The organism is Mesorhizobium sp. ISC25 (assembly GCF_042295465.1).
In the GTDB taxonomy this organism is placed as follows: Bacteria; Pseudomonadota; Alphaproteobacteria; order Rhizobiales; family Rhizobiaceae; genus Mesorhizobium.
In genome coordinates, this window is sequence record NZ_CP135441.1 from 278,008 (window position 1) to 392,767 (window position 114,760).

The following is a 114,760-nucleotide window of genomic DNA, read 5'->3' on the forward strand; positions in this document are numbered from 1 at the left end:
TAAATGCGGTATAACCGCGATGGGGTGGGAAGCAGAGCAAAGGGGTTGGCTTAGCCCTTCACGCCCCATTTTAGTTGGCTGGCATCGACGACGTCTGATCCCATATGCTCAACGAAAAAGTCTCGTATCCTCTGGCGATGCCGATCCCACCTGGGAGACATTCGTTCACTTTCATTCTCGTACTCAGCTAGAAATACCCATTCGACGAATTGATCCGCTGTAACATCACCGGATTGAGGAATAAAATCGATGACATCCATGAACTTGTCGCCGTGCATTCCTCCACAATAGCCATGACCGGCGCAGACCGCGTGCATGAGCGAGTAGAATCTCTTATTTTCTTTCATGAAACATGCGCCGCGATGGTGAGGCGGATTGCCTACGCGTGCTGCCGCAACATATCCTTCTTGGGCGTAAGTCCGCAATGGGGTCGTTTTCCGACCGGGACTCTGATTCACGCTCTGCATGAGCCGATATGATCTGACCGACTTCGGATGGCGCGTGATCGAGCCGCTGTTGCCCAACAAGCCGCGAGGGGTGCCGCGCGTCGATGATCGGCGGGTGCTAAACGGCACGAGTCTACGTCCTAGGTCGTAGTCCACGTCAGCAGTCGCCTCTGCCTCTGCATCAACGAGTCCTGAACCCTACTTGTCTTTCCAGAATTCGGCCTGGAGTTGCGCCGCTTCATCGGCAAGCAGCGGACCGACGACTTCAGTCGGACGCTGCCCAGCTTCGAAGACGATCCTGCAGGGCAGGTCGAGTGTGGGATTCTCGACATGTGCGCCCGTCAGCTCCTTGAGGTCGTGTTCGCTCTGCCCAAAGACGACCCGTCCGATACCCGCCCAATAGATTGCCCCGGAGCACATCGCGCAAGGTTCGGCCGACGTGTAGAGTGTGCAATCGGCGAGCTTTTCGAGACTGATATTCATCCCCGCCCACGAGGCCAGCAGCCTTTCGGCATGAGCGGTGCGGTCGCCCCCGCCGGCTTTGTAAGCGTTGGGCTGCTCGCGCAACACATTGCCGTCTTTGTCGGCGAGGAGCGAACCAAAGGGATGTTCGCCGGCATCGCGGGCCTTGCGCGCGATCTCGAACGCCTGACGGAGTAGGCGCTCATCATAAGGGCGTTGTGGCATCGGCAGATCCTCCGCCGCTTGACCATAGTGCCGAACGATCCGCGGACACAAGTCAGCAGCCCAGGCGGTACTGTCTCAGTTTGAATTTTGCGAACGGCACCAACGCTAAGCGCGGTCTCGTCGATATTCGGCACCCATATACCGTACAAGAAACGTACGCTGTCGTTTGCGAGTCTCTTTGAGATTTCGGACAAAACCAGATCTGCAGTGGGAGTGGGGTCGTAGCGGTATCGGAATACGATAGACACCGAAGCTCCAGGATACCGCTGTCGAAAATGATCGCTTTTCGCAATCTGCAAGTAGGAGTCAGCTCTCGTCGTTATGATCTGTAAGTGTGCGTCTGTCGCCTCGCCATCTGTCCAAGGTAACGTATCAGTGATGACGAACCGAATATGATTGTTTGTGTAAGGAACTTCCAAATCGTTCGAGAAATCATCCTTGATGGCAAAAGTCGTGTTATCCATTATCCCTCAATCGCTTTGTGTAAGGACCGCGCTTGCCCGGCTTCCCAAGTGTCCGGGCATCATTCATGCAGTCGGCCTTTATGGCCTCATAGTCCGGGCCCTGCCGTTCAACCGAGCGTCCGTCATAATGGCGACCGCTAAATCGGTACACGCCAACTGAGACCTCGCCAGAGGTAAACGTCCAACCTTCCAATGCGTCTTGATTGTGATCGCTCACGGCTGCTCCCATGCTTTCCGATAAGCATATAGGAGGTCAGCCCGATATGGGAAATTTCAACCTGACCCACTCCCGCCCAGGCTCATGACTCGTTGCGACCAGGGCGTTGAGCCAGCCAGATGCTGCCGATGACGAAAACGACGCCGGCGATTTGAGGCAAGGTCAGCGTCTGGTCCAGGAATACCCATCCAAGCAGCACGGCGGTCACCGGGCTGAGGAAAAGCAGCGATGACACCACTGCGGATTCCAGTCGCGCAATACCCCGGAACCAGAGGACATAGGTCAGCGCCGCACCGATCAGGCCGAGCCACGCCAGTCCAATCAGGTTGGCCGCGGTCGGGAGCGGGATGGAAGGCTCGAAAAGCAGCGCCACCGGAACGAGAAGAAGACCGCCGGCGGTCAGCTGCCATGCCGTGAAGGTAAGCAGCGATACCGGCGGTTGCCACTTACGCGACAACACGCTTCCGAAGGCCATGGAGGCCGCCCCGGCGAGGCCCGCGGCAATGCCGACCGCGTTGAGCGTCGCGTTCGGGGTCAGCACCAGCAATGCAACACCGGCGATCCCGACAAGGGCAGCGACGATCGCTAACGGTCGGACGGCGCTGCCAAGCAGGGCAGCGGCAAGGAAAATCACGATCAACGGCTGGACCGACAGCACGGTCGCGGCGACCCCGCCCGGAAGCCGGTACGCGGCGACAAACAACATGCTCAGGAAGATCGAGATGTTGAGGGCTCCGAGGACGAAACTGCGCAGCCACCAGATGCCCGCCGGAAGTTGCCGAACCATCGCCAGCAGCAGCAATCCGGCGGGCAGGGCTCGCAGCATTGCAACCGTCATCGGCGAAAAGTTCGCCAGGAACTGCGTGGTGACGATATAGGTGCTGCCCCATATTGCGGGTGCAACGGCCGTCAGCAACAGATCGGAACGGTGCGTTTTCATAAGATTTCCAGTACTTCGGCAAGTGGGCGGCGGGGCTTTTGCGGCCAGTTGCCCGACGCGGCGCGGCCGACCGCGATGAGCATCACCGGCACTTCATTCGTTCCAAGGCCAAACTCGCGGGCCACGCCTTCGGCATCGAAGCCTCCCATCGGACCAGCGACGAGCCCCAGCGCTTCGGCTGCGAAAATCAGCGTTGCAGCGCCAAGCGTTGCCGAGCGCACGGCTTCGTCGCGGGCCGCCCGAGGATCGGCATATTGGGTGCGGGCGCCTTCCTGCCAGCCCGAAGCCATATCCGCCGGCATGAAGCCGGCTTGCACGAAAGGACGCAGCCTTGCATTGAGGGCGGCGTGGTCGGGCAGTACGCCGCATACAATGAACGTGACGGCTGCCTCCTGCACCTTGGCCTGGCCATGGGCCAGGCCGCGCAACCGTGCCTTTGCTTCCGGCGTCCGCACGGCGATGAACCGCCAATTCTGAAGGTTGTAGGCGGTTGGCGCGCGCGTTGCTAGGCGCGCCAGTTCCTCGACCTCCGCATCCGTCAATGCGTGCAAGGCATCGAACCGATTGGCCGACATGCGCTGCTCGATCAGGGAGATTGTGGGGTTGGTCATCATGTCATTCCGAACCTGAGAAAGCTGTTCGGGAGGCAGATAGAGAATTTACCAACGAGCGATAATATGCGATAATTGAAAGACATTATTTACTGGAAGAGAATGGTGCGATGGATCGCCTGACCGCGCTGCAGGTTTTCCGCCATGTGGCGGGACTGAACAGCTTTGCCGAAGCCGGACGGCGGCTCGGTCTCTCACCTCCCGCGGTCAGCAAGAACATCGCCGAGTTGGAGGCGCATCTGGGTGTGCGGCTCATCAACCGGACAACGCGGCGCATGGCCCTGACCGAAGAAGGCAGGATCTATCTGGAGCATGTCACGCAGGGGCTCGACGCGCTGGCCAGGGCCGACCAGGTTCTCGGCCCCATCAAGACGGCGCCGAGCGGCACGTTGCGGGTCAGCGCGCCGATGACCGTCACGTTGACGCGGCTTTCGGCTGCCATCCCCGCGTTCCTATCGCGCTATCCCGATTTGAATCTCGACCTGCATCTTGACGACAGGCGCGTCGATATCGTGCGGGAGGGATTTGACCTTGCCATTCGCGGCAGCGACAATCTCGAGGATTCCAGCCTGGTCGCGAGAAAGCTTGCGGTCATGCCGCACGTGCTTTGCGCGGCTCCGTCCTATTTCGAGAAGCATGGCCGGCCCAAAACGCCTGCCGATTTGAAGGCGGCCAATTGCATCCGGTTCAGCCTCTCGGGGCATGCGGACATATGGGAGTTCCGCAAGGACGGCCGCAGCGAGCGGATCGCGATCGACGGACGATATTCGGTCTCGTCGAGCCTTGCCGTGCGCCATGCGCTGCGCGCCGGCTTCGGCGTCAGCCTGATCCCCTTTCCCTATGTCGAGAGCGACCTGAAAGCAGGCCGGCTGCAATCGGCCCTGGATGACTGGGACAAGGTCGAAACCACGCTCTACGCGGTCTATCCGGCGCGGCAGCATCTCGCCCCGAAAATCCGCGTCTTCCTTGATTTCCTGATCGAGGAATTCAGTCGGGACCAAAAGAAGCCGTTCGTGCCTCTCCGGCGTGAGCGCTCGGCAAAGCGCGGTGCCGGCCAGGCGACGGATGCGGAAAGTCAAACGGAGATATTGCCATCGATTTCATCTCCTTGACACGCCTCCAAATCCGGACTTTGTGGAGCCATGCGGGACGCGAAGCCGAATAAGGGAAAGACAGCGGCCGAGGCGTTCGCCGAACGCACGAGCGGTGTTCGCCGGGCCGATGCGGCGCGCATGCCGGGATCGAGCGTGCACGCGTCGCTGGCCAACGAGATCGGGCTGAGGATCGTGCGCGGCGATTATCCGCCGGGAACCATCCTGCCCAACGAAGCCAAATGGTCGGAGACCTTCGACGTCAGCCGCTCGGCGGTGCGCGAGGCGATCAAAATGCTGATGGCGAAGAGCCTTTTGTCGTCACGTCCCAAGATCGGCAGCTGGGTCGAGCCGAAGGAGCGCTGGAACCTGCTCGATCGCGATGTGCTGGCCTGGTATGCGACCTCGCCGGACCGCGAGGTGTTTCTCAGGACCGTGCAGGAGTTCCGCCACATCATCGAGCCGGAGGCCAGCGCCTTTGCCGCCATGCGGCGCACCGACGAGCAGATGGCCGAGATCAGCCAGGCCTGCCGCGAGATGGGCGAAGCGACCAACCTGCAGGAGCGCACGCGCGCCGACACGCGGTTCCACCTCGCCATCCTGCGTGCCTCGGGCAACGACCTGCTGGTGCCGCTCGGCGTGCTGATCGAATCGGCATTCGATCATCTGTTTGCATATACGACGCGGGAACTCGACGATTTGCAGCATGCGCAGAGGCTGCATGAGGCGATCGAGAAGAGCATCCGCCTGCAGCGGCCGGACGCGGCGCGCAATGCGGTGCGCAAGCTCTTGGCCAATACCGACAGCGTCATCAAGTCCAGGTAGCCGCCGTTCGGCTACAGGCACTCAGTCGACGGGTGCGGTCGCCAGATGCTGCCGGGTCAGCCCGATCAGCAGCGCCTGGTCGCGGGCGGCGTGTTCGGGCGGGTTGACGACGGCATCGCCATTGACGATCGCCGCCCAGAAGCCACGCATCTCCTCGACGAAGGCTTCGGCATAGCCGGCGCGCAAATCTTTCTTCGACAGCGTGTGACCGCGCGAGGTCGTCACCGTCAGCCGCGTCGGCTGATGGTTGAGCCAGGGCGAGGGGAATTCGAGCTCCAGGCTGGCATCGTCGAAGAACAACGTGATCCGCTCCTTGTAGTCGGCGAGCTTCGGCACGGTGAGGTGGGTCATGGTCCACAGCGCCTGTCCGTCCAAAAGCTTGACCGCGCCCTGGCCGCCGTCGCCATTGGCAAAGATCTGCGCGCCGACGACCTCGCCGTCGGGCACGCGGAGCGCATCGAGCAGGCCATGGACGGCATTGACATCGTGAATCAAGGCCGAGCTGTAAGCGCCGGTAAATCCACGGAAAGCGAGGTCGGTCACATGCACACCGATGGCGTCTTCGACCTGGCGCTTTTGCTTGGCCGCGACGGCGGCGATCATGTCCTTCGGGATATCGGTGCCGCGCCTGTAGGGCTGATGGGCAATGAACGGCCAGGCGTCGGGATCGTTCACTTCCACCGAGACCGAGCGCAGCGTGCTTGATGTGCCCGGCAGCGAAGCGAGCGCCAGCCGGTAGCTCGGGTCGAAGCGCTTCATATAGCCGACCTGAACGATTTTCCTGGCGGCATCGCGCGCCGCGACGATCTCGGCGATTTCCGCCAGCGAATAGCAGAGCGGCTTTTCGCAAAAGACATGCAAGCCAACCGCCAGCGCCGCCAGCACCTGTTCGTGATGCAGCGGGTCCGGCGAGCCGATCACCACCGCGTCGAGGCGCTGGTCGAAGAGCTGGTCGATCGTTTCGAAATTGGCAACGCCATGGGTGTCGGTGACGAACTGCCGTGAAATCCTCGAGGGATCGGCGACCCCGGCGACCTCGAACAATTCACCGAGGCGCAGCAGGTTGGGAATATGCTCGACCTGCGAGATCATGCCGGCGCCGACGACTCCGACGCGTATCCTGCTCATGCCATCATTCCCCGCAATGTCCGATTGTCAGCTCAAGGCGCCGCAGGCGGCCGGTTGCCGATCTGGGCGAGCAGGCCGGCAATCTCCGCCTCGACCGCCTTCAGGTCCTCGCCGCCCGACATGATCGAGATGACCTCGTCGCGCGAAATCTCGGACTTGGCGTAGGTGCCGCGATTGCGGCCGCGGTTGAGCAGCGTGAAGGTGTCGCCGACCGGATAGGCATGGTGGATGTTGTGGCTGATGAAAATGACGGCCAAGCCCCGCATGCGTGCTTCGATGATGAATTTCAGCACCATCGCCGCCTGGTGGACGCCGAGTGCCGAGGTCGGCTCGTCGAGGATCAGCACGCGCGCGCCAAAATGCACGGCGCGGGCGATCGCCACCGACTGGCGCTCGCCGCCCGACAGCGTGCCGACGGCTTGCGTCGGATCGCGCACGTCGATGCCGATATCGGCCATTGCCTGCCTGGCGATGGTGTTGGCGCGCTCCTTGTCGATGCGCGAGAAGGGCAGGCTGCTTTTGGTCGGTTCGCGGCCGAGAAAGAAGTTACGGGTGATCGACATCAGCGAGATCATGCCGAGGTCCTGGAACACCGTTGCCACGCCGAGCTCCTGCGCGTCGCGCGGGCTGCGGAAGGTGACCGGCTTGCCGTCGACCAGGATTTCGCCCTTGCTCGGCCGGTAGACGCCGGACAGAACCTTGATCAGCGTCGACTTGCCGGCGCCGTTGTCGCCGAGCAGGCAGTGGACCTCGCCCGGATAGACCTTGATGTCGATGTCCTGGAGGGCGCGCACCGAACCGAAATTGACGCTGACGCCGCGCAGTTGCATTGCTGGCGCAGTCATTTGCCACCTCCGCGGCCGAGCGCCTTCAGCCTGATGTAGTTGTTGACCAGCACGGCCATCAGGATGACGATGCCGAGAAAGACTTTGAACCAGTCGGTGTCGATGCCGGTGTAGAAGATGCCCATCTGCACCAGCCCGAAGATCAGCGCGCCGAACAACACGCCGTAGACGGTGCCGTAGCCGCCGGTGAGCAGCACGCCGCCGATGACGGCGGCGATGATCGCCTCGAATTCCTTGAGCAGGCCGCGCGTGGTGTCGGCGGAGCCCGCCTCCATCACCTGGATGGTGGCAAGCAAGGTCGCCGCGCAGGCGGTGTAGATGAACAGGCTGATCTTGACGCGATCGACCGGCACGCCGACGTTGCGGGCGGCGATCAGGTCGCCGCCGGTGGCGAAGATCCAGTTGCCGTATTTCGTCTGGGTCAGCACGTAGCCGGCCAGCGCCGTCAGGCCGAGCCACCAGACGATCGACATCGGAATGCCGGCGACGAAGGGAATGCCGTCGCTGCGGGTGGCGATCCAGCCTTGCGCGCCCATCCAGTGGAACAGGCCGGTGAGCAGATGGCCGTTGAAAATGCCGGCCGTCGCCGGGTCCGGCGCGCCTTCGAGGATGTAGGGGATCTGGGTGCGGCCGGTGACGGCGCGGGTGATGCCGATCGACAGTCCGCGCAGGATATAGAGCGTGGCGAGCGTGACGATGAAGGAGGGCAGGCGCGTCTTCACCACGATCAGGCCGTTGAGATAGCCGGTGAGGATGGCAACGGCGAAGGCACAGGCGATGCCGCCCCATAGCGGCAGGCCCCAGTACTTCACCGTCAGCCCGATGACGACGCCGGCAAAGCCGACCATGGAGCCGACCGAAAGGTCGAACTCGCCGGCGATGATGAGAAGTGCCGCCGCGGTGGCGACGATGCCGAGCTCCGCCGACAGCGTCAGGAATGTCATCGATCCCTGCAGCGAATAGAGGTTCGCCGCGCCCGGCAGCAGCGCAAAGATGATGATCGTCGCAAGCAGCCCACCTGCGGCACCGGCCTCCGGCCGGCGCAGCCACTGGGTCAGCTTGCCGGTGCTTGCCAACCGTTCGTCGGCGCCGGCGGCCCGCTTCGACGTCATGCCGAAGCGGTCGGTCGCCTTCAGTTCACCCGGAGGTATCGCCTTGTCTTCCACGATCGTCATTAGGCTCCCCAATCGCTCAATTCGCAATCTTGGTCACGGACGGATCGGGAGAGCGCTTGGCGCATTCTCCCGTTCCGTCGGAGCGCTTGCCTAGCGGATGCCCTCTTTGGCGAGCGCCAGGATCGCCTTGGCTTTTTCCGGCGAGTCGATGAACAGCGGTCCGGTATAGGCGTTGTTCTGCGGCCAGAAGCCGTGCGTCGCCTGCTCGACCAGATAGATCACCGGCAGATAGCCCATCAGATATTGCTGGGCGTCCATGCCGAAGCCCATTTCGCCGGCGACGACCGAGTCGAGAACCTCCGGGCTGATGTCGAATGTGTAGAGCTTGAGCTTGCCGAACAGTTCCTTGTCGCGGAACATCGGGATCAGCGGGTTGGCGGCGGTGGCGCCGAGCGCAAAGACCGCCTGCGTGTCGGGATGCGCCGACAGATAGGCTTCGGTGCGGCGCTGGATGTCGGCCGGATCCGGCGCCACGGCCAGAACCTCGGTGCCGCCGCCGGAGGGCTTCAGTCCGTCATTGAGGCCCTGGCAGCGCTGGTCGAGGCTGACATTGCCGACCTCGTGGTTGATGCAGACGACCTTCAGCGTGCCTTCCTTGGCCAGCCGCTCGCCGGCCTTCTTGCCGGAATCATATTCGGACACGGTGCCGACATAGAGCGTCGTGCCGAGCTCGGCGCCTTCCTTTTCGCCGGAATCCAGAACCACCATGGGAATATTGGCGGCAAGCCCGGATTTGACCGATTTGCCGAGCGCATTGGCGTCGGCGATGGAGACAGCGATGCCGTCCGGCTTGGTGGCGATGGCGGCGTCCAGAAGCCGGGCCTGCTCGACCACGTCGAAGACCTGCGGCGCGTAATATTCGACCTTGGCGCCGGTGAGGGCGGCCGCGTCATCGACGCCGCGCTTGACCACCGACCAATAGGGATCGGACGCCGACCCGTGCACCACGAAGGTGATGCGGACGTCCTTCGGGTCCTTGAGGCCCGCGGCATACGCAATGCCTGTCATCAGGCCCGCCGAGACGAAGGCGGCCAATGCCACTTTCAGAAGAGTTTTCATCTTATTCTCCCATTTGTCGTTGCAGTTCCAATCCCTTGTCCAATCCCTCCGGCGCCGTTTTCCGGTCGCGACGATCGGCTCATGTCGCGGATCGGGTGGCCGCTTTGCGGGCCTTTGCCGACGCCAATCGCTGTTCGCCCGCGTTGCTGCCGCGGGCCGTTGTTGATGATCGCCCGGCCGAGAGTGTTGCGCGAAGCTCCTCGCGCAACGGCTTCATGCCGATGACTTCGATCGGCTGCGCGGCGAGCCAGTCGCGAAAGCCCTGGTCGCGGAACAGCTCGTACTCTTCGGTGCGGATATAGGCGGAGCGCGGCTCGATCAGATCGAGTTCACCGGGCGCGTTGCAATGCAGGCAAAAGAAGGTCAGGCCCTCGCGCACACCCTCGATGAGCGCTTTGTAAGCCGGCTCGATCGGCCTGGAACGCGGCCGGCCCCAGGTCGTCTGGATCGCGGCGTCGAAAATGGCAAAGCCGCCGGCGCGGGCCAGCGCTACACCGCGCTGGAACGCCTCCTCGGTGACGCCGACAAGATTGTCGTTGGGGGAATAGGCGGACAGGGTCTTGGTCAGCAACACGGGCAGCTGATATTCGAGCCCGAGCTTGATATAGATGTCGCAAAATTCCGGCGACAATGCCGCGCCCATATGCGCGTCGAGATGGGTGACGTCGATACCGGCGCGATAGGCGGTGTCGATCTGGACGCGAAGCTCGGCCTCGACCGCCTGCGGCACCGCCTTGCGGCGCGTGGTCGCCACATCGGGCCACAAGAAGCCGAACTCGTCGGTCAGGCCGGCCGCCCGCGACGGCGCGGTCAACGGCCGCCATTTGTAATGCTGCTTCTCGCTGTTCAGTGTCAGGTGAACGCCAAGGTCAAGGGCAGGGTTGGCGGCGGCGCTCTCGGCCATTTCGAGGAACCAGGGGCACGGCACCATCACCGCGCCGGAACTGCAGACACCCAACCCGCTCAATTCGAGGAAGGCGCTGTTGGCGCCGTGGCACATGCCGACATCGTCCTCGTGGAGCACGATCCGTTTGCCGGAGCTGGCGGCGTTCACGAATGGCCGCCTTTCCGCCGGCACGCCGGTTTCGAGGGTCTTCCAAAGTGTGTCCCGTATTTCATGGAACCAACCGTTTGCCCAACTGGCCGGAATGGAACGCCGAAACCTGCCTTTCCGACAGGGCCACTTTGGCGAATTCGGATGGGTACGATTTGCCTGCCGGCTGAGACACTTAGCTGCCGATTTCCTCAATCAGGGTTCAAAACCAGTCGTAGGAACCGTCTTCCGGGCGCAGATGGCTTGGTCGAATAGCGGCGGAGTGGTTCTTTCAAACTGTGCCGACAAGCCTACAGCTGTCCACACCATCAAGCGACCACATTATCAAGTGACCCAAACTACCAAGTAACTTGGAGGCCTGTCATGTACACCGCCGGCGAAGAGGAAATCGAAGCCATTGCCAGGGTGATCCGCTCGGGCGCGCTGTTTCGTTATGGCAAGGACAGCGAATGCGACCGCTTCGAGGCCCGCTATGCGCAGCATCTTGGCGTCGAGCATTTCGCGCTGGCCGCCAGCGGCACCTATGGGCTCGCCGCCGGCCTGATCGGCCTCGGCATCGGCCCGGGGGACGAAGTGCTGGTGCCCGCGCACACCTATATGGCGACCGCGACCGCGGTGCTGTCGGTCGGGGCCATTCCCGTCATCGTCGACATCGACGAGAGCCTGACCATCGATCCTGTCGCCTTGCGCGATGCCATTGGGCCGCGCACCAGGGCGGTCATTCCGGTGCATATGTGGGGCGCGGCCTGCAACATGAATGCGATCATGGACATTGCTGCCAAGCGCGGCTTGCTGGTGCTGGAGGATGTCTGCCAGGGCATCGGCGGCGGCTATGAGGGCCGCAAGCTCGGCTCGATCGGCCATGCCGGCGCCTATTCCTTCAACTACTTCAAAAACATGACCTCGGGCGAGGGCGGCGGCATTGCCACCAGCGACCCGAAGGTGGCGGAGCGGGCGCGCTGCGCCATCGACCCTTGCCATTTCTATTGGCAGGGCAGAAGCGACAGCATCAAACCCTTCGCCGGCATCGGCGCGCGTGCTTCCGAACTGATGGGGGCGATGCTCAACGTCCAGCTCGACCGGCTGGACGGTATCATCGAGGCGATGCGGGCCGAGAAGAAGACGGTGCTGGCCGGTACCCGCCACCTTAGCAATCTCGGGCTGACGCCGTCGCCGATGAACAGCCCGGACGACGATTGCGCCGCTCAGGTGATGTATCTGCTGCCGAGCGAGCAGGCGGCGCAGACGTTTTCGAAGACCATTCCCAGTGTCGTTGCCGGCAAGACCGGCCGCCACAATTTCACCCAGTGGGACCAGGTGCTGATGCATGAAGGCGCGCATCATCCGGCGCTCAATCCTTACGCACTGCCCGAGAACCAGGGCCTGCGGCTGGATTATTCCGACGACCTCGGCAAGCGCTCGCTTGACATCCTCAACCGCACCGTGATGATCGCCATGAACCCGGCGCACAGCGATACCGATGTTCAGGACGTGATCCACAACATCGATGCGGCGGCGCGGGTGGCGCTGGAGAATGCTTCGCTGGATGATGTCGAATTGCGCAGGGCGGCGCCGGTTGATCTGCAGAAGTTCGATAGTGTGAACTAGACCAGTTCCGACGCGGTTTGCTACCCTGCGGCCGAGTTCCTTGTCCGGCGGCCGGGCGAGGATTCCGGCCGGCATAACCGGTCGTCAAAAAATCCGCAGGCCCGTGTCGGATAGGCCGGGCTCCGCTCGTCCTAGGGGGCATCGATCACCAATACGGAGGATTAACGATATGCCCGGCACCGTACGGCTGCACCGCGTTCTGACAACCAGTCCGGAGAAAGTCTACCGCGCGTTCCTCGAAGCGGATGCACTTGCGAAATGGCTTCCGCCGAACGGCTTCACCTGCACGGTTCATCACTTCGAGGCGAAAGTCGGCGGTACGTTCAAAATGTCCTTCCGCAACTTCACCACCGGCGACAGCCACTCGTTCGGCGGCGAATATGTCGAGCTCGTGCCCAATGAGCAGCTGCGCTACACCGACCGGTTCGACGACCCCAACCTGGCCGGCGAGATCGAGGTGACCGTGACATTGAAGAAAGTGTCGGTCGGCACCGAAGTGAATATCACGCAGGCAGGTATTCCAGACGTCATCCCAGTTGAGGCCTGCTATCTCGGCTGGCAGGAGTCGCTGCGAAATCTGGCGAAGCTCGTCGAACCCGAGATCAACCAGTAAGATAAAGCTGCCCTGGCGGGTTGGCGTCGCTAACCGGAAACCCAGGGATGACGCCGTTCTTCCCACCCAACATGCGCTGGGGCCGGAAACGCGGGATCGGCGAAGCAGCCGACCGCGACGGCGATCCATTCAGGCTTTCGCTCGGGCTCCCAGAAGACGCTCGAGCCGCAGCCCGGGCAGAAATGGAAAGTGACGTGATGGCCGCTCCGAGCCGATCGCCTGTAGGTACTGGCGTTGCCTTCGGCTTCTACCTTGTCGCGCGCGAAGAAGGCCGCGACGCCGTATGTGCTGCCGGTCCGTTTCTGGCAGTCGAGGCAGTGGCATTGCGCGACCAGTCGCGGGTCTCCCTCACAGGAGATCCTCAGTTGCCCGCAGGCACAGGATGCGGTTCTCATGGCAGTCCTCACGGTCAGACGAATGCGTTGCTCCGCCAATTTCGGCGGTTAGCATGCTTCTGGTTTTCGGGGAGATTCGGCCTTGTGAGTGGCTCCTTGCGCGAACGCGGCGAAGGACCAGGACCGATGCCGTATTTCTAATCGCCTCGGGCGAATGTTGCAACCGCGGTGAACGAGATGACGCGCTTGCCCTAGCTTCTGTCCAACCTCAGAAACGCGGCGCGCAGGGCAAGCACGGCGCGCAGGATCTGGCGTTCGTCCATCGCCGCATAGCCGAGCAGCAGGCCGTGCTCGGGTTCTGTGGAATGGTAGTTGATGGAGATGCCCTGGACGTCGAGCCCCTCCTTGAGGGCGGCGGTGACCACGTCACTGTCCTTGTAGGGCCTGACGAAGCTCGCCAGCAATTGCATGCCGGAATCGTTTTCCGTGACGGTCAGCCATTCGGCCAGATGCTCCTGGCACAGCTTGACGAAGTTCGCCTGCCGGCGCGCATAGAGCCGGCGCATGCGCTTGAGGTGCGTGGCGAAATAGCCCTGCGTGATGAAGTCGTTGACCGTTGCCTGCAGGATCAGCGGCGCGAACTGGCCGGTGATGCTCACCGCCCGGTCGAACGGCACCGACAATTCGCGCGGCACGATCAGATAGCCGATGCGCAGCGCCGGAATTAGCGTCTTGCCGAAGCTGCCGATATAGACGACGCGGTCGGCATGATCGAGCCCGCGTAGCGCCGGCACCGGCCGGCCGCGAAACCGGTATTCGCCGTCATAGTCATCCTCGACGATCCAGGCGCCGTTGCGTTCGGCGATGTCGAGCAGCTGCAACCGCTCCTCGATGCGCATGATGGTGCCGAACGGCCATTGGCAGGATGGCGTCACATAGATCAGCCGCGGCGGCGGCAGCTCCGGATCGGCAAGATGCCAGCCGCGCCTGTCGACCTTCAACGGTGCTAATCTGGCGCCGCTGGCGAGAAAGGCGCTCTTGGCGCCGAGATAGCCGGGCTCTTCCATCCAGACGTGGTCGCCTTCGTCCATCAGCACGCGCGAGACGAGATCGAGCGCTGCTTGAGCACCGGTGACGATGATCACCTGGTCGGCGGTGCAGCTGATGCCGCGCGACAGGCCGATGGTCGAGGCAATGGCCTGACGCAGGCCGGGGTGGCCGGCAAAGGAGAGATAACCAAGCAGGCTCTCGTCGCGGCTGCGTGCATTGCGCACCAGAAGACTTGACCAGATGGTGAACGGAAACGACGCCGTTTCGGGGACGCCGGGATGGAAATTGATAACGCCGGCATTACGCGGCGGTTGCGGGCCGTTGACGATGGTCTGGCCACGCCGCGACAGTTTTTGCGGCGCTGCCAGTCCGGCGCGCAGCGACGCCAAGGGCCGGTTCTGCTGGATCGGCGCCACCCAGGTGCCCGATCCGGCACGCGCCTCGATGAAACCTTCGGCAAGGAGCTGGTCATAGGCGGCGATGACCGTGTTGCGCCCGACCTTCAGATCTTCGGCCAGTGAGCGCGTCGACGGCAGCAGCGAGTTCTGCGGGATCTGGCCGTCAAGGATGAAGCGTCGCAAGGCGCCGTAGATCTGACGATGCATCGGTTCTTCCGAAGCGCGGTCGACCGACATGATGTCGAGGGAAAGGCGCATCTGGTCGGCCAAGGTACTATTCCCCGACAAACCGGGCGGCGCGGGCGATCTTTTCCTCGTTGAGCCGACAGACGGTATCAAGCACCAGTCGCCTGGTTTCGGGGTGGACCTCGCGGCTGTTCTTCAGCGCGCGATGCACGGTGGCGGCGCCAAGTTCCGCCTTCTCGGCAATCTCCCGGATGGTGCAAAGCCGTTCCATGCCAAGCGCAGCTTCGAAAGCCATGTCGCTCCTCCTCGGTTGCATCAAGGCACGGCTTCCGGCCGGCCTCAAGCTTGAAAGTCGGGGTTTGAAATCCAGAGCCCGGGATTCTGCGACCCGCGCCGCACAGGGAGCAAGGCGGCGCGGGTCGCCGGGCGCCTTCGCGTCGCTAACCCCATCGAGGCGCGCGCCCATTGTGTTCCCCCGGCTCCCAAATGCGGGCCGGTCAGTTTGCCTGCCGCGTCGCCACTTCGAAGCCGGCTTCGCGGGCGGTGGCGAGCAGCGAGAAATAGCCTTTGCTGGCATAGGTCAGTGGATGCGCCTTGGCCGGATCCTGCTCGGCTTCGACAACGATCCAACCTTCATAGCCGCGCGCGGCGAGGGGTTTCAGCAATGACAGGAAATCGACCGAGCCGTCGCCGGGCACGGTAAAAATGCCGTCCATTACCGCCGCCATGAAGCTCATGTCCTCGCGGCGTGCCCGTTCCAGCACCGCCTTGCGAACGTCCTTGCAATGGAAATGCACGATACGGTCGAGATGCCGTTGCAGCAGCGATTGCGGGTCGCCGCCCGAAAACAGGCAGTGGCCGGTATCGAACAAAAGGCCGACGCTTCGGCCCGTCGCCGCCATCAGCCTGTCGACTTCATCGTCCGTCTCGACGATGGTGCCCATGTGGTGGTGGAAGGCCATGCCGACCCCGAATGCAGCCATGCAGTCGGCGAGGGCGGTCAGTTTCTCGCCGTAGGACGGCCAGTCCCTGTCGGCGAGGCGCGGACGCTCGGAGATCGGCGCAAAAATGCCGTCATGGCGACCGCGCGAGGTGTCGGCATAAACGACGATCCTAGCGCCAAGGTCGCGCAGCAGCTGCAGATGCGGGGTGATCGCCGCGAATTCCTCGTCGACAGTACGGTCGAGAATGCGGCCATCATACCAGCCGGAGACGAGTTCCAGGCCATAGGATGACAGGAGCGGCCCAAGCACTTCGGCCTGGCGCGGAAATTTGCCGCCGAGCTCGGTGCCGCGGTAGCCGGCCTGTGCGGTTTCCGACAGGCAGGTCTCCAGGGACGTATCGCCGCCAAGTGCGGGAACATCGTCATTGCTCCAGGTGATGGGATTGATGCCGATCTTGACCGTCATGGCGCCAGACTTTTGCAGGCTTGGGAATACAAGCCGAGCCTGCAGACTGGCGGCAAAGAGGACCCGTCACTAGGTCCAGTTCAGCCGAATTTGGCAGAACCAATCAATGGTGACCAATTCTAGTCTTCCTTTGGGCGGCCAAAAAGGACGCGCAGTTCGTCCTTTGCGTCCTCCAGCACTTTCTTTCGCGCCGCCGGCAGGTTCTTGCCGGCGCGGTTGATGTAGAAATTCAGCATCGACATGGCGGATTGAAACGGCCCTGCCTTGCGTCGATCGCTGTGCTCGGCCGATCGCTTCAACGAGGCGGCGATTTTCCTTGGATCGTGGGATTCGAAGATGTGTTCCTCGAGGTCCAGCGCGTCGCTATGCTCGGTGACGTCGGCGGACCATTTCCGTTGCGCGGTCATGGCAAACTCCTTCCACTAGGTCGTTGCCGGGAAAACGCCTTATGGCGCACCGCTGTTCCACTTCGGCCCGAATCCCTGGAGCCACGGATTTGCCTGTCGTGGCGCTGCTCGGCTATGCGAATGCGCCGATAGTGGTCAGAACCGCCGATTCAAGAACTGCGGACAGGAAACGCTCTTGACCCCAATCGTCTCAAGCCAGGCAGGAAGTTCCGGCATCGACAGTGCCTATGCGTGGATACGGCTGGGCATCTCGATGCTGCTGGCAACGATCGGCGGGGTCGGCATGTGGGCGGTGGTCGTGGTGCTGCCTGCCGTGCAGGCAGAATTCGGCGTCGATCGCGCCGCTGCCTCGATGCCCTACACCGCGACCATGGTCGGCTTTGCCGCCGGCAATGTGCTGTTCGGCCGCGCCATCGACCGCATTGTGTACTGGGTTCCGGCGCTGATTGCCGCGATTACACTTGGCGCCGGTTTCCTGCTGGCGTCGCTGACCAGTTCGATCCTGCAGTTCACCCTCGTCCAGGGCCTGTTGATCGGAGTCGGCTCGTCGGCGATCTTCGGCCCTTTGATCGCCGATATCTCGCACTGGTTCAACCGGCGCCGCGGCGTCGCGGTGACGGCTGCCGCATCCGGCAACTATCTCGCCGGAGCGATCTGGCCGACGGCGATGCCCTATGTCATGCAGACCGAAGGCTGGCGCTTCACCTATGCCGCGATCGGCGTCGTCTGCCTGGTCACCATGGTGCCCTTGATCTTGCTGCTCCGGCGCGGCGCACCGCCCCAGGCGGCTCCGGGATCGCCGGGCAGCCGCGTGGTCCAGCCGATCTCACTGTCGCCGGCGGCCTTGCAGGCGCTGCTCATCGTCGCCGGGCTCGGCTGCTGCGTGGCGATGTCGATGCCGCAAGTCCATATCGTCGCCTACTGCATGGATCTCGGCTACGGCGTGGCACATGGCGCCGATATGCTGTCGATCATGCTGGCGGCGGGCGTCGTCAGCCGGCTCGGCTCGGGCTTCCTTGCCGATCGCATCGGGGGCGTGAAAACCCTGCTGATCGGCTCGGTGCTGCAATGCCTGTCGCTGTTGTTCTATATCCCGTTCGACGGGCTTGCCTCGCTCTATGTCGTCTCGCTGGTCTTCGGCCTGTCGCAAGGCGGCATCGTCCCCTGTTATGCGATCATCGTGCGCGAATATATGCCAGCCAAGGAGGCTGGCCTGCGCGTCGGCATCGTCATGATGGCGACCATCTTCGGCATGGCGATCGGTGGCTGGATGTCGGGCTGGATCTACGATTTGACCGGTTCCTATGCCGCCGCGTTCCTCAACGGCATTGCCTGGAACCTGCTGAACATTTCGGCCATGGTGCTGCTGCTGTGGAAGGCCCGGCGCAGCGCTGCCGTGACGGCCTGAGGCACGGCGGTACGGGTACAGTCTCTCCGGCCGTCGCTTGACAATAGCCGAAGGCTGCGCGACGCCAGACAAGGGGTGGCAACGGGCCAGGTTGGCATGGCAGCAGTAGCAAAAACGCTGAACATCGTTTCACGGTCGCGTCTGGGCGGTTGCCCGGTGTCGGGACCAGTACGGTGATCAAGCCGCGCTCTCGCCGCGGCGGCGGCCGCCCGACCATCGCCGATGTCGCGCGCAAGGCCGGGGTCGGCGCCATTACCGTCTCGCGCGCCTTGCGCGAGCCGGGGCGTGTCTCGGAAGATCTGCGCCGCCAGATCGAGTCCGCGGTGAATGAGCTCGGCTATGTGCCCGACCCGAATGCGCGGGCGCTGGCTTCGGCGCGCGCCGAGGTCTTTGGCGTGCTGGTGCCGTCGCTTACCAACAACGTCTTTGCCGAAGTGGTGCGCGGCATCTATGACAGCCTGTCGGACGGCCCTTTCCGCATCCAGCTCGGCAACACCCACTATTCCGGCCTCGAGGAAGAGCGGCTGCTGCAGGTGTTTGGTCCGCAACGCCCGGCGGCGCTGATCGTGGCCGGCATCGACCAGACGCCGGCGTCGCGAAAACTGCTGGAAACGGCAGGCTGTCCGGTGGTGCAGGTGATGGAGACCGGGCCCGATCCGGTCGACATGATGGTCGGCTTCTCACATTTCGAGGGCGGCAAGGCGGCTGCGGAACATCTGATCGAGGCAGGCTATCGCCGGATCGGCTTCATCGGTGCGCGCATGGATCCGCGTTCGCAGCGGCGCCTGGCCGGCTATCGCGCGGCGATGGAGGCGGCCGGCCTGTTCGACGCGCGGCTCACCACCACGACGCCGGTGCCCTCCAGCGTCACCCTCGGCCGCGAATTGTTCCGCGACGCGCTGGCCAAGGTGCCGAGCCTCGACGGGGTGTTCTGCAACAATGACGATATCGCGCTTGGCGTGCTGTTCGAATGCCATCGCGCTTCGATCGCCGTGCCGAAGACGATCGGCATCGTCGGCTTCAACGATCTCGACATGATGGAAGTGGCTTTCCCGTCGGTCACCAGCGTTCGGACCTACCGTTACGAGATCGGCCGGCGAGCTGTCGCCATGGCGCTTGCGGCGATCGAAGGTAACAGGCCGGAGTCGCGCGTCGTCGATCTCGGCTTCGAACTCAAGCGACGTGAGAGCACGGCGCGCTGAAGCGTGCTTCAACGCAATGGTGCTTTACACAACGTCATGGTAGCGCTACCACTTACCGCCGCGCGGTACTTCGCCCCGAAGATGGCAGGCTGTTTATTATACATAAGCGACAGCTCACGCTTGTTTATTATGTATAATATGATAGTTTTTGCGGGACTAGCCGGGCAACAAAGGAGGGGATCGGGTCGGCATTCGGCCACCTGAACGCGCAACGGGTACGGCGGGAGGTGCCGGGCCGGTAATGCGCAAATTCATCGGCGTAAGAACAAACAAAACTGCAACTGGGAGGAATATCGATGATCAAGTCACTCGTTGGCGGTATCGTTGCCGCCACTGCTTTTGTCATGCTGAGCTCGTCGGCGATCGCCGATCCTGAAATCGTCAAGGGGCCGTCGGCCGAGCCTGACTGCTTCGCGCCCTGGTCGGCCGATACGCAGTTCTTCAAGTTCCCGAAGAAAGACGGCCCGTACCGCATCGCTCTGGCCAACGGCTACATCGCCAACACGTGGCGCATCCAGATGGTGCAGACGGCGAAGGCCTATGCAGCGCAGCCGGATGTCGCGGCCAAGCTCAAGGAATTCAAGGTGGTCTCGACCGGCGAAGACGTGCCGGCCCAGATTTCGGCAATCAACAATTTCATCGATTCCGGCTATGACGCGATCGTCGTCAACGCCCAGAACCCGACCGCATTCGGCCCTGTCATCAAGCGGGCCAAGGAAGCCGGCGTGGTGCTGGTCGCTTTCGACAACATCCTCGACACCAAGGATGCCATCAACGTCAATGTCGACCAGAAAGGCCTTGGCGAATTGTGGGGCAACTGGCTGGTCAAGCACGTGCCGAACGGCGGCAAGGTGCTGGAAGTGCGCGGCGTAGCCGGCACGTCGGTCGACACCGATCGCCATAACGGCATCCACGAGGTTCTCGACGCTTCCGGCAAGAAATGGGATGTCACCGAGGTCGTCGGCAAGTGGGATGACGGCGTTGCGCAAAAGGCTACGGCCGATGCCATTGCCACCAACGGCCCCTTCGACGGCATTACCGGACAGGGCGGCGATACCGGCATCGTGCAGGCGATGATCGATGCCAAGCATCCGTTCGTGCCGTTCGGCGGCGAGACGGAGAATGGCTTCCGCAAATTCTGCGCCAAGTTCGCCGCTGACGGGCTGAAATGCTCGTCGGCCGGCACCGGCCCGGCTCAGGTGGCGGTTGCCATCAAGACGGCGATTGCAGCACTTGAAGGCCAGGTCGTGCCGCAAGCGGTCAAGCTGCCGCTGGCGATCGTCGAGGATCCGAACTTCAAGGCAGGCCAGGATTTCTTCCCCGACCAATCCGACAATTTCTTCGTCGGCAATTCCTTCCCGACCTGCGGGATCAATTTCACGGCGCAGGAAATCATGGGCCAGAGCAAGGAAAACCAGTAAACTCCGACAGCCCGACGCCGCGGGAAATTCCGCGGCGTCGGCGCTCGACATCCTGATTGCCAAGCGCCTGGGGAGGGCCGATGGACGGTGCGGTTCCGCTCTTCCGCATGGAAGGCATATCCAAGCGCTATGGCGGCGTGCGGGCGCTGGAGAAGGCCGAGCTGTCGGTCACTCCAGGCAGCATCCACGCCATTCTCGGCGAGAACGGCGCCGGCAAATCGACGCTGATCAAGGTCATGGCGGGGGTCGTCGCGTCCGACGAGGGCCGCATGATGCTGGACGGAAACGAAGTGAGCTTCGCTTCGCCGGCCGCTGCCAACCAGGCCGGCATCGTCTGCATCTTCCAGGAGCTGTCGCTGGTCCCGGAACTCAGCGTTGCCGACAACATCGTCATTTCCGATCCGCCGAAACGCTTCGGCATGATCGACCGCAAGGCGCAGCGCCGTATCGCCGAAGAAGCCCTTGCTCGCGCCGGCGCCTCCGATATCCATCCGCTGGCGCTGGTCAAGGATCTTCCTCTTTCGAGAAGGCAGATGGTCGAGATCGCCAAGGCACTGGCGCGCAAGCCACGCATCCTAATCCTCGACGAGGCGACCTCGGCGCTGACCGCGGCTGACGTCGCCAGGGTTTTCGCCGTGTTGAAGCGGCTGCGTTCGGAAGGGCTGGCGCTGCTCTACATCTCGCATCGCATGAACGAGATCGCCGAGCTGGCCGACCAGTGCACGGTATTCCGCAATGGCCGCAATGTCGCCAGCTATGCGGCCGGCACCAAGAGCGACAACGAGGTCGTCGAACTGATGATCGGGCGCGAGTACAGCCACATCTTTCCGCCCAAGCCCGCGCGGGCGGCTGCCGCAGCCACGCCGGTTCTCGAGGCGCGCAGCCTGTCCTGGACGGATCGGCTGCACGATGTCTCGCTGTCGGTCGGGGCGGGCGAGGTGGTCGGCCTCGGCGGCCTCGATGGCCAGGGCCAGCGCGAATTGCTGCTCGCCTTCTTCGGTGTGCTGCGCGGCCTGTCGGGCCAGATCCTGATCGACGGCAGACCGGTGGCGATCGCCAGCCCGGCCGCGGCGCGTGACGACCGGATCGGCATGGCGTTGATCCCGGAGGATCGTAAGACGGAAGGGTTGATGCTGCCGATGACGGTGCGCGAAAACCTCTCCTTCGCCGCCCTCGACCGGCTGTCCAGGGCCGGCATCATCGATCGCGCCGCCGAGCAGCGGCTGATCGACGACATGGTCGGTCTCCTTGCCATCAAGACCGCCGGGCTCGACATTCCGGTCGGCGCGCTGTCCGGCGGCAACCAGCAGAAAGTCGTCATCGCCAAATGGCTGATGCGGCAGCCGCGCATAATCCTGCTCAACGATCCGACGCGCGGCATCGATGTCGGCACCAAGCAGGAGCTGTACCAGTTGATGCGCAAGCTTGCCGACCAGGGTGCGGCGATCCTGTTCTATTCGACCGACTATGACGAGCTGATCGGCTGCTGCGACCGCGTGCTGGTGCTCTATGACGGTGCGGTGAAGCGTGAACTGGTCGGCCCCGAAATCACCGAGCGGGCGCTGATCGCCAGCGCGCTAAACATTCACGAAGAGATGCCAAGGCAAGGAGCGGACGCGTGAAGGATTGGCGCTACTGGCTTGCCGAACAGCGCGGAACGCTGCTGGCGTTCGGCATCTTCGTCGTCATGTTTGTCATCTACACCTCGAATCATCCGGCTGGTTTCACCGCCAACGTCGTACAGACCGCCTCGAACAAGGGCGTGTTGCTCGCCTTCGTCGCCATGGCGCAGACGCTGGTTGTGATCACCGCCGGCATCGATCTTTCGGTCGGCATGATCTTCACGCTGACCAACTGCCTGGCGTCGTGGCTGGTCGTCGGCACCGGCATCGAGACCGCCTTCGGCGTCATCGCCGTGCTCGGCACCGGGCTGCTGTGCGGGGCAATCAACGGCGCCATCGTCATCTATGGACGCCTGCAGCCAATCGTCGCCACCATCGCCACCGGCGCGGTCTATTTCGGTATCGCGCTGCTGCTGCGGCCGTTTCCGGGCGGCTCGGTCAATGAGGGGCTCGCCGATGCGCTGACCGGGCGCCTGTTTGGTATTGTGCCGGCGAGCCTGGTGACGCTGCTGGCGGTCGTGCTCGTGGTCTGGGTGCCGTTCAGCCGGTCGGTGCTCGGCCGCGCCGCTTATGCAGCCGGCTCCTCGGAGATGGCGGCCTACATGTCCGGCGTGCCGATCCGGCGCGGAAAGTTCGCCGCCTATGCGCTTGCCGGGCTGCTTGCCGCGATCGGCGGACTGTTCCTGACGTTCTTCACCTATACCGGCGATGCGGCCTATGCCAGCGGCAACGCCTATACGCTGTTTTCGATCGCCGCGGTCGTGCTCGGCGGCGTGTCGCTGTTCGGCGGCAAGGGCAGCGCCATCGGCGCGATCTTCGGCGCGCTTGCTTTCCGCACCATCGGCGACCTGCTGTTCGTCTTCGATTTCGATCCGCTCTGGCAGCCCCTGTTCCAGGGCGTCATCCTGCTGATCGCGGTCAGCCTCGGCGCCTTCGCCCTGTTTCGGGTCCGCAACCGGCTGGAGTGGTTCCTGTGAGCGAAACGACTGTGAGCGGCCTCGCCGGCCGCATGCCGAAATTCCTCCGCCGCGCCGATCCGGCGGTGTTGACGGCGTTCGCCTGTATCGTGCTGCTGCTGTTCCTCGGCAGCCTCTATTCGCGCAGCTTCCTGTCGCCTGAATACCTGCTGCAGCAGCTCAAGGTGGCGTCGTTTCTCGGCGTCATCGCCACCGGCATGATGCTGGTCATCCTGCTCGGCCAGATCGACCTGTCGGTGCCCTGGTCGGTGGCGGCCGGCGCGATGATGGCCTGCGCCGCGGCCGCTTATGGGCCGGTCGGCGTGGCGCTTGCCATTCCATTCGGCATCTTCTGCGGTGTTCTGATCGGCATCGTCAACGGCATCGGCGTCGCCTATCTGCGCATTCCCTCGATGATCATCACGCTTGCCACCAACGCCGTCGCGCAGGGGCTGATGGTGGTCTACACGGGCGGTTTCTCGCCGCAGGATTCGGCGACCGGTGCGATGCGTTATCTGGCGACGGGCTTTGCCGTTCCTGGCGTGCCGAACGCAGTTCTCATCTGGGCGCTGATCGGTGCCGCAATGGTGTTCGTGCTGACCCGAACCGGCTTCGGCCGCACCGTCTACGGCATCGGCAATCGCGAGCGTGCCGCCTATCTTTCCGGCATCGATACACGGCGCGTCGTGATGATCGCCTTTGCGGTTTCGGGCGGGCTTTCGGCCTTCGGCGGCGTGCTGTTGGCCGGCTATGCCTCCAAGGCGGCACAGTCGATGGGCGATGCCTATCTGCTGCCGTCGATCGCCGCCGTGGTGCTCGGCGGCACCTCGATCCTCGGCGGGCGCGGCTCCTATCTCGGCACCGTCGCCGGGGTAATCCTGATCACGCTTTTGCAATCCATTCTCTCGGTTATGCAGATGCCGGAGGCGGGACGGCAGATCATCTACGGCGTCGTCATCGTCGCCATGCTGCTGCTCTATGGCCGCGCGCCGGCAAGCCGCTGACCTGCATGACCGGGAAAGACGTGGCATATAAGCCGGCGAGCACTGTTCGAACGATACCCACCATCGTGGTGATGGGCGTTGCCGGCTGCGGCAAGTCGGTCGTCGGCGAAGCGCTTGCAGCGGCATTGGGCGCCCTCTTTATCGAAGGCGACAGGCTGCATCCGCCCGAAAACGTCGCGCGCATGGCGAGCGGACAGCCGCTTACCGACGCGCTGCGCGAAGGCTGGCTCGACGCGATCGGCCAGCGCATGGCCGCGTCGGTCGCAAGCAGACAAGGTGTAGTCGCCGCCTGCTCGGCGCTGAAGCGCAGCTATCGCGATCGCCTGCGCGGCTTTTGCCCGGATATCGTTTTCGTCTATTTGGAGATCGACCCGGCAACGGCGATGCGGCGCGTCGGCAATCGCAAGGGTCATTTCATGCCGGCAAGCCTGGTCGAGAGCCAGTTCGCCACGCTTGAGGCGCCAGCGGCGGACGAGGCGGCAATGACCTTGGATGGCACGCGTCGGGTCGCCGACACCGTCGCGACCGCCTTGAGCTCGCTCGCGCGCTAGAGTGGTTCATCGTTTCACGGAAACGCCGAACCGCTCTATCTCTTTGTTTTTGCGCAATTCCGGACGGAAAACCGTTTCACACTTTTCCTGGAATTGCTCTAGATTTGCGACGTCAGCTCGACCGGGAAATCGTCATTGTCGGCGTCGCGCATGGCCGCGAGGCTGCGGTTGTCGAGCACCTCGGCGATTGCCTGACGGACCTCCAGCATCATGTGCCGGACCTGGCAGGTCGCCTCGTCGCAATCCTCACATTGCTGGTATTGCGTGCGGCTGGCGCAGGGAATCGGCGCCAGCGGCCCGTCGAGGACGCGCACGACATGGCCGATCTTGATCTCGGAGGCCGGCCGGGCAAGGCGGTAACCGCCTTCCTTGCCCTTGCGGCTCTGGACGAAGCCGGCGTTGCGCAACTCGCCCAGGATGGCATCCAGGAATTTCTTGGGGATATTGTTGGCGACCGCAATGTCGTTGACGAATGCGAGCTGGCCGACTGGCAGGCCTGACAGATGCACGAGGGCCTTGAGGCCGTATTTGCCTTTTTTGGTAAGCATGCCCGAACCAACCCATAAAGCCCCAACCACCCGCATCTGGCGGCTGTTTGTGTGCAAATAATGACGGTTTGGCCGTGCGAAGCCGTTCGCGCAGACAGGCCGTCCGACGACATATTGCGCGCAAACGCGTTGATTCTTCGTAACGTTTTGGCGGGCGGGCGGTCCGGAATGTGCGGAAACGGCAATTTCGGCGGGCAAATGAAGAAAAGCCGGCAAACGCCGGCTTTCAATCAGTTCGCGAGGTTGGCGACGTCAGCGGCTGCCGTAAGTCTGGTCGAGCATGCCGCCAGCGGCGAAATGCTCGGCCTGGACCTTGGCCCAGCCGCCGAAGACGTCCTCCACCGTCAGCAGGCGGACATCGGGAAACTCAGCCTTGTATTTGGCGGCGACCGCCGCGTCGCGGGCCCGCAGGCCGTTGCGGGCGGCGATGTCCTGGCCCTCCGGCGTATAGAGGAAGTCGAGATAGGTCTTGGCGAGATCGCGTGTGCCGTGCTCGTCGGCGACCGTGTCGACGATCGCCACCGGAAATTCCGCCAACAGGCTGACCGAAGGCGTCACCTGCTCGAATTTGTCGTCGCCATATTCCTTGCGGACGCCGCGCGTTTCCGACTCGAAGGTGATCAGCACGTCGCCGATCTCGCGCTGCACGAAAGTGGTGGTCGCAGCGCGTCCGCCGCTGTCGAAGACCGGCACGTTGTTAAACAGCTTTGTCACAAACTCCTTCACCTTGGCATCGTCGCCCTTGAAGGCTTCCTTGGCGTAGGCGGTGGCCGCGAGGTAGGTGTAGCGCGCATTGCCCGATGTTTTCGGATTGGGGAAGATCACCTGGACGTCGTCGCGCACGAGATCGTTCCAATCCTTGATGTGCTTCGGATTGCCGGCGCGCACCAGGAAGGACGGCAGCGAATAGAAGGGCGAGGCGTTGTCCGGAAAGTCCTTCTGCCAGTTGGCGGAGATGAGGCCCTTCTTGACCAGGAAGTCGATGTCGATGACCTGGTTGAAGGTGACCACGTCGGCGCCGAGGCCTTCGGCAATGGCGCGTGCCTGCGCAGACGTCCCGGCATGCGACTGATCGATGGTGACGCCTGGGTGCGCGGCGACGAACGCCTTGTTGACCTGTGCAAACAGTTCGCGGCCGACATCGTAAGAAGCGTTCAGCAATTTGTCGGCCGACCAGGCTTGGGAGGATGCGAGGAACAGGCCGGCCAACGTGGCGACGCCAAGCAAAAATCGCTTCATAAAAACAGGGCTCCTTGAAACACCGTACATCGAATGGAATGCCGAAGAATAGTCGGGCAGTGCTCGACGCGACGAGGCATGCCGGTCGGATCTATGGCCTGGCTGCGAGAAAAGTATTGCTGAAATGGCCCATTACTGGAATTTTCTTCCAAGCGGCCGCATTTCGACGCGTTCTGCCGCCCCCGGTCGTTTCCATACGTCTCTGGTCAGGCTGCGAAATAGATACACATTGTGTATGCGAATGTGCTACAGGTCGGAGAGAGGAGCCCTCATGACGAAGACTACACCAGAGACCCATGCCAAGCCTGTCAATCTCCGCATCCGAGAGGATGTGCGTGTTCTGATTGATCGCGCCGCGAAAATGCGCGGGAAAACCCGTTCCGAGTTTATGATCGATGCCGCCTACCGCGCGGCCGAAGACACGTTGCTCGACCAAGCGCTGATCAAGGTCGATCCCGAGAGTTACCAGCATTACCTCGGCATTCTTGATGCGCCACCGAGTGGTGAAGGTTTTGCACGCCTGATGAATGCGCCCAAGCCCTGGCAGGACTGATGCTGTCGGCGCCCACGCCCCTTGCCGGCAGCCGCGATCTCGAACTTTTCCAATGCGGGACCGAGAACCTGGATCAATGGCTTCGTCGCAGGGCGCGGATCAACCAGATCAGCGGCGCCTCGCGTACGTATGTCGTGACGGAAGGCGTGCGCGTTGTCGGCTACTACTGTCTCTCCTCGGGTGGGCTTGATCTTGCGGAAGCTCCAGGCGGCATTCGCCGCAACATGCCGGATCCTGTTCCGATGGTCGTACTCGGGCGTCTCGCCGTGGACGCAAGCTGGCAAGGGAAGGGACTAGGCGCAGCGCTGTTGCAAGATGCCGTTCTGCGCACCGGTCATGCCGCGACGATCCTCGGGATTCGCGGCATTTTTGTTCATGCCATATCGGCTGAAGCGAAAGCTTTCTATGAGCACTACGGCTTTTCGGCTTGCCCGAAGAATCCGATGACCCTTGTGCTTTCGCTAAAGGCGCGTTGAAGGCAATGTCGCTCTGCATGAAAGCGCGACCGCATTTCGGATCCACAATTGCCTTGTAGCTAAGCAGCCGGAAAAAGCTTCCAGCGCCGCGGCCTAAAAGCCACGCGACTTTTCTGCGCCGCCGGATGATCGACGGGCAATTCGATCTCGACCCGCTGCCGTTCGCCGCCGATTTCGAGCTCGACCCGCCTGGTGCCGGCGACGCGGCGGCTGGCGGCGACCGTGCCGGCGATGCAGCCGTTGCATTCTTCCACCAGATCGACGTCGTGCGGGCGAAAGAACAGCGTCGCTTCGCCTTGCGGTGCGTGCGGCGCGGAAAGCCCGATCGGCCGGTCGGCGATCCAGACCTGGCCGTCCTCGACCTTGACGGGAAGCGAGCTCGATTCGCCGATGAAGCCGTAGACGAAGGGCGAGTTCGGCGTGTCGTAGATCTCATCGGCGGTGCCGACCTGCTCGATGCGGCCCTGGCTCATCACCACGACGCGGTCGGCAAGCTCCAGCGCTTCTTCCTGGTCATGGGTGACGAAGACCGTGGTGTGGCCGGTGGCGTCGTGGATGTCGCGCAGCCAGCGGCGCAGTTCGCGGCGCACCTGGGCATCGAGCGCGCCGAACGGCTCGTCGAGCAAAAGCACGGCTGGTTCGATCGCCATGGCGCGGGCCAGCGCCACGCGCTGGCGCTGGCCGCCCGAAAGCTGTGCCGGATAGCGTTTTTCCAGACCGGAAAGCTGAACGAGGTTGAGGAGTTCCGAGGCGCGGCGGCGGATTTCCTTCGCCGACGGGCGTGACGGCCCGTGCCGGACCTTGAGTCCGAAGCCGATATTGTCGGCGACCGTCATATGGCGAAACAGCGCGTAGTGCTGGAAGACGAAGCCGACATTGCGCTCCTGGATCGACTTTTGCGAGGCATCCTCTTCGCCGAAGAAGATCTTTCCGCGGGTCGGCCGCTCCAACCCGGCAATCAGCCTGAGCAGCGTCGTCTTGCCGGAACCGGAAGGCCCCAGCAACGCGATCAACTCACCGGACCTGATGTCGAGCGAAACGTCGTGGAGGGCCGGAAACCGCTCAAACTCCTTGCGCACGTTGGCAACGCGAACTTCCATGCAAATCCCTTTGTAGTTGATGCATGTCGTTACCCCAAAACCGGTTCCCAGTTTTGGGCGACATGCATTTTGTCAATGTCCGCGCGTCGCGGCGATCTCGGCGCCGTAGCGCATCTCGAGAAGTGTTTTCAAGACCAGCGTGACGAGCGCCAGGCCGGCAAGCAGCGAAGCGACGGCAAAGGCGGCGGCGGCATTGTACTCGTTATAAAGGATTTCGACATGCAGTGGCATGGTGTTGGTCAGTCCGCGTATGTGGCCCGACACAACCGAGACCGCGCCGAACTCGCCCATCGCGCGGGCATTGCACAGCAGCACGCCGTAGAGCAATCCCCATTTGACGTTGGGCAACGTCACGTACCAGAACGCCTGCCAGCCATTGGCCCCGAGCGACAGGGCTGCCTCCTCGTCGCCATTGCCTTGTTCCTGCATCAGCGGGATCAATTCGCGGGCGACGAAGGGGAAGGTGACGAAGATCGTGGCAAGCACGATGCCCGGCACGGCAAACAGGATGACGATGCCATGCGCCTTGAACCAGGCGCCGAGCAGGCCTTGCGCGCCGAACAAGAGCACGTAGACAAGCCCCGAAATGACCGGCGAGACGGAAAAGGGCAGGTCGATCAGTGTGGTCAGGAACGCCTTGCCCTTGAACTCGAACTTGGCGATCGCCCAGGCGGCGGAAATACCGAAGACGACGTTGAGCGGCACCGAGATCGCCGCGACCAGAAGCGTCAGGCGGATCGCCGAGCGCGTGTCCGGTTCGCCCAGCGCCTGTGTGTAGGCCTCGATGCCTTTGGCGAAAGCTTCCTTGAAGACGATGATCAGCGGCAGGAGCAGGAAAATGCCGAGGAAGGCAAAGGTCACGATCATCAGCACGGTTCTCGCCGTGCGGCTTTCGGTCACTGCCGGCGACTGGCTCTCGTGGTGCGGCGCGTAGGATTTGATCTCCGGGTCAGCCATAGCGCTTGCGGCTCCAGGTCTGCACCAGGTTGATGACCAGCAGCATGACGAAGGACAGCGCCAGCATGATCGCCGCGATCGCGGTCGCCGCGGCGTAGTTATATTCCTCCAGCCGGATGACGATCAGAAGCGGCGCGATCTCGGATTTGAAGGGCAGGTTGCCGGCGATGAAGATGACGGAACCGTACTCGCCGACGCCGCGTGCGAAGGCCAGCGCGAAACCGGTGACGATAGCAGGCGCCAGTCCGGGTAGCAGAACGCGGCTGATGATCTGGAAGCGATTGGCGCCGAGCGTGGCGGCCACTTCCTCTACCTCCTTGTCGATCTCCTCCATGATCGGCTGCACGGTGCGCACGACGAAAGGCAGGCCGATGAAGACCAGCGCGATGACGATGCCGAGCGGCGTATAGGCGACCTTGATGCCGAGCGGCGTCAGCAGGCTTCCGATCCAGCCGTTCGGTGCGTAAAGCGTGGTCAGCGCGATGCCGGCAACCGCCGTCGGCAGCGCGAAGGGCAGGTCGACCATGGCATCGACGATGCGGCGGCCGGGAAAGCTGTAGCGCACCAGCACCCAGGCCACGATCGTGCCGAAGACGACGTTGACGGCGGCGGCAATGAAGGCGGTGCCGAAGCTTATTTCAAGCGCGTTGATGGTGCGGCGATCGGTGACGATCGCCCAGAAGTCGGTCCAGCTGAGCGCCGCCGAGCGCCAGATCAGCCCGGACAGGGGAATGAGGATGATGAGGGTGAGGTAGGCAAGCGAGAAGCCGAGCGTCAATCCGAAACCCGGAATGACGCTCGGCTGCCTGAATCGCCACCCCGCCTTGGCGGGTGCTGTGGTCATGTCGTCCTGATCTAAATGCTACTGGGCCGGCTTGTAGATCTGGTCGAATATACCACCATCGCCGAAATGATAAGGCTGTGCCTTCTTCCAGCCGCCAAAAAGCGGATCGTCGATGGTGATCAGCTTGATCTCAGGCAGCTTGGCCAGGTCCTCCGCCGGCACCAGGTCGGGCTTCGAAGGGCGATAATGGTTCTTGGCGATGATCGTCTGGCCTTCCTTGGAATAGAGATAACTCAGATAGGCTTCGGCAACTTTCCGCGTGCCTTTGGCGTCGACATTGGCATCGACCACGGCGACCGGCGGCTCGGCCAGGATCGAGGTCGGCGGGTAGACGATATCGAAATTGTCGGCGCCGAACTCGTCGAGCGCCAGATAGGCCTCGTTTTCCCAGGCGAGCAGCACGTCGCCCAGCCCCTTTTGCGCGAAGGTCACGGTTGCGCCGCGCGCACCCGTGTCGAGAACCGGGACATGCGCGTAGAGATTGCCGACGAATTCCTTGGTCTTGGCCTCGTCGCCGCCATCCTTGGCGCTGGCGTATGCCCAGGCGGCGAGATAGTTCCAGCGCGCGCCACCGGAGGTCTTGGGATTCGGCGTGATCACCTGGACGTCGTCCTTGACCAGATCGCCCCAGTCATGGATGCCCTTGGGGTTTCCCTTGCGGACGAGGAAGATGATGGTCGAGGTGTAGGGCGCCGAATTGTTTTCGAATTTCGTCCGCCAGTCGGGATTGATCCTCTTCGCTTTCGAGACAATGGCGTTGATATCGCCTTCGAGCGCCAGCGTCACCACGTCGGCATCCAGCCCGTCGATCACGGCGCGCGCCTGCGCGCCGGATCCGCCATGCGACTGCTGGACGGTGACCGTCTCGCCTGTCTCGGCCTTCCAGTGGGCAATGAAGGCCTCGTCGAATTGCTTGTAGAGCTCTCGCGTCGGATCATAGGACACGTTGAGAATGGTGGTGTCGGCAAACGCGAAACCGAGCGTGCCGAACTGGACAGACGTGGCGACCAGTGCGCCGAGCAGTTTCCTGAAATGAGGTTTGGTCATTTCCGCCTCCGTTGAACTCGCGCCAAATCTACCGAATTGATAGAATTTAGATGCATTCAATGTTGCCTTTTTTGGCCTATTGAAGCAATTTTTCGCCTACTTTCGGCGATGCGAGAAACTATTTTCCCCGCATGGACCATGATCGCGCTCCCGACGCGATTATCTAGAGACGGCTAGCTCTTCGGCAATGGCTGCGTCGCGTCTGAAGGTTTCGGCCGGCTATTCGGCGGTAACGGGAAAGTTGAAGCGCTCTCTTGGAAACGGCTCGTTTTCCAGCGTGAAGTGCCACCATTCGCGGGCGTAATTCTTGAAGCCGCCGGCGCGCATCGCCTCGACAAGTTTTTTGCGGTTTGCCGCCGCTTCACTGACGAGCGGCCTATGAGCCGTTTCGCTCGCCGGATCGAAACAGTCGAAACCAGTGCCGAAGTCGAGCGTGTCGGCATTCGTCGCGCCGCAGGCCGGTTTCGGAGCGCTCTTGCGGTCGGCCTGCTTGTGGTCGATCCGGGCGATCGCGACATCAACCGTCGATCCGCGCGAATGGGTGGACAGTTCGCCGATATAACCCTTGGCGATGAGATCCTTGCGCTTGACCTTAGGGTACCATTGCGGGTCCGGTGGCCCGCCCGTTTTTGTCCATTCACCCATGTCGGAGACAGCCCGGGCAGGGCGGTAGCAGTCGAACACGACCAGCGTCAGCCCTTCGGCGGCAATCGCTTTCTGCACTGCCGAAAGCGCTTGCGCCGCTTGCCTGGTGAGGACGCATACCGGCGCATCGTAGCCGCTTACCTTGCGATGCAGGAAATTTTCGAGGCCGGCATAGCGGATATCCTGCCGGATCGTCGGGTCGATGTCCGCAAGGCGGACGAAACCGGCCGGGAGGTCAGCGGCGGAGGCGGAGAGGATGATTGCGAACAACGTGGCAAGGACCGCGGCAATCTTTTGCAGGGCGCGCTTCGGCACACCCCCCTCTGGCCTGCCGGCCATCTCCCCCGCAAGGGGGGAGATTGGCAGCTCCGCCGCCTCGCTTGCTCTCCAACTTTGGTGATTGGCGAAAACGATGGAGACATCCGATCTCCCCCCTTGCGGGAGAGATGGCCGGCAGGCCAGAGGGGGGTGCTTCGGAACAGGCATGGGTGAATATCCTGCTATCCGCCGACCTATAGAAAACCAATTCAGTTAATCGCTTGGCGCCGTCTATTCAACGAAAACCTTCACACTGGCCGCGCGTCCCGCCGCGTCGATCACGGTCAGCGTCGAATAGCCGGCGCCGTCCGGCTGCCAGGTCGCGGTGCGCCGCCTGTCAATGCCGACCAGCGGCTTGCCGTTGGCCAGCCAGCGGAATGGTGCGCGGCCGCCCTGCAGCTTGAGCACCAGCGGCGAGGCATCGGCCGAGGAAGTGCCGAGATCGACGCGGGCGCCGTCGGGCGGAAAGATGATGGTTGGCGCAGGTTCGGTCGGCGTCGCCTGCACCAGCCCATCGGTGCCGGCGCCGAAGCGCGTCAGCGTCACCGGTAGCTCCTCGCGCTTCGGACGCCGGACACCGGCCGGCTGGCTTGGCAGCGGCACTGCGGCCAAACCGGAACGGACAAAGCCTTCGAACAGGATGGGCGCGGCCGAGACGTAGCCGGACAGGCCAAGCACCGCGCCGGCATCCGGTCGGCCGACCCAGACGCCGAGCACGTAGCGGCCGTCGAAGCCGACCGACCAGGCGTCGCGATAGCCGTAGGAGGTGCCGGTCTTGTAGGCGATGCCGCGTTGGGCGGCACCCTGGGGCGGCTTGACGCCTGACAGGATGTCGGTGATCTGCCAATTCGCCTGCCCGTCGAGGATGGTGGTGGTCGAGCGTTCGGCGTTCGCCGGCTCGGTGCCGTCATGCAGGGTGTGTGCCTTGCCGCCATTGGCAAGGCCGGCATACAGTTGAACCAGGTCGCGCAGGGTCACCCCGACGCCGCCGAGGCCGATCGCCAGGCCGGGCGCTTCGTTGACGGGCAGGATAGGGGTCACATCGGCCTGGCGAAAGCGCGCCATCAGCCGGGCCGGGCCAACCGCGTCGAGCACGCGGATCGCCGGCACGTTGAGCGACAATTGCAGCGCCTGCCTGATGCTGACATCGCCCTGATAGCCCATGTCGAAGTTCTTCGGCCGATAGCCGGAGAAATCGGCGGGGCTGTCCTCGATCAGCGTCTCCTGCGCCACCAGGCCTTGTTCGAAGGCGAGGCCGTAGATGAACGGCTTCAGCGTCGAGCCAGGCGAACGAACGACTTTGGTCATGTCGATCCAGCCCGAACGGCTGGCATCGAAGAAATCGGCGGAGCCGACCTCGCCAAGGATATCGCCGGTGCGGGCATCGGCCAGCACCATGGCCACCGAGAGGCGAGGGCCGAGCCTGGCGGCGGCATCCTTGACCACCTGCTCCAGCCCTTCCTGGACACTCTTGCGGATCGTCAGTTGCAGCTTCTGGCCGAGGATGGCCTTGGACAGCATTGCATAGGCCGCATGGGCGGCGAGTGCCGGCAAGGTGCGCCGCAGCCCCGACACATCGTCGAGCGCCGCTCGCGCGGCCTCGCGTTCGCCGAGCAGGCCTGCCGAGACCATGCGGGTCAGCACGCGGTCGCGGGCCGCATGGGCGACGTCGAGGTTGCGGTCAGGGCGCCGCTTTTCCGGCAATTGCGGCAAAGCGACGAGCAGGGCCGCCTCCGAGACCGTCAGCCGTTTCGGCTCCTTGCCGAAATAGGCAAGCGAAGCGGCGCGCACACCTTCGAGATTGCCGCCATAGGGCGCCAGCGTCAGATAGCGTTCGAGGATCTCGCGCTTGGAAAGCCGCCGTTCGATCTGGACGGCGCGCAGCATCTGCTTGATCTTCGAGCCGAGGCTGCGGCTGTCGCGCGGTTCGATCAGCCGGGCGAGCTGCATCGATAGCGTCGAACCGCCGGAGACGATATGGCCGCTGGTCGCGAACTGGCCGGCGGCACGCGCCAGTGCCAGCACGTCGACGCCTTGATGATCCCAGAAGCGCTTGTCCTCATAAGTGACCAGCATGTCGACGAACTGCTTGTCGACCTGGTCCAGGCTGGTAGCGAGCCGCCAATAGCCATCCGGCGTGGCGAAGGCGCGCAGCAGCTGGCCGTCTCGGTCATGCACCTCGGTCGAGACCGTCAGCGCAGCTGGCAGCGGCGGCGGAAAAGCGCGGTCGAGCTGCCAGAGGGCGGCGGCGGTGATTGCAGCGAGACCGGCGAAGGAAATGCCCGTGATGGCCGCTCGGCGCAGGAATTTTCTGGAGAGCATGGCGCCGCCCCTCATCCGCCTGCCGGCATAACGGCCCTTCGGGCGTTCGTCGTTCGAAAAGCCAAGCAATTGGCTTTTCGTCCGCTACGCGGACCACGCCTCACCTCCCCGTTTAGTGACGGGGAGAAGGGGGCTGTCGCGACCCTTGGCGCCTTTTCTGCGACGTTAGAGTTCGGCGAAAACTTCGGCGCATGCCTCTTTCTCCCCGTCTCTATACGGGGAGAAATGCCCGGCAGGGCAATGAGGGGCAGCGCCATCGCCATCTTCCTGTTCGCCATTTTTTGCCTACGGCGCCTTGACCTCCATCATGCCGGTGGCGGTGCGGGCCGAATATTGCGGCCGGTACATGTCCTCGATCGTTGCTGCCGGGTGGGCGTAGGTGCCCGGCGTCACTGCGCGCACGACATAGGCGAGCGTGATATTGCGGTCGCCGTCGCCATCGTTCGGATTGAACGCCGCAACGAAACGGTCGTCGCGGAATTCGAGATGGGCGGCATCGGTCTGAGCCAGCCAGGAGAAGTTCGTCAATTGGGCGCTGGAGACCAGGCCCGGATTGTCGATCTCGAAGCCGGCCGGCAACAGGTCGGTGATCAGCAGCCGCGAAGGCCAGCTGTTCTGCTCGTAAACCTTGAGCACGACGACATAGCGTTCGTTCTGCTTGACCTCCGTCACGTTGGCCCCTGTGCCGTCGAGCTTGTAGTAGGTACGGCTGATGGTAAAGCCGTTGCCGCCGGCCGGCAGAGGCTGGATCGGCGAGGCCACAGTGGTGACGACCGCCTGCAGCGGATTTCTGCCGGTATTAACGATGGTCAGCGGACTGTCGGCCAGGTCGCTGCCGGCGATCTGGTCCGAATAACCGCCGGCGTGCGGTGCGCCGTTGACGGTCAGCGCGATCGAATCATTGCCGGCCTTCAGCGCGCGGGCCGCCAGCAGCATCCAGGACTCGTCCTGCGTGCTGGTCCACCTGGCGTCGGCGCGTTCCCTGGTCACCAGTTGGATCAGCGCCGGCACAATGGTCGGCACCGGCTTGCTTTCCGCGGCAAGCGCCAGGATCGCCGCGCCGTCACGCAGTGGCGAGCCATAGTCGGACCGGTAATAGTCATATTCGGGCGTCGACTTGGCCAGTTGCAGCGCGGCCTGGAAGGTTGCCTCCGAGCGCTGCGTGTCACCGTAGAGCGCGAGAGACGCCGCCAATTGGGCGACGGCCATCGGGCTGGTAAAGGCTTCGAGCTGGGTGTCGGCATAATAACGCAGATCGCCGACCGAAGCCTTCTTGTTGCGGGCAAGCACATAGAGCGCATAGGCGATCTCGCTGCCGCGATCCTGGACGTCCTGATCGTAGCCGATCGCGTTCTGCAGATTACTCAGCGCCTGGTTCATTGCCAGGGCCGGTACGTCGTACTTCTGCTCGCGCGCCCGGGTCAGGAAATCGGTGACATAGGCGTCGAGCCACAGATCGCCGGAACCCGGACCCCATAGGCCGAAGCTGCCGGCCGAGGCCTGGTAGCTCAGCACCTTGTAGATGGCGTCCTGGACGCGGCCATGCAGATCGGGGTCGCTGGCCATGCCGATACCGGAAGCCATCTCGTTGACGTAGAGAAGCGGCATGGCGCGGCTGGTGGTCTGTTCGGCGCAACCATAAGGATAGCGGTCGAGCGTCATCAGCAGTGACGGCACATCGAAGGCAGCCGCCTGCGAAACGCCGACGCTGACCGAAGCGCCATCGAGCAGGCTTGCCGCCAGCAGTTCCTTGTCGACGCGCAGCGCGCCGCCATTGCCCTTGAGGTCGACGACCATGCGGGTGGTCACCGGCAGTTGCGCCGGGCGCACCGGCACATAGAGCGTCTGCTCGACGGCGGTGCCGTCGGCATGCGCAAGCTTGATGGTGATCGAGGCGTTGCCCGCGGTCTGCGCAATCAACGGCACGGTCAGTGTCTGCCGCTTGCCTTTGGCCAGCGTCAGTTGTTCAGGCAAGGCGGCACTGCCGGTAGACAGGTCGCCCGTCGTGTCGATGGTCAGCTTGTAGTCGCCAGCGGGGCCGTCGGTGTCGGCGACGTCGAGCCGCATGACGGCGGAATCGCCGGGCGCCAGGAAGCGCGGCAGGCCGGCGGTGATTACCACCGGATCGCGCACGATGACGTCGGACTGGGCATGGCCGACTGCTTCCTTGGTCCAGGCGACGGCCATGACGCGCACGGTGCCGTTGAACTGCGGTATGTCGAAGTCGATCCGCGCCTTGCCGTCGGAGTCGAGCTGGACCGGGCCGGAGAAGAAGGCGACCAGCTTTTCGGTCGGCGGACTGCCTTGCGACTGCATGTTGGCGCCGTCGCCGCCGGTGCGCAGCTTGCCGGTTGTGCCCAGCGAGCCATCGATCAGCCGGCCATAGATGTCGCGAACCTCAAGACCGAGCATGCGCTGCCCGAAGAACCAGTTCTCCGGATCCGGTATCTTGTAGTTGGTCAGGTTGAGGATGCCGACGTCGACGGCCGCGACCATGACATAGGCGTTGGTGCCGGGCTGCACGCCGGCGACGGCGACCGGGATCGACAGCTGCTGGCGCGGCATGGTCTTGTCCGGCGGCGCCAAGCTGACGGCAAGCTTCCGCGAGCCGGGATCGAGCTTCAGCCATTTGACGCCGATGGCGCGGGCCGGCATGCGTGTCTCTTGCGCATCGCCCGGCCTGAACAGCGTTGCCGTGACGTAGGCGCCGGCGCCCCAGTCGTCGCCGACCGGGATGTCGACGGTGCTGCCGCCTGCCGGCACGCTGGCGGTGACGGTCTTCAGGAGCTTGTCGGCGCCGACGGTGACGAGCAGCTCGCCGGCAAAGTGCGGCGACACTTTGAGCTTGGCCACTTCACCCGCCGCATAGGTATCCTTGTCGAGGGCGATCTCGAGGCCGTCGGGCGTTTCGGTGGTGGTGGAACTGACATACCAGCCGGCGTCGAACTCGTAGCTGGTGGCCGGACCTTCCGGATCCGCTGTCTCGATCTCGAGCCGGTAGCGGCCCCAGTCGACCGGCAGCGACACCGTAGCCTCGCCGTCGACGCTCAGGTCGACCTGGCCGTTGGCCACCGCCTTGGTGAAGGTGACCGGCTCATAGTTCCAGGAGTTGCTCGAGCGGTACCACTGGTAGCTGCGCTCGACCTTGACCAGCGACCACTGCGCGCCCTTCAGCGCCTCACGCTTGCCGTCTGGGTCGACGGCGATCAGGCTGAACTTGGCCGTGCCGCCTTGCGGCACCTCGTCGTCGTCGAAATCCGGGCGGATGCCGATCATGTGGCCCTGCGGACGGATGCCGATGTTCAGCGAGCGCTCGATCGCACGGCCGCCGGTTTCGCGCATCCGGATCGTGACTTTGGCGTCGACCAGCTTGGTGGTCGACGGCAATTGATCGACGGAAACCGGGAAGGTCGCCTTGCCGTCCTCGCCGACCACCGGCAGGCCTGTGAAGGGCGTCACCGTCGGTTCTGCCGACTGTTCGTCAGCCAGACCGAAGGAATAGCCCTTGAAGCGGTCCCAGTCGCGGCCGGTCGACAGCGTCAATTCGCCTTCGAGCGCCAGGCCCGCGGCCGGCGCGCCATAGAGAAAGCGGCCGTCGACGGTAATGTTGGCGGTCTCGCCCTGGGCGATCTCCTGCTTGTCGGAGGACAGGTCGAACTCGATGCGATCCGGGACGAAGTCCTCGACCAGAAACATCTGGCTGGCGACCGGTGCCTGCTTGGGATCGGTATGGATCGCCACCGTCCAGGTGCCGCGCATGGCGTTGGGTTCCAGCGGCAGGTCGACCGCGTGACCGCCGGCCGATGCGCCGTCGCTGACGATGCGGCGGTCCTCGACGCCGTCGGGCCGCGAGAAGATGAAGGTCAGCGGCAGGTTCTCGACCGCCTTGGCGGCACTGTCGCGGGCAAGAGCCGCGACATGGACATCTTCGCCGGCGCGGTAGATGCCGCGCTCGGTCCAGGCATAGACGTCGAGCGCGCCAGGCGCCGGCCGTCCGGCGACGCCACGGTCGGACAAGTCGAAGCCGGCGCGGCCCATATCGAGGAAGACGAAATCGTCGTCGCCCTGTCTGGCCATCAGCACGGCCGGCGCCATGCCGCTGTCGCCGCGCGTCAGGCCGGGATTGAACACCGCCCGCCCTTCCGCGTCGGTGGTCGCGGTGCCGAGGATTTCGTTGTTCCTGGCCAGCAGCGTCAGCTCGGCGCCGGCGATCGGCTTGGCGGTTGCGAGTGAACGGGCAAAGACGTTCAGCCCATCCTGTCCGGTATAGGTCGACAGGCCGATATCGGAGACGACGAACCATTGCGTGGCGTGCGAATCATAGTCGTCGCTGCGATCGTTGACGGCTTGTGCGGTCAGCACATAGACGCCGGGCTTGCGTTTCGGCAACGCCTCGTCGATGGGGAAGGAGGTGGTGACTTCCTTGTTGAGGTCGTTGGCGATTTCGAGCTGGCCTTGCCAGACCGGCTCGCCCATCTGTTCGGAGATGTTCGAAATGTCGTAGCCGTCAAGTTGACGCAGGAACTGATAACCCGACAGAAGCTGGGCCAGCGAGCGGTCGCCGATGCGGAAGAGCTTCATTTCGGCGGCATTCATGTTGACGGTGACGACCGGTATGCCGCGGCGTGCGCCGGCGGGCAGCACGAAGCTGTCGCCGGTGAAGCGGGCCGAAGGCGCGCGGTCCTGCACGTAGATCGACAGAACCACCGGTGCCGCGGTGACCTCGCCAATGGCGGCCGGCAGGCCGGCGCGGAAGGTCACGTCATAATGTTGGCCGTGCTCGAGCCCTTCGACGCAGATCTGCTTGTCCTTGGCTTCGACGCCCTTGGGAGCGGCGTTGTCGACGGTGACGAACTGGGAATAATCGACGCCGGTCTTGACCAGCTCCTCGGAGAACTGCGCGCAGATGCGTGGCGCGCTGGTGTCGGCATCGACGGTATGATCGATGACGCGGAAGCCCTTGCGGGCCTTGAGATCCTGGTAGGCGGCCCTGACTGCCGGCGAATTGACCAAAGCGAGGCTCGCCTCGTAGGCCTGCAGGGCCGGCCTGTAGAGATCGCGGCGATCAAGGCCGTCCCCGAGCAGGGCCAGCACGTCGGCGCGCGTCTTGGTGGTGCGCAGCAATTTGTAGGCGTTGAAGGCGGCGGAAGTGGCGTTCGCCGGCCGGGTCGACGGCTCCGAACTGTTGGCGGTCGGATGGACGGCAAGCGTTTCGCGCGCCAGCTCGAGCCAGAGCTGGCCATCATCCGGCAACACCGAAACCGCCGCTTCGTATTTGTGCATGGCCGAGCGATGATCGCCCGTCAGCGCCGACTGTTCGGCGGCCGCCCTCAGCGCCGTCAGCCCCTCGGTCGGCTTGGTGTAGGTCGGGCCAGTGAGCTTGTTGCGGTATTGCTGGGCCTGGTCGGCCATCCAGTTGGGGAAGAAGGCGAGCTCGGGTGGCGCGCCGATGTCGGGATCGCCGTCGATGTTGACGACCTTGCCGGCGACGGCGCCGCCGAAGGGTTTCAACGAATTGTAATCGGATTTAAGGAAGCACCATTTGGCCTTGAGGTTGTAGGTGAAGGCGCGGCAGGCCGGGTCGCCGAGGCAGGTGGTCTTGCACTGGTCGAGGCTGACATTCTGGTCGGATCTGAGATCGAAACCGAAATAGTCGGAATTGTCCGATGTCACCACCCGCCGGGCTTCGGCCGCTTGAGCGACACCGCTCCAGGCAAAAAAGAGAAGGAAAAGAATCGATAGACCACGAGCCGCGCGCATTGCCATAAACCCCTCCAGACAAGTGCTTACGTCCAGAAATGTTCAAGCTTCAGTCGCGCTTGTCAACATCAGGACGCGGCAGGATCCGCCTGCCAACGGTTTGCTTTCCGGCCGGTGACCGGTAGTAGCTCCATAGGACAGGGGATCACGCTTTCTTGCGGCGACGCAGAAGGTGTGAGTTCCAAGCCCTGTCTATTTCAGCAATTGGATTGTGGCCCCTTTACGAGTGCTTCAGAACTTCATTCCAATTTTAGGTTTGCGAGCTAGGCTAGGAGCGTAATGCCGGCGTATGAAAGGCAGATGTCGGGAGGAACCGCGCCACGGCGCGCGCTTTCGCGCGCCCTGCTTTTCGCATTGTTGTGCTCGACGGCACTTGTTGCCGAAACCGGAAGCGCTGCCGCCTTCGAGATTTTCGGCATCAAACTGTGGGGATCCAAAGACGAAGATGCCGACATCGTCGACCCGCTGCGCTATGCGGTGACGATCGAGGCGCCGGACGCCGACAAGGATCTCGCCGAGAAGCTCGAAAACGCCTCGGCGCTGAAAGCCGACGAGGAACACCCGGTATCAGGTTCGCTGGGTCTTTTGGCCAAGGCGCGCAGCGACCGTGAGCAACTTGTCGCCGCGCTCTACGCCGATGCGCGCTACGAGGGTGTCGTCACCATCACTATTCAGGGCAAGTCGCTCGACGATCTGCCGCCCGATGCCGAGTTTTCCGGCCCGCAGCCGATTCCGGTGGTGATAAACATAGCGGCCGGGCCGAAATTCACGCTTGGCAACATCAGACTGAAAGGCGATGCAGCGGGGCTGGCAAGTGCCGATTTCGGTCTGATCGCCGGCGGTGACGCCAGTTCGGGCGCCGTGCTCAAAGCCGAGGCGGCGATCGTGCGGGCACTCAAGCAAGAAGGCAGGCCGCTGGCCAAGGTGACGGGCCGCGAGATCGTCGCCGAGCACGCCGGTTCGACGCTCGACGTGACGCTCACCGTCGCAGCCGGGCCGGTCGCCGGCTATGGCGACACCACTGTCGAGGGTACCGAAAAGGTCAACCGCGACTTCACCGAATATATGACCGGCCTGAAGCGCGGCCGCCAATATTCGCCCGATGAGATCGACGATGCACGCGACCGGCTGCTCGGGCTCGAGGTCTTCAACAGCGTGACGGTGAAGGAAGCCGACGCCCTCGACGCCGAGGGCAACATCCCGATCGGTGTCCAGGTAAGCGAACGCAAGCCGCGCTATTTCGGCATTGGCGGCAGCTTCTCAAATACCGAAGGGCTGGGCCTCGAAGGCTATTGGGGGCACCGCAATCTGTTTGGCCGCGCCGAAAAGCTGCGCATCGACGGCAAGATCAGCGGCATCGGCAGCAACGACTTGACCCAGCTCAATTACAATGCCGGCGTCATGTTCGAAAAGCCGGGCGTGGTCGGGCCGGCGTCGAAATTCATTGCCAGCGTCAATACCGTGCTGGAGCACCCCGACGCCTACGACCATTTCTCGGTAAAGGGCAGCACCGGCCTATCCTACGAACTCGACAAGAAGCAGACGGTTTCCGCGCAAGTCGCGCTTGATTATTCGAGAATCCACGACGCTTTCGGCAAGCACACGTATCTGATCGCCAGCATTCCACTGCAATATGTCTACGACAATCGCGACAACAAGCTCAATGCGACCCGGGGCTTCAGGGTGCTGGCCTATGCCGAGCCGAGCTACGACATTTTGAGCGGGGCTGCCTTTGTCAAGCTGAAGGGCGAGGGGTCGGCCTACCAGTCGCTCGATTCGGCCTCGAAATTCGTTTTCGCCGAACGTGTCGCCATCGGCTCGATCATCGGCGCCGGTCTTCAGGATGTTCCGGCCGACCGCCGCTTCTACTCCGGCGGCGGCGGCTCGGTGCGCGGCTATGCCTATCAAGGCATCGGCCCGAAGGACAGCAACGGAGAGCCGATCGGCGGGCTTTCCTTCTTCGAGACCTCGGTCGAGATGCGCATCGCGGTCACCGACAAGATCGGCGTCGTGCCGTTCGTCGATGCCGGCACGGTGTCGACCAGGCAGGTCCCCGATTTTTCGGACATGAAGGTCGGCGCGGGTGTAGGCTTGCGCTATCTGACGGCGTTCGGGCCGCTGCGCATCGACGCGGCAGTGCCGCTCAACCGCGGCCCCGACGATCCTCATTTCGGCATTTATGCCGGCATCGGCCAGGCATTCTGATGGCAATATTCAGGCGCATCCTCCGTATCCTTTTCTACACGCTGCTCATCATCGTGGCAGCGGCGGTGGGGGCGCTTGTCGTGCTGACCAAAACCGAGGGCGGCCGCGAAAACCTTGCCGGCATCATCTCGACTATGGCCTCGACCGGTGATCGCAAGGTCACTGTCGTCGGCATCGACGGCATCTGGTCGGGCGCGCTCAGGGTCGATCATGTCGTTCTGGAGGATCGCGAAGGCGCCTGGATGGTGGCGCGCAAGGTGGCTGTCGACTGGTCGCCGCTGGCACTTCTGTCGAAGAGCTTCAGCGCCGATCGCATTGGCGCCGAGCGTATCGAGTTGGCAAGGCTGCCGGTGGCCAGCACACAGCCGAGCCAAAGCGGAGCGACGACGCTGCCGGTTTCCATCGACGTCAAGCAGCTCGACCTTCCCGAAATCGCGCTCGGGCAGGCTCTGGCCGGCAGCGGTGTCGCCGAACTTGCAGCCAAGGGAGCGCTCAAGGCGGATGCCTCGCCATTGGCGATCGAGACCAACCTCAACATCGTTCGCCACGACGGCAAGCAAGGCACGGTCGACGCCAAAGCCCATTTCGCGCCGGCCGACAACAAGCTCGACCTCGACCTTAAAGCATCCGAGCCGGCCGGCGGCATCATCGCCAACCTGCTCAACCTGCCGGGCGCGCCGCCGGTCAACATTGTCGTTTCCGGCACCGGACCGCTTGCCAACTGGAATGGCATCGGGACTTTCGTTGTCGACGGCCGGATCGTCACCCAGCTTACCGGTCGCCATCAGCTCACCGACAAGGGTCATTATGTCGAGGCCAATGGCGATGGCGAATTCGAGCGCTTCCTGCCCGAAACCCTGAAACCGCTGTTTGCCGGCAAGACCAGCTTCGACCTCGCCGGCACAGCGACCGCGGCCGGCGGCGTCGATGTCGAGCGCGCCAATATCGACAGCGGCGCCTTGCACGCGACCGCCGCCGGTATTGTCGATCCGAACGGCGCCAGCGATCTTTCGGTGAAACTCGCGGCGAAGGGGCCGCCGATCGTGCTCAGCCTCGGCAGCGAGGCGCAGCCGATAACCGTGGCAATCAAGGATGCCACGGCCCGCGCTTTCGGCGGTGGCAAGGCGCCGATGGTGGATATCGGCGCGTCGCTGGTGTCGGTGGTGGCGGGCGGGACGCGGGTGGACAACCTGATCGGGCAAGTCCATTCCGATGGTTTCGACATCCAGAACCGTAGCGGGCCTGTCACCATCAAGCTGACGGCGGCCGGCCTGAACACCGACGTCGCGACTTTGGCGCCGCTGGTAACGGGCAGGGTCAGCGCCGGTCTCGCCGGCTCGGTCAGCAAGGATCAGGTCGTCGTCGACGAAGGCACGCTGCGCAGCGACGCGCTCAATGCGTCCGTAACGGCCACAGTGGCGCTCGCCGATCTGTCGATGACGCTCAAGATGAATGCCGACGCGGCCTCGACGGCGCTGCCGCCGCAGATCAGCTCGGTTCTCGGCGAGCGCGTGCAGTTTTCCGCAACCGCGACACGCGACCCGGATGGTGCGTTCGCCGCCAACGCATTGCAACTCACCTCCGGCACGCTTAGCGCCAGCGGCACCGCCAGTGCGCAAGGCACCGATATCCGGGCCGATATCAAGGGCACGCTCGGCGACGTGTCGGTGCTGTCGCCGCTGGTCGGCGCCAAGGTCGGCGGCGCCGTCGGTTTCGCGCTGACGGCAAGCGGCGCGCGCAGCGCACCGGATTTCTCGGTTTCGGCCAACAGCGACAGCCTGACGGCGTCCGGCCATGCGGTGAAGCAGATCAAGCTGAGCGCGAGCGGCAAGGCCGATATTACCAGTCCTGCCGCCGATGTCTCGCTGACCGGCTCGGTCGACGACCAGCCGCTCGACCTCAAGGCATCGCTGGTCACCACCGACGGCAAGCGCTCCATCAATGGACTTGCCGTCTCGTTAGCCGACAACAAGGTCTCCGGCGACCTCGGGCTCGACGACAACCTGCTGCCGCTCGGCACGTTGACCCTCGATGCCGCCGATATTGCTCCGCTGGCCACACTCGCAGGCCAGTCGGTAGCCGGCGACGTGCGCGGCACCATCCGCTTTGCGAACGACAACGGAGCGCCGACGGTCGCGATCGATGTGACGAGCGCCGTGATTTCGCGCGGCGAACTGGCGGCGAAGACAATCGCCGTCAACGCGCTGGTCGCCAATTATCTCAAAGCCCCGGCGATCTCCGGCAAGATCAAGGCCGACACGATCACCTCCGGAACTACTGTCATCAGCGGCATCGATGTCGACCTGAAGCGCGATCGTGACTGGACCGGCTTTAGCGGCGGCGCCACGGTCGGCGGAATTCCGGCCAGCTCTACCGGACGGGTCAGGGTTGCGAACGGCATCACCAGCATCGAGCTTGCCTCGGGCGAGGCGAACATCCGCGGCATCAAGGCAGCTATCGCGCAGCCATCGGCGCTGACAATCGCCAATGGCGTGGTGAGCATAGAGAAACTGGCGCTCGGTGTCGGCGGTGGTTCGATTGCCGTGTCGGGTACGGCTGGCCAGACACTCGATCTCGCTGCCACCTTGTCGGCGGTGCCGGCAGCGCTTGCCAATGATTTTTCACCGGGCCTCGATGCCGTGGGCGCGCTCAGCGGCACCGCGCAGGTCACGGGATCGTCGGCTGCCCCCGACATCCGCTTCAACGCCCGGCTCAGCGGCGCCGAAACCAGCCAGACCCGGCAGGCTGGGCTCGGGCCGCTCGATCTCGATGCGGCAGGCCGTTTCTCGTCGGTCAGCGGCCTGGCCATCGAGCAGGCGACGCTTGCCGGCGAGAAAATCTCCGGCAAGGCAGCGGGCACCATCAATCCGAACGGCGCCAGCGATTTCTCGCTCGACCTCGCATCCACCGGCCCGAGCCTGCCGCTTTCGCTCGGCAGCAAGGCGAGCCCGATCAAGCTCGAGCTGCAGGCACTGTCGCTGAAGGCGGCCGGGCAGGGCACCCAGCCGAAGCTCGACATCTCCGCAACGCTGTCATCGGCCGCCACCAATCTCGCTAAGGTCGAGGGCATCACGCTTGCGCTGCACTCCGATCGCTTCGACGTGAAGGCCCGGAGCGGGCCGATCTCCGGCTCGGTGATCGCCGAAAAAATCGGCCTCGACAATCCGACCGTCGCGCCGCTGATCGCCGGCAAGGTCACCGCCAAACTCGCCGGCAGCCTTGCCACCGATGCCATCGTCATCGATAGCGGCACGGTGACCAGCGACGCGTTGAACAGCGGCTTCAACGGGCGGGTCTCGCTGGCCAACGGCGCTATCGACCTTAATGTCAATGCGGATGCCGCCTCGGCGGCACTGCCGGGGGCGGTACGTGGCGTGCTTGCCGAGCGAACGCAATTCAGTGCCGCGCTGAAGCGGGACGCCAACGGCAATGTCACCGCCAACGCCGTCAGGCTGTCGTCCGGTTCGCTGACGGCAGACGGGCAGGCGAGCCTTGCCGACAACAAGCTGAGCGCCGACGTCAAAGGCGCACTAGGCGACGTCTCGCTGCTATCCAAGGATGCCAAAGGCGCCATTTCTTTCGCGCTGAATGCGCAAGGCGCCAGTACCGCGCCGGATCTGTCGCTGACTGTCAACAGCGACAGGCTTTCAGTGGCCGCGCGTGAGATCACCGGGCTGAAGCTCACCGCCACCGGCAAGGCGGACGCCGCGAACCCGGCGGCGAATGTGCAACTCACCGGAAATGTCGGTGGCCAGCCACTGCAGGGCAGCGCCGTGCTGGCGACATCGGACGGCAAAAGCGCCATCAACGGGCTTTTGCTGTCGCTGGGCAAGAACCGTATCTCCGGCGACCTGGCGCTCGACGATGTCTTCGTGCCGGCCGGCACCGTGGCACTCGACCTGCCCGATATCGGTCCGCTTGCGGCCCTGGCACTGGAAAAGGCCGATGGCGATGTGCGCGGCACGATCGCCTTCTCCAAGGCGGGCACGGTGCCACAGGTCGCTGTCAAGGCGACAACGGCCTCGATCTCGCGCGGCGATGTCTCGGCCAAGGCCGTGAGCATCGATGCGCTGATCGCCAACTATCTGGCGGCACCGGTGATCTCGGGCAAAATCCGTGCCGATAGCGTAACTTCCGGCGGCACGGCTATTCGGGGCGTCAACGTCGATCTCAAGCGCGACGGCGAATGGACCGGCTTTTCCGGTGGCGCCTCCGTCAAGGATATTCCGCTGAAGGCCGCCGGCCGGGTCAGGGCGGTCAAGGGCACGACGACGGTCGAACTTGCCTCCGGCGAGGCGACCATCCGCGGCATCAAGGCGGCCATCGCCCAGGCCTCGACCATCAACATCGCCAATGGAGTGACCAGCCTCGACAGGCTGGTGCTCAACCTCGGCGGCGGCACGGCGACGGTCACGGGCAAGGCTGGGCAAGCGCTCGACCTCAACGCGACGCTGGCGCGCGTACCGATCTCGATAGCCAACAGTTTTTCGCCGGGCCTCGATGCCGCCGGTTCCATCTCGGGCACTGTGAAGGTGACGGGCGAGCCGGCCAATCCGGCCGTTGCCTTCAAGATCGACGCCGCAGGCGTTCAGACCTCGCAGACCCGTGGTGCAGGTTTCGGCGGCATGGGCGTTTCATCCTCAGGTACGTATTCGGGCAACAGACTGACGTTCGACGCCAACATGAGCGATGCCGCCGGCCTCGGCCTCAAGGGCGGCGGCACGATGACGACATCAGGCGCGCCCACCCTTGATCTCAAGTTTTCCGGCAAGGTGCCGTTCGCCTTTCTCACCAGGACACTCGCCGCGCAAGGCCTATCCTTGAGCGGCACGGCCGACGTCGATGTGCAGGTGCGCGGCCCGGCGACTTCGCCGGTGATCTCAGGCACGGTCCGCACGTCAGGCGCCCGCCTGCTCGACGCGCGCTCGGGGCTTGCGATCAACGACATCACTGCCGATGTCGCCATCGGTGGCGGCGTGGCAAGGATCAATCGCCTGACCGGCACGCTGTCGACGCGCGGCAGCCTTTCGGCCAGCGGCACCGTCGGCATCGATCCGGCTAAGGGTTTTCCGGCCGATCTGTCGATTAAGCTCGTCGACGGCCGCTATACCGACGGCAAGGTGGTCACCGCAAATCTTGGCGGCGACCTGACCGTCAAGGGACCGCTCACCTCTGCGCCGGTGATTTCCGGTACCGTCAACCTGGCCAAGACCGTCATCACCGTACCCGAAAAGCTGCCCGGCTCGCTGGCCGAGCTCAACGTCAAGCACAAGAATGCGCCGGCCGCCGTGCGTGCGCAGGACAAGGCGTTGCGCCCTGCCGCTGCAAGCAACGGCAGTGGAGGCAGCGGCCTCAACCTCGACGTCACGGTCAATGCGCCGAGCCAGATCTTCATCCAGGGCAGGGGCGTCGACGCCGAGCTCGGCGGTTCGCTGCGGCTGACCGGTCCGGCATCGTCACCCCAGGCGGTCGGCACCTTCACCTTGCGGCGCGGGCGGCTGACGATTCTTGCCAAGCGGCTGACCTTCACCGAAGGCACAGTCGGCTTCTCCGGCTCTCTGGTGCCCTACCTCAACCTCACGGCGCAATCGAAGACGACCAGCGCCACCGTGACCATCGTGGTGTCGGGCGAGGCGAACAACCCGAAATTCACCTTCTCGTCGGTACCTGCGCTGCCGGAGGACGAGGTGCTGGCGCAGCTGATCTTCGGCCGTTCGATGTCGAACCTGTCGCCGCTGCAGATCGCGCAGCTTGCCGAGGCTGCCGGACAACTGGCCGGCGTCGGCGGCTCGACCTCCCTGCTGCAGAACCTGCGCAGCGCGATCGGCGTCGACGATCTCGACGTAATCACCGACGAACAGGGCGGCACCGCCGTCTCGGCGGGCAAGTATCTCAACGACCGCACCTATGTGACGATCCAGAAGGGCGACAGGCCGGGCTCGGGCAAGGCAACCGTCGATCTCGACGTGGGGCGCGGCGTCAAGCTGCGTGGCGAGGCAACCGACGCCGGCGAAGCCAAAGGCGGTGTTTTCTACGAACGGGAATATTGAAACCAGCCGTTCGCGCAGAACGGTTGCTTGTCCGAAGAACGCGCGACGCAGCCGCGAATGTCCCAGTTTAATCGCCCGTTGAGATTTCGGACGAAATCCCTGGCGCAGTAGCAAATTTGCGCCAAGACTGTCGTTATCGCGCGAACCGCCCTGCTTTCAAAGTTGCACATTCCTTGGCATGTTCCCAATCCGTGCCGTCTTTGACATCATGGCGCGAATGCGGAATGTTAAAAGGCAGAAAGCCAACAATGGGAGTTATTCATGACGATCTACAAGAGTAACGGCGACCGCGTTCCCGATCACATCCTGGCCATGGCCGAAGACGCCAAGGCAGGCAAGATGGATCGTCGCGAATTTCTGGCTCTCGCCAGCGTCTTCGGCGCGTCGACGGCGATGGCCTATGGCATGCTTGGCCTTGCAGACCCGACTCCGGCCAAGGCGGAAGAGGTCCAGGGCAAGAAAGGCGGCGTATTGAAGGTCGCGCAATGGATCAAGGATCCGAAGGATCCGCGCAAGTCCGACTGGTCGGAAATCGCCAATGCCGAGCGTCAGGCGCTCGAGCCGCTGGTCAAATATACCACCGAATACACATTCCGCCCCTATCTGCTGGAGAGCTGGGACGTGAATGACGACGCTACCGAATACACGCTGCATGTGCGCAAGGGCGTCACCTGGAACAACGGCGATCCGTTCACCGCAGACGACGTCATCTTCAACCTCAAGCGTTGGGCCGACAAGAAGGCCGAAGGCAATTCCATGCCCGGTCGCCTCGGTTCGCTGGTCAAGGACGACAAGCTGGATGAGAGCGCGGTAACCAAGGTCGATGACCACACGATCAAGCTGACGCTCAGCAAGCCAGATATCGCCCTCATTCCCAACGTGTGCGACTATCCCGGCCTCATCGTCCACAAGACCTTCGACGAGAAGGGCGGCGATTTCAAAGCCTGCCCGATCGGAACCGGCCCGTTCGAGCTGGTCTCCTACGATGTAGGCCAGAAAGTGGTCTACAAGCGTCGTGAAGACAACAAGTGGTGGGATGGCGAGGTCTTCCTCGACGGCATCGAGTTCATCGACTACGGCACCGATCCGGCGGCGATGGTCAGCGCTTTCGAAGCTGGCGAAGTGCACACCAATTTCGAAACCTCGGCCGACTATGTGTCGATCCTCGACGGCATGGACCTGGCGAAGTCCGAGGTCGTCACCGCCTCGACGATCGTCTGCCGCACCAATGTGACCAACAAGCCTTACGGCGACCAGAAGGTTCGCAACGCCCTGCAGCTCGCGGTCGACAACGCTGTCGTCCTCCAGCTCGGCTACGGCAATGCCGGCACGGTTGCCGAGAACCACCATGTCGCCCCGATCCATCCGGAATACTACGAATTGCCGAAGGTTGCTCGCGACCCGGCCAAGGCAAAGGCGCTGATGGCGGAAGCCGGCCAAGCCGATTTCGAGCACGAGCTGATCACGGTCGACGAAGACTGGCACAAAAACACCGGCGATGCGATCGCCGCGCAGATGCGCGACGCCGGCATCAAGGTCAAGCGTACGGTGCTGCCGGGTTCGACCTTCTGGAACGACTGGACGAAGTATCCGCTGTCGATGACCAACTGGAACATGCGGCCGCTCGGCGTCCAGGTTCTGGCGATCGGCTATCGTACAGGTGAAGCCTGGAACGAGACGGCCTGGTCGAATCCGGAGTGGGATGCCAAGCTCAACGCTGCGCTCGCGGTTGCCGACGCAGCCAAGCGCAAGGAAATGATGAAGGATATCGAGCAGATCCTGCAGGATTCCGGCATTATCATCCAGCCTTATTGGCGCAAGCTCTACAGCCATTCGGTCAAGGCGGTGCAGAACTACAAGATGCACCCGACCTTCGAGCGCGACTACGGCAAGGTCTGGCTCGACCAGGCCTGACCGGACGATCCGGAAAGGGGCGTCTCGCCCCTTTCCGTCGCTCTTTGCATGGTCCTTGGACCGGAAGTCGGCGCAGCAAAAAGTTGCGGACTCTTCGGCCTGGGTCTGCAATAAAAAGGGTATTGCATCTGGGACTGGTCTGAAGGCCTGTTCTGCCGCTGACGGCAGGGCACGGCTTGCAAACCGGTTCCAACCCCCAACCCGACCGGCAGGGGACCGCCATGCTTTCTTTCGTTATCAGGCGTCTCGGCACCATGGCATTGACGATGCTGTGCCTGACGATGATCGTCTTCTTCCTGGTCAATCTCGGGCCTAATCTGAAGAAGCTGGCGATCAGCCAAACCGAAATGCATACATCCGCCGAGCAGCTTGAGGCTTGGCTGGTCAACCATGGCTATCGGCAGAATTTCTTTATCCGCTACGGCCAATGGCTGGGCGTCATGCCCAAGCAGCCGGTGACCGACCCGGCGACCGGCAAGCCGGCACAGCGTTTCTCCTTCTGCAACGATCCGGTCGTGCCGACATTCTCCGGCATCCTGCAGGGCGATTTCGGCTGCTCGACCAAGTTCAAGACGACCGTCGCATCAAAGCTCTTTCCGGCGCTCAGCGCGACCGGCATCCTGATGCTCTGCGTGCTTGCGGTTATGGTGCCCGTCTCGCTCCTGATCGGCATTCTTGCCGGCATGCGCGAGGGCTCACGCACCGACCGCACGTTGTCGGTGGCTTCGATCGCCTCGACGGCGACGCCCGAATATGTTTCGGGCGTCATCTTCACCGTCATCTTCGCCTCCTGGCTCGGCGTGCTGAACGGTTCGGCGGCCTCGGCCAGCCAGGGCATCACCTTCTACAATTTCACCTTGCCGGTGATGACGCTGGCGATCTACGGCATCGGCTACATCGCCCGCATGACCCGCGCCTCGATGGTGGAGGTGATGACACAGCAATATATCCGAACCGCCCGGCTGAAGGGCCTCTCCTTCGGCAGCGTGGTGATAAAGCACGCTCTGCGCAACGCGCTGATCGCACCGTTCACCGTCATCATGCTGCAGTTTCCCTGGCTGCTCACCGGCGTCGTCATCGTCGAGGTGATGTTCCGCTACCAGGGGTTCGGCTACACGCTGGTCGAGGCCGCCGGCAACAACGACATCGATCTTCTGCTCGGCTGCTCGCTGGTCTCGGTGTTTATCGTCCTGATCACACAGCTCATCTCCGATGTCGGCTACGCGTTCCTCAATCCGCGCATCAGAGTTCAATAGGAGACCGGCGGATGCAGGTCGAATATCTCAGCGCCTTCAACGTCGTACTCGGCGTGCTTACCCGCTTCTGGCCGGTCTGGATCGCTCTCGCCCTGGTGATGGGGGCGAGCTTCGGCTACAAGAAGAAGCTTGGCCTTTACGGCCAGCTTTTCGACAGCGGCGTCGGCATCGTCGGCGTCGGCATCTGCCTGTTCTGGCTGTTCACGGCGATCTTCGCATCGACGGTCGCGCCCTTCGATCCACTCGCCCAGGTGCCGATTATGAAGGACGCGCTGCCTGGCGCAATCGATCCGCAATCGGGGCTCGCCTATCTCTTCGGCGGCGACAAGCTCGCCCGTGACGTGTTCTCCCGAATGGTCTATGGCAGCCAGATCGTGCTGATCATCGCGCCGGCGGCCACCGGTTTTGCGCTGATGGTAGGCATCACGCTCGGCCTGCCGGCCGGCTATTATGGCGGCAAGATAGATACGGTGCTGTCCTTCCTCGCCAACCTTGTGCTGGCCTTCCCGGTGATTCTGCTGTTCTACCTGCTGGTGACGCCGGGCATCATGGACACGCCGATCCCCTACGCGATGGCCGGACTGTTCTTCCTGTTTCCGATCATTTTCTTCAGCGTGCTGTTCTGGACGCGCTACAAGAACCGGCCCGACCGCCTCTATATCCTGCTTGGCTTGACGTTGGTACTTGGCGGCTGGATCTATGCCGGCCTTGTCTTCGATGCCGATCCGTTCAAGATCATCCACATCGATCCCAACCAGCTCAATATCTTCGTGGCGGTGGTGTTCGCCTCCAGCCCGGGCGTGTTCCGCATCGTGCGCGGTCTGGTCATGGATATCAAAACGCGCGACTATGTTGCGGCGGCGCAGACGCGCGGTGAGTCGCCCTGGTACATCATGCTGTGGGAGATATTGCCCAATGCGCGCGGGCCGCTGATCGTCGACGCCTGCCTGCGCATCGGGTACACCACGATCCTGCTCGGCACGCTCGGCTATTTCGGGCTGGGACTGGCGCCGGAAAGCCCGGACTGGGGCACGGCGATCAAGGATGCCAGCCGGCTGCTGCGCTCCTTCATCCACCCGGCGCTGCCGCCGACGATCGCATTGATGTCGTTCGTGCTCGGCCTCAACCTCCTGGCGGATTCGTTGCGCGAACAGTCGATGAAAGATTGATACCGGGAAAGATCGATGCCGGGTTCGGCCCGACATGCTTGAAGAACAAGGATTGGAGCGACCCATGAATGAGGCAGTTCGAAATCCCGCCAAGCCGACCAATGGGCCGACCAATGGGCCGATCATCGAGATCGAGAACCTGTCGATCTCCTTCTTCACCCGCAAGGGCGAGATCCCGGCCGTCATGGATTTTTCCTGCACGGTTATGCCTGGCGAGGCGATGGGTATTGTCGGCGAATCCGGTTGCGGCAAGTCGACCGTGTCGCTCGGTATCATGCGTGACCTCTCCAACATCGGAAAGATCGTCGGCGGAAAGATCAAGTTCCAGGGCAAGGACATGGGAGAACTGTCCGACGAGGAACTGCGCGCCATCCGCGGCAACAAGATCGCCATGATCTACCAGGAGCCAATGGCCAGTCTGAACCCGGCGATGAAGGTCGGCCAGCAGCTGATGGAAGTGCCGCTGATCCACGACAAGGTGTCGAAGGACGAAGCTTACAAACGCGCTTTGGAAATGGTGCGCGCGGTGAAGCTGCCGGATCCCGAGCGCATGATGCGTTCCTACCCGCACCAGCTTTCCGGCGGCCAGCAGCAGCGCATCGTCATTGCCATGGCGCTGCTGTCGAAGCCTGCGCTGCTTCTGCTCGACGAGCCGACGACAGCGCTCGACGTGACGGTTGAGGCCGGCATCGTCGACCTGGTCAAGGGGCTTGGCGAGAAGTTCGGCACCTCGATGATCTTCGTGTCGCACAATCTCGGGCTGATCCTGGAGACCTGCGACCGCATCACGGTGATGTATTCGGGCGAAGCGGTGGAGACGGGCAAGATCAAGGACGTCTTCGACCGGATGCGCCATCCCTACACGCAAGGCCTGTTCCGTTCGATCCCGCTGCCGGGCGCCGACAAGAATTCGCGGCCGCTGATCTCGATCCCGGGGCAGTTGCCGCTGCCGCACGAGCGGCCGAAGGGCTGCAATTTCGGCCCGCGCTGCCACCATTTCGTCGAGGGCGTCTGCAACGCCGCCGAAATTCCGATGATCGCGGTCGATGGCCATGACGGGCATTTCTCGCGCTGCGTGCGCTTCAACGAAATCGACTGGGAGGCGCTGCCGCCCGGCGCCAAGAAGGTCAACGAGCGGGTGGTGCCCGGTGCGCCGGTGCTCCAGATCGAAGACCTCCGGAAGTACTACAAGGTCGGCGGCAGCGAAGTGTTCGGCTCGAGCGAGGGCCGTGTCGTCAAGGCCAATGAGACGATCTCGTTCATGGCACGCGAATCCGAGACCGTCGCTATCGTGGGCGAATCCGGCTGCGGAAAATCGACCCTGGCCAAGGTGCTGCTCGGCCTCGAAACGGCAAGTTCCGGCCGCGTTAAGCTCGGCAACAAGGAGATCCAGTCGACCGGGATCGAGAAGCGCAGCGTCGACACGGTGTCATCGATCCAGATGGTGTTCCAAAATCCGTTCGACACGCTCAATCCCAGCCATTCGGTCGGTTCGCAGATCATTCGCACGCTGGAAAAGTTCAATGTCGGCAACACGGTGGCCGACCGACGCAAGCGGATGCTGGAATTGCTCGACCTGGTGAAGCTGCCGAGGGCGTTCGAGTCGCGCAAGCCGCGCCAGCTTTCAGGTGGCCAGAAACAGCGCATCGGCGTGGCGCGCGCCTTTGCCGGCGACGCCAAGGTGGTGGTGGCCGACGAGCCGGTCTCGGCGCTGGATGTGTCGGTCCAGGCCGCGGTGACCGAGCTCTTGATGGACATCCAGCGCAAGAACAAGACGACGATGCTGTTCATCAGCCACGATTTGTCGGTGGTGCGCTACATCGCCGACCGCGTCGTCGTCATGTATCTCGGCTACATCGTCGAGCAAGGCACGACCGACCAGATCTTTTCACCGCCCTATCACCCCTACACCGAGGCGCTGCTGTCGGCGATCCCGATTGCCGATACCAGCGTGGTGAAAAGGCACATCGTGCTCGAAGGCGACATTCCGTCGGCGATGAACCCGCCCTCGGGATGTCCGTTCCAGACGCGCTGCGGCTACAAGAAACTGGTGCCGGACAATCTTTGCGAAACTACGGTGCCGCCGGTCAAAAATCTCGGCGACGGTCATATGAGCCTGTGCTGGCTGGCCGACGACGTGCTGGCAAAAATGGAGCCGGTGATCAAATTCGACAAGGAACACGCGGCGAATGAGGGCGTGCCGGACGACGCACAGCTCGGTGTTGGCCCGGGTTTTGCCGGTGATCCGCCCAAGCGTCCACACGGCAAGACAGGCAGCGCGGAAGCCGATGCCGAGGGTCAGGTGGCAGAGAATGGAGAAGCGGTCGCCAAAGCCCGCCGTCACGAGGTTCGCGACGAGGTTTCAGAGACCGGCGGCACCTCAAGCTCTGCCGATAGCGCGTCGGCGCCGATCATGCCGCCGACAGTCGGCGACGGCCGCCAGGCCGAGAGCGCCACGCGCAAGCCGCGCAAACCCAAGGGCGGCTGAGAGCCGTTAATACGCGCCGTTAGAATGCTAGACTAGGGCGCGCATTGCCGTAGCTGCGCGGCGTAGTCCTGCGCCATCTGTTCGGTGGCGTGCGCATAGCGCTGCACGTCGGCGTCGCCGCGACTGCCGCGCTTGTAGGCATTCCAGCCGAGATAATAGGCGAGATACAGATTGTAGGTGTCGTTGCGGGCGACGCCGAGTGTGTCGGCGGTTTTCGAATGATACCAGCCGACGAAATCAACGGCATCGGCAAAGCTGGTGCGGCGCGCCGCCCAACTGCCGGTCTCGCTCTGGTATTGCGCCCAGGTGCCGTCGAGCGCCTGCGAGAAGCCGGTGGCGCTGGAGATATGTTTCCAGGGAATGAAGCCCAGCAGCTTGGTGCGCGGCGGCCTGGCATTGCTCTTGAAGCCGGATTCCTTGCGCACCGTCGCCATCAGCACGGGAACCGGCACACCGTATTTCTGCTCGGCGCGTTGTGCCGCCGCCTGCCAATTGTCGAACCAGCCGTCATTCTGGTCGAAAACGGCACAGACATCGTTGATGTGGTTCGGCGGCGTCGCGCAGGCCGAAAGCGTCAGCGGCACGGCAATCGCTACAATTTTACTAAAACTCGACCTACGCATTGAAAGAGCATTAGGCCGAAAACATAAAAGGAATCTTGCTGTCTTCCTTAACGGCTCATCGGCCGCTTGGCCGACACTGAGCAGGTATAAACATTCCGACGTTTGTTGTCGCTTTTACCGACGTGAAATTTCCGCAATGGCGCCTTGGCTAAAATCACGCCCGCAGGTGGCGGATTCTTGACAGCTCGATCTTCGTGCCGGCGCTTTGATGCGCCGCATGAGCGAACCGAGACGCAAGCGCGGCGCCGAGCGAACCAGCAACAGGGGACCGACCGCCATCCCGCAACTGCCGCTCAGGCGGGTTACAAATCCGTATCCGCCGATGGCGATGCTCTCGGCCGACCAGATCGAGGCGATCCACCAGGCGTCGATGCATATCCTGGAGAATTTCGGCATCGAGGTGATGAGCCAGCGGGCGCTGTCGCTGTTCGAGAAGGCCGGGGCCAAGGTCGATCATGCCTCGATGAACGTCCGCATCGATCGCGGCATGATCGAGGAAGCGCTGAGGACGACACAGTCCAGCTATACGCTGACGCCGCGCAATCCCGCCCATGCCGTCCACCTCGGCGGCAATACCATCAACTTCACGCTCGTCGCCGGGCCGCCGAATGTGCACGACATGGAGCGCGGCCGCCGTGCCGGCAATTTGCGCGATTATTCCGATCTCGTCCGGCTGGCGCAGCATTTCAACTGTATCCACATGCTCGGCAACCAGGTCTGCGCGCCGATGGAACTGCCGGCGAATTCCCGTCACCTCGACACCTATTTCGCCAATCTGACACTGACCGACAAAAGCTTTCACGTCTCGGCCATCGGCCGCGGCAGGGCTCTCGACGGCATCAAAATGATGGCAATCGCGCGCGGACTGACGCTTGACGAGATGCGCGACGATCCCGGCGTCACCACGATCATTTCGGTCAACTCGCCGCGCCGCTTCGACGAGATGATGGCCGAGGGGCTGATGACGATGGCCGAGTTCGGCCAGTCGGTGGCGGTAACGCCATTCACGCTGATGGGGGCGATGAGCCCGGTGACGCTTGCCGGCGCGCTCGCCCAGCAGAATGCCGAGGCGCTGTTCGGCGTGGTGCTGACGCAGCTAATCCGCCCCGGCGCGCCGGTGATGTATGGCGCCTTCACCTCCAATGTCGATATGAAATCGGGAGCGCCGGCTTTTGGCACGCCTGAAAACACCAAGGCGAATATAGCGTCCGGACAGTTGGCGCGGCGCTACAAGCTGCCTTACCGCACGACACCGGGCTCGGCTTCCAATGCCGCCGACGCGCAAGGCGCCTATGAGACGCTGATGGCGCTGTGGGGCGCGGTGCTCGGCCATGGCAATCTCGTCTACCATGCCGCCGGCTGGCAGGAGGGCGGACTGACCGCGTCGTTCGAAAAGTTCATCATCGACGTCGAGATGATCCAGCACATGATGGAGTTTTTGCGCCCGATCGAAGTCAACGAGGCCGAGCTTGCCGTCGAGGCTCTGGGTGCGGTTCCGACCGGCGGCCACTTCTTCGGCGAGCCACACACGCTGGAGCGCTACGCCACGGCCTTCTACCAGCCAATTCTGTCCAACTGGCAGAACTACGAGGCCTGGCAGGAGGCCGGTGGGCTCGACGCCACGGCGCGTGCGACGAGGCTGTGGAAGAAGGCGCTGGAGGACTATGTCGAGCCGGTGATGGAAATCTCCAGGCGCGAGGCGCTGGAGGCGTATGTGGCCAAGCGCAAGGAAGCGATCGGGCAAGGCGAGCCTTAAGCGCCGCTCTTCTTGTTCGGATTCATTCTCTTCTCCTACAGAATCGTGAAACCCAACCAACTCTTTGAAATGACGAGAATCCCATGAAATCGCATGCAAAGGTCGTGGTTATCGGCGGTGGCGTTGTCGGGTGCTCCGTGCTGTTCCATCTGGCCCGGCACGGCTGGACCGACATCGTGCTTCTGGAGCGCGATGAATTGACCTCCGGCTCGACCTGGCACGCGGCCGGCGGCATGCACACCATCAATGGCGATCCCAATGTCGCCAAGCTGCAGAAATACACAATCTCGCTCTACAAGGAGATCGAGGAACTGTCCGGCCAGGCGACCGGCGTGCATCTGACTGGCGGCGTCTTGCTGGCGGCGACCGAGGCGCGGCTCGACTGGCTGCGCGGCGTCGTCGCCAAGGGCCGCTATCTTGGCATCGACCTCGAGGAGATATCGCCTGATGAGGCTGCCGAGCTGATGCCGCTGCTCGACCCCAAGCAGTTCGTCGGCGCGGTGCGCAACAAGGAGGACGGTCATCTCGATCCATCCGGCGTCACCCACGCCTACGCCAAGGCCGCGAGGAAGCTTGGTGCCGAGGTCGAGCGTTTCACCAAGGTCGAGGACATCGTGCGGCGCGCCGACGGGTTGTGGCGTGTCATCACCAACAAGGGTGAGGTGGTGGCCGAGCATGTGGTCAACGCGGGCGGCCTGTGGGCGCGCGAGGTCGGACGAATGGTCGGGCTGGAGCTGCCGGTGCTGGCGATGGAGCACATGTACCTGATCACCGAGGACATGCCGGAAGTCGCCGCCTGGAACCAGAAGACCGGCACGGAGATCATCCATGCAGTCGATTTCGATGGCGAGCTGTATCTGCGTCAGGAGCGTGGCGGCATGCTGATGGGCACTTATGAGAAGGCGAACAAGCCATGGTCCGAGTTCCAGACGCCGTGGAATTTCGGCCACGAGCTGCTCGAACCCGACATCGACCGCATCGCACCGTCGCTGGAGGTCGGCTTCCGGCATTTCCCGGCCTTCCAGAACACCGGCATCAAGCAGATCATCAACGGGCCCTTCACCTTCGCACCAGACGGCAATCCGCTGGTCGGGCCGGTGCGCGGCCTGCCCGGGTTCTGGGTGGCCTGTGGTGTCATGGCCGGGTTCTCACAGGGCGGCGGCGTCGGGCTGGCGCTGTCGAACTGGATGATCGAGGGCGATCCCGGCGCCGATATCTGGGCAATGGATGTGTCGCGCTACGGCGACTGGGCGACGATGGCCTACACCAACGCCAAGGTGCGCGAAAACTATTCGCGGCGGTTTTCGATCCGCTTTCCGAACGAGGAGCTGCCGGCCGGACGGCCGCTCAAGACGACGCCGGTCTACGATCTGTTGTCGGCCAAGGGCGCGCAATGGGGCGTCGCCTATGGGCTGGAGGTGCCGCTGTGGTACGCGCCCGAAGGCGTCAAGGACGAATTCTCCTGGCGCCGCTCGAACGATTTCGAGCATGTCGCGAAAGAAGTGGAGACCGTTCGGCAAGGCATTGGCCTGTCGGAAATCTCGTCATTCGCCAAATACAGCGTAACCGGCGAGGGCGCTGCAGCCTGGCTCGACCGTCTGCTGGCCTGCAAGCTGCCAAGGCCCGGCCGCATGACGCTGGCGCCGATGCTGAAGGAAGACGGCAGGCTGATCGGCGATTTCACGCTGGCCAATCTCGGCAGTCTAAATTCTGCAAGCGACGATTGGTTCCTGGCCGGCTCCGGCGTCGCCGAGCAGTACCATATGCGCTGGTTCGAGGCGCATCTGCCGAAGGACGGCTCCGTCAGCATCGAGGCGCTCGGAGCAAAACTCACCGGCTTGTCGATCGCCGGGCCGAGCGCGCGGAACCTTCTTGAAAAGGTTACACGGTCGGACGTGTCGAATGCGGCCTTTCCGTTCATGGCCATCAGCAAGATGGACATCGGCATGGCGCCATGTCTGGTCGGGCGCGTCAGCTACACCGGCGATCTCGGCTACGAAATCTGGGTGGCGCCGGAATATCAGCGTGCGGCATTGCAAGCCTTGATGGCCGCGGGGGAGGAATTCGGCATCGGCCTGTTCGGCTCGCGCGCCCTCAATGCGCTGCGGCTTGAGAAGAATTACGGCTCATGGGCGCGCGAATACCGGCCGATCTACGGGCCGTTGGAAGCCGGGCTCGACCGCTTCGTCGCTTACGGCAAGCAGGCCGATTTCATCGGCAAGCAGGCGGCGCTGGCCGAGCGCAAGCAAGGCGGCAGACTGCGGCTGCGGGCCTTTGTCGTCGATACCGTCGACGCCGACGTCATCGGCGACGAGCCAATCTGGTACGGCGGTGCCGTGCGCGGTTGGGTCACGTCGGGCGGCTACGCGCATCATTCCAAGAAATCTGTCGCCATGGGCTATGTGCCGAAGGAGATCGCCGATGAGGCCGACGGTTTCGAGATCGAGGTCCTGGGCAAACGTCACGCAGCGCGCATGCAATCGGCGCCGCTATTCGACGCCAATTTCGAGCGGATGCGCGGGTGAAGACGCGCCGACGCCTCAGCTGTTGCGCCGGTTGTCGAGGGCCAGGGCACCCGGACCGGCAAACACCAGATAGAGGAAAATGAAGCAGAACGATATTGCCGCATCGCCGCCATTGTTGATGGGGAAGAAGTCGCGCGGCATGTGCGCCATGAAATAGGCGATCGCCATCTCGCCAGCCAGGAGGAAGGCGACCGGCCGGGCGAAGAGCCCAAGCGCCAAGAGAATGCCGCCCACGAATTCGAGGAGACCAGCGGTCAGCGCCAGCCCGGTCAATGTACCGGCATGGTCGCCGGCGGGAAAATTGAACAGCTTTTGCGTACCATGTTCGATGAATTGCAGTGCCGTCATGATGCGCAATGCGGCCAGAGCCTGCGGCTGATATCTGGCAAGGCCGTCGAAAAGCTTCATCTAAGACTCCATTTCACCCCCGAACCGGCCATAGATTATCGCCCGGCAGGGGACCATTCACTTCGCATGGCCCGCCATCAACAATCAGTGATGGAAATGTCCTCGTCCTTTCAATATTTTTCTCTCCAAGGTTGTATAAAAACCGCTATAGTTGTACTGAGATCCAGACACTCCAAACCATGTGAGTTCCGTTTGCCATGAGAAAAGTCGTCGTCAGCCTATTCGCCATCCTTGCAGGCACCAGCGTCGCCATGGCCGACGACGCCGGCTGTGCTGCTTTCAAATGGCCGGTGACGCGCGAGGAGGCCCCGGCGGCGCCCGCCGCGCAGTCCGGCGCTGACCTTTCGGTCGGCGAGGCTGCAGATGTGGCGTTGGCGCCGGTCGGCACGATCAGCTTCACCGTTCCGCCGGAACGCGCGCCGGCAGCCGGTACATTCGGCGCGACGGCGAGCGTGGCCGTGCCCCCGGAGGGAGAGCTCCAGATCAGCCTGTCTGATGAGGCCTGGATCGATGTCGTTCAGGACGGTAAAGCCGTGAAGTCGGCGGCTTTCAGTGGTATAAAAACCTGTCCGGGGATCCGCAAGAGCGTGCGCTTCAAGCTAGCCGCCGGCCCGGCGACCATCCAGCTCAGCGGCGCCAAGAAGCCCGATCTCAAAGTTTCCGTGCTGACGCCGGAATAGTTCTCAAAGAGCGTAAGGTTGGAGGGACAGCGCCCCTCTCTGCCGGACATCTCCCCCACGAGGGGGGAGATCGGTTTTTGCTGCCGGTTTCGCCAATCGCGACGCGACGTTGCTACCGCACCGGTGCCATTAGCGCGAAATGGGCGCCTTGTGGGTCTGTGCACTGCACGATCCAGCTGCCGCCGGGGACCTCCATCGGGCCCATCAGGATCTTGCCGCCATTGTCGGTGACGCGCTTGGCTGCCGCATCGATGCCGGGCACGTTGAAATAGAACTGCCAGACCGGCATCGGGATCTGCTCGGGCTTGTTCATTATGCCGCCAACCGGCTCGCCGCCGAAGGCGAAAAGCTGGTAAACGCCCATCGGACCCATATCCATGGCGTCGCCCTTCTCCCAGCCGAACTGGCTGGAATAGAAATCGAACGCCGTCTTCCAGTCTGACGTGTAGAGCTCATGCCAGCCGATGTTGCCGGGTGTCGTCAACGGTAGCGGCGGCTGGTCGGGGCCGCTGGGCTGCAGGAAGTTGAACATCGCGCCTTGTGGGTCGGCAACGACGGCGAAGCGGCCGACGCCAGGAATGTCGTCGGGCTCGCGGTGAACCGCGCCACCAGCCTTCTTGAGGGACGCCGTTGCGGCATCGATGTCCCTGGTGAGGATATAACCGATCCAGGCCGGTGGCATGCCCATCTTGCGCACGTCCTCGGGCAGCGTCATCAGCCCGCCGACGCCGCGCTCGCCGACATTCATGACGATATAGCGCGGCATGCCCGGGGCCCCTTCGAAAGGCTGCCCCCTCCAGCCCACCACAGAGGTGTAAAACGCCTCGGCGGCGTCGAGATCGGTGGTCATCAGCTCGTACCAGAAGAAGGGCATGGGGGACTGTGGCATTGTCGTGCTCCTTGCGGTTTGTACATCGATCATGCGCGATCCATTCTAGGACGATCTTCACGACGAAAATCCGACAGCCAACCAAAAAGATGGCGGCAAATTGGAAATGTTACCGGGTTGCGCGCCCTGCGGTTTTCGACTTTGCTTGCAGTCAACGAGGGGTTGTTGATCCATGCGCCGGATGTCGCTCACTTCCGAACTTGTCGCGCTGTGCCCTCGGGAGGAGGCTGATCCCGGCCCCGACGGCAGCTCGACGCAGCTGACCGACGAAGACTTCCGGGTCCTTGCCTCGCGTCTGCGAAGCGGACGAGGCCGCCTTGTGGGTGTTCGCTTACGGCTCGCTGATCTGGAAGCCGGCGTTCGAGTCCGTCGAACGACGACGCGCCACCGCGTTTGGCTGGCACCGGTCCTTCTGCCTCGACATGGTGCGCTGGCGCGGCAGCGTCGAGCAGCCCGGTCTGATGATGGCGCTCGAGCGGGGCGGCCGATGCATCGGCGTCATCTACCGCTTGCCGGAAGGCGAAAAACCGCTGCAGGTTGAAAGGCAGTTGCGGCGCGAGATCGACGACCGCGAGAGCATCGGTTCGGTCAGGTGGCTTCCCGTGCATACGGCCCAAGGCACAGTCAGGGCGTTGGGCTTTTGGGTCGGCGTAACCGGCAGGGGCACCTCGCTCAACCAGCCGCTGGAAAAGGTGGCGCGGATGCTGGCGAGAGCCTGCGGGCATGTCGGATCCGGTGCCGAATATCTCTACAACACCGTCAGTCACCTGGAAGAATTCGGCATTCGGGACCGCAATCTGTGGCGGCTGCAGGAACTCGTCGCGGAGGAGATCCTCTCCATCCACGGCAACACCCCTGAACGCGGTTCCGTAACTGCTTCGTGACGCACAGGGCCGTTTGGAAAACATGACTATTATTGTCATGTTTGTTGAAGCTTTTCAGTTGCTTGCGTCGAAAATTGACCAATTGATAAAAAAACAAAACGTGCTAGCCTTCCCCAAAACAAGAACATGGGGAACTGATGATGCCAGAAGGCCAGTTCAAGCAAGGCATTGCCGGCGGGCGGCTTTCGCCGGAACAATATGCCGACAATTTTGCCGACCTGCATCCACCACTCGATCATCACGAGGCGCTGGTCGAATCCGACCGCTGCTATTTCTGCTATGACGCGCCGTGCATGAATGCATGCCCGACCTCGATCGACATCCCGCTGTTTATCCGCCAGATCTCGACGGGCAATCCGATCGGCTCGGCCAAGACGATTTTCGACCAGAACATTTTGGGCGGTATGTGCGCGCGCGTCTGCCCGACCGAGACGCTGTGCGAAGAAGTCTGCGTGCGCGAGGTGGCCGAAGGCAAGCCGGTGCAGATTGGTCGCCTTCAGCGCTACGCCACCGATGTCGCCATGGCCGAAAACAAGCAGTTCTACAAGCGCCCCGAACCGACCGGCAAGACGGTCGCCGTGGTCGGCGCAGGACCGGCGGGGCTTGCGGCCGCTCATCGGCTCGCCCGTCATGGCCATGATGTGACCATTCTGGAAGCCCGCCCGAAGGCCGGCGGCCTCAATGAATACGGTATCGCCGCATATAAAAGCGTCGACAATTTCGCCCAGGCCGAGGTCGACTATATCACGTCGATCGGCGGCATCGACATCCAGAACGGCAAGGCGCTCGGCCGTGATTACCAGCTATCGGACCTGACCAGGAATTACGATGCGGTGTTCCTCGGCATGGGGCTTGCCGGCGTCAACGCCTTGCGAGCGGATGGCGAGGAGGCGCAAGGCGTCACCAATGCTGTCGAGTTCATTGCCGAGCTTCGTCAGGCCGGTGATCTGGCCAGCCTGCCGGTCGGCCGGCGTGTTGTCGTCATCGGCGGCGGCATGACGGCGATCGACGCGGCGGTGCAATCGAAGCTGCTCGGAGCCGAAGAGGTGACGATCTGCTATCGGCGCGGCCCGGAGCACATGAACGCCTCCGAATTCGAGCAGGATCTGGCTGCCGCCAACGGCGTCATCATCCGGCACTGGTTGCAGCCGAAGCGGGTCATTGCCGATGGCGGCAAGGTGTCGGCGATCGAGCTCGAATACACCGCGATGGACGGCGACCGGCTCGTCGGCGCCGGCGAGCGGCTGACGCTAATCGCCGACCAGGTGTTCAAGGCAATCGGCCAGAGCTTTGTCCCGGCTGCGCTCAACGGCAGCGGTGCGGAGATCGCGCTGGAAGCCGGCCGCATCAAGGTCGACGCCGAAGGCCGCACGTCGCTGCCAAACGTCTGGGCCGGCGGCGACTGCATCTTTGGCGGCGACGACCTGACAGTCTCGGCCGTCGCGCAAGGCCGCGATGCTGCGGAGAGCATTCATCGGGCACTGACCTCGAACGGGAGGGCATGAGCATGGCAGACATCCGCAACAATTTCGTCGGCATCAAATCGCCGAACCCGTTCTGGCTGGCCTCGGCGCCGCCGACCGACAAGGCCTACAACGTCATACGCGCCTTCAAGGCAGGGTGGGGCGGGGTGGTCTGGAAGACACTCGGCGAAGAAGGCCCGCCGGTCGTCAACGTCAACGGGCCACGCTATGGTGCGATCTGGGGCGCCGATCGCCGCCTGCTTGGCCTGAACAATATCGAGTTGATCACCGACCGCGACCTGCAGGTCAATTTGCGCGAGATCAAGCGGGTCAAGATGGACTGGCCCGACCGGGCAATCGTCGTCTCGCTGATGGTGCCGTGCGAGGAGCATGCCTGGAAGGCGATCCTGCCGGTGGTCGAGGAGACCGGCGCCGACGGCATCGAGCTCAATTTCGGCTGCCCGCACGGCATGTCGGAACGCGGCATGGGTGCCGCCGTCGGCCAGGTGCCGGAATACATCGAAATGGTGGTGCGCTGGTGCAAGGCCAACACCCGCATGCCGGTGATCACCAAGCTGACGCCCAACATCACCGACATACGCAAGCCGGCACGCGCTGCCCTTGCCGGCGGCACCGATGCGGTGTCGCTGATCAACACCATCAATTCGATCACCGGCGTCAATCTCGATAGTTTCGCACCGGAGCCGACGATCGACGGCAAGGGTTCACATGGCGGCTATTGCGGCCCGGCGGTGAAGCCGATCGCGATGAACATGGTGGCCGAGATCGCGCGCGATCCGGAAACGAAAGGCCTGCCGATCTCCGGTATCGGCGGCATCACCACCTGGCGTGACGCCGCCGAATTCATGGCGCTCGGCGCCGGCAATGTGCAGGTGTGCACTGCGGCGATGACCTATGGCTTCAAGATCGTGCAGGAGATGATCGCCGGCCTGGAAAACTGGATGGACGAGAAGGGCCATGCCTCGCTCGACGACATCATCGGCCGCGCGACGCCCAACGTCACCGACTGGCAGTATCTCAACCTCAACTACATCGCCAAGGCGCATATCGACCAGGACGCCTGCATCAAATGCGGCCGCTGCCACATCGCTTGCGAGGACACCTCGCACCAGGCGATCACCAGCATGGTCGACGGCGTCAGGCATTTCGAGGTGATCGAGGCCGAATGCGTCGGCTGCAATCTCTGCGTCAATGTCTGTCCGGTCGAGAACTGCATCACCATGGAGCCTTTGGCGGTCGGCGTGATGGATCAGCGCACCGGCAAGCCGGTATCGCCGATCTATGCCAACTGGACGACGCACCCGAACAATCCGATGGCCAAGGTGGCGGCGGAATAGCATTGCGAAAAAAGCGGCGTTCACGGGCGCCGCTTTTTAATTTTCCTATTGCGGATAAAAACTATCCACGATAATCTATATCCATGAACAGGAGAGCGAAATGAAGCTGGGCGAAGGCGTGGAAGCAGCCATCCATTGCGCCGCGATGCTTGCCGGTATCGAAGGCGCGGCGACCATGCCGGGCGCTGCCATGGCCGAAGCGTTCGGGCTGTCGCCGAGCTATCTGCTTAAGCATCTCAACGCGCTGACAGCGTCGGGCATTCTGGAATCGGTGCCGGGGCCGTCGGGCGGCTACCGGCTGGCGCGGCCGGCGGAACGCATAACGCTGCTCGACATCGTGCTGGCCGTCGAAGGGCGCGAACCGGCCTTCCGCTGTGGCGAAATCCGCCAGCGCGGCCCGGCGAAGCTCGATGCCTCGGTCTATGTCAAACCTTGCGGCATCAACGTGGCCATGCTGAAGGCCGAGCGTGCCTATCGCGCCGCGCTCGCCGACGCCCGGCTGTCCGACATCGTTGCTGAATACACGACCGATGCCGATCCCCGTTCGGTCGCCGCCAACTGCGCCTTCGTCGAGCGCCACCAGCGATCGCAGAAATCAAGTTCAACCAAGCAAGCATGAAAGGCTACAGAAGATGAAACAGAGGCTGCAATTTTTCGGCGCGGCGCCGGAGATCATGAAGGCGGTGTCGGCGCTCAACAAGGCAGTCGACGAATGCGGGCTCGAAAAAAGCCTGTTGCATCTGATCAAGCTCAGGGCGTCGCAGATCAACGGCTGCTCGTATTGCGTCGAGATGCACAGCCGCGAAGCGCGCCGCGACGGCGAAAGCGAGCAGCGGCTCTATCTGATCTCCGCCTGGAAGGAATCGCCGCTGTTTTCAGAGCGCGAACGCGCAGCCTTCGCCTGGACCGACGCGCTGACCAGGATCGCCGACAACGGTGTGTCGGACGAACTCTATGCAAGGACGCTCAAATATTTCTCGGAGGAAGAGTTGGTCAAGCTGTCGGTTGCGCTCGGCATGATCAACACCTGGAACCGGCTTTGCGTTCCGTTCCATGCAATCCATCCGATGCCAGCGGCCTTGGCCGCGTGAGCATGGACCAGGCGCGCGGCCTTGCGCCGCGCGCCTCTTTTCTGCCCAAGGACCCGACAGCATGTTTTCAAACTTTGATAGTGAGATACTATTCGCCGCCCGCTTGCTGCTTGGCGGCGCCTTTGTCTTTGCCGGCCTGCGCAACGTTCAGAACGCGGCATTGGTGAGCCAATTGATGACGACGCGCGGCGTGCCGCAGGCACGGCTGGTGCTGTGGCTGGGGATCGTCCTGCAGATGGTCGCCGGAGCACTGGTGATTGTGGGCATCTGGACCGCTGCCGCCGCTCTGTGCCTGATCCTATTCCTGATCGTCGCCACGCCGATGTTCCATAACTTCTGGGATCATCAAGGCCCGGAGCGCGCGTCCCGCATCAACGGTTTTGTCGGCAACGTCGCGCTGACCGGAGGATTTCTGGCGCTGATCGCGCAGTCGCTTTGACAGCGATCATCGCGTCGAGGTAGCCGCGTTACGCCGCATACCGCAAGCCGCCATCACAGGTCAGGACCTGGCCGGTGACGAAGCTGTTCGAAACCAGGAACGCAATCGCCTCGGCGACGTCCTCGGCTCGGCCGATACGGCCGACCGGCGTCTTGCCGGCATACTCGGCAAACACCGCCTGCCGCTGATCGTTGGGCAGGAAATCCCACCATGGCGTGTCGATGACACCCGGTGCCACGACATTGACGCGTAACGGCTTCAGCTCCATCGCCAGGATCGGCACCACGGTCAGCAGCATGCCGTTGACGGCGGCGATGCCGGCGACACCCGGCGCCGACAATTGCGCCGACACCGCCGAGATGAAAGTCACCGAACCGCTCTTGTTCAGCGTCGGCAAGGCGGCCTGCAGGCAGGAGAGCTGTGGCCGGACCTTCTCGTCGACGCCGCCGCCGATGTCGGTCAGGTCAAGCGTTTCGAACGGGCCGAGCCCCTTGCCGCCGCTGGCGGCCAGCACCAGGTGATCGAAAGGGCCGAGATCGCTGAAGAACCGGCGAACCTCGTCCGGCTTCGCGGCATCGAAGGCAGCTCTTTCGACCGCGCCGCCAAGGCTGTGCCATGCGTTGTCGAGCCTTTCCCGGTTGCGCCCGGTGATCGTCACCTTCATGCCCGGGCCGAGCAGCTTTTTCGCGGTGGCGAGGCCGATGCCGGAGGAGCCGCCGACGACCACGGTGTGACTGGTTTTCTCGATCATGAATTTTCTTTCTTCGATGTTGCGGAAGCGGGTGCGAGCCCGACAAGGCCGAAGCTCAATTCGCGCAACTGCTGGCTCGCCTTAGCGTCATAGGCTTGCGCATCGGCGCGGGATTCTCTTTGGCCGTCGAAATAGAGGCCGCTTCGCCCTTCCAGCGCCGGCGACGTCGCGAGGTTGATGATGGCTTCGGCGCCGGTTTCGACCGAGCTCCACGGCGTGATGCCCGCCTGCCGCACCATCGTGGTATTCATGTAGCTTGCCGGATGCAGGCTGTTGACGGTCACATTGGTGCCGTTCAGCTGCTCCGCCAGATCGATGGTGAACATGATCTGCGCCAGCTTGCTCTGGCAGTAGGCACGGACGCCGTCATAGGAGCGGGTCAGCATGACGTCGTCGAAATCGATCGCCTGCTGGCCGGCCGAGGCGACGTTGACGATGCGCGCCGGCGCGCTGGCCTTGAGCAGCGGCAGCAGCTCCGTGGTGAGCAGGAAGCCGGCGAGATAATTGACGGCAAAGCGCAGTTCGTAGCCGTCGGCGCTGACCTGTCGTTTTGCGTTTGGGCCGGCGGTGCCGACGCCGGCATTGTTGATGAGGATGTCGAGCCGCTTGGTCCTTGCGCGCACGGCCTCGGCGAGGCGGCGGACTTCCGCCAGGGAGGAGAGGTCGGCGACCAGCAGCTCGGCCTTGCCGCCGGCGGCTTCGATTTCGGCCACGGTCGCCTTGCCCCTTGTCGCGTCGCGGCCATGCAACAGGATGCGGGCGCCGCCGGCGCCGAGCCTTTGCGCGACGACGCGGCCGACGCCGTCGGTCGACCCTGTGATGAGGATTGTCTTGTCTTTCAGTTCCATGTTCAGAGCCTCCGTCTCATCGCTCTGAGCGGAAAGATGGGGCACCAGCCACTTGCCAAACAGTTCAAACTTTATCCTGGTATCGGTACTGCTATAATAGTGGCTATGGATTCCACCACGCATTCCGCCGAAGACAGCCGCCGCCGCGAGCTTGGCGCTTTCCTGCGCTCGCGGCGCGAAAGGCTGACGCCTTCGGCCATCGGCATCACGACGGGGTTGCGCCGGCGCACGCCCGGGCTGCGGCGCGAGGAGGTGGCGATGATCGCCGGCGTCGGCACAACCTGGTACACCTGGCTGGAGCAAGGCCGTGACGTCAGGCCGTCGGTGGAAGTGCTGACCGCGCTCAGCCAGGCGCTGCGCCTCGACGCGGCCGAGAAACGGCATCTGTTCATCCTTGCCGGCCGCCCGCAGCCGGAGCGTCGCGTCGACGCGCCGGAAAAGGTCGATAGCCCGTTGCTGCACATGCTGCAGAGCCTGGTCCTGCAGCCGGCCTATGTCCTCGGGCGGCGCTGGGACGTGCTGGCCTGGAACTCTGCCGCGGCAGCCGTGTTCGGCGACTATGGCCTGCTGGAGGACGATGCCCGCAACATCGTCCATATGGTTTTCACCAGCCCGCAGCACCGGCGCCTGCTCGTCGACTGGGAGGAACTGGCGCGTGCCGTGCTGGCGTCATTCCGGGCAGAAAGCGCCAGATATGTCGGCGATCCGGATTTCGAGCGGCTGATCGCGCTGATGACGCGCTCGAGCCCGGAGTTTCGCGCCTGGTGGCCGCTACGCGACGTCGCCCGCAACCTATCGGGTGTGAAGCATGTCAGGCATCCGATAGCGGGCGCCATGGCTTTCGAGCATATGAGCCTGTCGATCGACGACGGCTCGGACATGAAGCTGATCGTCTACACGCCGCTCGCCGAGCAGAACTCGATCGCCAAGCTCGAACAACTGCTGGAGACGCTTCCGGCCGAGCGGCGCAGCGCGTGATGCCCATCGCTTCGCTGAAGCCTCAGCCCTTCGGCTTCAGCCCGTCGATGAACAGCTGCTCGAGAAATCTTGCGGCATCCTCGAAGCGGCCATCGCCGCCGCGGTCGGGGCCGAGCACGGCGCGGACCTGGACGTCGAAATCGGCGTAATGCTGCGTCGTCGCCCAGATCGAGAAGATCAAGTGCCAGGGGTCGGTGCGGGCAATCTTGCCGGCGCGCATCCAGCCCTTGATGACATTGGCTTTCTCGTCGACCAGCGTCTTCAACTCGCCCTCCAGCATCGGCATGATGCGCGGCGCGCCCTGCAAGATCTCGTTGGCGAACAACCGGCTCTCGCGCGGGAAATCGCGCGCCATTTCGAGCTTGCGCCTGATATAGCTGCGCAGTTCGGTCAAGGGATCGCCGATGTCGTCGAGTTCGCGCAGCGGCGCCAGCCAGGTGTCGAGAAGCCGCTGCATCAGCGTCTCGTGGATGTCCTCCTTGCGGCGGAAATAATAGAGCAGGTTCGGCTTCGACATGCCGGCGGCTTCGGCGATCTGATCGATGGTCGAGCCGCGAAAACCGTTGGTGGAGAAGACTTCGAGCGCCGCCTCGAGAATGAGCTCGCGCTTTTCCAGCTGGATGCGGGTGCGGCGAGGAGCGGAGCTTTCGACCGCTCCCGTCACCTCGAAAAACCTTCGCTGCGAGGAGCGTCTGGACCAATTCTCTGGACCAGTTTTTCTCCGCCCTGTGGAGCGCACTTCGAAAGCCGCATTTCCGCTAGTAATCCCTTGACCGCTGATAAGGCGGTGCTAACGTTTGTCCAACCGGTCAAAAATTTGCGTAGCACGAAAACACAGCAAAGACCAAGTGTTGGAAAGACCAGGCGTTAGCCGCACCGAAACAGGTTACAAGGGGAAGTCTTGGTCATGTCCAACCGGCTGAAAGTCACGCCGAACGATCTCAGTGCATTCTGGATGCCGTTCACGGCAAACCGGCAGTTCAAGCAGGCGCCGCGCATGATGGTGTCGGCCAAGGACATGCATTACACGACCAGCGACGGGCGCAAGGTTCTCGACGGCACCGCCGGCCTGTGGTGCGTCAATGCCGGCCACTGCCGCCCGAAGATCACTGAGGCGATCCAGAGCCAGGCGGCCGAGCTCGACTATGCGCCGGCGTTCCAGATGGGCCACCCGATCGTGTTCGAGCTGGCGAACCGGCTGGTCGATATCGCGCCGAAGGGCATGGACCATGTGTTCTTCACCAATTCCGGATCGGAATCGGTCGAGACCGCGCTGAAGATGGCGATCGCCTATCACCGCGTAAAAGGCGAGGGTTCGCGCACCCGTCTGATCGGCCGCGAGCGCGGCTATCACGGCGTCAATTTCGGCGGCATCTCGGTCGGCGGCATCGTCACCAACCGCAAGATGTTCGGCACGCTGCTCGGCGGCGTCGATCACATGCCACACACGCATCTGCCGGAAAAGAACTCCTTCACCAAGGGCGTGCCCGAGCATGGCGCGGAACTGGCCAACGAGTTGGAGCGTATCGTTGCCCTGCACGACGCCTCGACCATCGCCGCCGTCATCGTCGAGCCGGTTGCCGGTTCCACCGGCGTCATCCTGCCGCCGAAGGGCTATTTGCAGAAGCTTCGCGAGATCTGCACCAAGCACGGCATCTTGCTGATTTTCGATGAGGTCATCACCGGTTTCGGCCGTCTCGGCACGCCGTTTGCCGCCGACTATTTCGGCGTCACGCCGGATATCATGACCACCGCCAAAGGCGTCTCGAACGGCGTCATCCCGATGGGCGCGGTGTTCGTGAAGAAGGAAATCCACGACGCCTTCATGACCGGCCCCGAGCACATGATCGAGTTCTTCCACGGCTACACCTATTCGGGCAATCCGATCGCCTGCGCGGCGGCGCTGGGCACGCTCGACACCTACAAGGAAGAGGGGCTGCTGACGCGCGGTGAGGAACTGGCGCCGTACTGGGAGGACGCGCTGCACTCGCTGAAGGGCGAGCCGAACGTCATCGATATCCGCAATATCGGCCTGATCGGCGCAATCGAGCTGGCGCCGATCGCCGGCCAGCCGACGAAACGCGCCTTCTCGGCTTTTGTGAAGGCTTTCGAAGGCGGTGCGTTGATCCGTACGACCGGCGACATCATCGCGCTGTCGCCGCCGCTGATCATCACCAAGGGCCAGATCAACGAATTGATCGACCACGTGCGCGAAGTGCTGAGGGCGGTGGACTAGATACTCCCCAACATGTAGGGGCGACGACGGGAACCGTCGTCCTAATATGTGAGTAAATGAGAGGAACTTGAATGGCCGCCCCCGGCGAGAATCTGCGAATCAATTCAGACCGTTTGTGGGATTCGATAATGGAGATGGCGAAGATCGGCCCCGGCATCGCCGGCGGCAACAATCGCCAGACCGTTACCGACGAGGACGGCGAAGGGCGGCATCTGTTCAAGCGCTGGTGCGATGAGGCGGGGCTCGAAATGGGCGTCGACGAGATGGGCACGATGTTTGCCCGCCGCGAAGGCACCGACCCCAGCCTGCCGCCGGTCTATGTCGGCAGCCATCTCGATACGCAGCCGACCGGCGGCAAGTATGATGGCGTGCTCGGTGTGCTAGGCGGGCTGGAGGTCGTGCGCTCGCTCAACGATCTCGGCATCAAGACAAAGCACCCGATCGTGGTCACCAACTGGACCAATGAGGAAGGCGCGCGCTTTGCGCCGGCCATGATGGCGTCTGGCGTTTTCGCCGGCGTGCTCGATCAGGCCGACGTTTATTCGCATGTCGACAAGGACGGCAAGAAATTTGGCGAGGAGCTCGAACGGATCGGCTGGAAGGGCACCGAGAAAGTCGGTGAGCGCAAGATCCACGCCTTCTTCGAATTGCATATCGAGCAGGGCCCGATCCTCGAGGATGAGGGCATCGACATCGGTGTCGTCACCCATGGCCAGGGACTCAAATGGCTGCAGGTGACGCTGACCGGCAAGGAGGCGCATACCGGCTCGACGCCGATGCCGAAGCGGCGCAATGCCGGGCTCGGCATGGCGCGGGTGATCGAATTGGTGCACGAGATCGCCATGGACTACCAACCCGACGCGGTCGGCGCGGTCGGCCATATGGAGGTCTATCCGAACTCGCGCAACATCATTGCCGGGCGCACCGTCTTCACCATCGACATCCGCTCGCCGGAAAAGGAGGTGCTGGACGCCATGGACGGCCGCATCCGCGAAGGCATCGACACGATCTGCGACGCGCTCGACATCAAATATCAAATCGATCAGGTCGGCCATTTCGACCCGGTCACCTTCGACCCGGGCTGCGTCAAGGCTGTGCGGGGTGCGGCGGAGCGCTTGGGTTATACGCATCGCAACATCGTCTCCGGCGCCGGCCATGACGCCTGCTGGATCAACCGCGTTGCACCCACCGCAATGGTGATGTGCCCCTGTGTCGACGGTCTCAGCCACAACGAGGCCGAGGAAATCACCAAGGAATGGGCAGCGGCCGGCGCCGACGTGCTGTTCCACGCGGTGGTGGACACGGCGGTGATTGTCGAATGATGGGATAGCTGCTGCCTCGCAACGCCGCTCACAAGAAGCGCGACAAGAACAAGGGAACAAAAAAATGTCCAAAGTCGTCAAAAACGGCACCATTGTCACCGCCGACCGGACGTGGAAGGCCGATGTGCTGTTCAGGCACGGCAAGATCGTCGGCATCGGGCCGGACCTGCATGGCGACCATGAGTTCGACGCCAGCGGCTGCTATGTGATGCCGGGCGGCATCGACCCGCATACCCATCTCGAAATGCCGTTCATGGGCACCTATTCGGCCGACGATTTCGAATCCGGCACGCGAGCAGCGCTTGCCGGCGGCACGACGATGGTCGTCGATTTCTGCCTGCCGGCGCCGCAGCAATCGCTGCTCGAGGCCCTGCAGATGTGGGACAACAAGACTTCGAAGGCGTCCTGCGATTATTCCTTCCACATGGCGATCACCTGGTGGGGCAAGCAGGTGTTCGACGACATGGCCACCGTCGTCGACAGGGGCATTACCTCGTTCAAGCATTTCATGGCCTACAAGGGCGCGCTGATGGTCGACGACGACGAATTGTATTCGTCGTTCCAGCGCTGCGCCGATCTTGGCGCGCTGCCGCTGGTCCATGCCGAGAATGGCGACGTGGTGGCGGCGCTATCGCAGAAGCTGCTGGCGGCGGGCAACAGCGGCCCGGAGGGACACGCCTATTCGCGGCCGCCGGAAGTCGAAGGCGAGGCGACCAACCGCGCCATCATGATCGCCGACATGGCCGGCGTGCCGCTCTATGTCGTGCATGTCTCCTGCGAGCAAGCGCACGAGGCCATTCGCCGGGCGCGGCAGAAAGGCATGCGGGTGTTCGGCGAGCCGCTGATCCAGCACCTGACGCTGGATGAGAGCGAATATTTCAACAAGGACTGGGATCATGCGGCGCGGCGTGTCATGAGCCCGCCCTTCCGCAACAAATGGCACCAGGATTCGCTGTGGGCCGGCCTACAGGCCGGCTCGCTGCAAGTGGTGGCGACCGACCATTGTGCCTTCACCACCAAACAGAAGCGCAACGGCGTCGGCGACTTCACCAAGATCCCGAACGGCACGGGCGGGCTCGAGGATCGTTTGCCGGTGCTGTGGACGACCGGCGTCAAAACTGGCCGGCTGACGATGAACGAGTTCGTCGCGGTGACCTCGACCAACATCGCCAAGATCCTCAACATGTACCCGAAAAAGGGCGCCATCGTTGAAGGCGCGGACGCCGACATCCTCGTATGGGACCCCAAGCGCAAGAAGAAGATCACGGCCAAGAAGCAACAGTCGGTGATCGACTACAACGTCTTCGAAGGTTTTGAGGTAACCGGCCTGCCGCGCTTCGTCTTCTCGCGCGGCGAACTGTCGATCGAGGAAAACGAAGTCAAGGCAAAGCCCGGCCATGGGGAGTTCGTCGCTCGCGAAGCGAACGCAGCGGTCAACCGGGCACTGTCGACCTGGAAGGAGATTTCCGCGCCGCGTAAGGTGGAACGGACGGGCATCCCGGCGACGGGCGTTTGAGCTTGGCGAGCCACGGAACGATTTTCTCAATGGCCGCGGTGATCCTTGCCGCCGGGCCGGCGGCGGCGGACGTCCTTGCCGGTTCCTATGGCAATGAGGTCGGTTGCGCTGGCGTACGGCTCGGTTATCAGGACAGCGACGATTATGTCGTGCTGACCGCCGAAGGCGTCGAAACCTATGGCAGCGGCTGCCAGTTCGCACAGCGATTGACGACGGCGCCTGGCACCCTGTTGTTGAGCTCCACCTGTTTCGCCGAGGGCGAGGAGGGGACGACCACAGATGTCGTCAAGGTCATCAACAAAGGAGGGGACGGTTTCTTCGTGACCATTCCCGGCCTTGAGGAGATAGGGCCGCTGAAATCATGTTCTTGAAGGTGCCGATGACGGCCGCTGCCTCGATGCCGGCGTCAGGCGACCAACCCGTCCAGTTCCGGCAGCAGGACGACGCTTTCCTGTTCGTTGGGATCGGTGCGGGCAATGACCGCCGAGGCGGGGCTGTCGCTGAGATTGGCCGGCAGATGCGGCACGCCGGGGGGAATATAGAAAAGATCGCCGGCCTTGACCACGATGTGCTGTTCGAGCCGGTCGCCATACCAGGTATGGACTTCGCCGGAGAGCACATAGATCGCGGTTTCATGGTTTTCGTGCATATGCGCCTTGGCGCGGGCGCCCGGAGGCATGGTCAGCAGATGCATGCAGATGCCGGAAGAGCCGACTGTTTCGGCGGCGATACCGGCGAAATAGCTCAGGCCCTGCTTGCCTTCATAAGAGCTTTCAGGGCGGATAAGATGGCACGTCGGTTTGGGCGACATCGGGGCAACTCTGGGCGTCTATCTGATGGGACAAGGGCGAGTAGAACTGGGGCGAATAGGACCGGGGCGAATAGAACCGGGGTGAGTAGGACTGGTCGAGTGGAAAGCAACATCGGGGTAAAATCAATGGGATTCCGGCCGGCGCCGCAGTGGCTGGAAGCGACAGGCTTCTGCCGATGATGCGAGCATCGCCAGCCGTTGTTTCGGCAAGCAAGCTTGGCTTGACCTTCCAGACCAATGATGGTCCGGTGCAGGCGCTGTCGAATGTCGACCTGACCATCGGCAAGGGGGAATTCGTCTCCTTCATCGGGCCCTCCGGCTGCGGCAAGACGACGTTGCTGCGCGTCATCGCCGATCTGGAGAAGCCGACATCGGGAGCCATCTCCGTCAACGGCATGACGCCCGAGCAGGCGCGCCAGAGCCGCGCCTATGGCTATGTCTTCCAGGCGGCCGCACTTTATCCGTGGCGCACGATCGAGCGCAATGTGGCGCTGCCGCTGGAGATCATGGGTCTGTCCAGGGCGGAGCAGGCGGCGCGCATCAAGCGAACCCTCGACCTCGTCAACCTCAGCGGCTTCGAGAAGAAATACCCCTGGCAGCTTTCGGGCGGCATGCAGCAGCGCGCCTCGATCGCACGGGCGCTGGCCTTCGACGCCGACCTTTTGTTGATGGACGAGCCGTTCGGCGCGCTGGACGAGATCGTGCGCGATCACCTCAACGAACAGCTGCTGGAGCTTTGGGAACGGACGAACAAGACCATCTGCTTCGTCACCCATTCGATCCCCGAGGCGGTCTATCTGTCGACGCGCATCATCGTCATGTCGCCTCGCCCGGGGCGTGTCAGCGATGTCATAGAATCGACGCTGCCGAAAAAGCGGCCGCTCGATATCCGCGAGACGCCGGAGTTTCTGGCCATCGCGGCACGCGTGCGCGACGGGCTGAGGGCAGGGCACAGCTATGATGATTGAGGGCGCGCGCGACGGGTTTGCGCGTTCGACGCAGGAGGTGCATCGCCGTCGCGAGGGAGGCGCTAACCGTGCTTTCGTCATCCTAGGGCGGAGCCGCCGCGAAGCGGCGTGCGCAGACCCTAGGATCCATGCCGCGACGTCGGCCGAAGGGCGCAAACAGTCGAGAATAAGCGCCGGGCAAGCCACGGGCGCTGTTCCCTCCAGAGAGGGAGCAATGTTCCGCATCCTTGCGGAGCGGGAAGGTAACGGCATGGATCCTAGGGTCTGCGCCGCGTCGCTTCGCTCCTTGCTTCGCCCTAGGATGACGAAGGCGTGGTTGGGCGCTCTCTTTGCGCACGCCGCTTCGCGGCTGCTCGGCCCTGGGAAGACGAAAGCAACGATTGCCGGGGCGAAAGTACCCGGCCTCCGCTTCGCTGCGGCCACCCTCTCCCCGTTGGGGAGAGGAGGGCGCCAAGCGCCCGAGGATCGCTGATGGACTCCTTCCGCGACAAGCTCATTCCGGTGACCTCGATCCTGCTGGGCGTGGTCGTCGTCTGGTACGTCATGGCTGTCATCCTCAACGCGCCGTTCCAGCGCGATCTCGACCGCCGCGCCAATCAGAGGCCGGGCGTTGTGGAATTCATCGGCAAGACGCTGGCACAGCCGAAGCCGACGCTGCCTGCGCCGCATCAGGTGGCGGTGAATTTCTTCGAGAATACTTTTTTGCGCAGCATCACCTCGAACCGCAGCCTTGTCTACAATGCCTGGGTGACGCTGTCGTCGACGCTGCTCGGCTTCGCCTTCGGCACGGCGCTCGGCATCGTCATTGCCGTCGGCATCGTGCATGTGGCGACGCTCGACCGCAGCCTGATGCCGTGGATTATCGCCTCGCAGACCATTCCGATCCTGGCGGTGGCGCCGATGATCATTGTCGTGCTGGCGGCGGTCGGCATCACTGGGCTTATCCCGAAGGCGCTGATCTCGACCTATCTGTCGTTCTTCCCGGTGGCGGTTGGCATGGTGAAGGGGCTTCGCTCGCCCGAGCTCACCCATCTCGACCTGATGCACACCTATAATGCCAGCCCCTCGCAGATCTTCTGGAAATTGCGGGTGCCGGCCTCGGTGCCGTTCCTGTTCACCTCGATGAAGGTGGCGGTCGCCGCCAGCCTGGTTGGCGCCATCGTCGGCGAGCTGCCGACCGGTGCCGTCGCCGGCATCGGCGCCAAACTGCTCGCCGGCGCCTATTACAGCCAGACCATCGACATCTGGTCGGCGCTGGTTGCCGGCTCGGTGGTGGCGGCGCTGCTGGTTATGCTGGTCGGCATTGCCGGGCGCCTAGTCGACCGCGCCATGGGCGGGAGGCCGGCATGAGCGCGCTCCTGCGCCTTTCCTCAATCACCCCTCGATCCTGGCAAGGGTATGCCGCGCTTGTCCTGCTTGTCGGCGCGCTGCTTCTTTGGCCGCTCGTCAGTGCTGCGCCCGGTTACGGCATGGCGACTACGGTTTTGATTTTCATTTTGCTGCTCGTGGCAATCGAGGCCGACAACTTTCCACCCATGATCGGGGTGGTGTTGCTGTTCCTTGGCGCGCACGGCGCGGCGTGGATGCTGCTCGCCGGCATAACCGGCAATGAGGGCAGCGCTCGCGCATCCTTCTATCTGCTGCTCGTCGCGGCGTGGTTTTTGGCCTGGCGCTGCGTAACGGTCTTGTCGTCGTTTCGCCCGACATCGCGCTGGGCGTCAACCGCCCTGCGCCTGATCATTCCGGCCATCTTCGGCGCCTGGATCCTGATCATCTGGGAGGCGGTGACGCGTGGTGCCGGCATTCCCTTCATCCTGTTGCCGCCGCCAAGCGCCATCGGTGCACGCATCGTCGGCTCGCTGCCCGTGCTGGGGGCCGATGTCAGGCAGACCATCTTCAAGGCGGTCATCTTCGGCTATGTGGTGGGCAGCGGCGCCGGCTTCCTCGTTGCCATCGCCGCCGACCGCGTTCCGTTCCTGCGGCGCGGGCTTCTGCCGATCGGCAATATGGTGTCGGCGCTGCCGATCATCGGCGTCGCGCCGATCATGGTCATGTGGTTCGGCTTCGACTGGCAGTCGAAGGCAGCGGTGGTCATCATCATGACCTTCTTCCCGATGCTGGTGAACACCGTCGCCGGGCTTGCCGCCTCCGGCCATATGGAGCGCGACCTGATGCGCACCTATGCCTCGAGCTACTGGCAGACGCTGTTCAAGCTGCGGCTGCCGGCGGCGGCACCCTTCATCTTCAACGCGTTGAAGATCAATTCGACGCTGGCGCTGATCGGCGCCATCGTCGCCGAGTTCTTCGGCACCCCGGTGGTCGGCATGGGATTCCGCATTTCGACGGAAGTCGGGCGGATGAACATCGACATGGTGTGGGCGGAAATCGCAGTTGCAGCACTTGCGGGTTCGGTCTTTTATGGCGTGGTCGCTCTTTTCGAGAGAGCAATCACGTTTTGGCATCCCTCTGTCCGTGGTGGATAGGGGCGGTGGGTTTAGGGCGCTAACTTCAGAGGGTAAAAACATGAAAAGACTTGTTGTTTCGATGCTGGCTGGCGCGATGTCGCTTGCCGCGTTCCAGGCGATGGCCGCAGACAAGGTGACGCTGCAGCTGAAATGGGTCACCCAGGCACAGTTCGCCGGCTATTATGTCGCCAAGGCCAAGGGCTTCTATGAAGCCGAGGGCCTCGACGTCGACATCAAGCCCGGCGGCCCGGACATTGCACCGGAGCAGGTTATTGCCGGCGGCGGCGCCGACGTTATCGTCGACTGGATGGGCGGTGCGCTGGCTGCGCGCGAAAAGGGCGTGCCGCTGGTCAACATCGCCCAGCCGTTCAAGAAGGCCGGCATGGAGCTGGTCTGCCCGAAGGACGGCCCGATCAAGACGGAAGCCGACTTCAAGGGCCATACCCTGGGCGTCTGGTTCTTCGGCAATGAGTATCCGTTCTATGCCTGGATGAACAAGCTTGGCTTGAAGACCGACGGGGGGCCGGACGGCGTCACCGTGCTCAAGCAGAGTTTTGACGTGCAGCCGCTGATCCAGAAGCAAGCGGATTGCATTTCGGTCATGACCTATAACGAATACTGGCAGCTCATCGACGCCGGCTACAAGCCGGAAGAGCTGACCGTCTTCAACTATTCCGCCATGGGCAACGATCTGCTCGAAGACGGGCTCTATGCCCTGGAGGACAAGCTCAAGGATCCGGCCTTCGAGGACAAGATGGTGCGTTTCGTGCGCGCTTCGATGAAGGGCTGGAAATACGCCGTCGATAATTCCGAGGAGGCGGCCGGCATCGTCATGGACAATGGTGGCCAGGACGAGAACCACCAGAAGCGCATGATGGGCGAAGTCGCCAAGCTGATCGACAATGCCGATGGCAAGCTCGATCCGGCGACCTACGAGCGCACCGCCAAGGCGCTGCTCGACCAGAAGATCATCAGCAAGGAGCCGACCGGCGCCTACACGACGGCGATCACCGACAAGGCCATCAAATAAAGCTATCAAACAGGCTCTGTTGGAAGACGAAAAGGGGCGGGCGATCGCCCCTTTTCAGTGGGATGTAAAATGAACGTTACCGGCGGAAACATCCGCTCGCAAAATCGTTGTGCCAGTGCATCCGCCTCAAGGGTGTCACAACGGAGGTTTCCATGCGCATCCAGTCCTTCACGCCGATGCTTTCGGCGCTGGCCATTTCTGCAGCCATCTTCTCTGCTTCACCGGCCCTGGCCGAAACTATAAAGATGACGGCGACGCTCGATGGTGCTCAGCAGAACCCGCCCGTCACCACGAAGGGCAAGGGCACCGCCACGCTCAGGTTCAACACCGCCACCAAGAAACTTAGCTGGACCGTGAGATATTCCGGCCTCAGCGGGCCGGCGAAGGCCGCACACATTCACGGCCCGGCGGCAAAGGGTGAAAACGCCGACCCGGTGGTGCCGTTCGAAGGCAAGCTGAAGAGCCCGATCAAGGGTTCGGCGACATTGACCGATTCCCAGGCCACCGACCTGGAGGCGGGCAAATACTATGTCAACATCCACACCGCGGCCCACGCGGTCGGTGAGATCCGCGGCCAAATCGAGAAGGCGATGTAGCGCCGGTCATTCTGCAGATAGAGGGGCGGGCGACCGCCCTTCTACCGGATCATGACTTTTCCCGTATCTGGGTCATTGTTCGCGTCGGCGTAATCGCCTCGGGGTCGAGCCTGATCTCGATTATCGACGGCTTGCCGCTTGCCCGCGCTCGCTCGAAGGCCGCGGCGAAGTCGGCGGTCTTTTCCACCGTCTCGCCGTGGCCGCCATAGGCACGGGCCAAAGCAGCAAAGTCGGGGTTCTTCAAATCCGTGGCGACGACACGGCCGGGATATTCGCGCTCCTGATGCATGCGGATGGTGCCGTATATGCCATTGTTGACGACGATGACGATGATCGGCAGCCCGTATTGCACGGCGGTGGCGAATTCCTGGCCGTTCATCAGGAAACAGCCGTCGCCGGCGAAGGCGATCACGTCGCGGTCGGGGAAAAGCTGCTTGGCGGCGACGGCCGCCGGCGTGCCGTACCCCATCGAGCCGGATGTGGGTGCTGCCTGCGTGCCGAAACGCCGGAAGCGATGGTAGCGATGCACCCAGGTGGCGTAGTTGCCGGCGCCGTTGGTGAGGATGGCGTCGTCCGGCAGCATCGTTTCGAGATAATTCATGATCGGCCCCATCTGCACGGCGCCGGGCCCGCTCTCCGGAGGCGTCGACCAGTCGAGATAGGCGGCGTGCAGCTTCGCTGCCTCCACCGCCCACACCGGCGTTGCGGCCGGCTTGCGTTTGGCAAAGGCTTTGACGAAGGCGGCAGGCGAGGCATTGATCGCCAGCGCCGGCCGGTAGACGCGGCCGAGCTCGCCGGCGTCGGCATGGACATGGACCAGCGTCTGGTCGGGGTAGGGGCTCTTCAGCAGCGTGTAGTCGGATGACGGCATCTCGCCCATGCGGCCGCCGATCAGCAGCACAAGGTCGGCCTGCTTGATGGCGGTTGCTACTTTGGGATTGATGCCGATGCCGACATCGCCGGCATAGTTCGGGTGGAGATGGTCGAACAGCATCTGGCGGCGGAAGGAGCAGCCGACCGGCAGCGACCAGGCTTCGGCTATCGTCCGCATCCGTGCAACGGCCTGCGCATCCCAGCGCGTCCCGCCGAGGATGACGAAGGGCCGCTTTGCCTTGTTGAGCAGCTCGTCCAGCGCGTCGAGCTCGGCTTCGCCAGGCCGCGTCTCGACAGGGGTATAATGCCGGGCTTCCGGTGCCTCGGCGAGGCTGGTCAGCATATCCTCGGGCAGCGAAATGACGACCGGGCCGGGCCGGCCGGACGTCGCCACCGCAAATGCCCGTGTGACGAATTCGGGGATGCGTGCGGCATCGTCGATCTCGACCACCCATTTGGCGATATCGCCGAAGAACCTGACGTAGTCGACCTCCTGGAAGGCCTCGCGCCCCTTCGCGTGGCTGGCGACCTGCCCGATGAACAGGATCAGGGGGACCGAATCCTGCATGGCGATGTGGATGCCGGCCGAGGCATTGGTGGCGCCTGGGCCGCGGGTGACGAAGCAGATGCCGGGCCTGCCGGTCAGGCGGCCATGGCAGTCGGCCATCATCGCGGCACCGCCCTCCTGGCGGCAGACGATGGTGCGGATCGGCGAATCATGCAGCGCGTCGAGCACCGCGAGATAGGATTCGCCGGGCACGCAATAGATACGGTCCGTTCCGTTGGCTTCGAGCGCATCGACGATGAGTTGTCCGCCGGTCTTCATTTTCCTGACCTCTCCAGTTCGGCAAGGATTTCTTCGGTGTGTTCGCCGAGACGCGGCGACGGGCGCTCATAGACCAGTGGCGTGCCGGACATGACCATCGGCGCCCGGACCGAGGGCAAGAGATTGCCATGGCCGTCATCGAGGTCGAGCCGCATGCCGCGCGCGATGGTCTGCGGGTCGGCAAACATCTGGCCGATGTTGTTGATCGGGCTGGCCGGCACTCCGGCGGCTTCGAGCCTGGCCAGCAGCGGGTCGCGATCGAAGGCTTTCAGCGCTTCGATCATATGTTCGCGCAGCCTTGCCCGGTTGGCGACGCGGGCGGGATTGGTGGCGAAGTCAGGGTCCGACGCCAGCTCGTCGAGGCCGACGGCAGCGCAGAACCTTGCGAACTGGCCGTCATTGCCGACCGCCAGGATGATGTGGCCATTCTTCACCGGCAACACTTCATAGGGCGCGATGTTCATATGCGCATTGCCCATCTGCACCGGCGATTGCCCGGAGACGAGATAGTTGAGGTTCTGGTTACCGAGCGTCGAGATCTGGGTGTCGTAGAGCGCCATGTCGATATGCTGGCCTTCGCCGGTCTTCTCGGCATGGCGAAGCGCAACCTGGATGGCGATGACCGAGTAAAGCCCGGTGAAAACATCTGAAATAGCGACGCCCGCCTTTTGCGGTTCGCGGCCGGATTCGCCGGTGATCGACATCATGCCGGCCATGCCCTGGATGATGAAATCATAGCCGGCACGCGGCGCGTACGGTCCCGACTGGCCAAAACCGGTGATCGAGCAATAGATCAGCCGCGGGTTGATTTTCTTCAGGCTGTCATAGTCGAGGCCGTATTTCTTCAGTCCGCCGACTTTGAAGTTTTCGATCAGCACGTCCGATGTCGCGACCAGCCGGCGCACCGTCTCGGCGCCCTCGGGCGTCGAGAAATCGATGGCGATGGAGCGCTTGCCGCGGTTGCAGGAATGGTAATAAGCGGCCGACAGGTTCTCGCCGTCATGGCCGATAACAAAGGGCGGTCCCCATTTGCGGGTGTCGTCGCCGCCGTCCGGGCTCTCGACCTTGATCACGTCGGCGCCGAGGTCGGCAAGGAGCTGCCCGGCCCATGGCCCGGCGAGGATGCGTGCGAGTTCGATGACGCGGATGCCTTTGAGCGGAGGCTCAGTCATGGATCACCGTGGTTGGTCGAAAGCGCAGCCTCTATCAATCCCGCGCGCCGCTGTCACGGCCCTTGCGATGGGCCAACCATTACGGCGCCCCTCAGCACGCGATCGGCCCAGGCGGCAAAATCCTCCATGATAATGTCTCGGTTGATCTCGTTCAGGCTTTCGTGGCGGGTTTCGGCGTAAACCTTTGAAACGAGATTCGAAAAGCCCATCATGTGCATCCGGCCGGCAAGATGGCTGACCGCCTTGCCGCCGTCGGAGGCCGGATCCTGCTCGCCTCCGACCAGATTGACGAACAGGTCGCGCCGCACGCCGGAAAAATTGCGGTCGCTGCGGCAATGCAGCGTCATCTTGACGATGTCCTGCCACATCGACACCGATGCCTCCCAGCCGCAAAGCGGGTCGGCGATGTATTTCTCGACTTCAACGGCATCGCGCGACAGCCAGTCGAATGGCGTCCGGCGATTGGGCACGGCCTTGCCCCAGGCCCGGAATGTCAGCCGGGGCAGCAGGCGCGACGGCACGTCTGAGCCAAGCCGGAACTTTTCCCAGCCAAGCATGGCCAGCGCGATTTGGCCGAGCAGGCCGGCCGAGAAATTGCCGTTCCAGATCGCGGCGGCATGGATGCGCGCCGAGTCGCGGAGGACAAAGTTCAGCGCGACCGACGCGCCCAAGGAATGGCCGAAGACGATGACCGGCAGGCCAGGCCGTTCCCTGGCGATCAGATCGTGGACGGCGGCGACATCGGCGATGACCTTGGCACCGCCATCCGCATCGGCGAACCTGCCAGGTGGCGCGTCCGGCGCCTTGGTGGCGCCGTGGCCACGGTGGTCGTGCGCGTAGACCTGGTAGCCGCGCGCGCCGAGGAAATCGGCGAATCGGGCATAGCGCGCGGCGTGCTCGGCCAGCCCGTGATTGATCTGGATGACTGCCCGCGGCTCGCCGACGGCGTTTTTCACATAGAGGTTCAGCCCGGCGCCGGTCGGCGATGCCAGCATCCTCTGCTCGTCAAATGGCATGTCTCGCTCCCGTCGGCGACTGTTGGGCGACGCAGCGATCGACGTCAAGGGACGTAGGGTACCCATTCGACGGTAGTTGACAGTATGCTGTCAATGTAATTATATGACAGCATACTGTCAAATGATCGGCAGCAGATTGGGGGTATGACTATGAAAACCACCGGGCCATTTCGCGGCGTGCAATCTTGCTGGCGGCCTTCGCCTTCACGACGGCCACCCTGCTGCCAGGGATTGCTGCGTTCAGTCAGGAAGCCAGGGAGATGACCATGATGACGTCCACCGTTCCGGGCCCGCAAGGCCAGCTTACCACTTATAGGATCAACGCCGGCAATGGCCTGCCGATCATGTTCCTGCATGGAGATTGCAGCCGCGCTTCCCACTGGGACCGGGTGATGCAGCTCTCCGTCGAAGGCCGCGAGGCGGTAGCCTTCGATTTTCGCGGCCATGGCGCCTCCGCGCCGGCGCAGGACGGTGACTATGGCTACGACGGCCGTGCAATGGATGTCGGTGCCGTGGCCGACGCGTTTGGCCTGAAGCGCTTTCTCATTGTCGCGCACAGCGGCGGTGGTGGCGTGGCGCTCGCTTATGCCGCCAGCCATGCCGACCGGGTCGCCGGTGTCTTGCTCGTCGACCCGGCGACCGATCCTCGTGCGCTGCCGCAGGCGATTCGTGACGGCTTTGTCCGCGATCTGGCCGGTCCGCAAGGCCGCGATGTCCTGAACGCCTACTACACGTCGATTGCCGGCCCTAACGCGGCTGTTCGCCAGCGTGTTCTGGCCGATGCGGCAGTGGTCGATCCGGCGGCGAGGGCAGGTGTCGGCAAGGCACTGGCCGAATGGAACCCGGAGCCGGCGCTCAATGCGTATCGCGGGCCCATGTTCGTATTGGCTACCGAGGCCAGTGACACTCCAGCCGCGCTCTACCGGCTGCGCACGGACATTCCGCGCCAGATCGTGGCAGGCAGCGGCCATTGGGTGATGCTTGACAAGCCCGAGGTGGTAGCCGAAGCCGTCAACAATTTCGTCGCGACCATCGAGGCCGGCCAGAAATGACGACCAGGACCGAAGCCGCAAATGTGCTCACCGATCTGGTGCTTGCCGTGTTCAGGATGAACGGCAGTTTTCTGGATGCGGCCGACCGGCTGGCCGCTCCAACCGGGCTGACGGCAGCGCGCTGGCAGGTTTTGGGTGCGGTTTTGAAGGAGCCGAAATCCGTGGCCGACATCGCTCGCGACATGGGCCTCGCCCGTCAGAGCGTACAGCGGCTGGCCGACATACTGGCTGCGGAGGGGCTTGCCGCCTACGTCGACAACCCGGCGCATCGCCGCGCCAAGCTGTTGTCGATAACCGATGCCGGCCGGGCAGCGGTCAAGAATATCGGCACACGCCAGCATGTTTGGGCGAACCGCGTTTCGGAGGGTATGGACGCCGACGCGCTGAAAGCCTCGCTTGATCTGCTGCGCACCCTGACGGAACGGGTGGAAGCGGGCGGATCCTGATCGACTACGCGGGAGCCCGTCTCAATGCGCTGGCGATTGGTTTTACGGCCGGCGAAAGAAATCGTAATTCTGACATGTCGCAAGTTTCTAGCTTGCGGCGTGAATCATGAGGAGTGCCGGAATGCGGATTTGGGCGATCTGGGGGGCGGTGTTTCTTGCGTTTGCTGGCGCAAGCGCGGCGCGGGCCGATGTGAAGATGACCGGCGCTTTCGTCGCCGATGCCGCCTGTCCGGCAACGCAGGCGATCAAGAGCGGCAAGAATCCCGGCAACGTCTCGACCGCGGCTGGCCAGAGCTACGATCTCCTGGCCGGCAACAAGGACGCACCAACGCATTATCTCATTCGGGTGCCGGGCGCCGATCCGGAGCGGCGCTGGGTCAAGATCAGCTGCGGCCATGTTTCGGGCGGTAGCGCGTCGACGACGCCGGCTGCGCCGGCGCCTGCCGAGCCGAACAAGCCATCGGCGTCCGGAAAGCCGGAATATGTCTTCGCGCTGAGCTGGCAGCCGGCTTTCTGCGAGACCAAATCCAACAAGACCGAATGCCGGGCGCAGACCGCCGCCGGTTTCGATGCGACCCACTTCACCTTGCATGGATTGTGGCCGCAGCCGAACGGAAATTTCTATTGCCAGGTCGCCGCAGGCGACAAGGCGAACGACGATCCAGCGCACTGGCGGGATTTGCCGCCGGTCACCCTTGACCCGAAAACGCGAGCGGAACTCGACCAGGTGATGCCGGGCACCGCATCCGCCCTCGAACGGCATGAATGGATCAAGCACGGCACCTGCTACGGCACGAGCCAGCAGGAGTATTTCTCTGACGCTCTGAACCTGATGCGCGCGGTGAACGCTTCGCTGGTGCGCGATCTCTTCATCAAGAGCATCGGCAAGCAGCTGACATCCGATCAGATCCGCAGCACCTTCGACAGCGCCTTCGGCCAAGGCGCGGGGGACCGGGTCCGCGTATCCTGCGTGGTCGATCCCTCGAGCGGCAGGCGGCTGATCGGCGAGCTGACGCTCGGCCTGGCCGGCCCGATCGCCTCGAACGCCTCGCTCGGTGCCCTGCTGCTTGCCTCGGCACCGACAACCAAGGCCGGCTGCCCGAAGGGCACGGTCGATGCCGTCGGGTTCCAGTAGACAGGCCGAACGCAACTGTCGCTTTGCACCGGGGATGGTATGATCCCTGGGCATCATTCGTAGGGGGTGGCGATGAGTGGCATGACGAGCGGCGCGCTGGCGCGGCTGGCGTTCTGGGCCAAGGGCATGACGGCGATCCGCGACGGCCATATGGAGTGGCCGGGCTTTTCCTACACCGAAGTGGAGTGGGTGCGCATGACCACGCTTGCCAAACCCGTCGGCGGCGGCACCTACCAATTGTTCACGCTGGTCAACGCGGCGATCTTCATCGCCATTGCTGCGCTCGGGATCTTCGGTGTCTTCCTGCCGCTGGCGGCGCTGCTGTTCCCGGTGCCGGCCGAAACCAGTGCGCTCAAGTTTTCGCTGCTCCTGGCGGCATGCGCCTTCCTGATCATCGGCATCGGCCTGCCGATTTCGCTGAGTCTTTCGACCGCACTGGTGGCGCCGAAGTCGCTACGTGCCGCGCTCGTCGCCGTGCCCGGCGACCAGGCGCTTGCCGCAAAAGTGTCATGGCAGATCAACCGGATCACGCTCGTGCTCTGCGGCCTGCTGATGCCGGGCATCCTTCTGTTCATTGCCTACGACATCGATGCCGGTCCGATTATTACCGCGTTGAAATGGCTGGCGATCGCGCTGATGGCGATTTCGGTTGCGATCGGCGGATGGCAGCGGCGCAAACGATCCTGATTGAGCCAATCGGAGGCCAGGGTAGCGTTACGCGCCGGCGCTGCGCTCCGGCCTAGTCCATGTGTTGCGGCCGTCTGCTTCGTTGCCGCCCGGTTCGCCGACAACGCGATCGCGTCCGGTCGATTTGGCCTTGTAGAGACGCTGGTCGGCGAGCGCAAAGAGATCGGCAAGGCAACGGGTCGTCTCGCTGACTGTCGAGATGCCGGCGCTGACGGTGATGTCGAACCGGCTGGTGCTTGCGGACGTCTTGACCGCTTGCCTGACGGTTTCGCCCAGCGGTCTGGCGAGCGGCTGCGGACGCCAGCCGAGGATGGCGAATTCCTCGCCGCCGATCCTGAACAATTGATCTTCGGTCCCGACAAGTTCGCCAAGCAAAATCGCCAGGGCTTTCAGCACCTTGTCGCCCTCGGCATGGCCGAAGCGGTCGTTGATCGATTTGAAGTGGTCGACATCGATGATCAGCAGGCTGAGCGGCCTGGCGGTTCGCAGGCTGGTTGCAACGGCGGCCTCGCCATCGCTGTCGAAGCGCCCCCTGTGCAGCAGGCCGGTGAGGCCGTCGCGACCGACATGCTCGACCAGCGCTTCATAGCGCTCGCGATAGGTCAGCGTGTCGAAAATGTCGGAAAGCCCGCGCGGCGCCGGCACCTGCCGCGCCTCGAACCACCTGATATAGGCGACCAGCATAGTGCTGTAGACCAGGGCCGCTGCCATCTTGGCGAACCAGCCGCCAAAGAACACCGCCACCGGCGCACCGGTGACGAAATGCAGCGCCGTGAAAAAGCCTGCCTGGTCGAAGGTGAGCACGCAGGCGACGCAGACCAGGATGCGGGTGAAAAGCGCCTTGCGCAGATATTTGCCGAGCTTTTCATAGAGCAGGATGATCAGGATGGCGTCGATGAACAGCAGCGTCGTGCCCCACACCATCAGCCAGCCCATCTCGTCGATGAAGCCGATGTCGGGAAGCTTGCCGCCGGGCAGGGCGGCAATATCGTGCAGGCGCAGGATCAGCACGAGGCCGATCATTAGGGCATTGCCGAGCAGCAGGCCGTAGATGGGCTGCCGGACGGTTGCCGCGTCCTCCTTGATGTAGAGCAGGAGCAGCATGACCAGCTTGCCGGAAAACAGCACGGCCGAACCCGGCGATACCATGCCGAACGGCAGCGCGACGTAGAAGACGCTGGCGAGGTAGGTTTCCAGGAAATGCATGACGCCAAGAGCGCAGACAAAGACGCCGAGGCCGATGCGGCCCCTGAACCGGAAAAGCGTGACCATGATGCCGAAATAGAGAACCGCTTCGGCAAAAAGCAGGAAACTGTTCAGCACGGCCCGATCTCTCTCCCCGAAATCGCGGCTGCCAGCGATTTCCCATCCAACACCGTTTTGACGCGGAATGGTTAATGGGAGCTTTCGCAAGGGCGCCGGCGCGAAATGAAGCGGCTAAGCGTTTGCGGGTGCGACCAAATCCGCTTGGGGCCAAAACTGTTTGCCGTTCGGGGCCGCATCGCTTACATAGCGCCCAACTTCCATTCAATCCGACATCAGTCGACTTTTCAGGGAAAGCGCGCGTGGCACGCCAGTTCATCTATCACATGGCCGGCCTCAACAAGGCCTACGGCACCAAGAAGGTGCTCGAGAACATTCATCTGTCCTTCTACCCGGATGCCAAGATCGGCATCCTCGGTCCCAACGGCGCCGGCAAGTCGACGATCCTCAAGATCATGGCCGGCATCGACAAGGAGTGGAGCGGCGAGGCCTGGCTGGCCGAGGGTGCTACCGTCGGTTACCTGGCGCAGGAGCCGGCGCTCGATGCGAGCAAGAACGTGTTCGAAAACGTCATGGAAGGCGTCGCCGCCAAGACCGCGATCATCGAGCGCTACAACGAATTGATGATGAACTATTCCGACGAGACGGCGGACGAGTCGGCCAAGCTGCAGGACGAGATGGACCGGCTCAACCTGTGGGATCTCGAACAGCAGGTCGAGATGGCGATGGAAGCACTCGGTTGCCCGCCCAAGGAGGCCGATGTCACCAAGCTGTCGGGCGGCGAGCGCCGTCGCGTCGCGCTCTGCCAGCTACTGCTGCGCCAGCCCGACCTTCTGCTGCTCGACGAGCCGACCAACCATCTCGACGCCGAGACGACGGCGTGGCTGGAAAAGCATCTGCGCGCCTATCCGGGCGCGGTGATGATCATCACCCACGATCGCTACTTCCTCGACAATGTTACCGGCTGGATCCTCGAGCTCGATCGCGGCCGAGGTATCCCGTACGAAGGCAACTACACCAAATATCTCGAAGCCAAGGCCAAGCGGCTCAAGCAGGAAGGCCGCGAGGACGATGCGCGCCAGCGGGCGATCGGCCGCGAGCGCGAGTGGATCCAGTCGAGCCCGAAAGCCCGGCAGACCAAGTCGAAAGCCCGTATCCAGGCGTTCCAGGATCTGCTGGATGCAGCCGACAAGCGGCGTCCGAGCGACACGCAGATCGTCATTCCGCATGGCGAGCGGCTCGGCAATGTGGTGATCGAGGTCGAGGGCCTGTCGAAAGGCTTTGGCGACACGCTTTTGATCGACGATCTCGAATTCAAGCTGCCGCCCGGCGGCATCGTCGGCGTCATCGGCCCGAACGGCGCCGGCAAGACGACGCTGTTCCGCATGATCACCGGCCAGGAAAAGCCGGACGCCGGCACCATCCGCGTCGGTGAGACGGTCAAGCTCGGTTATGTCGACCAGAGCCGCGACGCACTCGACCCGACCAAGACCGTCTGGGAAGAGATCTCGGGCGGCGCCGAAGTGGTCAAGCTCGGCAAGTTCGAAGCCAACACCCGCGCCTATTGCGCATCGTTCAATTTCCGCGGCGGCGACCAGCAGCAGAAGGTCGGTAACCTATCCGGCGGCCAGCGCAACCGCGTGCATCTGGCCAAGATGCTGAAGACCGGCGGCAACGTGCTGCTGCTCGACGAACCGACGAACGATCTCGATACCGAAACGCTGGCCGCACTTGAAGACGCGCTCGAGAGCTTCGCCGGCTGCGCCGTCATCATCTCGCACGATCGCATGTTCCTCGATCGTCTGGCGACGCACATCCTCGCCTTCGAGGGCGACAGCCACGTCGAATGGTTCGAAGGCAATTTCGAGGATTACGAGCAGGACAAGATCCGCCGGCTTGGTCCGGATGCGGTCAACCCGCACAGGATGACCTATAAGCGGCTGACGAGGTAGGGAACGGATTGGTTGCAAGCATTCCAGGCTGCTCGTAGAATTACCGGAAGGAGACAAACATGCTTAATGTGGAACTTCCGACCGCGCTGGAAAAACGCCTCGAGATCGTGGCAAGGAAAACTGGCCGGACAAAACACGACGTAGTCGTTGAGGCCATTGTCGAGCAAATTCAGGATTTGGAGGACGGACTAATCGCCCTCGAGCGCCTTAACCATGGTAAAGGTGAATGGCTTTCTCTGGCCGAAGTTAAGGAACGACTGGGATTGGACGATGCAAGCGACCGCAGTGACGGTTGATTGTGTGGACAATTCGTGTCGAGAAGCGTGCACTGAAGGATATCTCCAGATTGCAAAGGTCCGATCAGCGTCGGATTGTAGACTTCCTGGAAAACAGGCTCGCCCCGCGCGATAATCCACGCGAACTTGGCGAAGCGCTAACAGGACCCCCCTTGCGGGCCTCTGGAAATATCGTGTGGGTTCATTCCGAATTCTGACAAGGATCGACGATAGCGCCGTCGCAATTTGGGTGGTTCAAGTCGGCGACCGTCGCGAGGTCTATCGATGAATACAGTCGCGAAAGTAAGACCCGACTGGTCCGCCGCCCTCTACCTGAAATTCGAGGATGAGCGCACGCGTCCCGCGCGCGACCTCCTAGCGCAGGTGCCGGTGCAGGAACCGCGCCGCGTGGTCGACATCGGCTGCGGGCCGGGTAATTCGACCGAATTGCTGGTCGAGCGCTGGCCGCAGGCGCAGATCAGCGGCTTCGATACCTCGCCCGACATGATCGAGAAGGCGAAGGCCGGCCTGCCCGGCGTCAGCTTTGCGCTGGCGGATGCGGCGGAGTGGCAGCCGGCCGAACCGGTCGACGTGATCTTTGCCAATGCGGTGTTTCAGTGGCTGCCGGAGCATCCGGCGGTCTTCCAGCGGCTGATGGGATTTTTGGCGCCCGGCGGCGCGCTTGCCGTGCAGATGCCGGACAATATGGGCGAGCCTTCGCACCGGCTGATGCGGGAGACCGCGGCCGAGGTGCCGTTTGCCGAAAAGCTCGGCGACGCTGCTCGCGCGCCGCTGCCGCCGGTCGCGTTCTACTACGACCTTTTGTCGCCATTCTCGGATCGGCTCGATATCTGGCACACGATCTACAACCATCCGCTGGCCGATGCCGAGGCGATCGTCGACTGGGTGAAGTCGACGGGGTTGAAGCCGTTCCTCGATCCGCTCGACGAGAACGAGCGGCAGCTTTTCCTGACGCGCTACACGGCCAGGATCAGCGAAGCCTATCCGAAAACGGCAAGCGGCAAGGTGTTGCTGCGCTTTCCCCGTCTCTTCATCGTGGCGCGGCGTTCTAATTAGAAACTCTTAGCTACCCAAAAACAGTGCATGGCGGATGCTCGACCGGCTTTGGCCGTCATGCGCATCTCGCTGGGGCAGGGTTAACAGGCCCTTCATGGGCCATGGGGGGTGGATGATGACACTGAAAAAGATAGTTTTCGGCGGCAGCATTTGTGCGGCCGCTGTGCTTGCCTTCTCGATATCGGCGCAGGCCAAGCGAGCGCGCTGCTTCACCAGCGACGACGGCTATTTCTCCTGCAGCTATCGGCCGCTGGACGATACCGGCAGCTTTCGCATCTCGGCGCCGGGCTATCCGACTTACGTCCTGGAGATCGACGGGCCGGGTTTTGCCTATGGCTATGTCAATCTCGGCCGCCGCAACGTGCCGCTGCCCGGGCAATTCGTGCGCAGCAACGATGACGGTGCCTGCTGGAACAACCCGCAGACCAATACCAAGCTCTGCGCCTGGTAAAGACCCTTTCCAGGGACTTGATTTAAGCAGGCATAAACTGGCTAGGTGCAAAAGAGGTCGCGCCGAGCTTTTTCGGCGTCGACATGAAGCCGCAACGCCTGCGCACGGGACGAACTGGAAATGCATCGCGTCATCATCAGCGGCATCGGCGTTGAAATCCCCGAAGCTTCGATCACCAATGAGGAACTCGTCGCCAGCTTCAACAGCTGGGTGGACATGGAGAACGTCCGCCGCGAGGTGTCGGGCGAGCCGCTGCTGCAGAAATCGGACAGTGCCTTCATCGTCCATGCCTCGGGCGTCCAGACCCGCCATGTCATCGAACGGGAAGGCATCCTCGACCCGACCCGCATGGCGCCGCGCTTCCCGGCGCGGCCCGACGATGCGCTGTCGCTGGAGGCCGAGTTCGGCATCGCCTCGGCCAGCAAGGCGCTCGATCATGCCGGGCTGAAACCTGGGGATATCGACCTGGTGATTTGCTCGGCCTCGCACCATCAGCGGCCCTATCCGGCGATCGCCATCGAAATGCAGCAGGCGCTGGGCACGAAAGGCGCCGGCTTCGACATGGGGCTTGGCTGCTCGTCGGCGGCGGCCGCATTGCACATTGCGGTCAATCTGGTGCGGGCAGGGGCGCACAAACGCGTGCTGGTGACGACGCCGGAGATCATCACCGGGCATCTCAATTTTCGCGACCGGCAGACGCATTTCATCTTCGGCGACGCGTCCGTGTCGATGATCGTCGAGGGGCTCGCCCAGGGCGAGAAGCGGCCGGGACGCTTCGAGGTGCTCGACACGCGCGCCTGGACGCAGATGTCGAACAGCATCCGCACCAATCTCGGTTATTATACCCGCGCCACCCAGGACGATCCGTACATGATCGATCTGGAAGGCAATCTGATCAAGCAGATCGGCAACAAGGTGTTCAAGGAAGTCACCGTCGCCGGCCACAAGTTCATCGTCGAATTCCTGGCCGAACACGGGCTGACGCCGCAAGCGATCCGGCGGTTCTGGCTGCATCAGGCGAATGCGCGGATGAACGCCATGATCCTGAAACTGTCGTTCGGCCATGACGTCGACCATGACCGCGCGCCGATGGTGCTGGAGCGCCTCGGCAACACGGCAGCCGCCGGTGCCATCATCGCCCTGTCGGAGAACCATGCCGATATGAAAGCCGGCGACTACGGCCTGCTCTGCGCCTTCGGCGCCGGCTACTCGATCGGCGGCGCGCTATTGCGCATGCTCTGACTATTTTGGCGCGAACGGAACCAGCATCGGAACGCGCCTGGCATAGTCGTCGTAAGCGCTACCCAGTTCGCCGCGCAGAAAACGCTCCTCCAGCCTTGCCTTCATGACGATGCCGGCGGTGAGAAGGATGGCGCCGGCAACGCCCCAGACGGTGCCTTTCGCCGCCATGGTGGCGAGGATCGCCAGAAGCAGCCCGGTGTAGATCGGGTGGCGGACCAGCCGGTAGGGACCGGTGTCGATGACGCGGTGCTCTGCCTTGGCGGTGACCGTGCCCGACCATAGGCGGCCGAGATGCAGCCGCGCCCACCAGGCGAATGCCAGGCCAGCGGCAATCAGCGCGACGCAGATCCACGCTTCGGCAAGGTTCGGCGTCCAAAACCTCACCGGGCCGGCATAACCGTGCGCCGGGATGAAGAGCAGGATCGTGCCGACCACCAGCACCGCCCGGTAGGGCAGTTCCGCCTCGAAGCCGGCGCGTTTTTTCACCCGGTCAGCCCAGAAGGCGGCCGCGGCCCATGAGACAACCCAGAGCAGCCAGAGCTGCGCGATTGCCGATGCTGGATGCATGATAAACCTCCGCAGACTTAACCTGATCGATATTATCAACCGATGCAGCGCGGCAGCAATGCGGCACGCTTTTGCATGGGGCTGATCAACCAGGAAGCTGGTGGTGCCGACCCGCATCAGCCGTCTTGATTGGAGCATCAACGCTTTCGACTGGACCCTATAAATCGACTTCGGCTAACTGCATCCAGTCGCGAGGAATGAAACCGATGCCGGATCTGTTTCCCGCAACCGAAAATCCGGTCGAGATCGTGCCGGCGCGAAAACTCGCCGCCAGGGTGGCGGCGCTCTATCTCGCATCATTCGATCGTTTTGAAACACGAGCGGTGGATGCACTGCAGCTCGGTTTCGACGGCATCGAGGGCGATTTCCATGCCGGCACGACGCGGCGCTCCGGCGGGCGGGAACCCTGGTATCCGCGCGGCACCGAGATGCGCAACGAACGGCAATTGTCGATCGTCGCGGCGGACGAACTGGCAATCGTTGCCGAACGGATGGGCATTACCGAGATCAAGCCGGAATGGATCGGCGCCAATCTCCTGATCGAAGGCCTGCCGCACCTCTCCAGGCTGCCGTCCGGCACGCTGCTGTTCTGCAAAGGCGGCGCGACCGTCAAGATCGACGCGCAGAACGGGCCTTGCCGCATTGCCGGGCGATCGGTCGCCGAAAAGGCCGGGATGGCCGACCACGAGGCTGGCGCGCTGCTGTTCCCGAAGGCGGCGAAGCGCTTGCGCGGGCTCGTCGCCTGGGTCGAGAAGCCCGGAACGATCGCGGCCGGCGAGGAGATATCGGTGCGCGTGCCGGAGCAGTGGATTTACCGGGCCTAGTTGTTTTCCAGGCAAGGCGACTTTGCCGGTCACGGCGCATTTTGTTCTTGCTTTGTGCCGGCAGCTATGCTACTAATTTCGGCATGGTGCTGATTCGCACCGACGACCCGCCCACCGAGGCGGGTTTTTTGTTGCCGACCTGACGTCGGCGGGACAGAGGGGGCGCCGCAGAACCCATCCTCTACGCCTCATCCTCATCGTCGAGCAGTCGGGTGGCGCGCCAGCGGGTCAGCACGATGTTGGTTTGCTCGATGACGAAGAACCGCGCGGAATCGCGGTCATAGCCTTCGGCGAGCAGCTTCTCGTAGTCGGTGTGGGCGTGACGAATATGCGCAATCGTCGCCAGCCACACGGCAATGCTCGGTGGCAAGCTCTTCATGTGCACGGCGCCGGCATCGGCACGGATCTTTTCCATGTCGGCATAAGGCGCCAGCGGCAGAAGCGCTGTCAGCGCCTTGGCGATGGCGCGGCGGCGGCCGGTCGGGGCGCTCACCGCTCACCCGATCTGGACGATTCGTCGCGCCCGGCCATGGTCGCCGCGGCGAAGGCATCGGTCGAGGCGAAATAGGGCTTGATGTCGATGACCGGCGTGCCGTCGAGCACGTCGATGGCGTCAAGCTCGACGCGGCCGGTGTCGATGTCGAGTGCGACGAGCTTGGCGACATGCAGTCCGACAGGATTCGGCCGGGCAGGGGAGCGCAGCGAAAAGACGCCTTTCGGCTCCGTGGCATGGCGGGGTTTCTGGATAATCAGTTGCCGCGGCGCATGGTGCAGCCAGGACAGGACGATGACGTGGCTGGCGCGTTCCAGCCCAAGCAGGCCGTCCCGATAGAGCGGATCGATCGTGAGAACCGCCGGCTGTCCCGTCTCCCGCGCGGCCTTCATGTTCTTGGGGCAGGTCTCCCGCGTGACCCAAGGTGAAGCGATGCGGCCAATGAAGACGACATGGTCATCCGGCGGCATCGTTGCCGGGTCGGTTTCCAGAAGCTTTTCGCCGCTGCGCGTTTCGAACATGGGCCTCGCCTCGATCATGCCTGCGGCCTTGCGCGGTCCGCCATGCGTGCGTCATTTTCTTGTCCGGAAGCGACATAGCGCTTGCAAGCCTATCCAAACCGACATAAACATATGTTTATATCTTTTCAAAGAGAATGCTCGCATGCATGTCGCTCTCGACACGATGGTAGATACATTGAAGGCGGCTGCCGAATCCAGCCGGCTGCGTATATTGGCGCTGCTGTCGCGCGGCGATCTGACCGTGTCCGATCTCACCGAAATCCTCGGCCAGTCGCAGCCGCGCGTCTCGCGCCATTTGAAATTGCTGCTGGAGGCCGGGCTGATCGGCCGATACCAGGAAGGCTCGTGGGCGTTCTTCCGGCTATCGGATTCCGACTCCTCTCGCGATTTCGTGCTCAGGCTGGTTTCCGGCATCCGCGGCGCCGATCCGCAGGTCGAGCGTGATCTCGAACGGCTGGCTGCGGTCAAGCGCAAGCGGCAGGACCGGGCTGCCGAATATTTCTCGGTCAACGCCGCAAGCTGGGATCATATCCGCTCGCTGCATGTGCCGGACCGCGCGGTCGAAGCAGCTCTCATCAAGCTCGTCGGCAAGCGGCCGTTCCAGTCGATGCTCGATCTCGGCACCGGCACCGGGCGGTTGCTCGAGATATTTTCGCCGCTCTATCGGCGCGGTATCGGCATCGACATGTCGCGCGAGATGCTGACGGTGGCGCGCGCCAATCTCGACAAGGCCGGCGTTTCGAATGCGCAGGTGCGCCAAGGCGACATTTTTGCGCCGCCGGTCGAACGCGACGCCTTCGACCTCGTTACCATCCATCAGGTGCTGCACTATCTCGACGATCCCGCCCGCGCCATCCGCGAGGCGGCGCGGCTGTTGCGCCCGGCCGGCCGGCTGGTGATCGTCGATTTCGCGCCGCACACGCTGGAGTTCTTGCGCGAGGAGCACGCGCATATGCGCCTCGGCTTTTCCGACCGGCAAATTGGCGACTGGTTTTCCGAGGCCGGCCTCGACCTCGAGGACAGCCAGGAATTCGAGCCGCGCGGCGGCAACGAGGCCAAGCTCACCGTCAAACTCTGGCTCGGCCGCGATCGGCGCATGCTGATTGCCGAGCCTTCCAACGACAGACAACCGGCCAATGCGTATCCGATAGGGGAAACCGCCTGATGAACCAGTTCCGCTTCTCCCGCCGCCCCGACATCGGCGACAAGGTCAGGGTTTCGTTCGAGTTCTTTCCGCCGAAAAACGATGAGATGGAAGCAAGGCTATGGGACACGGTCACCCGGCTGGAGCCGCTCAGACCGAAATTCGTCTCGGTCACCTATGGCGCCGGTGGTTCGACCCGCGAGCGCACGGCCCGCACCGTCAAGCGCATCCTCAACGAAACGTCGCTGACGCCGGCGGCGCACATGACCTGCGTCGACGCGGCGCGCCACGAGGTCGATGCGGTGATCCGGGAGTTCGCCGATATGGGCGTCAAGCGTTTCGTTGCGCTGCGCGGCGATCCGGCCGAGGGCGTCGGCGCGGCCTACCGGCCGCATCCGGAAGGCTATGCCAATGGCGCCGAACTGGTTGATGCGCTGAAGGGCGCGGGCGATTTCGACATATCGGTCTCGGCCTATCCAGAAAAGCATCCGGAAAGCCCGGATTTCGCCACCGACTTCGACATGCTGAAGCGCAAGGCCGACAATGGGGCGACGCGGGCGATCACCCAATTCTTCTTCGACAACGATCTCTATGAGCGCTATGTCGAGCGGGCACGGCGGGCCGGCATCTACATACCGATCGTGCCGGGCATATTGCCGGTGCACAATTTCACGCAGGTCGCCAACTTCTCGGCGCGTTGCGGCGCCTTGGTGCCGGCATGGCTGGCCGAGCGCTTCGATGGGCTGCAGAACGACCCGCAAACGCATGCGCTGGTGGCGTCTGCCGTGGCCGCCGAGCAGGTGCTGGACCTTGTCGAGCGCGGCGTCGGCGATTTCCACTTCTACACGATGAACCGGGCCGATCTGGTCTTTGCCATCTGCCACATGATCGGCATCAGGTCGCACGAAGTCGAGGCGGCGGGATCCGCCGCGGCGTAAAGCGGCAAGCTCCTTTTTGAAATGCCAAAGATCGGGGGAATGCAAAAGGCCGGGCAAAATGCCCGGCCTTTTCAATGGTTTGGAGTATTCGGTGCTGGTCTTCCCCCGCTCAGCGGCCTTATGGAAGGACGCCCATAATGAGGGCGCCGATGAATGCAAACGCAGCACAAATCATCAATGCGTTGATCGGCCTCGTCAGTCCCATGTCATAGCCTCCTCTTAAAGAGCTATGGCGAGAGTCTAGGGTCATTTGTGCCACAGGCAAGGAGAAACTTTGCTGCAATGCGACGAGATTGTGGAATTTGCGACCTGCCGTTTGCCGTTAGGCATTGAAACTCTTTGTCAAAAGCCGGCTCGGGACCTGTGAATAATTTGTGGCAAAGCCGGGGCAGTAACGAGAATGGCAGCGCTACCGCGGCAGAAATCAAAATCGATTTTCGCACCGAACCGAAGATTCGAAGCGTCCTTTGCACGTCTAACCGGGTGCTGCAGGCTACACGAATGCGATGGGCAACCAGCAGCGCGTTGTGAGCCCGGACTTGAATATGCTGCCAATTGGCAGTATATTGTCTGCCAAGTGATGGAGGTTGGAATGAGTGTCGCGGTTCGCGATCCTGCAAATCAGGCGTTGCCGGCAGATCTGGCCGATGCCTCGGCGCGGGCGCGGCTCACGCCAGCGGCTGTTGCCGGCATCGTCAGGCTCGCAGACATCTGGCATCTGACCAGCACCGAGATCTGCACCTTGATCGGAGACGTATCGGAGAGAACCTGGTTCCGTATGAAGAAAGGCGAGTGGGAGGGCGTTCTCTCCCAGGATTCGCTGACACGCATCAGTGCTCTGATCGGCATCTTCAAGGGACTGCGGCTTCTGTTTTCCGAAGGGCTTGCCGATGAATGGGTGCGGTTGCCGAACAAAGGGCCTCTTTATGGTGGCCGGCGCCCCCTGGACGTGATGATCGAGGGCGGCATTCCGAAGCTGCTGCAGGTTCGCCAACACATCGACGCTTTGCGCGGCGGACTTTGAATGCAGATCCCGCCGCGCGCTGACATTTCCCAGCGCGACACGATCCGGCTCATTTCGACAGGCAGGCTCAAGGAGCCGGTCCTGATGCCGTTGGCCAGAAATCATGGAGATTTGGAGGACCTTGCGGAGCTCGAAGGAGCCACCAGCGGCCGCCTTCAGGCGCAGCAAGGGGGATTGTCCGACCTCGATCCGCGCGAACTGGTTTTCGGGAGGCCGGGCTACACCTTCATCAATGCGGCGTTCGCTTACACCCGTCCGGGCGGCAATCGTTTCAACGATGATGCCAGGGGCGCCTGGTACTGTGCGTTCGATGCAGAAACCGCGCTCGGCGAGGTCTCGTTTCATCTGACGCGCGAGCTTGCCGCGATCGAACGATTCGAAAACGTCACCGACTATGCGGAGCTCGTTGCCGACTTCATTGGCTCGTTTCACGATCTGCGCGGTGCTGAGTTCAGCAAGGACCCGGTGCTCGATCCGGATACTGCCTTAGCCTATCCTGCCGGTCAGGCGTTGGCGAAGCAACTCCGCAAGCAAGACGCCGCGACCGGTTTTGTTTATCCTTCCGTGAGACATGTTGGCGGGACCTGCCTTGTCGCCTTCCATCCAGATCTCGTTCAGAATCTCCGGCAAGGCGGTATCTGGCGTCTGGAATGGCAGGGTTCATCTGTTCCCGCGATCACGCCCATATAGCGCCATCTCTAACGCCGCCCGAACAGGCGACCGTCGATGGTGACGAGGCCAAGCGCAATCAGCGCCATGCCGCCCAATTCGAACAGTTCGAGCCGCTCGCCCAGGAACAGGAAGCCGAGCAGGATGGCACTGGCCGGCACGATGAGCGTGACCAGCGAGGCGTTGGTGGCGCCGGCCGAGGCGACAAGGTTGAAATAGAGGATATAGGCGAAGGCGGTCGACAGCAGCGCCAGCGCCAGCACCGCCGCCCAGACCGGCGGCGAGGCCGAAAACAGATTGGCGGTCCCGTAGGTGAACAGAACGACCGGGATCATGATGATGGTCGAGCAAGTCAATTGTCCGGTGGCAATGACCGGTGACGGCACACCCTTGAAGCGGCGGGCAATCATCAGCGCAACCGCATAGGATAGTGACGCTCCGATGAGCGCGAATTTCGCCCAGACCGGGCCGCCGAGCCCGGCGACGAGGCCGGGACCGATCATCACCGCCGTTCCCGCGATACCGAGGGCGATGCCGGCAAGCTTGTTCCAGGACAGCTTTTCGTCGCTGGTCAGGGCGTTGGCGAGGATCAGCGTCCAGAACGGCGTCGTCGAATTGAGCACCGAGGCGACGCCGGCGCCAAGCTCGGTCTGGCCGGCAAAGATCAGCGAGAAAGGGATGACATTGTTGGCGAGCGCCAGCAGGAAGAACAGGCCGGCATGCGGCAAAGCGAGGCGAAAGGATGGGCCGCGAACCGCAAGATAGAGCTGAAGTGCCGCCGCCGCGATGGTGACGCGGAACAGCACCAGCACCAGCGGAGGAAGTTCCGCCACCGCAATGCGGGCAAAGAAGAACGAACCGCCCCAGATGGCGCCGAGCAGCAGAAGCTGCGCCCAGTCCTTGAGCACCATCGGCCCGCGCATCGTGGTGGTGGCAGCTATCGCCATTGGTCGTCCTCCCAGACGAGATGCCTTGCTCTTCAGGCGTCTGTTCACGCCATACCCGATCCGGCCGCAAGGGCCACCCGAAACCTGAGCGATGGCCTAGCTCGCCCATAACCGGCGTACAGAAAGGCGTAGCGCCGCGAAGCCGGGGCGGCGAGACATAGAATTGTTTTCATTAGCCGCTAGCTTGGATTAATTGTGCGCAGCCTCAGTCAAGGGATTCGTCCATGCAGCGATTCGAAAATGCCCGCGAGGCAGCGCTGGCGCTGCGCCCGGACGATCCGATCTATTGCTTCCGCCCGCAGGTGCTGAAGGCGGATGCCAAACAGTTCATGGGCATGTTTCCCGGCAAGACCGCCTATGCGGTCAAGACCAATGGCGAGCAGATCGTGCTCAACGCACTGGTCGAGGCCGGCGTCAGCGCCTTCGATGTGGCCTCGCCGGGCGAATTCGCTGCCGTGCGCGCCGTCTCGCCGGACGCCGAGATGCTCTACATGCACCCGGTCAAGGCGCAGTCGGACATCAGGCTGGCACTGGAAAAGTACGCCATTCGCGTCATTTCGCTCGACCATGAGGACGAAATCACCAAGCTGACCAGGGTGGTGCGGGCGCTCGACATCGATGCGGGCGCGATCACCGTGTTCGTGCGCATCCAGACGAAAGGCTCGGCGGCCTACGAACTGTCGAAGAAGTTCGGCGCCGGACCGGCCAATGCGGTGGAACTCGCCGAACGGCTGAACCGGACCGGCTACAAGGTCGGGTTATGCTTTCACGTCGGCAGCCAGATCGAGGATCCCGACACCTATGAGCGGGCGCTAGCCTCCGCCGACTGGGTGCGCAACCGCGTCGGTTTCGACATTGCCGGGCTCGATGTCGGCGGCGGCTTTCCCGCCGAATACGGCCACGATCCGAACAGCCGCAAACCTGAAATGCCGTCGCTCGGCCAGATCATGTCGCGGCTGTCGGGCGACCTCCAGGAGTACCAGTTCGACCAGATGCCGTTGGTGGCCGAGCCCGGCCGGGTGATCGTGGCGCGCTGCCTGTCGCTGATCGTGCGCGTGCTGCTGCGCAAGGGCAAAAGGCTCTACATCAATGACGGCATCTGGGCGTCGCTGTCGGATTCCTGGACCGGCAAGATCACGCTGCCGGCGCGCTTCATCCCCGATCCCGCGATCCGCTCGCGCAATGGCGAGGACAAGACTATCGTGCCGTTCAAGGTCTGTGGCGCGACCTGCGATTCCGTCGATATATTGTCGCGGCCGTTCTGGCTGCCCGAGACCGTCGATACCGGCGACTGGATCGAGATCGGCCATATCGGCGCCTATTCGCTGTCGCTCCGAACACGGTTCAACGGCTTCTATCCCGATACTTTCGTCGAGGTGGCAACGCCATTCGACGAAGGCGATGCGCCGCAGGGGTTTGCCAGCCTGGAGACGATGGCGGATTAGTTGATGGTGAATGGTGAATAGTGAATGGAAGTAGTTCTTGCGTTCCGTCCGCTCCGGTGAATCGTCACCATTCACCATTCACCATTCACCATTCACCATTCACCATTCACCCGCGTCAGGCTACTCCGCCGCCAGCCTGGATGTTCTCGCCGGTCAGCCAGCGAGCCTCGTGCGAGGCTAGGAAAACCGCGACATCGGCGACGTCGCGCGGTGCTCCGATCCGGCCGAAGGGCGACATGCCGGCGGCCACGGCCCGGTCCCGCTCCGGAAGCAGGTCGGTGTCGGTGAAGCCTGGCGAAAGCGCATTCACGGTAACGGCGCGCGGGCCGAGTTCGCGCGAGAGGACGCGGACGAACTGCTCGACGGCTCCCTTGCTGCCGAGATAAAGCGCCGTCTGCGTGAAGAACATCTTCGTTCCACCGGTGGAGACGGCAATGATGCGCCCACCGTCGCGAACGCGGCGCGCCGCTTCCTGAAGCGTGAAGAAGGTGCCCTTGGCATTGGCGCCGAAGACGTGATCGAAGTCCGCTTCGGTGGCCTCGACGAGCGGCTTTATGACGGCGACGCCGACATTGGCGACGACGATGTCAATCGGCCCCATCTGTCTTTCGGTTTCGTCGAACAACCTGCGAATGTCGGGGATGCTGGAGACGTCCGCCTGGATGGCGACGGCTTTTCCGCCATTCCCTTCAATGGCGGCAACGACTTCCCTGGCGGCTTTCTTGTTGCCGACATAGTTGACGACCACGGCAGCACCCTTGGCTGCGAGGCCCTCTGCTATGGCGCGTCCGATGCCGCGCGAACTGCCGGTCACAAGTGCGGTCTTGCCTTCAAGTGGACGATGCATGGCTGTTCCTTCGTCTGACTACGGCCGCCTCGATCGAGCGGCGTTCCGGGGAAAAGCTAGGGCCATGCTATTGCTCAGAGAATAGCCTATTATCTAACTGACTTGTTAAGCCTGAGGTACATAATGCGAGGAAGCGAGTTTTCCGAACTCACGGCATTTGCAGCAATCATCGAAGAGGGAAGCTTTGTCCGCGCCGCGGCCAAGCTCAGGATTTCGCCTCCAGCACTCAGCCAGACGATACGTGGGCTGGAAGAGCGTCTCGGTGTCCGCCTGCTTAACCGCACCACGCGCAGCATGTCGCCGACCGCTGAGGGCGAGAAGCTGTTTGTCCGCATCGCACCGGCATTCGGCGAACTGGAAGGCGCCGTCGCGGACGCGCATGCATCACGTGGCCGGCCAGCAGGCTCGCTGCGCATCAATGTTCCGCGCATCGCCGCCACGCGTTTCATCGCGCCGATCCTCGGCGATTTCCGCCGCGCCTATCCCGATATCGCCCTCACAATCATTGTCGACGACATGCTCACCGACATCGTCGAGGGCCGCTTCGATGCCGGAATCAGACTGGGTGAGCGGCTGCACAAGGATATGGTGGCGGTGAAGCTCAGCGAGGAGCTCGAGATGGCTGCAGTGGCGGCGCCGAGCTATCTGCAGCATCACCCGATACCCCGTCACCCCGCGGACCTGCATCAGCACCAGTGCATCAATTTCCAGTGGCCGAGCGGCGGCAATCTCTACCGGTGGGAGTTCGCCCGAGGCCAACGTGCCCTGGAAGTGGCCGTCAGCGGTGGCCTGACGGTCAACGATACGGACCTGATGATCGGGGCGGTTCTGGATGGGGTCGGCGTGGCGTACATGCTGGAATACCAGGTCCGGCCGTGGATCGAAGCGGGAAAGCTCATCCGCTTTCTCGAAGCCTGGTCACCGAGATTTCCGGGTTTTTATCTATATCACGCAAGTTCCCGGCAGGTTCCCGCGCCGCTGCGAGCCTTCATCGATTTCTTGCTTGCCAGGCGGTGATGTGAATAGTGAATAGTGAATAGTGAATAGTAGTAGCTCTGGTGCTCAGTGCGGCTCCGGTGCTATTCTTTTCACCATTCACCGCCCTCACAGCCTCGCCAGCAGCTCCGGCGTCGGCCAGCCGTCGACCGGCAGGCCCAGCCGCATCTGCTCCTTGCGGATCGCTTCGCGGGTGTTGGTGCCCAGGATGCCGTCGACGGTGCCGACGTCATAGCCTTTCGCCTCGAGCTTGATCTGTAGCGCCTTCATCTGGTCGCCGTTGAGGCCGGGTTCGGGGTTGCGCGGATCGAATCGCGGCGCGCCCCCCAGCCGGGCGGCAAGATTTGCCGCGGTCAGGGCATAGGTGAAGGATTGGTTCCACTCGAGATAGACGTCGAAATTGTCGTAGGTCAGGAAGGCTGGCCCCTTGCGACCCATGGGCAGCGCCAGGCCGGCCTTCAGGCCGTTGTCGAGAAGGGGCGTACCGTCGGGCCTGGTAACGCCCCACTGGGTCCATTGCATCAACGGCAGCTTGTTGGTGCGTCCCGTCTGCTCCCACGGCAAATCGTCGGGCACACGGACTTCCTCGATCCAGGGCTGGTCGCGCTTCCAGCCGCGCGACTGGATCTTGCTGGCCGTGCTCATGATCACATCAGGCGCGCTGCCGCGCAGGTCGACCAGGCCATTGCCGTCGCCGTCCACGCCATGGCCGAGATAGTCGGAAGGCAACATCTGCGTCTGGCCGATCTCGCCGGCCCAGGCACCGGTCACGTCGGCCGGCACCACGCCGCGATCGATCAGCATCAGCAGCGGCACGATCTGCGGCCGGAACAACTGCGGGCGGCGGCAGTCATGCGAGAGGCTGACCAGCGCGTTCAGTGTGTGGAAATCGCCTTGCACGGCGCCAAAATCGGTTTCCAGGGCCCAGAAAGCGGCGATGACCGGCGCCTGCACGCCGAATTCGCGATCGGCGCGGGCAAAGATCTCGGCATACTTTTGCAGATTGGCCGCACCTTGCTTCAGTCGATGCGACGAGATCATGCGGTTCGAGAATTCGATGAAGGTCTGGGTGAAGACGCCCTGGGCGCGGTCGCGTGCCAATGCCTTCTCATCGAGGGTGGCGTTTTCCAGCGCATCAAGGCCGGCAGCGCCGACGCCGGCCGCCCTGGCCTCCGCCGCCACGCCCTGCTTCCATGCCTCGAAATCGCCGCCGCATTGCTGTGCCGCGGCCGGCACGGCGGTCAGGAGCAGCGCCGCGAGAAATCCAAAGCGCGATCGCATCGCCATCCTTCCGAGAAGATTACCAGCGGTTGCGGGCATTCGTCATTGGCTGTGTCGAAAAGCAGGCGGCAGGCCTGGTGTCAACGGGTGTTCTGCCGCAACCACTTCTTCCACGCGGCTTCGGAGCCGTTGAAGACGTTGATGTCGGCGTTTCCGGCCATGCCCGGTACGACGCCCGTTCCGGTATACTGCCAGAATGTGAAGGGATGGCTGCCGTATTTCTGGCGCGGATGCCCGGCGACGGAGCGCAGCCAGTAGGGGTAGCCGGGGAAGCCCGATAAACCATTATCTTCGAAGAAGTCGACCGACGTGTAGATGATCGGCTTCTTGCCGTAGTGTTTTTCGACGATTTCGAGGAATGTGCTCATCTCGCTGCGTACCGTGGCGGGATCGGGCCGCAGCTTGCAGGTCGGCGATTTCGGGTTCCATTCCATGTCGAGAACCGGCGGCATCGCCGAACTGTCTTTGGGCACGTTCTGGATGAACCAGCGCGCCTGGGTAGCGGCGGGCGTGCAAAAGTAGAAGAAATGATAGGCGGCGCGGGGGACGCCTGAGGCCTTGGTGCGGCTCCAATGCTCGTTGAAAGCTTCATCGAACCGGTCTCCGCCTTCGGTTGCCTTGATGAAGGCGAAAGAGATGCCGCTGGCCCTGGCCGCCGGCCAGTCGATCGAGGCCTGGTATTTGGAGACGTCGGTGCCGTGGACGGCATAGCTCCACGGTGCGCCGCTGTCCCATTCATGCGGGTCGGAATCGGCAAAACGCGGCGCGCGTACCGCAACCGTCGGGGCGCTGGATGACGACAGCGATGGCGTCAGATCCTCGACCGTCGAGCAGGCACCAAGCAGCATCAGCGTGATGAGGACCGCGAAACGGCGCATCGCTACTTCCCGAGCCGGTTTCAGCCGGCCGCTGATGGGTCTTTCCGCGGGTGGCCCCTCGACCGGGCGCGGCGTGTCTGAAACCGACTTACGCGACGCGCCTTGATCTTCGTTTCATGCGTTCCCAAACCGTTGCGCGGTTTTGGGACGCATGCATTAAAGCCCCGCCGGACGGTCACCCCACAGGATCGCCCGGTCTGTCCTAAGCGCGTCGCTTCGACGCGCTTAGCTCTCTGTCTATGCATGTCGTTGTCCCAAAACCGCTGCGCACTTTTAGGCGACATGCACCTGTGATCGCCGATCATGGTTGATATTCGGTTGACGGCGCTCGACAAGAGCCGCGATTTTGCCGAAACAATGGCGGCAAATCGATGACATAGATCGAGCGCGCCGGGGGGACTCAAAATGCAGATCCTTTTGAAGTTCGTCAAATGGCTGCTCGGCCTGGCTGTGCTGGCCGCCGCGGTACTCGCCGGCTGGCTGTATTTTGCGCCGCCGGAACTGATCCGCGTCGGTTCCGGCTATGCGGCCAAGATCGTCTGTTCGAACGTCTTCATCGCCGGGCGAGACGCCGACGACGTGCTTGCCGTCGATGTGCAGGCGCCGGGTCATCCGCTGCTTAAGCTGATGAGAGTGTCGGTCGACAAGGAGAAGGGAACGGTTTCGGCCGGCCTGTTCGGTGTGCTCGGCAAAAGTGTCGCGGTTGTGCGCGACGGGCTCGGCTGCGCATCGGTTCCCGACGGCGATATTGCCGCCGCCAAGGCTGTCGCCGGAGCTGTACCGACGCCGGCGCCGGCGCCCGATGCGATCTGGCCGGAGGGCGACAAGGCCGATGCCTCGCAGGATCCCGAGGTCGCGAAAGTCCTCGACGATCCAGCAATGACCGGCGCCGGCATGCGGGCGGTCGTGGTGGTCAAGAACGGCCGCATCGTCGCTGAGCGTTATGGCGACGGCTTTTCCGAAAAGACGCCGCTATTGGGCTGGTCGATGACCAAGACGGTAAATGCGGCGATCGTCGGCACGCTGGTGAAGGACGGCAAGCTGGCGATGACCAACCAGGGCCTGTTCGGTCCCTGGAAGGGAGATGGCCGCGCCATGATCAGCCTCGCCGACATGTTGGCGATGTCGAGCGGGCTGGAATTCAACGAAGATTATGGCGACGTTGCCGATGTAACGCGGATGCTCTATCTCGAACCGGACATGGCGGGCTTTGCCGGCTCCAAGCCGCTGACCGGCGAGGTCGGCAAGGTGTTTTCCTATTCGAGCGGCACGGCGGTGATGCTGTCCCGATTGTGGCAGGACGCAATCGGCGACAAGGACAAGGACAAGGCACTGGCCTGGCCGAGAACCGCGCTATTCGATCCGCTCGGCATGCACAGCGCTGTGCTTGAGGCCGACGAGAACGGCACCTTCGTCGGCTCATCCTATCTCTATGCCACGGCACGCGACTGGGCGCGCTTCGGCCAGTTCCTGCTGCAGGGCGGCGTCTGGAACGGCAAAGCGATCCTGCCCGCCGGCTTCGTCGACTGGATGCGGGAACCGGCAACTGCCTCGAAGGTCTACGGCAAGGGACAATTATGGATCGAAGGGCCGGGCGACGAGGAAAACCCCGGCGCCGGCATTGCCGTCGGCCTGCCCAAGGACACCTACTGGATGGAGGGGCATGACGGACAAACGGTCGCCATCGTCCCCTCGGAGCAGCTGGTTGTGTTGCGGCTCGGGCTGACGCCGGCCAGGCTCGGCTACCGGCCGCAGGCGATGGTAGCGGCGCTGGTCAAGGCGCTGCATTAGGCTGTATCGATATTCAGGTGATGCCGGCCTGCAAACGGCGGTTTCCTGCGCTTCCGGTGCTCACGTACCCAAAAGTACGCTCCGCTCCGGTTCTCGGAACCCACCGTTTTCGACTCGGCCTGACCTGAATCTCAACACATCCTGGCTATCGACCTGGTCCGACCACAGCGAGCCAGGCATAGCCGCGATAAAGCGTTTGGAAACGGAAGCTTGCGCCAACTCTTGCAGATTCCGAATCCAGAACCGCGCGCAGCGATTGACGTGGCTCGACATGGAATTTTTTCAGCCAGCCGCGCAACAGCGCGCGGAACCAGCCGGGCAAGGCTTCCTGCTGGCCAAAATCGACGACATGCAGCGAGCCGCCCGGTGACAGGGCTGCAAGTGCCGCGGATACCGTCTTCTCCCAGCCGGGTATCATCGACAGCGAATACGAGACAAAGACGCGGTCGAAACTTTCGACGCCGAACAACGCCGTCGCGTCGAAATCCGTGGCATCGCCGCGCGCCAGCGTGACGCGGCCGGAGAGGCCTTCGCGAGCGAGGGCGGCAGTGGCCGTCTCCAGCATCTCGGCCGAAATATCGAGGCCGAAGAAGCGGGCGCCGGGATAGCGGCGGGCGGCGAGGATGATGTTGCGGCCGGTGCCGCAGCCGAGCTCGAGCACGGTGCCGCCGGCCGGCACATCCAGTTCGGCGATAAGCCGGTCGCGGCCGAGCAAATAGTATTTGCGGGTCAGGTCGTAGATGTGGCGCTGCCAACGATAGACGCCGTCCATCAGCTCGGCATGGCTGGCCGGCAATTCGGTCGCGCTCATGCGCCCTGCTTCACGTAGAGATGGAAGCCGCCATAGATGGCCGAGCGGTCGCGGGCCGAAAACTCGCGCGAGGCGTCGTTCTCGTAGCGCCACTGGTCGAGCAGCGAATTCGAGACGCGGCCGGGCAGCAGGCTGGGTTCCGCTGCGGTGCGGAAGATGACGCGGGCGCCGGTGGAGGCGGTTCGGGTGATCTCGGCCCACAACCCGTTGAGCTGGTCGTCGGTCATCCAGTCCTGTGCGTCGAGCAGCACGAAGCGGTCGACGGAACCGGCATCCTTGCCGGCAAGGAACTCGATCAGATTGGCGTGGTGGATGGCGACGCGATCGACGTTGTTGCGGATCGTCTTGTAGTTGCGCTTTTCGAGATAGGCGGGCAGGGCGGCCTCGCCCGGGTTGGGGTAGCGGCGGGCAAAAGCCTGCCAGGCGAAATAGTTGGTCTTCAGCGGAAAATCGCAGGCGAGCTTTTCCAGTCGTGCCTTCAGCACGCTGGCCATGGTGCCGTCACCCGAGGTGATCAGCGAATCGTACTGGGCCGGCGGAATGCCGAGGCCGAACAGCGAAGCCTTTCGCGATGTCGCCCATTTCAGCAGCGGTTTTTCGAAGACTGGCGCCAGCTCCTCGTCGAAGAAGCGGCGCTGATCGGCGATGCTCTTGGCGTCCATGATGCCGGCCGGGTCGACGCCGAAGAATTTTGCGGTGCGATGGCCCATCGCAATGAACAGGCCAAGCAGGCCGGTCTGGTAGAAATTGCGGTCGAATACGGCGATGCGGCGACGGCCGCGCCAGTTGCGGCGCTCCCAATAATGGCGGCTGACCGGGTCGAGATGCGGCGCGATGAAGCGGTCGTAGGCCTGTGAATTGTGCCCGGTCTCAGCCGCGCCGAAGAAACGGAACAGGTCGCCCTGCGACGGCAGGTGACGGACGGCTTCGAGCTTCATGCGGTTCAGCGCGATATGCGCGGCGTTGAGGTCGACGGCATCGATCCTTTCCGGCGACCGGGTGAGATAGGCGAGGATGTTACAGCCGCCAGACGCAATGGTGACGATGCGGTGGCCCGTCCCGAGCTGCATCGCGTCCATGTCGATTTCAGGGTCTTCCCAGATCTGCGGGTAGACAAGGCCGGAGAACAGGAAGGCGAACAAGCGTTCGGAGATTCCGGCTTTCGACAGCGGGCGGTTCTGGTAGACGGCCTTGCCGACTTCCTTGCCGCGGCGAAAAACCAGTTCCCCAGAAATGTCCGTCATGGCAAGGCGATTCCCCGTTTGCTTTGCCGCAAGCGGGTAGCGCAGGGTCATGACAGGCCAGTGACAGCCTGTTGACGCGAGTTCAGGCCTTGCCAAATCCACCCGGGGTCGGCGTCGTCACGATGACCGCCTCGCCGGCGTCGAGGATGGTCTGATCGCAGGCTTTCAGCGTCTCGATCGCGCCGGTCTTGCGGCGGACCTTGGTCGAGCCGACCTCGCCATCGCCGCCTCCGTCCAGCCCCTGCGGCGGGCCGTTGCGATGCGAGGACAGGATCGCGCATTCCATCTTTTCGAGGAAGCGGATGGTGCGCTTGGTGCCGTCGCCGGCATTCCATTTGCCTTTGCCGCCGGAGCCTTCGCGGATATGAAAATCCTCGAGCAATACCGGGAAACGCAGTTCCAGCACTTCCGGATCGGTCAGGCGCGAATTGGTCATATGGGTGTGGACGCCGGAGGTGCCGGCAAAGCCGCGGCCGTCGTTCATCCGGCCGGCCGGCGAGCCCGAGCAGATCGTCTCGTAATACTGGTACTGCTTGTTGCCGAAGGTGAGGTTGTTCATCGTGCCTTGCGCATTGGCCATCGCCCCCATCGCCCCGAACAGCGCGTTGGTGACATGCTGCGAGGTCTCGACATTACCGGCGACGACCGCCGCGGGATAGGCGGGCTTCAGCATCGAGCCGTCGGGAATGATGATATTGATCGGCCGCAGACATCCGGCATTCATCGGGATGTTGTCTTCGACCATGACGCGGAAGGCATAAAGCACAGCGGCTCGGGCGACTGGCTCCGGCGCATTGAAATTGTTCTTCATCACCCGCGACGTCCCGGTGAAATCGACAGTCGCTTCGCGCTTCCGCCGGTCGACCGATATCTTCACCTTGATCATTTGTCCGGTGTCGGTCGGATATTCGTATTCGGAACTGTCGGGCAGCCGCTCCAGAACGCGGCGCACGCTTTCGGCGGCATTATCCTGGACGTGACCCATATACGCTTCGACCACATCGAGACCGAAATGCGCGACCATCTTGCGCAGTTCGGCGACGCCCTTTTCGTTCGCGGCGATCTGCGCCTTGAGGTCGGCGATGTTCTGGTGCGGATTGCGCGCCGGGTAGGGGTGGTTGGTGAGCAGCGTCTCCAGGTCCTTCTCGCGGAACCGGCCGCGATCGACGATGCGGAAATTATCGAACAGCACGCCTTCCTCGTCGACGGTAGTGGCAAGCGGCGTCATCGAGCCAGGCGCGGTGCCGCCAATGTCGGCATGGTGGCCACGCGAGGCGACGTAGAAGAGGATCTCCTCCCCCCTCGAGGGGGAGGTGGCGGCGAAGCCGCCGGAGGGGGTCGTTGCGGCAGTGCTCGACGCACTTGTGGTGACTTCTGAGAGGACCCCACCCGGCCGCTTCGCGGCCACCCTCCCCTCAAGGGGCAGGGAAAACACCGGCGTCACCACTGTAATATCAGGCAGATGCGTGCCGCCATTGTAAGGGGCGTTGAGGGCAAAGACGTCGCCGGGATGGATGTCGCCGGAGTTGAGCCGGATGATGGTCTCCACCGAGCGGTCCATCGAGCCGAGATGCACCGGCATATGCGGTGCATTGGCGACCAGCGCGCCATCCCGGTCGAAAACCGCGCAGGAGAAATCGAGCCGCTCCTTGATGTTGACGGAATAGGCGGTGTTCTGCAGCGTCACACCCATCTGCTCGGCGATCGACATGAACAGATTGTTGAATACCTCCAGCATCACCGGATCGGCTTCGGTGCCGAGTGCGGCCTGCCGGCGCTTCTTCTCGACGCGCCGCATCAATACGTGGTCCTTGGCGGTGATCTCGGCCTGCCAGCCCGGCTCGACGACAACGGTCTGGTTCGGCTCGATGATCAAAGCGGGGCCGGCGATCTTGTTACCGGGCTTCAGCGTCTCGCGAGGGAAGATGCCGGCGTCGCGCCAGACGCCGTCGACAAAGATTTTCCGAGTCCCGGAAGGACTTGCGGCCATGTCTTCAACAACTGAATCGCTTTCGTCGCGGCCGGTGCCGCCGGTATCGGTACCCTCGACGCCGATCGATTCGACGATCATCGGCTTGTCGTCGTAGACGAAACCGAACTGCGCCTTGTGCGCCAGTTCGAAGTCCGCCTTAGCCTGCGCGATCGAGCCATGCTCGAAGTTCACGGGCAGCGCGGTATCGGTGCCGTCATAGCGGATCTGCAGCACCGGTCTCGAGGCGACCGCGTCTTCGGTGATGCCCTGTGCGGCGAGTTCGTCGATGACGGCTTTGCGCAGCGTTGCGATGAGTTCATCGATCGCCGCCCCGGCGTCCTCCACCAGCGGCTTCAGCAGCGCTTGCTGGCGTGACGCAAACACCGAGGATAGTCCGATGCCATAGGCCGACAGCAGGCCAGAGAACGGATGGATCAGCACCGCCTCCATGCCGAGCGCATCGGCGACCAGGCAAGCGTGCTGGCCGCCGGCGCCGCCGAAACAGTTCAGGAGGTATTCGGTGACGTCGTAGCCGCGCTGCACAGAAATCTTCTTGATGGCGTTGGCCATGTTTTCGACGGCGATGGTGATGAACCCTTCGGCGACGGTTTCCGGCGAGCGGCCGTCGCCGATCTCGGCGGCAAGTGCGGCGAATTTTTCGCGAACCGTCTGCACGTCGAGCGGTTCGTCCTGGCCCGGTCCGAAAATAGCCGGGAAGAACTCGGGCTGCAGCTTGCCCAGCATGACATTGGCGTCGGTGACGGCCAACGGGCCGCCGCGCCTATAGGCGGCCGGGCCGGGATTGGCGCCGGCCGAATCCGGCCCGGCGCGAAAGCGGCCGGCCTCATAATGCAGGATCGAGCCGCCGCCTGCAGCAACGGTGTGGATGCGCATCATCGGCGCGCGGATGCGCACGCCGGCGACCTCGGTGTCGAAGGCGCGCTCGTAGTCGCCATCATAGTGCGCGACATCGGTGGAGGTGCCGCCCATGTCGAAGCCGATGACCTTGCCGAAACCGGCGAGTTTTGCCGTCTCGACCATGCCGACGACACCGCCGGCCGGGCCGGACAACAGCGCGTCCTTGCCTTGGAACATGTCGGCGGCGGTGAGGCCGCCCGACGACATCATGAACATGAGGCGAGGGCTTTCCCTCCCCCTTGAGGGGAGGGTGGCGGCGAAGCCGCCGGGTGGGGTCGGCTCGACTGGGTTCGACGCTCTGGCGGTGCCTTCTGAGATGACCCCCTCTGTCGGCTTCGCCGACATCTCCCCCACAAGGGGGGAGATTGGCGCGGCACCCAGTTCCTCCGCCACCTTCTGCACATACCTTGCCAGGATCGGCGACAGATAGGCGTCGACCACCGTGGTGTCGCCGCGGCCGACCAGCTTGATCAGCGGCGAGACCTCGTGACTGACCGAGACCTGCGAGAATCCGAGCTTTCGACAGACTTTGGCGACCGCCTTTTCGTGATCGGGATGTTTCCAGGCATGCATGAAGACGATCGCGACCGCATCGATACCGTCAGCCTTGGCTTGCTCAATAGCCGGGCGTACGGAAGCAATGTCGAGCAGGCGCTCGACACTGCCGTCGGCGCGAACCCTTTCGTCGATTTCGACGACACGCTCGTAGAGCTGTTCGGGAAGGATGATCTGCTTGGCAAAGA

General features: G+C 63.1%; 99 protein-coding genes and 3 pseudogenes (1 of these 102 cut by a window edge). 57 read left to right on the plus strand and 45 right to left on the minus strand.

All coding sequences use genetic code 11. The features are described from left to right. Nucleotides 1-50: 50 nt before the first annotated feature. Nucleotides 51-347, minus strand: a complete 297-nt coding sequence (locus tag RQ479_RS01495; protein ID WP_376703869.1) for a hypothetical protein — start codon at nt 345-347, stop codon at nt 51-53. A 118-nt stretch (nt 348-465) separates the two neighbouring features. On the opposite strand from RQ479_RS01495, the pseudogene RQ479_RS01500 reads away from it, so the two are divergent. Continuing rightward, a pseudogene (locus RQ479_RS01500) lies at nt 466-594 on the plus strand (IS5/IS1182 family transposase); the annotation flags it as partial. 50 nt (nt 595-644) lie between these two features. Here RQ479_RS01500 and RQ479_RS01505 read toward each other — a convergent pair. From RQ479_RS01505 to RQ479_RS01520, 4 genes and pseudogenes are all read right to left on the minus strand, one after another. Beyond that, nucleotides 645-1,133 (minus strand): nucleoside deaminase, encoded by a 489-nt coding sequence (locus RQ479_RS01505; protein WP_376703870.1) that lies wholly within the window; start codon nt 1,131-1,133, stop codon nt 645-647. Nucleotides 1,134-1,333: 200 nt separating this feature from the next. Then, nucleotides 1,334-1,597: pseudogene (locus RQ479_RS01510) on the minus strand (hypothetical protein); the annotation flags it as partial. Nucleotides 1,598-1,896: 299 nt separating this feature from the next. Further along, complete coding sequence (locus RQ479_RS01515; protein WP_376703871.1) at nt 1,897-2,754, minus strand: EamA family transporter; 858 nt, start codon at nt 2,752-2,754, stop codon at nt 1,897-1,899. Next, the gene (locus RQ479_RS01520; protein WP_376703872.1) at nt 2,751-3,365 is read right to left on the minus strand and encodes a nitroreductase family protein; all 615 of its coding nucleotides are present in this window, start codon (nt 3,363-3,365) and stop codon (nt 2,751-2,753) included. Before RQ479_RS01520 ends, RQ479_RS01515 begins: the two co-directional genes overlap by 4 nt. 110 nt (nt 3,366-3,475) lie before the next feature. Between RQ479_RS01520 and RQ479_RS01525 the strand changes: the two genes are divergently transcribed. Both RQ479_RS01525 and RQ479_RS01530 read left to right on the plus strand, forming a co-directional pair. Next, a complete protein-coding gene (locus RQ479_RS01525; RefSeq protein ID WP_376703873.1) occupies nt 3,476-4,477 on the plus strand; it encodes a LysR family transcriptional regulator in 1,002 nt (333 codons plus the stop codon). Between the two features lie 30 nt (nt 4,478-4,507). Continuing rightward, nucleotides 4,508-5,281, plus strand: a complete 774-nt coding sequence (locus RQ479_RS01530) for a FadR/GntR family transcriptional regulator (RefSeq protein WP_352716955.1) — start codon at nt 4,508-4,510, stop codon at nt 5,279-5,281. A gap of 21 nt (nt 5,282-5,302) precedes the next feature. Here RQ479_RS01530 and RQ479_RS01535 read toward each other — a convergent pair whose 3' ends face one another. From RQ479_RS01535 to RQ479_RS01555, 5 genes are all read right to left on the minus strand, one after another. Next, on the minus strand, nt 5,303-6,409 hold the full coding sequence (locus RQ479_RS01535; protein WP_376703874.1) for a Gfo/Idh/MocA family protein: 1,107 nt from the start codon (nt 6,407-6,409) through the stop codon (nt 5,303-5,305). Nucleotides 6,410-6,441: 32 nt separating this feature from the next. Next, nucleotides 6,442-7,254: an ATP-binding cassette domain-containing protein gene (locus RQ479_RS01540; RefSeq protein ID WP_376703875.1), complete on the minus strand. Its 813-nt coding sequence runs from the start codon at nt 7,252-7,254 to the stop codon at nt 6,442-6,444. Then, on the minus strand, nt 7,251-8,366 hold the full coding sequence (locus tag RQ479_RS01545) for an ABC transporter permease (RefSeq protein ID WP_352491125.1): 1,116 nt from the start codon (nt 8,364-8,366) through the stop codon (nt 7,251-7,253). The genes RQ479_RS01540 and RQ479_RS01545 overlap by 4 nt, the downstream gene beginning before the upstream one ends. A gap of 153 nt (nt 8,367-8,519) precedes the next feature. Next, complete coding sequence (locus RQ479_RS01550) at nt 8,520-9,488, minus strand: sugar ABC transporter substrate-binding protein (protein WP_376703876.1); 969 nt, start codon at nt 9,486-9,488, stop codon at nt 8,520-8,522. A 79-nt stretch (nt 9,489-9,567) separates the two neighbouring features. Continuing rightward, the gene (locus RQ479_RS01555) at nt 9,568-10,542 is read right to left on the minus strand and encodes a polysaccharide deacetylase family protein (RefSeq protein ID WP_376703877.1); all 975 of its coding nucleotides are present in this window, start codon (nt 10,540-10,542) and stop codon (nt 9,568-9,570) included. 363 nt (nt 10,543-10,905) lie between these two features. Here RQ479_RS01555 and RQ479_RS01560 point away from each other — a divergent pair, with 363 nt between their 5' ends. After that, on the plus strand, nt 10,906-12,150 hold the full coding sequence (locus RQ479_RS01560; RefSeq protein ID WP_376703878.1) for a DegT/DnrJ/EryC1/StrS family aminotransferase: 1,245 nt from the start codon (nt 10,906-10,908) through the stop codon (nt 12,148-12,150). Between the two features lie 169 nt (nt 12,151-12,319). Next, nucleotides 12,320-12,763 (plus strand): SRPBCC family protein, encoded by a 444-nt coding sequence (locus RQ479_RS01565; RefSeq protein WP_376703879.1) that lies wholly within the window; start codon nt 12,320-12,322, stop codon nt 12,761-12,763. 29 nt (nt 12,764-12,792) lie between these two features. Here RQ479_RS01565 and RQ479_RS01570 read toward each other — a convergent pair whose 3' ends face one another. The 5 genes from RQ479_RS01570 to RQ479_RS01590 all read right to left on the minus strand — a co-directional run bounded on the left by RQ479_RS01570 (nt 12,793) and on the right by RQ479_RS01590 (nt 16,548). Further along, nucleotides 12,793-13,158, minus strand: coding sequence for a GFA family protein (locus RQ479_RS01570; RefSeq protein ID WP_352863622.1), 366 nt, complete (start codon nt 13,156-13,158; stop codon nt 12,793-12,795). Nucleotides 13,159-13,349: 191 nt separating this feature from the next. After that, nucleotides 13,350-14,816 carry a PLP-dependent aminotransferase family protein gene (locus tag RQ479_RS01575; RefSeq protein ID WP_376703880.1) on the minus strand — a complete coding sequence of 489 codons (1,467 nt, stop codon included), beginning with the start codon at nt 14,814-14,816 and terminating at the stop codon, nt 13,350-13,352. 4 nt (nt 14,817-14,820) lie between these two features. Continuing rightward, nucleotides 14,821-15,027 (minus strand): LacI family DNA-binding transcriptional regulator, encoded by a 207-nt coding sequence (locus tag RQ479_RS01580; RefSeq protein WP_352481565.1) that lies wholly within the window; start codon nt 15,025-15,027, stop codon nt 14,821-14,823. A 202-nt stretch (nt 15,028-15,229) separates the two neighbouring features. Continuing rightward, nucleotides 15,230-16,141 carry a myo-inosose-2 dehydratase gene (iolE, locus tag RQ479_RS01585; RefSeq protein WP_376703881.1) on the minus strand — a complete coding sequence of 304 codons (912 nt, stop codon included), beginning with the start codon at nt 16,139-16,141 and terminating at the stop codon, nt 15,230-15,232. A 119-nt stretch (nt 16,142-16,260) separates the two neighbouring features. After that, entirely contained in the window at nt 16,261-16,548 is a 288-nt protein-coding gene (locus RQ479_RS01590) for a DUF3175 domain-containing protein (protein ID WP_376703882.1), read from the minus strand. Nucleotides 16,549-16,723: 175 nt separating this feature from the next. Here RQ479_RS01590 and RQ479_RS01595 point away from each other — a divergent pair, with 175 nt between their 5' ends. From RQ479_RS01595 to RQ479_RS01625, 7 genes are all read left to right on the plus strand, one after another. Beyond that, the gene (locus RQ479_RS01595) at nt 16,724-17,956 is read left to right on the plus strand and encodes an MFS transporter (RefSeq protein WP_376703883.1); all 1,233 of its coding nucleotides are present in this window, start codon (nt 16,724-16,726) and stop codon (nt 17,954-17,956) included. Nucleotides 17,957-18,129: 173 nt separating this feature from the next. Next, a complete protein-coding gene (locus tag RQ479_RS01600; RefSeq protein ID WP_254819076.1) occupies nt 18,130-19,158 on the plus strand; it encodes a LacI family DNA-binding transcriptional regulator in 1,029 nt (342 codons plus the stop codon). A 296-nt stretch (nt 19,159-19,454) separates the two neighbouring features. Then, nucleotides 19,455-20,579 (plus strand): sugar ABC transporter substrate-binding protein, encoded by a 1,125-nt coding sequence (locus tag RQ479_RS01605; protein WP_292658934.1) that lies wholly within the window; start codon nt 19,455-19,457, stop codon nt 20,577-20,579. A gap of 80 nt (nt 20,580-20,659) precedes the next feature. Beyond that, entirely contained in the window at nt 20,660-22,201 is a 1,542-nt protein-coding gene (locus RQ479_RS01610; RefSeq protein ID WP_352516745.1) for a sugar ABC transporter ATP-binding protein, read from the plus strand. Beyond that, entirely contained in the window at nt 22,198-23,178 is a 981-nt protein-coding gene (locus RQ479_RS01615; protein WP_352516746.1) for an ABC transporter permease, read from the plus strand. Before RQ479_RS01610 ends, RQ479_RS01615 begins: the two co-directional genes overlap by 4 nt. Further along, entirely contained in the window at nt 23,175-24,161 is a 987-nt protein-coding gene (locus RQ479_RS01620) for an ABC transporter permease (RefSeq protein WP_292658927.1), read from the plus strand. Before RQ479_RS01615 ends, RQ479_RS01620 begins: the two co-directional genes overlap by 4 nt. A 71-nt stretch (nt 24,162-24,232) precedes the next feature. After that, nucleotides 24,233-24,712: a gluconokinase gene (locus RQ479_RS01625; protein WP_376706075.1), complete on the plus strand. Its 480-nt coding sequence runs from the start codon at nt 24,233-24,235 to the stop codon at nt 24,710-24,712. Nucleotides 24,713-24,810: 98 nt separating this feature from the next. Here RQ479_RS01625 and RQ479_RS01630 read toward each other — a convergent pair whose 3' ends face one another. Both RQ479_RS01630 and RQ479_RS01635 read right to left on the minus strand, forming a co-directional pair. Beyond that, nucleotides 24,811-25,260 (minus strand): RrF2 family transcriptional regulator, encoded by a 450-nt coding sequence (locus tag RQ479_RS01630; protein WP_376703884.1) that lies wholly within the window; start codon nt 25,258-25,260, stop codon nt 24,811-24,813. A gap of 252 nt (nt 25,261-25,512) precedes the next feature. After that, nucleotides 25,513-26,499, minus strand: coding sequence for a sulfate ABC transporter substrate-binding protein (locus tag RQ479_RS01635; protein WP_376703885.1), 987 nt, complete (start codon nt 26,497-26,499; stop codon nt 25,513-25,515). A 271-nt stretch (nt 26,500-26,770) separates the two neighbouring features. Between RQ479_RS01635 and RQ479_RS01640 the strand changes: the two genes are divergently transcribed. Both RQ479_RS01640 and RQ479_RS01645 read left to right on the plus strand, forming a co-directional pair. Beyond that, entirely contained in the window at nt 26,771-27,052 is a 282-nt protein-coding gene (locus tag RQ479_RS01640) for a DUF1778 domain-containing protein (RefSeq protein WP_352465242.1), read from the plus strand. Then, on the plus strand, nt 27,052-27,528 hold the full coding sequence (locus RQ479_RS01645) for a GNAT family N-acetyltransferase (RefSeq protein ID WP_376703886.1): 477 nt from the start codon (nt 27,052-27,054) through the stop codon (nt 27,526-27,528). Before RQ479_RS01640 ends, RQ479_RS01645 begins: the two co-directional genes overlap by 1 nt. 59 nt (nt 27,529-27,587) lie before the next feature. Here RQ479_RS01645 and RQ479_RS01650 read toward each other — a convergent pair whose 3' ends face one another. The 7 genes from RQ479_RS01650 to RQ479_RS01680 all read right to left on the minus strand — a co-directional run bounded on the left by RQ479_RS01650 (nt 27,588) and on the right by RQ479_RS01680 (nt 40,527). Next, a complete protein-coding gene (locus RQ479_RS01650) occupies nt 27,588-28,628 on the minus strand; it encodes a sulfate/molybdate ABC transporter ATP-binding protein (protein ID WP_352716926.1) in 1,041 nt (346 codons plus the stop codon). A gap of 72 nt (nt 28,629-28,700) precedes the next feature. Next, nucleotides 28,701-29,585, minus strand: coding sequence for a sulfate ABC transporter permease subunit CysW (cysW, locus tag RQ479_RS01655; protein WP_376703887.1), 885 nt, complete (start codon nt 29,583-29,585; stop codon nt 28,701-28,703). Beyond that, entirely contained in the window at nt 29,578-30,429 is an 852-nt protein-coding gene (cysT, locus tag RQ479_RS01660) for a sulfate ABC transporter permease subunit CysT (RefSeq protein ID WP_376703888.1), read from the minus strand. Before cysT ends, cysW begins: the two co-directional genes overlap by 8 nt. A gap of 18 nt (nt 30,430-30,447) precedes the next feature. After that, complete coding sequence (locus RQ479_RS01665) at nt 30,448-31,476, minus strand: sulfate ABC transporter substrate-binding protein (RefSeq protein ID WP_352716922.1); 1,029 nt, start codon at nt 31,474-31,476, stop codon at nt 30,448-30,450. A 219-nt stretch (nt 31,477-31,695) separates the two neighbouring features. Continuing rightward, complete coding sequence (locus RQ479_RS01670) at nt 31,696-32,436, minus strand: M15 family metallopeptidase (RefSeq protein ID WP_376703889.1); 741 nt, start codon at nt 32,434-32,436, stop codon at nt 31,696-31,698. 234 nt (nt 32,437-32,670) lie between these two features. After that, nucleotides 32,671-34,776 (minus strand): penicillin-binding protein 1C, encoded by a 2,106-nt coding sequence (pbpC, locus tag RQ479_RS01675; protein ID WP_376706076.1) that lies wholly within the window; start codon nt 34,774-34,776, stop codon nt 32,671-32,673. A 270-nt stretch (nt 34,777-35,046) separates the two neighbouring features. After that, nucleotides 35,047-40,527 (minus strand): alpha-2-macroglobulin family protein, encoded by a 5,481-nt coding sequence (locus tag RQ479_RS01680; RefSeq protein WP_376703890.1) that lies wholly within the window; start codon nt 40,525-40,527, stop codon nt 35,047-35,049. A gap of 273 nt (nt 40,528-40,800) precedes the next feature. Here RQ479_RS01680 and RQ479_RS01685 point away from each other — a divergent pair, with 273 nt between their 5' ends. From RQ479_RS01685 to RQ479_RS01710, 6 genes are all read left to right on the plus strand, one after another. Beyond that, nucleotides 40,801-42,726 (plus strand): autotransporter assembly complex family protein, encoded by a 1,926-nt coding sequence (locus tag RQ479_RS01685; RefSeq protein WP_376703891.1) that lies wholly within the window; start codon nt 40,801-40,803, stop codon nt 42,724-42,726. After that, nucleotides 42,726-48,776: a translocation/assembly module TamB domain-containing protein gene (locus tag RQ479_RS01690; protein ID WP_376703892.1), complete on the plus strand. Its 6,051-nt coding sequence runs from the start codon at nt 42,726-42,728 to the stop codon at nt 48,774-48,776. Before RQ479_RS01685 ends, RQ479_RS01690 begins: the two co-directional genes overlap by 1 nt. A 261-nt stretch (nt 48,777-49,037) precedes the next feature. Then, the gene (locus tag RQ479_RS01695) at nt 49,038-50,690 is read left to right on the plus strand and encodes an ABC transporter substrate-binding protein (RefSeq protein WP_352716912.1); all 1,653 of its coding nucleotides are present in this window, start codon (nt 49,038-49,040) and stop codon (nt 50,688-50,690) included. Between the two features lie 221 nt (nt 50,691-50,911). Then, entirely contained in the window at nt 50,912-51,946 is a 1,035-nt protein-coding gene (locus tag RQ479_RS01700; RefSeq protein WP_292663614.1) for an ABC transporter permease, read from the plus strand. 11 nt (nt 51,947-51,957) lie between these two features. After that, on the plus strand, nt 51,958-53,115 hold the full coding sequence (locus RQ479_RS01705; RefSeq protein WP_352465230.1) for an ABC transporter permease: 1,158 nt from the start codon (nt 51,958-51,960) through the stop codon (nt 53,113-53,115). Nucleotides 53,116-53,179: 64 nt separating this feature from the next. Continuing rightward, nucleotides 53,180-55,603 (plus strand): dipeptide ABC transporter ATP-binding protein, encoded by a 2,424-nt coding sequence (locus RQ479_RS01710; protein WP_376703893.1) that lies wholly within the window; start codon nt 53,180-53,182, stop codon nt 55,601-55,603. A gap of 32 nt (nt 55,604-55,635) precedes the next feature. Here the strand turns inward: RQ479_RS01710 and RQ479_RS01715 are convergent, their stop codons facing one another. After that, complete coding sequence (locus RQ479_RS01715) at nt 55,636-56,226, minus strand: transglycosylase SLT domain-containing protein (RefSeq protein WP_376703894.1); 591 nt, start codon at nt 56,224-56,226, stop codon at nt 55,636-55,638. A 217-nt stretch (nt 56,227-56,443) separates the two neighbouring features. On the opposite strand from RQ479_RS01715, the gene RQ479_RS01720 reads away from it, so the two are divergent. Both RQ479_RS01720 and RQ479_RS01725 read left to right on the plus strand, forming a co-directional pair. Further along, nucleotides 56,444-57,982: a trimethylamine methyltransferase family protein gene (locus tag RQ479_RS01720; RefSeq protein WP_376703895.1), complete on the plus strand. Its 1,539-nt coding sequence runs from the start codon at nt 56,444-56,446 to the stop codon at nt 57,980-57,982. Nucleotides 57,983-58,065: 83 nt separating this feature from the next. After that, nucleotides 58,066-60,507, plus strand: a complete 2,442-nt coding sequence (locus RQ479_RS01725) for an FAD-dependent oxidoreductase (protein WP_376703896.1) — start codon at nt 58,066-58,068, stop codon at nt 60,505-60,507. A gap of 15 nt (nt 60,508-60,522) precedes the next feature. Here RQ479_RS01725 and RQ479_RS01730 read toward each other — a convergent pair whose 3' ends face one another. Then, nucleotides 60,523-60,915: a DoxX family protein gene (locus tag RQ479_RS01730; protein WP_376703897.1), complete on the minus strand. Its 393-nt coding sequence runs from the start codon at nt 60,913-60,915 to the stop codon at nt 60,523-60,525. Nucleotides 60,916-61,112: 197 nt separating this feature from the next. Here RQ479_RS01730 and RQ479_RS01735 point away from each other — a divergent pair, with 197 nt between their 5' ends. Further along, entirely contained in the window at nt 61,113-61,595 is a 483-nt protein-coding gene (locus RQ479_RS01735) for a hypothetical protein (protein ID WP_376703899.1), read from the plus strand. A 112-nt stretch (nt 61,596-61,707) separates the two neighbouring features. On the opposite strand, the gene RQ479_RS01740 is transcribed toward RQ479_RS01735, so the two are convergent. Continuing rightward, the gene (locus RQ479_RS01740) at nt 61,708-62,484 is read right to left on the minus strand and encodes a VOC family protein (protein ID WP_376703900.1); all 777 of its coding nucleotides are present in this window, start codon (nt 62,482-62,484) and stop codon (nt 61,708-61,710) included. A gap of 172 nt (nt 62,485-62,656) precedes the next feature. Between RQ479_RS01740 and RQ479_RS01745 the strand changes: the two are divergent. The 6 genes and pseudogenes from RQ479_RS01745 (at nt 62,657) to RQ479_RS01770 (ending at nt 67,719) form a co-directional block, all read left to right on the plus strand. Then, nucleotides 62,657-63,368: pseudogene (locus RQ479_RS01745) on the plus strand (gamma-glutamylcyclotransferase). 140 nt (nt 63,369-63,508) lie between these two features. Continuing rightward, nucleotides 63,509-64,873, plus strand: a complete 1,365-nt coding sequence (locus RQ479_RS01750) for an NAD(P)-dependent oxidoreductase (protein ID WP_376706077.1) — start codon at nt 63,509-63,511, stop codon at nt 64,871-64,873. Nucleotides 64,874-64,875: 2 nt separating this feature from the next. Further along, nucleotides 64,876-66,189 carry an NAD-dependent dihydropyrimidine dehydrogenase subunit PreA gene (gene preA, locus RQ479_RS01755; protein WP_376703901.1) on the plus strand — a complete coding sequence of 438 codons (1,314 nt, stop codon included), beginning with the start codon at nt 64,876-64,878 and terminating at the stop codon, nt 66,187-66,189. A gap of 100 nt (nt 66,190-66,289) precedes the next feature. Next, entirely contained in the window at nt 66,290-66,808 is a 519-nt protein-coding gene (locus RQ479_RS01760) for an RrF2 family transcriptional regulator (protein ID WP_376703902.1), read from the plus strand. 13 nt (nt 66,809-66,821) lie between these two features. Continuing rightward, nucleotides 66,822-67,280: a carboxymuconolactone decarboxylase family protein gene (locus tag RQ479_RS01765; protein WP_376703903.1), complete on the plus strand. Its 459-nt coding sequence runs from the start codon at nt 66,822-66,824 to the stop codon at nt 67,278-67,280. A 61-nt stretch (nt 67,281-67,341) separates the two neighbouring features. After that, nucleotides 67,342-67,719, plus strand: a complete 378-nt coding sequence (locus tag RQ479_RS01770) for a DoxX family protein (protein WP_376703904.1) — start codon at nt 67,342-67,344, stop codon at nt 67,717-67,719. A gap of 28 nt (nt 67,720-67,747) precedes the next feature. On the opposite strand, the gene RQ479_RS01775 is transcribed toward RQ479_RS01770, so the two are convergent. Beyond that, nucleotides 67,748-68,470: an SDR family oxidoreductase gene (locus RQ479_RS01775; RefSeq protein ID WP_352716893.1), complete on the minus strand. Its 723-nt coding sequence runs from the start codon at nt 68,468-68,470 to the stop codon at nt 67,748-67,750. Beyond that, complete coding sequence (locus tag RQ479_RS01780; RefSeq protein WP_376703905.1) at nt 68,467-69,318, minus strand: SDR family oxidoreductase; 852 nt, start codon at nt 69,316-69,318, stop codon at nt 68,467-68,469. The genes RQ479_RS01775 and RQ479_RS01780 overlap by 4 nt, the downstream gene beginning before the upstream one ends. Nucleotides 69,319-69,423: 105 nt before the next feature. On the opposite strand from RQ479_RS01780, the gene RQ479_RS01785 reads away from it, so the two are divergent. After that, on the plus strand, nt 69,424-70,296 hold the full coding sequence (locus RQ479_RS01785; RefSeq protein WP_376703906.1) for a helix-turn-helix transcriptional regulator: 873 nt from the start codon (nt 69,424-69,426) through the stop codon (nt 70,294-70,296). Nucleotides 70,297-70,318: 22 nt separating this feature from the next. Here RQ479_RS01785 and RQ479_RS01790 read toward each other — a convergent pair whose 3' ends face one another. Then, nucleotides 70,319-70,960 (minus strand): TetR family transcriptional regulator C-terminal domain-containing protein, encoded by a 642-nt coding sequence (locus tag RQ479_RS01790; RefSeq protein WP_254819042.1) that lies wholly within the window; start codon nt 70,958-70,960, stop codon nt 70,319-70,321. Between the two features lie 243 nt (nt 70,961-71,203). On the opposite strand from RQ479_RS01790, the gene RQ479_RS01795 reads away from it, so the two are divergent. The 4 genes from RQ479_RS01795 (at nt 71,204) to RQ479_RS01810 (ending at nt 75,741) form a co-directional block, all read left to right on the plus strand. Next, nucleotides 71,204-72,532: an aspartate aminotransferase family protein gene (locus RQ479_RS01795; RefSeq protein WP_376703907.1), complete on the plus strand. Its 1,329-nt coding sequence runs from the start codon at nt 71,204-71,206 to the stop codon at nt 72,530-72,532. Between the two features lie 71 nt (nt 72,533-72,603). Further along, a complete protein-coding gene (locus tag RQ479_RS01800) occupies nt 72,604-73,854 on the plus strand; it encodes a Zn-dependent hydrolase (protein ID WP_376703908.1) in 1,251 nt (416 codons plus the stop codon). A 64-nt stretch (nt 73,855-73,918) separates the two neighbouring features. After that, a complete protein-coding gene (gene hydA / locus RQ479_RS01805; protein ID WP_376703909.1) occupies nt 73,919-75,370 on the plus strand; it encodes a dihydropyrimidinase in 1,452 nt (483 codons plus the stop codon). A gap of 29 nt (nt 75,371-75,399) precedes the next feature. Then, the gene (locus tag RQ479_RS01810; protein WP_376703910.1) at nt 75,400-75,741 is read left to right on the plus strand and encodes a hypothetical protein; all 342 of its coding nucleotides are present in this window, start codon (nt 75,400-75,402) and stop codon (nt 75,739-75,741) included. 35 nt (nt 75,742-75,776) lie between these two features. On the opposite strand, the gene RQ479_RS01815 is transcribed toward RQ479_RS01810, so the two are convergent. Beyond that, nucleotides 75,777-76,181, minus strand: a complete 405-nt coding sequence (locus RQ479_RS01815; RefSeq protein WP_023720850.1) for a cupin domain-containing protein — start codon at nt 76,179-76,181, stop codon at nt 75,777-75,779. A 176-nt stretch (nt 76,182-76,357) separates the two neighbouring features. Here RQ479_RS01815 and RQ479_RS01820 point away from each other — a divergent pair, with 176 nt between their 5' ends. The 5 genes from RQ479_RS01820 (at nt 76,358) to RQ479_RS01840 (ending at nt 81,240) form a co-directional block, all read left to right on the plus strand. After that, on the plus strand, nt 76,358-77,149 hold the full coding sequence (locus RQ479_RS01820; RefSeq protein ID WP_376703911.1) for an ABC transporter ATP-binding protein: 792 nt from the start codon (nt 76,358-76,360) through the stop codon (nt 77,147-77,149). Nucleotides 77,150-77,620: 471 nt separating this feature from the next. Continuing rightward, nucleotides 77,621-78,499: an ABC transporter permease gene (locus tag RQ479_RS01825; RefSeq protein WP_376703912.1), complete on the plus strand. Its 879-nt coding sequence runs from the start codon at nt 77,621-77,623 to the stop codon at nt 78,497-78,499. Next, on the plus strand, nt 78,496-79,632 hold the full coding sequence (locus RQ479_RS01830) for an ABC transporter permease (protein WP_376703913.1): 1,137 nt from the start codon (nt 78,496-78,498) through the stop codon (nt 79,630-79,632). The genes RQ479_RS01825 and RQ479_RS01830 overlap by 4 nt, the downstream gene beginning before the upstream one ends. Before the next feature lie 40 nt (nt 79,633-79,672). Beyond that, nucleotides 79,673-80,644, plus strand: a complete 972-nt coding sequence (locus RQ479_RS01835) for an ABC transporter substrate-binding protein (protein ID WP_376703914.1) — start codon at nt 79,673-79,675, stop codon at nt 80,642-80,644. Between the two features lie 152 nt (nt 80,645-80,796). Further along, on the plus strand, nt 80,797-81,240 hold the full coding sequence (locus tag RQ479_RS01840) for a CHRD domain-containing protein (RefSeq protein WP_376703915.1): 444 nt from the start codon (nt 80,797-80,799) through the stop codon (nt 81,238-81,240). Nucleotides 81,241-81,289: 49 nt separating this feature from the next. On the opposite strand, the gene RQ479_RS01845 is transcribed toward RQ479_RS01840, so the two are convergent. From RQ479_RS01845 to RQ479_RS01855, 3 genes are read right to left on the minus strand one after another with little or no spacing between them, the layout of a single operon-like run. Further along, nucleotides 81,290-82,939 (minus strand): thiamine pyrophosphate-binding protein, encoded by a 1,650-nt coding sequence (locus RQ479_RS01845; protein WP_376703916.1) that lies wholly within the window; start codon nt 82,937-82,939, stop codon nt 81,290-81,292. Next, a complete protein-coding gene (locus RQ479_RS01850; protein ID WP_376703917.1) occupies nt 82,936-84,111 on the minus strand; it encodes a CaiB/BaiF CoA transferase family protein in 1,176 nt (391 codons plus the stop codon). The genes RQ479_RS01845 and RQ479_RS01850 overlap by 4 nt, the downstream gene beginning before the upstream one ends. 53 nt (nt 84,112-84,164) lie before the next feature. Further along, nucleotides 84,165-85,127: an alpha/beta fold hydrolase gene (locus tag RQ479_RS01855; RefSeq protein WP_376703918.1), complete on the minus strand. Its 963-nt coding sequence runs from the start codon at nt 85,125-85,127 to the stop codon at nt 84,165-84,167. Nucleotides 85,128-85,393: 266 nt separating this feature from the next. On the opposite strand from RQ479_RS01855, the gene RQ479_RS01860 reads away from it, so the two are divergent. The 4 genes from RQ479_RS01860 (at nt 85,394) to RQ479_RS01875 (ending at nt 88,447) form a co-directional block, all read left to right on the plus strand. Continuing rightward, a complete protein-coding gene (locus tag RQ479_RS01860; RefSeq protein ID WP_376703919.1) occupies nt 85,394-86,179 on the plus strand; it encodes an alpha/beta fold hydrolase in 786 nt (261 codons plus the stop codon). Then, a complete protein-coding gene (locus tag RQ479_RS01865) occupies nt 86,176-86,625 on the plus strand; it encodes a MarR family winged helix-turn-helix transcriptional regulator (RefSeq protein WP_376703920.1) in 450 nt (149 codons plus the stop codon). Before RQ479_RS01860 ends, RQ479_RS01865 begins: the two co-directional genes overlap by 4 nt. Nucleotides 86,626-86,746: 121 nt before the next feature. Next, complete coding sequence (locus tag RQ479_RS01870; protein ID WP_376703921.1) at nt 86,747-87,760, plus strand: ribonuclease; 1,014 nt, start codon at nt 86,747-86,749, stop codon at nt 87,758-87,760. 72 nt (nt 87,761-87,832) lie between these two features. Then, nucleotides 87,833-88,447 carry a hypothetical protein gene (locus tag RQ479_RS01875; protein ID WP_352912738.1) on the plus strand — a complete coding sequence of 205 codons (615 nt, stop codon included), beginning with the start codon at nt 87,833-87,835 and terminating at the stop codon, nt 88,445-88,447. Between the two features lie 27 nt (nt 88,448-88,474). Here the strand turns inward: RQ479_RS01875 and RQ479_RS01880 are convergent, their stop codons facing one another. Next, entirely contained in the window at nt 88,475-89,770 is a 1,296-nt protein-coding gene (locus RQ479_RS01880) for a diguanylate cyclase (protein WP_376703922.1), read from the minus strand. A gap of 242 nt (nt 89,771-90,012) precedes the next feature. Here RQ479_RS01880 and ettA point away from each other — a divergent pair, with 242 nt between their 5' ends. The 6 genes from ettA to RQ479_RS01910 all read left to right on the plus strand — a co-directional run bounded on the left by ettA (nt 90,013) and on the right by RQ479_RS01910 (nt 94,707). Next, nucleotides 90,013-91,662 (plus strand): energy-dependent translational throttle protein EttA, encoded by a 1,650-nt coding sequence (gene ettA, locus RQ479_RS01885; RefSeq protein WP_376703923.1) that lies wholly within the window; start codon nt 90,013-90,015, stop codon nt 91,660-91,662. A gap of 59 nt (nt 91,663-91,721) precedes the next feature. Continuing rightward, nucleotides 91,722-91,958, plus strand: coding sequence for a CopG family transcriptional regulator (locus RQ479_RS01890; RefSeq protein WP_376703924.1), 237 nt, complete (start codon nt 91,722-91,724; stop codon nt 91,956-91,958). Between the two features lie 175 nt (nt 91,959-92,133). Further along, on the plus strand, nt 92,134-92,226 hold the full coding sequence (locus tag RQ479_RS01895; protein WP_376703925.1) for a type II toxin-antitoxin system RelE/ParE family toxin: 93 nt from the start codon (nt 92,134-92,136) through the stop codon (nt 92,224-92,226). Next, nucleotides 92,223-93,014, plus strand: a complete 792-nt coding sequence (gene tam / locus RQ479_RS01900; RefSeq protein WP_376703926.1) for a trans-aconitate 2-methyltransferase — start codon at nt 92,223-92,225, stop codon at nt 93,012-93,014. Before RQ479_RS01895 ends, tam begins: the two co-directional genes overlap by 4 nt. Nucleotides 93,015-93,126: 112 nt before the next feature. After that, complete coding sequence (locus RQ479_RS01905; RefSeq protein WP_376703927.1) at nt 93,127-93,465, plus strand: hypothetical protein; 339 nt, start codon at nt 93,127-93,129, stop codon at nt 93,463-93,465. Nucleotides 93,466-93,585: 120 nt separating this feature from the next. After that, a complete protein-coding gene (locus tag RQ479_RS01910) occupies nt 93,586-94,707 on the plus strand; it encodes a beta-ketoacyl-ACP synthase III (RefSeq protein WP_352516845.1) in 1,122 nt (373 codons plus the stop codon). On the opposite strand, the gene RQ479_RS01915 is transcribed toward RQ479_RS01910, so the two are convergent. Further along, nucleotides 94,708-95,274 (minus strand): isoprenylcysteine carboxylmethyltransferase family protein, encoded by a 567-nt coding sequence (locus tag RQ479_RS01915; RefSeq protein ID WP_352516844.1) that lies wholly within the window; start codon nt 95,272-95,274, stop codon nt 94,708-94,710. It abuts the gene before it with no gap. Between the two features lie 206 nt (nt 95,275-95,480). Here RQ479_RS01915 and RQ479_RS01920 point away from each other — a divergent pair, with 206 nt between their 5' ends. Beyond that, nucleotides 95,481-96,098, plus strand: coding sequence for an MOSC domain-containing protein (locus RQ479_RS01920; protein ID WP_376703928.1), 618 nt, complete (start codon nt 95,481-95,483; stop codon nt 96,096-96,098). Nucleotides 96,099-96,279: 181 nt separating this feature from the next. Here the strand turns inward: RQ479_RS01920 and RQ479_RS01925 are convergent, their stop codons facing one another. Both RQ479_RS01925 and tsaA read right to left on the minus strand, forming a co-directional pair. Then, nucleotides 96,280-96,591, minus strand: a complete 312-nt coding sequence (locus tag RQ479_RS01925) for a DUF2293 domain-containing protein (protein WP_292659440.1) — start codon at nt 96,589-96,591, stop codon at nt 96,280-96,282. Continuing rightward, the gene (tsaA, locus tag RQ479_RS01930; RefSeq protein ID WP_376703929.1) at nt 96,588-97,112 is read right to left on the minus strand and encodes a tRNA (N6-threonylcarbamoyladenosine(37)-N6)-methyltransferase TrmO; all 525 of its coding nucleotides are present in this window, start codon (nt 97,110-97,112) and stop codon (nt 96,588-96,590) included. Before tsaA ends, RQ479_RS01925 begins: the two co-directional genes overlap by 4 nt. A gap of 142 nt (nt 97,113-97,254) precedes the next feature. Here tsaA and RQ479_RS01935 point away from each other — a divergent pair, with 142 nt between their 5' ends. The 4 genes from RQ479_RS01935 (at nt 97,255) to RQ479_RS01950 (ending at nt 100,908) form a co-directional block, all read left to right on the plus strand. Next, nucleotides 97,255-98,277: an ArsR/SmtB family transcription factor gene (locus tag RQ479_RS01935; protein WP_376703930.1), complete on the plus strand. Its 1,023-nt coding sequence runs from the start codon at nt 97,255-97,257 to the stop codon at nt 98,275-98,277. After that, nucleotides 98,277-99,194, plus strand: a complete 918-nt coding sequence (gene metF / locus RQ479_RS01940) for a methylenetetrahydrofolate reductase [NAD(P)H] (RefSeq protein WP_352516841.1) — start codon at nt 98,277-98,279, stop codon at nt 99,192-99,194. The genes RQ479_RS01935 and metF overlap by 1 nt, the downstream gene beginning before the upstream one ends. Before the next feature lie 592 nt (nt 99,195-99,786). Beyond that, complete coding sequence (locus RQ479_RS01945) at nt 99,787-100,218, plus strand: antitoxin Xre-like helix-turn-helix domain-containing protein (protein ID WP_376703931.1); 432 nt, start codon at nt 99,787-99,789, stop codon at nt 100,216-100,218. Next, nucleotides 100,219-100,908, plus strand: coding sequence for an RES family NAD+ phosphorylase (locus RQ479_RS01950; protein ID WP_352516839.1), 690 nt, complete (start codon nt 100,219-100,221; stop codon nt 100,906-100,908). A gap of 8 nt (nt 100,909-100,916) precedes the next feature. Here RQ479_RS01950 and RQ479_RS01955 read toward each other — a convergent pair whose 3' ends face one another. Then, nucleotides 100,917-101,834, minus strand: a complete 918-nt coding sequence (locus tag RQ479_RS01955) for a DMT family transporter (RefSeq protein ID WP_023721224.1) — start codon at nt 101,832-101,834, stop codon at nt 100,917-100,919. Between the two features lie 224 nt (nt 101,835-102,058). On the opposite strand from RQ479_RS01955, the gene RQ479_RS01960 reads away from it, so the two are divergent. Beyond that, the gene (locus tag RQ479_RS01960) at nt 102,059-103,279 is read left to right on the plus strand and encodes an alanine racemase (RefSeq protein ID WP_376703932.1); all 1,221 of its coding nucleotides are present in this window, start codon (nt 102,059-102,061) and stop codon (nt 103,277-103,279) included. Nucleotides 103,280-103,394: 115 nt separating this feature from the next. On the opposite strand, the gene RQ479_RS01965 is transcribed toward RQ479_RS01960, so the two are convergent. Continuing rightward, nucleotides 103,395-104,126 carry an SDR family oxidoreductase gene (locus tag RQ479_RS01965; protein WP_352516837.1) on the minus strand — a complete coding sequence of 244 codons (732 nt, stop codon included), beginning with the start codon at nt 104,124-104,126 and terminating at the stop codon, nt 103,395-103,397. 123 nt (nt 104,127-104,249) lie between these two features. Here RQ479_RS01965 and RQ479_RS01970 point away from each other — a divergent pair, with 123 nt between their 5' ends. Then, nucleotides 104,250-105,143, plus strand: coding sequence for a LysR family transcriptional regulator (locus RQ479_RS01970; protein ID WP_376703933.1), 894 nt, complete (start codon nt 104,250-104,252; stop codon nt 105,141-105,143). A gap of 87 nt (nt 105,144-105,230) precedes the next feature. On the opposite strand, the gene RQ479_RS01975 is transcribed toward RQ479_RS01970, so the two are convergent. Together RQ479_RS01975 and RQ479_RS01980 are read right to left on the minus strand one after the other, a co-directional pair. Continuing rightward, on the minus strand, nt 105,231-106,403 hold the full coding sequence (locus RQ479_RS01975) for a lytic murein transglycosylase (protein WP_376703934.1): 1,173 nt from the start codon (nt 106,401-106,403) through the stop codon (nt 105,231-105,233). 80 nt (nt 106,404-106,483) lie between these two features. Then, a complete protein-coding gene (locus tag RQ479_RS01980; protein ID WP_376703935.1) occupies nt 106,484-107,281 on the minus strand; it encodes a GH25 family lysozyme in 798 nt (265 codons plus the stop codon). Between the two features lie 405 nt (nt 107,282-107,686). On the opposite strand from RQ479_RS01980, the gene RQ479_RS01985 reads away from it, so the two are divergent. After that, the gene (locus RQ479_RS01985) at nt 107,687-109,072 is read left to right on the plus strand and encodes a serine hydrolase domain-containing protein (protein WP_376703936.1); all 1,386 of its coding nucleotides are present in this window, start codon (nt 107,687-107,689) and stop codon (nt 109,070-109,072) included. A 145-nt stretch (nt 109,073-109,217) separates the two neighbouring features. Here the strand turns inward: RQ479_RS01985 and RQ479_RS01990 are convergent, their stop codons facing one another. The 3 genes in view from RQ479_RS01990 to RQ479_RS02000 are tightly spaced (at most 31 nt apart) and all read right to left on the minus strand, a layout consistent with a single transcriptional unit that may run on beyond the window. Continuing rightward, complete coding sequence (locus RQ479_RS01990) at nt 109,218-109,883, minus strand: class I SAM-dependent methyltransferase (protein ID WP_376703937.1); 666 nt, start codon at nt 109,881-109,883, stop codon at nt 109,218-109,220. Next, nucleotides 109,880-111,178 carry a DUF3419 family protein gene (locus tag RQ479_RS01995; protein WP_352516833.1) on the minus strand — a complete coding sequence of 433 codons (1,299 nt, stop codon included), beginning with the start codon at nt 111,176-111,178 and terminating at the stop codon, nt 109,880-109,882. The genes RQ479_RS01990 and RQ479_RS01995 overlap by 4 nt, the downstream gene beginning before the upstream one ends. A gap of 31 nt (nt 111,179-111,209) precedes the next feature. Continuing rightward, nucleotides 111,210-114,760: the 3' portion of a hydantoinase B/oxoprolinase family protein gene (locus tag RQ479_RS02000; protein ID WP_376706078.1), read on the minus strand. It continues 325 nt past the right edge of the window; 3,551 of the gene's 3,876 nt are visible here — the last part of the coding sequence; its start codon lies beyond the right edge, outside the window; the stop codon is at nt 111,210-111,212.

Excerpts from the sequence above, each read along its gene's own strand:
- RQ479_RS01495 (WP_376703869.1), bottom strand. The coding sequence starts at position 347 with ATGAAAGAAAATAAGAGATTCTACTCGCTCATGCACGCGGTCTGCGCC.
- RQ479_RS01505 (WP_376703870.1), bottom strand. The coding sequence starts at position 1,133 with ATGCCACAACGCCCTTATGATGAGCGCCTACTCCGTCAGGCGTTCGAG.
- RQ479_RS01515 (WP_376703871.1), bottom strand. The coding sequence starts at position 2,754 with ATGAAAACGCACCGTTCCGATCTGTTGCTGACGGCCGTTGCACCCGCA.
- RQ479_RS01520 (WP_376703872.1), bottom strand. The coding sequence starts at position 3,365 with ATGACCAACCCCACAATCTCCCTGATCGAGCAGCGCATGTCGGCCAAT.
- RQ479_RS01525 (WP_376703873.1), top strand. The coding sequence starts at position 3,476 with ATGGATCGCCTGACCGCGCTGCAGGTTTTCCGCCATGTGGCGGGACTG.
- RQ479_RS01530 (WP_352716955.1), top strand. The coding sequence starts at position 4,508 with ATGCGGGACGCGAAGCCGAATAAGGGAAAGACAGCGGCCGAGGCGTTC.
- RQ479_RS01535 (WP_376703874.1), bottom strand. The coding sequence starts at position 6,409 with ATGAGCAGGATACGCGTCGGAGTCGTCGGCGCCGGCATGATCTCGCAG.
- RQ479_RS01540 (WP_376703875.1), bottom strand. The coding sequence starts at position 7,254 with ATGACTGCGCCAGCAATGCAACTGCGCGGCGTCAGCGTCAATTTCGGT.
- RQ479_RS01545 (WP_352491125.1), bottom strand. The coding sequence starts at position 8,366 with ATGACGTCGAAGCGGGCCGCCGGCGCCGACGAACGGTTGGCAAGCACC.
- RQ479_RS01550 (WP_376703876.1), bottom strand. The coding sequence starts at position 9,488 with ATGAAAACTCTTCTGAAAGTGGCATTGGCCGCCTTCGTCTCGGCGGGC.
- RQ479_RS01560 (WP_376703878.1), top strand. The coding sequence starts at position 10,906 with ATGTACACCGCCGGCGAAGAGGAAATCGAAGCCATTGCCAGGGTGATC.
- RQ479_RS01565 (WP_376703879.1), top strand. The coding sequence starts at position 12,320 with ATGCCCGGCACCGTACGGCTGCACCGCGTTCTGACAACCAGTCCGGAG.
- RQ479_RS01570 (WP_352863622.1), bottom strand. The coding sequence starts at position 13,158 with ATGAGAACCGCATCCTGTGCCTGCGGGCAACTGAGGATCTCCTGTGAG.
- RQ479_RS01580 (WP_352481565.1), bottom strand. The coding sequence starts at position 15,027 with ATGGCTTTCGAAGCTGCGCTTGGCATGGAACGGCTTTGCACCATCCGG.
- iolE (WP_376703881.1), bottom strand. The coding sequence starts at position 16,141 with ATGACGGTCAAGATCGGCATCAATCCCATCACCTGGAGCAATGACGAT.
- RQ479_RS01590 (WP_376703882.1), bottom strand. The coding sequence starts at position 16,548 with ATGACCGCGCAACGGAAATGGTCCGCCGACGTCACCGAGCATAGCGAC.
- RQ479_RS01605 (WP_292658934.1), top strand. The coding sequence starts at position 19,455 with ATGATCAAGTCACTCGTTGGCGGTATCGTTGCCGCCACTGCTTTTGTC.
- RQ479_RS01610 (WP_352516745.1), top strand. The coding sequence starts at position 20,660 with ATGGACGGTGCGGTTCCGCTCTTCCGCATGGAAGGCATATCCAAGCGC.
- RQ479_RS01625 (WP_376706075.1), top strand. The coding sequence starts at position 24,233 with ATGGGCGTTGCCGGCTGCGGCAAGTCGGTCGTCGGCGAAGCGCTTGCA.
- RQ479_RS01630 (WP_376703884.1), bottom strand. The coding sequence starts at position 25,260 with ATGCTTACCAAAAAAGGCAAATACGGCCTCAAGGCCCTCGTGCATCTG.
- RQ479_RS01635 (WP_376703885.1), bottom strand. The coding sequence starts at position 26,499 with ATGAAGCGATTTTTGCTTGGCGTCGCCACGTTGGCCGGCCTGTTCCTC.
- RQ479_RS01640 (WP_352465242.1), top strand. The coding sequence starts at position 26,771 with ATGACGAAGACTACACCAGAGACCCATGCCAAGCCTGTCAATCTCCGC.
- RQ479_RS01645 (WP_376703886.1), top strand. The coding sequence starts at position 27,052 with ATGCTGTCGGCGCCCACGCCCCTTGCCGGCAGCCGCGATCTCGAACTT.
- RQ479_RS01650 (WP_352716926.1), bottom strand. The coding sequence starts at position 28,628 with ATGGAAGTTCGCGTTGCCAACGTGCGCAAGGAGTTTGAGCGGTTTCCG.
- cysW (WP_376703887.1), bottom strand. The coding sequence starts at position 29,585 with ATGGCTGACCCGGAGATCAAATCCTACGCGCCGCACCACGAGAGCCAG.
- cysT (WP_376703888.1), bottom strand. The coding sequence starts at position 30,429 with ATGACCACAGCACCCGCCAAGGCGGGGTGGCGATTCAGGCAGCCGAGC.
- RQ479_RS01665 (WP_352716922.1), bottom strand. The coding sequence starts at position 31,476 with ATGACCAAACCTCATTTCAGGAAACTGCTCGGCGCACTGGTCGCCACG.
- pbpC (WP_376706076.1), bottom strand. The coding sequence starts at position 34,776 with ATGAGGGGCGGCGCCATGCTCTCCAGAAAATTCCTGCGCCGAGCGGCC.
- RQ479_RS01680 (WP_376703890.1), bottom strand. The coding sequence starts at position 40,527 with ATGGCAATGCGCGCGGCTCGTGGTCTATCGATTCTTTTCCTTCTCTTT.
- RQ479_RS01685 (WP_376703891.1), top strand. The coding sequence starts at position 40,801 with ATGCCGGCGTATGAAAGGCAGATGTCGGGAGGAACCGCGCCACGGCGC.
- RQ479_RS01690 (WP_376703892.1), top strand. The coding sequence starts at position 42,726 with ATGGCAATATTCAGGCGCATCCTCCGTATCCTTTTCTACACGCTGCTC.
- RQ479_RS01695 (WP_352716912.1), top strand. The coding sequence starts at position 49,038 with ATGACGATCTACAAGAGTAACGGCGACCGCGTTCCCGATCACATCCTG.
- RQ479_RS01700 (WP_292663614.1), top strand. The coding sequence starts at position 50,912 with ATGCTTTCTTTCGTTATCAGGCGTCTCGGCACCATGGCATTGACGATG.
- RQ479_RS01705 (WP_352465230.1), top strand. The coding sequence starts at position 51,958 with ATGCAGGTCGAATATCTCAGCGCCTTCAACGTCGTACTCGGCGTGCTT.
- RQ479_RS01710 (WP_376703893.1), top strand. The coding sequence starts at position 53,180 with ATGAATGAGGCAGTTCGAAATCCCGCCAAGCCGACCAATGGGCCGACC.
- RQ479_RS01715 (WP_376703894.1), bottom strand. The coding sequence starts at position 56,226 with ATGCGTAGGTCGAGTTTTAGTAAAATTGTAGCGATTGCCGTGCCGCTG.
- RQ479_RS01720 (WP_376703895.1), top strand. The coding sequence starts at position 56,444 with ATGAGCGAACCGAGACGCAAGCGCGGCGCCGAGCGAACCAGCAACAGG.
- RQ479_RS01725 (WP_376703896.1), top strand. The coding sequence starts at position 58,066 with ATGAAATCGCATGCAAAGGTCGTGGTTATCGGCGGTGGCGTTGTCGGG.
- RQ479_RS01730 (WP_376703897.1), bottom strand. The coding sequence starts at position 60,915 with ATGAAGCTTTTCGACGGCCTTGCCAGATATCAGCCGCAGGCTCTGGCC.
- RQ479_RS01735 (WP_376703899.1), top strand. The coding sequence starts at position 61,113 with ATGAGAAAAGTCGTCGTCAGCCTATTCGCCATCCTTGCAGGCACCAGC.
- RQ479_RS01740 (WP_376703900.1), bottom strand. The coding sequence starts at position 62,484 with ATGCCACAGTCCCCCATGCCCTTCTTCTGGTACGAGCTGATGACCACC.
- RQ479_RS01750 (WP_376706077.1), top strand. The coding sequence starts at position 63,509 with ATGCCAGAAGGCCAGTTCAAGCAAGGCATTGCCGGCGGGCGGCTTTCG.
- preA (WP_376703901.1), top strand. The coding sequence starts at position 64,876 with ATGGCAGACATCCGCAACAATTTCGTCGGCATCAAATCGCCGAACCCG.
- RQ479_RS01760 (WP_376703902.1), top strand. The coding sequence starts at position 66,290 with ATGAAGCTGGGCGAAGGCGTGGAAGCAGCCATCCATTGCGCCGCGATG.
- RQ479_RS01765 (WP_376703903.1), top strand. The coding sequence starts at position 66,822 with ATGAAACAGAGGCTGCAATTTTTCGGCGCGGCGCCGGAGATCATGAAG.
- RQ479_RS01770 (WP_376703904.1), top strand. The coding sequence starts at position 67,342 with ATGTTTTCAAACTTTGATAGTGAGATACTATTCGCCGCCCGCTTGCTG.
- RQ479_RS01775 (WP_352716893.1), bottom strand. The coding sequence starts at position 68,470 with ATGATCGAGAAAACCAGTCACACCGTGGTCGTCGGCGGCTCCTCCGGC.
- RQ479_RS01780 (WP_376703905.1), bottom strand. The coding sequence starts at position 69,318 with ATGGAACTGAAAGACAAGACAATCCTCATCACAGGGTCGACCGACGGC.
- RQ479_RS01785 (WP_376703906.1), top strand. The coding sequence starts at position 69,424 with ATGGATTCCACCACGCATTCCGCCGAAGACAGCCGCCGCCGCGAGCTT.
- RQ479_RS01795 (WP_376703907.1), top strand. The coding sequence starts at position 71,204 with ATGTCCAACCGGCTGAAAGTCACGCCGAACGATCTCAGTGCATTCTGG.
- RQ479_RS01800 (WP_376703908.1), top strand. The coding sequence starts at position 72,604 with ATGGCCGCCCCCGGCGAGAATCTGCGAATCAATTCAGACCGTTTGTGG.
- hydA (WP_376703909.1), top strand. The coding sequence starts at position 73,919 with ATGTCCAAAGTCGTCAAAAACGGCACCATTGTCACCGCCGACCGGACG.
- RQ479_RS01810 (WP_376703910.1), top strand. The coding sequence starts at position 75,400 with ATGGCCGCGGTGATCCTTGCCGCCGGGCCGGCGGCGGCGGACGTCCTT.
- RQ479_RS01815 (WP_023720850.1), bottom strand. The coding sequence starts at position 76,181 with ATGTCGCCCAAACCGACGTGCCATCTTATCCGCCCTGAAAGCTCTTAT.
- RQ479_RS01820 (WP_376703911.1), top strand. The coding sequence starts at position 76,358 with ATGATGCGAGCATCGCCAGCCGTTGTTTCGGCAAGCAAGCTTGGCTTG.
- RQ479_RS01825 (WP_376703912.1), top strand. The coding sequence starts at position 77,621 with ATGGACTCCTTCCGCGACAAGCTCATTCCGGTGACCTCGATCCTGCTG.
- RQ479_RS01830 (WP_376703913.1), top strand. The coding sequence starts at position 78,496 with ATGAGCGCGCTCCTGCGCCTTTCCTCAATCACCCCTCGATCCTGGCAA.
- RQ479_RS01835 (WP_376703914.1), top strand. The coding sequence starts at position 79,673 with ATGAAAAGACTTGTTGTTTCGATGCTGGCTGGCGCGATGTCGCTTGCC.
- RQ479_RS01840 (WP_376703915.1), top strand. The coding sequence starts at position 80,797 with ATGCGCATCCAGTCCTTCACGCCGATGCTTTCGGCGCTGGCCATTTCT.
- RQ479_RS01845 (WP_376703916.1), bottom strand. The coding sequence starts at position 82,939 with ATGAAGACCGGCGGACAACTCATCGTCGATGCGCTCGAAGCCAACGGA.
- RQ479_RS01850 (WP_376703917.1), bottom strand. The coding sequence starts at position 84,111 with ATGACTGAGCCTCCGCTCAAAGGCATCCGCGTCATCGAACTCGCACGC.
- RQ479_RS01855 (WP_376703918.1), bottom strand. The coding sequence starts at position 85,127 with ATGCCATTTGACGAGCAGAGGATGCTGGCATCGCCGACCGGCGCCGGG.
- RQ479_RS01860 (WP_376703919.1), top strand. The coding sequence starts at position 85,394 with ATGATGACGTCCACCGTTCCGGGCCCGCAAGGCCAGCTTACCACTTAT.
- RQ479_RS01865 (WP_376703920.1), top strand. The coding sequence starts at position 86,176 with ATGACGACCAGGACCGAAGCCGCAAATGTGCTCACCGATCTGGTGCTT.
- RQ479_RS01870 (WP_376703921.1), top strand. The coding sequence starts at position 86,747 with ATGCGGATTTGGGCGATCTGGGGGGCGGTGTTTCTTGCGTTTGCTGGC.
- RQ479_RS01875 (WP_352912738.1), top strand. The coding sequence starts at position 87,833 with ATGAGTGGCATGACGAGCGGCGCGCTGGCGCGGCTGGCGTTCTGGGCC.
- RQ479_RS01890 (WP_376703924.1), top strand. The coding sequence starts at position 91,722 with ATGCTTAATGTGGAACTTCCGACCGCGCTGGAAAAACGCCTCGAGATC.
- tam (WP_376703926.1), top strand. The coding sequence starts at position 92,223 with ATGAATACAGTCGCGAAAGTAAGACCCGACTGGTCCGCCGCCCTCTAC.
- RQ479_RS01905 (WP_376703927.1), top strand. The coding sequence starts at position 93,127 with ATGATGACACTGAAAAAGATAGTTTTCGGCGGCAGCATTTGTGCGGCC.
- RQ479_RS01910 (WP_352516845.1), top strand. The coding sequence starts at position 93,586 with ATGCATCGCGTCATCATCAGCGGCATCGGCGTTGAAATCCCCGAAGCT.
- RQ479_RS01915 (WP_352516844.1), bottom strand. The coding sequence starts at position 95,274 with ATGCATCCAGCATCGGCAATCGCGCAGCTCTGGCTGCTCTGGGTTGTC.
- RQ479_RS01920 (WP_376703928.1), top strand. The coding sequence starts at position 95,481 with ATGCCGGATCTGTTTCCCGCAACCGAAAATCCGGTCGAGATCGTGCCG.
- tsaA (WP_376703929.1), bottom strand. The coding sequence starts at position 97,112 with ATGTTCGAAACGCGCAGCGGCGAAAAGCTTCTGGAAACCGACCCGGCA.
- RQ479_RS01935 (WP_376703930.1), top strand. The coding sequence starts at position 97,255 with ATGCATGTCGCTCTCGACACGATGGTAGATACATTGAAGGCGGCTGCC.
- metF (WP_352516841.1), top strand. The coding sequence starts at position 98,277 with ATGAACCAGTTCCGCTTCTCCCGCCGCCCCGACATCGGCGACAAGGTC.
- RQ479_RS01945 (WP_376703931.1), top strand. The coding sequence starts at position 99,787 with ATGAGTGTCGCGGTTCGCGATCCTGCAAATCAGGCGTTGCCGGCAGAT.
- RQ479_RS01950 (WP_352516839.1), top strand. The coding sequence starts at position 100,219 with ATGCAGATCCCGCCGCGCGCTGACATTTCCCAGCGCGACACGATCCGG.
- RQ479_RS01955 (WP_023721224.1), bottom strand. The coding sequence starts at position 101,834 with ATGGCGATAGCTGCCACCACCACGATGCGCGGGCCGATGGTGCTCAAG.
- RQ479_RS01960 (WP_376703932.1), top strand. The coding sequence starts at position 102,059 with ATGCAGCGATTCGAAAATGCCCGCGAGGCAGCGCTGGCGCTGCGCCCG.
- RQ479_RS01965 (WP_352516837.1), bottom strand. The coding sequence starts at position 104,126 with ATGCATCGTCCACTTGAAGGCAAGACCGCACTTGTGACCGGCAGTTCG.
- RQ479_RS01970 (WP_376703933.1), top strand. The coding sequence starts at position 104,250 with ATGCGAGGAAGCGAGTTTTCCGAACTCACGGCATTTGCAGCAATCATC.
- RQ479_RS01975 (WP_376703934.1), bottom strand. The coding sequence starts at position 106,403 with ATGCGATCGCGCTTTGGATTTCTCGCGGCGCTGCTCCTGACCGCCGTG.
- RQ479_RS01980 (WP_376703935.1), bottom strand. The coding sequence starts at position 107,281 with ATGCGCCGTTTCGCGGTCCTCATCACGCTGATGCTGCTTGGTGCCTGC.
- RQ479_RS01985 (WP_376703936.1), top strand. The coding sequence starts at position 107,687 with ATGCAGATCCTTTTGAAGTTCGTCAAATGGCTGCTCGGCCTGGCTGTG.
- RQ479_RS01990 (WP_376703937.1), bottom strand. The coding sequence starts at position 109,883 with ATGAGCGCGACCGAATTGCCGGCCAGCCATGCCGAGCTGATGGACGGC.
- RQ479_RS01995 (WP_352516833.1), bottom strand. The coding sequence starts at position 111,178 with ATGACCCTGCGCTACCCGCTTGCGGCAAAGCAAACGGGGAATCGCCTT.